105 protein-coding genes, 2 tRNA genes and 2 pseudogenes (1 of these 109 cut by a window edge) are annotated in these 112291 nt (G+C 67.0%); 55 read left to right on the forward strand and 54 right to left on the reverse strand.

Annotated features, from left to right (window positions below; all coding sequences use genetic code 11):
• Nucleotides 1-183 precede the first annotated feature (183 nt).
• Nucleotides 184-483: a hypothetical protein gene (locus ACV22W_RS20055; protein ID WP_170296683.1), complete on the reverse strand. Its 300-nt coding sequence runs from the start codon at nt 481-483 to the stop codon at nt 184-186.
• A gap of 411 nt (nt 484-894) precedes the next feature.
• On the opposite strand from ACV22W_RS20055, the pseudogene ACV22W_RS20060 reads away from it, so the two are divergent.
• A pseudogene (locus tag ACV22W_RS20060) lies at nt 895-1398 on the forward strand (integrase core domain-containing protein); the annotation flags it as partial.
• A gap of 262 nt (nt 1399-1660) precedes the next feature.
• Here the strand turns inward: ACV22W_RS20060 and gyrB are convergent.
• From gyrB to dnaA, 3 genes are all read right to left on the reverse strand, one after another.
• Nucleotides 1661-4135: a DNA topoisomerase (ATP-hydrolyzing) subunit B gene (gene gyrB, locus ACV22W_RS20065; protein ID WP_448021243.1), complete on the reverse strand. Its 2475-nt coding sequence runs from the start codon at nt 4133-4135 to the stop codon at nt 1661-1663.
• A gap of 193 nt (nt 4136-4328) precedes the next feature.
• Nucleotides 4329-5435 (reverse strand): DNA polymerase III subunit beta, encoded by a 1107-nt coding sequence (dnaN, locus tag ACV22W_RS20070; protein ID WP_006756934.1) that lies wholly within the window; start codon nt 5433-5435, stop codon nt 4329-4331.
• A gap of 170 nt (nt 5436-5605) precedes the next feature.
• Entirely contained in the window at nt 5606-7180 is a 1575-nt protein-coding gene (gene dnaA / locus ACV22W_RS20075; protein WP_059819985.1) for a chromosomal replication initiator protein DnaA, read from the reverse strand.
• A 422-nt stretch (nt 7181-7602) separates the two neighbouring features.
• Here dnaA and rpmH point away from each other — a divergent pair, with 422 nt between their 5' ends.
• The 4 genes from rpmH (at nt 7603) to yidC (ending at nt 10220) form a co-directional block, all read left to right on the forward strand.
• Complete coding sequence (gene rpmH / locus ACV22W_RS20080; protein ID WP_004198824.1) at nt 7603-7737, forward strand: 50S ribosomal protein L34; 135 nt, start codon at nt 7603-7605, stop codon at nt 7735-7737.
• Nucleotides 7738-7752: 15 nt separating this feature from the next.
• Nucleotides 7753-8214 (forward strand): ribonuclease P protein component, encoded by a 462-nt coding sequence (gene rnpA, locus ACV22W_RS20085; RefSeq protein ID WP_031401531.1) that lies wholly within the window; start codon nt 7753-7755, stop codon nt 8212-8214.
• Nucleotides 8215-8289: 75 nt separating this feature from the next.
• The gene (yidD, locus tag ACV22W_RS20090) at nt 8290-8556 is read left to right on the forward strand and encodes a membrane protein insertion efficiency factor YidD (RefSeq protein ID WP_006750110.1); all 267 of its coding nucleotides are present in this window, start codon (nt 8290-8292) and stop codon (nt 8554-8556) included.
• Between the two features lie 8 nt (nt 8557-8564).
• Nucleotides 8565-10220, forward strand: a complete 1656-nt coding sequence (yidC, locus tag ACV22W_RS20095; protein WP_448021245.1) for a membrane protein insertase YidC — start codon at nt 8565-8567, stop codon at nt 10218-10220.
• A gap of 132 nt (nt 10221-10352) precedes the next feature.
• Here the strand turns inward: yidC and ACV22W_RS20100 are convergent, their stop codons facing one another.
• Nucleotides 10353-10790, reverse strand: a complete 438-nt coding sequence (locus ACV22W_RS20100) for a transcriptional regulator (RefSeq protein WP_448021436.1) — start codon at nt 10788-10790, stop codon at nt 10353-10355.
• Between the two features lie 337 nt (nt 10791-11127).
• On the opposite strand from ACV22W_RS20100, the gene mnmE reads away from it, so the two are divergent.
• Nucleotides 11128-12522 carry a tRNA uridine-5-carboxymethylaminomethyl(34) synthesis GTPase MnmE gene (gene mnmE / locus ACV22W_RS20105; RefSeq protein ID WP_448021247.1) on the forward strand — a complete coding sequence of 465 codons (1395 nt, stop codon included), beginning with the start codon at nt 11128-11130 and terminating at the stop codon, nt 12520-12522.
• Nucleotides 12523-12621: 99 nt separating this feature from the next.
• On the opposite strand, the gene ACV22W_RS20110 is transcribed toward mnmE, so the two are convergent.
• From ACV22W_RS20110 to ACV22W_RS20125, 4 genes are all read right to left on the reverse strand, one after another.
• Nucleotides 12622-12747 carry a hypothetical protein gene (locus ACV22W_RS20110; RefSeq protein WP_256980637.1) on the reverse strand — a complete coding sequence of 42 codons (126 nt, stop codon included), beginning with the start codon at nt 12745-12747 and terminating at the stop codon, nt 12622-12624.
• A 149-nt stretch (nt 12748-12896) separates the two neighbouring features.
• Entirely contained in the window at nt 12897-14255 is a 1359-nt protein-coding gene (locus tag ACV22W_RS20115) for a diguanylate cyclase (RefSeq protein ID WP_448021249.1), read from the reverse strand.
• A gap of 109 nt (nt 14256-14364) precedes the next feature.
• Nucleotides 14365-14613, reverse strand: a complete 249-nt coding sequence (locus ACV22W_RS20120) for a DUF2795 domain-containing protein (protein WP_059534862.1) — start codon at nt 14611-14613, stop codon at nt 14365-14367.
• Nucleotides 14614-14718: 105 nt separating this feature from the next.
• Nucleotides 14719-14889 (reverse strand): hypothetical protein, encoded by a 171-nt coding sequence (locus tag ACV22W_RS20125; protein ID WP_006489933.1) that lies wholly within the window; start codon nt 14887-14889, stop codon nt 14719-14721.
• A 152-nt stretch (nt 14890-15041) separates the two neighbouring features.
• On the opposite strand from ACV22W_RS20125, the gene speG reads away from it, so the two are divergent.
• The 3 genes from speG to ACV22W_RS20140 all read left to right on the forward strand — a co-directional run bounded on the left by speG (nt 15042) and on the right by ACV22W_RS20140 (nt 17165).
• Nucleotides 15042-15584 carry a spermidine N1-acetyltransferase gene (speG, locus tag ACV22W_RS20130; RefSeq protein WP_448021250.1) on the forward strand — a complete coding sequence of 181 codons (543 nt, stop codon included), beginning with the start codon at nt 15042-15044 and terminating at the stop codon, nt 15582-15584.
• A gap of 501 nt (nt 15585-16085) precedes the next feature.
• Nucleotides 16086-16433, forward strand: a complete 348-nt coding sequence (gene sap1, locus ACV22W_RS20135; protein ID WP_044848669.1) for a surface attachment protein Sap1 — start codon at nt 16086-16088, stop codon at nt 16431-16433.
• Nucleotides 16434-16610: 177 nt separating this feature from the next.
• A complete protein-coding gene (locus ACV22W_RS20140) occupies nt 16611-17165 on the forward strand; it encodes a YaeQ family protein (protein ID WP_448021252.1) in 555 nt (184 codons plus the stop codon).
• 10 nt (nt 17166-17175) lie between these two features.
• On the opposite strand, the gene ACV22W_RS20145 is transcribed toward ACV22W_RS20140, so the two are convergent.
• Nucleotides 17176-17589 carry a VOC family protein gene (locus ACV22W_RS20145; protein WP_448021254.1) on the reverse strand — a complete coding sequence of 138 codons (414 nt, stop codon included), beginning with the start codon at nt 17587-17589 and terminating at the stop codon, nt 17176-17178.
• A gap of 440 nt (nt 17590-18029) precedes the next feature.
• Between ACV22W_RS20145 and ada the strand changes: the two genes are divergently transcribed.
• From ada to gshA, 3 genes are all read left to right on the forward strand, one after another.
• Complete coding sequence (gene ada / locus ACV22W_RS20150; protein ID WP_448021256.1) at nt 18030-19121, forward strand: bifunctional DNA-binding transcriptional regulator/O6-methylguanine-DNA methyltransferase Ada; 1092 nt, start codon at nt 18030-18032, stop codon at nt 19119-19121.
• Nucleotides 19122-19135: 14 nt separating this feature from the next.
• On the forward strand, nt 19136-20092 hold the full coding sequence (locus tag ACV22W_RS20155) for a DNA-3-methyladenine glycosylase family protein (RefSeq protein WP_448021258.1): 957 nt from the start codon (nt 19136-19138) through the stop codon (nt 20090-20092).
• Nucleotides 20093-20579: 487 nt separating this feature from the next.
• The gene (gene gshA, locus ACV22W_RS20160) at nt 20580-22193 is read left to right on the forward strand and encodes a glutamate--cysteine ligase (protein WP_448021260.1); all 1614 of its coding nucleotides are present in this window, start codon (nt 20580-20582) and stop codon (nt 22191-22193) included.
• An 89-nt stretch (nt 22194-22282) separates the two neighbouring features.
• On the opposite strand, the gene ACV22W_RS20165 is transcribed toward gshA, so the two are convergent.
• A complete protein-coding gene (locus ACV22W_RS20165; protein WP_448021262.1) occupies nt 22283-22597 on the reverse strand; it encodes a DUF4148 domain-containing protein in 315 nt (104 codons plus the stop codon).
• Between the two features lie 564 nt (nt 22598-23161).
• Here ACV22W_RS20165 and ACV22W_RS20170 point away from each other — a divergent pair.
• Complete coding sequence (locus tag ACV22W_RS20170) at nt 23162-24802, forward strand: L-lactate permease (protein ID WP_448021263.1); 1641 nt, start codon at nt 23162-23164, stop codon at nt 24800-24802.
• A 133-nt stretch (nt 24803-24935) separates the two neighbouring features.
• Here ACV22W_RS20170 and ACV22W_RS20175 read toward each other — a convergent pair whose 3' ends face one another.
• Nucleotides 24936-25844, reverse strand: a complete 909-nt coding sequence (locus ACV22W_RS20175; RefSeq protein ID WP_448021265.1) for a LysR family transcriptional regulator — start codon at nt 25842-25844, stop codon at nt 24936-24938.
• Nucleotides 25845-26073: 229 nt separating this feature from the next.
• Here ACV22W_RS20175 and ACV22W_RS20180 point away from each other — a divergent pair, with 229 nt between their 5' ends.
• The gene (locus ACV22W_RS20180) at nt 26074-28245 is read left to right on the forward strand and encodes a phosphocholine-specific phospholipase C (protein WP_448021267.1); all 2172 of its coding nucleotides are present in this window, start codon (nt 26074-26076) and stop codon (nt 28243-28245) included.
• 185 nt (nt 28246-28430) lie between these two features.
• On the forward strand, nt 28431-29156 hold the full coding sequence (locus ACV22W_RS20185; RefSeq protein WP_448021269.1) for a phosphonate utilization associated transcriptional regulator: 726 nt from the start codon (nt 28431-28433) through the stop codon (nt 29154-29156).
• Between the two features lie 93 nt (nt 29157-29249).
• Here the strand turns inward: ACV22W_RS20185 and ACV22W_RS20190 are convergent, their stop codons facing one another.
• Together ACV22W_RS20190 and ACV22W_RS20195 are read right to left on the reverse strand one after the other, a co-directional pair.
• A complete protein-coding gene (locus ACV22W_RS20190) occupies nt 29250-30638 on the reverse strand; it encodes an FAD-dependent oxidoreductase (protein WP_448021271.1) in 1389 nt (462 codons plus the stop codon).
• Between the two features lie 107 nt (nt 30639-30745).
• Nucleotides 30746-31034 (reverse strand): annotated as a pseudogene (locus ACV22W_RS20195) (2-aminoethylphosphonate--pyruvate transaminase); the annotation flags it as partial.
• Between the two features lie 147 nt (nt 31035-31181).
• Between ACV22W_RS20195 and phnA the strand changes: the two are divergent.
• The 3 genes from phnA to ACV22W_RS20210 all read left to right on the forward strand — a co-directional run bounded on the left by phnA (nt 31182) and on the right by ACV22W_RS20210 (nt 34194).
• Complete coding sequence (phnA, locus tag ACV22W_RS20200; protein WP_448021273.1) at nt 31182-32420, forward strand: phosphonoacetate hydrolase; 1239 nt, start codon at nt 31182-31184, stop codon at nt 32418-32420.
• Between the two features lie 27 nt (nt 32421-32447).
• Complete coding sequence (gene phnY, locus ACV22W_RS20205) at nt 32448-33902, forward strand: phosphonoacetaldehyde dehydrogenase (RefSeq protein WP_448021275.1); 1455 nt, start codon at nt 32448-32450, stop codon at nt 33900-33902.
• Nucleotides 33903-34041: 139 nt separating this feature from the next.
• Nucleotides 34042-34194, forward strand: coding sequence for a hypothetical protein (locus ACV22W_RS20210; RefSeq protein ID WP_448021277.1), 153 nt, complete (start codon nt 34042-34044; stop codon nt 34192-34194).
• 28 nt (nt 34195-34222) lie between these two features.
• Here the strand turns inward: ACV22W_RS20210 and ACV22W_RS20215 are convergent, their stop codons facing one another.
• Entirely contained in the window at nt 34223-35038 is an 816-nt protein-coding gene (locus ACV22W_RS20215) for an alpha/beta fold hydrolase (protein ID WP_448021279.1), read from the reverse strand.
• Nucleotides 35039-35119: 81 nt separating this feature from the next.
• Between ACV22W_RS20215 and ACV22W_RS20220 the strand changes: the two genes are divergently transcribed.
• Complete coding sequence (locus ACV22W_RS20220) at nt 35120-35734, forward strand: CGNR zinc finger domain-containing protein (protein ID WP_448021281.1); 615 nt, start codon at nt 35120-35122, stop codon at nt 35732-35734.
• Between the two features lie 43 nt (nt 35735-35777).
• On the opposite strand, the gene ACV22W_RS20225 is transcribed toward ACV22W_RS20220, so the two are convergent.
• Both ACV22W_RS20225 and ACV22W_RS20230 read right to left on the reverse strand, forming a co-directional pair.
• Complete coding sequence (locus tag ACV22W_RS20225) at nt 35778-36683, reverse strand: DUF3592 domain-containing protein (protein WP_448021283.1); 906 nt, start codon at nt 36681-36683, stop codon at nt 35778-35780.
• Between the two features lie 344 nt (nt 36684-37027).
• Nucleotides 37028-37103 (reverse strand) — tRNA-Lys (locus ACV22W_RS20230).
• A gap of 191 nt (nt 37104-37294) precedes the next feature.
• Between ACV22W_RS20230 and ACV22W_RS20235 the strand changes: the two genes are divergently transcribed.
• Nucleotides 37295-37699, forward strand: a complete 405-nt coding sequence (locus tag ACV22W_RS20235) for a PaaI family thioesterase (RefSeq protein WP_011886440.1) — start codon at nt 37295-37297, stop codon at nt 37697-37699.
• Between the two features lie 8 nt (nt 37700-37707).
• A complete protein-coding gene (locus ACV22W_RS20240) occupies nt 37708-38574 on the forward strand; it encodes a patatin-like phospholipase family protein (RefSeq protein WP_448021285.1) in 867 nt (288 codons plus the stop codon).
• Between the two features lie 49 nt (nt 38575-38623).
• Here the strand turns inward: ACV22W_RS20240 and ACV22W_RS20245 are convergent, their stop codons facing one another.
• Nucleotides 38624-39637 (reverse strand): D-2-hydroxyacid dehydrogenase family protein, encoded by a 1014-nt coding sequence (locus tag ACV22W_RS20245; RefSeq protein WP_057924643.1) that lies wholly within the window; start codon nt 39635-39637, stop codon nt 38624-38626.
• A 426-nt stretch (nt 39638-40063) separates the two neighbouring features.
• Between ACV22W_RS20245 and ACV22W_RS20250 the strand changes: the two genes are divergently transcribed.
• Nucleotides 40064-41113 carry a LysR family transcriptional regulator gene (locus ACV22W_RS20250; RefSeq protein ID WP_448021287.1) on the forward strand — a complete coding sequence of 350 codons (1050 nt, stop codon included), beginning with the start codon at nt 40064-40066 and terminating at the stop codon, nt 41111-41113.
• Nucleotides 41114-41257: 144 nt separating this feature from the next.
• Here the strand turns inward: ACV22W_RS20250 and ACV22W_RS20255 are convergent, their stop codons facing one another.
• The 3 genes from ACV22W_RS20255 to dprA all read right to left on the reverse strand — a co-directional run bounded on the left by ACV22W_RS20255 (nt 41258) and on the right by dprA (nt 45786).
• Nucleotides 41258-43855, reverse strand: a complete 2598-nt coding sequence (locus ACV22W_RS20255) for a DNA topoisomerase III (protein ID WP_448021289.1) — start codon at nt 43853-43855, stop codon at nt 41258-41260.
• Between the two features lie 193 nt (nt 43856-44048).
• Entirely contained in the window at nt 44049-44429 is a 381-nt protein-coding gene (locus ACV22W_RS20260; protein ID WP_059534911.1) for a thioredoxin family protein, read from the reverse strand.
• A 37-nt stretch (nt 44430-44466) separates the two neighbouring features.
• Nucleotides 44467-45786 (reverse strand): DNA-processing protein DprA, encoded by a 1320-nt coding sequence (dprA, locus tag ACV22W_RS20265; RefSeq protein WP_448021291.1) that lies wholly within the window; start codon nt 45784-45786, stop codon nt 44467-44469.
• A gap of 185 nt (nt 45787-45971) precedes the next feature.
• Between dprA and def the strand changes: the two genes are divergently transcribed.
• The 14 genes from def to ACV22W_RS20335 all read left to right on the forward strand — a co-directional run bounded on the left by def (nt 45972) and on the right by ACV22W_RS20335 (nt 58708).
• Nucleotides 45972-46475, forward strand: a complete 504-nt coding sequence (def, locus tag ACV22W_RS20270) for a peptide deformylase (protein ID WP_448021293.1) — start codon at nt 45972-45974, stop codon at nt 46473-46475.
• Between the two features lie 34 nt (nt 46476-46509).
• A complete protein-coding gene (gene fmt / locus ACV22W_RS20275; protein ID WP_448021295.1) occupies nt 46510-47505 on the forward strand; it encodes a methionyl-tRNA formyltransferase in 996 nt (331 codons plus the stop codon).
• A gap of 110 nt (nt 47506-47615) precedes the next feature.
• Nucleotides 47616-48257 carry a LysE family translocator gene (locus ACV22W_RS20280; protein ID WP_448021297.1) on the forward strand — a complete coding sequence of 214 codons (642 nt, stop codon included), beginning with the start codon at nt 47616-47618 and terminating at the stop codon, nt 48255-48257.
• Between the two features lie 100 nt (nt 48258-48357).
• The gene (htpX, locus tag ACV22W_RS20285; protein ID WP_006485774.1) at nt 48358-49215 is read left to right on the forward strand and encodes a zinc metalloprotease HtpX; all 858 of its coding nucleotides are present in this window, start codon (nt 48358-48360) and stop codon (nt 49213-49215) included.
• 175 nt (nt 49216-49390) lie between these two features.
• A complete protein-coding gene (gene rsmB, locus ACV22W_RS20290; RefSeq protein ID WP_448021299.1) occupies nt 49391-50779 on the forward strand; it encodes a 16S rRNA (cytosine(967)-C(5))-methyltransferase RsmB in 1389 nt (462 codons plus the stop codon).
• Nucleotides 50776-51366 carry a DUF4390 domain-containing protein gene (locus ACV22W_RS20295; protein ID WP_059607510.1) on the forward strand — a complete coding sequence of 197 codons (591 nt, stop codon included), beginning with the start codon at nt 50776-50778 and terminating at the stop codon, nt 51364-51366. The genes rsmB and ACV22W_RS20295 overlap by 4 nt, the downstream gene beginning before the upstream one ends.
• On the forward strand, nt 51356-53770 hold the full coding sequence (gene esaS, locus ACV22W_RS20300; protein ID WP_448021301.1) for a sensor histidine kinase EsaS: 2415 nt from the start codon (nt 51356-51358) through the stop codon (nt 53768-53770). The genes ACV22W_RS20295 and esaS overlap by 11 nt, the downstream gene beginning before the upstream one ends.
• On the forward strand, nt 53771-54472 hold the full coding sequence (gene esaR, locus ACV22W_RS20305) for a response regulator transcription factor EsaR (RefSeq protein ID WP_448021302.1): 702 nt from the start codon (nt 53771-53773) through the stop codon (nt 54470-54472).
• A gap of 61 nt (nt 54473-54533) precedes the next feature.
• Nucleotides 54534-54609: transfer RNA gene (locus ACV22W_RS20310), tRNA-Phe, on the forward strand.
• Nucleotides 54610-54959: 350 nt separating this feature from the next.
• Nucleotides 54960-55694, forward strand: coding sequence for a 7-cyano-7-deazaguanine synthase QueC (queC, locus tag ACV22W_RS20315; RefSeq protein ID WP_448021304.1), 735 nt, complete (start codon nt 54960-54962; stop codon nt 55692-55694).
• 75 nt (nt 55695-55769) lie between these two features.
• Nucleotides 55770-56402 carry a 7-carboxy-7-deazaguanine synthase gene (gene queE, locus ACV22W_RS20320; protein WP_059468636.1) on the forward strand — a complete coding sequence of 211 codons (633 nt, stop codon included), beginning with the start codon at nt 55770-55772 and terminating at the stop codon, nt 56400-56402.
• A gap of 18 nt (nt 56403-56420) precedes the next feature.
• Entirely contained in the window at nt 56421-56873 is a 453-nt protein-coding gene (gene queD / locus ACV22W_RS20325; protein WP_044847357.1) for a 6-carboxytetrahydropterin synthase QueD, read from the forward strand.
• A 276-nt stretch (nt 56874-57149) separates the two neighbouring features.
• Nucleotides 57150-57935 (forward strand): HpcH/HpaI aldolase family protein, encoded by a 786-nt coding sequence (locus ACV22W_RS20330; RefSeq protein WP_448021306.1) that lies wholly within the window; start codon nt 57150-57152, stop codon nt 57933-57935.
• Nucleotides 57932-58708: a tetratricopeptide repeat protein gene (locus tag ACV22W_RS20335; protein ID WP_448021308.1), complete on the forward strand. Its 777-nt coding sequence runs from the start codon at nt 57932-57934 to the stop codon at nt 58706-58708. Before ACV22W_RS20330 ends, ACV22W_RS20335 begins: the two co-directional genes overlap by 4 nt.
• Nucleotides 58709-58817: 109 nt before the next feature.
• Here the strand turns inward: ACV22W_RS20335 and rodA are convergent, their stop codons facing one another.
• The 5 genes from rodA to ACV22W_RS20360 all read right to left on the reverse strand — a co-directional run bounded on the left by rodA (nt 58818) and on the right by ACV22W_RS20360 (nt 65108).
• Nucleotides 58818-59966 carry a rod shape-determining protein RodA gene (rodA, locus tag ACV22W_RS20340; protein WP_175911150.1) on the reverse strand — a complete coding sequence of 383 codons (1149 nt, stop codon included), beginning with the start codon at nt 59964-59966 and terminating at the stop codon, nt 58818-58820.
• A gap of 11 nt (nt 59967-59977) precedes the next feature.
• On the reverse strand, nt 59978-62263 hold the full coding sequence (mrdA, locus tag ACV22W_RS20345; protein WP_448014901.1) for a penicillin-binding protein 2: 2286 nt from the start codon (nt 62261-62263) through the stop codon (nt 59978-59980).
• Between the two features lie 109 nt (nt 62264-62372).
• Nucleotides 62373-62885: a rod shape-determining protein MreD gene (mreD, locus tag ACV22W_RS20350; protein ID WP_009687274.1), complete on the reverse strand. Its 513-nt coding sequence runs from the start codon at nt 62883-62885 to the stop codon at nt 62373-62375.
• Nucleotides 62882-63937, reverse strand: coding sequence for a rod shape-determining protein MreC (gene mreC, locus ACV22W_RS20355; protein WP_448021310.1), 1056 nt, complete (start codon nt 63935-63937; stop codon nt 62882-62884). The genes mreD and mreC overlap by 4 nt, the downstream gene beginning before the upstream one ends.
• 127 nt (nt 63938-64064) lie before the next feature.
• On the reverse strand, nt 64065-65108 hold the full coding sequence (locus tag ACV22W_RS20360; protein WP_004189550.1) for a rod shape-determining protein: 1044 nt from the start codon (nt 65106-65108) through the stop codon (nt 64065-64067).
• 367 nt (nt 65109-65475) lie between these two features.
• Here ACV22W_RS20360 and gatC point away from each other — a divergent pair, with 367 nt between their 5' ends.
• The 5 genes from gatC (at nt 65476) to ACV22W_RS20385 (ending at nt 70603) form a co-directional block, all read left to right on the forward strand.
• Complete coding sequence (gatC, locus tag ACV22W_RS20365) at nt 65476-65775, forward strand: Asp-tRNA(Asn)/Glu-tRNA(Gln) amidotransferase subunit GatC (protein ID WP_006407213.1); 300 nt, start codon at nt 65476-65478, stop codon at nt 65773-65775.
• A gap of 66 nt (nt 65776-65841) precedes the next feature.
• On the forward strand, nt 65842-67332 hold the full coding sequence (gene gatA / locus ACV22W_RS20370) for an Asp-tRNA(Asn)/Glu-tRNA(Gln) amidotransferase subunit GatA (protein WP_448021312.1): 1491 nt from the start codon (nt 65842-65844) through the stop codon (nt 67330-67332).
• A 4-nt stretch (nt 67333-67336) separates the two neighbouring features.
• Complete coding sequence (gene gatB, locus ACV22W_RS20375; protein WP_059534941.1) at nt 67337-68809, forward strand: Asp-tRNA(Asn)/Glu-tRNA(Gln) amidotransferase subunit GatB; 1473 nt, start codon at nt 67337-67339, stop codon at nt 68807-68809.
• Between the two features lie 126 nt (nt 68810-68935).
• The gene (locus ACV22W_RS20380; protein WP_448021314.1) at nt 68936-69775 is read left to right on the forward strand and encodes a PPK2 family polyphosphate kinase; all 840 of its coding nucleotides are present in this window, start codon (nt 68936-68938) and stop codon (nt 69773-69775) included.
• A gap of 54 nt (nt 69776-69829) precedes the next feature.
• The gene (locus ACV22W_RS20385; protein ID WP_059534945.1) at nt 69830-70603 is read left to right on the forward strand and encodes an exodeoxyribonuclease III; all 774 of its coding nucleotides are present in this window, start codon (nt 69830-69832) and stop codon (nt 70601-70603) included.
• Between the two features lie 108 nt (nt 70604-70711).
• Here the strand turns inward: ACV22W_RS20385 and ACV22W_RS20390 are convergent, their stop codons facing one another.
• Nucleotides 70712-71764, reverse strand: a complete 1053-nt coding sequence (locus ACV22W_RS20390; RefSeq protein WP_448021316.1) for an NAD(P)-dependent alcohol dehydrogenase — start codon at nt 71762-71764, stop codon at nt 70712-70714.
• Between the two features lie 227 nt (nt 71765-71991).
• Here ACV22W_RS20390 and ACV22W_RS20395 point away from each other — a divergent pair, with 227 nt between their 5' ends.
• Nucleotides 71992-72936 carry an AraC family transcriptional regulator N-terminal domain-containing protein gene (locus ACV22W_RS20395; RefSeq protein WP_448021318.1) on the forward strand — a complete coding sequence of 315 codons (945 nt, stop codon included), beginning with the start codon at nt 71992-71994 and terminating at the stop codon, nt 72934-72936.
• Nucleotides 72937-72990: 54 nt separating this feature from the next.
• Here the strand turns inward: ACV22W_RS20395 and ACV22W_RS20400 are convergent, their stop codons facing one another.
• The 7 genes from ACV22W_RS20400 to argB all read right to left on the reverse strand — a co-directional run bounded on the left by ACV22W_RS20400 (nt 72991) and on the right by argB (nt 79886).
• A complete protein-coding gene (locus tag ACV22W_RS20400; RefSeq protein WP_448021320.1) occupies nt 72991-74037 on the reverse strand; it encodes a M48 family metallopeptidase in 1047 nt (348 codons plus the stop codon).
• On the reverse strand, nt 74027-75448 hold the full coding sequence (locus ACV22W_RS20405; RefSeq protein ID WP_448021322.1) for an AmpG family muropeptide MFS transporter: 1422 nt from the start codon (nt 75446-75448) through the stop codon (nt 74027-74029). Before ACV22W_RS20405 ends, ACV22W_RS20400 begins: the two co-directional genes overlap by 11 nt.
• Nucleotides 75449-75564: 116 nt before the next feature.
• Nucleotides 75565-76173, reverse strand: a complete 609-nt coding sequence (gene metW, locus ACV22W_RS20410) for a methionine biosynthesis protein MetW (RefSeq protein ID WP_044847830.1) — start codon at nt 76171-76173, stop codon at nt 75565-75567.
• Nucleotides 76170-77315 (reverse strand): homoserine O-succinyltransferase MetX, encoded by a 1146-nt coding sequence (metX, locus tag ACV22W_RS20415; RefSeq protein ID WP_059468622.1) that lies wholly within the window; start codon nt 77313-77315, stop codon nt 76170-76172. The genes metW and metX overlap by 4 nt, the downstream gene beginning before the upstream one ends.
• A 254-nt stretch (nt 77316-77569) precedes the next feature.
• Nucleotides 77570-78232: a nucleoid occlusion factor SlmA gene (gene slmA / locus ACV22W_RS20420; RefSeq protein ID WP_059819946.1), complete on the reverse strand. Its 663-nt coding sequence runs from the start codon at nt 78230-78232 to the stop codon at nt 77570-77572.
• Complete coding sequence (locus ACV22W_RS20425) at nt 78199-78990, reverse strand: pyrimidine 5'-nucleotidase (protein ID WP_448021324.1); 792 nt, start codon at nt 78988-78990, stop codon at nt 78199-78201. Before ACV22W_RS20425 ends, slmA begins: the two co-directional genes overlap by 34 nt.
• Nucleotides 78987-79886 (reverse strand): acetylglutamate kinase, encoded by a 900-nt coding sequence (argB, locus tag ACV22W_RS20430; protein ID WP_006490510.1) that lies wholly within the window; start codon nt 79884-79886, stop codon nt 78987-78989. The genes ACV22W_RS20425 and argB overlap by 4 nt, the downstream gene beginning before the upstream one ends.
• 295 nt (nt 79887-80181) lie before the next feature.
• On the opposite strand from argB, the gene ACV22W_RS20435 reads away from it, so the two are divergent.
• The 3 genes from ACV22W_RS20435 (at nt 80182) to ACV22W_RS20445 (ending at nt 82483) form a co-directional block, all read left to right on the forward strand.
• The gene (locus tag ACV22W_RS20435) at nt 80182-80406 is read left to right on the forward strand and encodes a cysteine-rich CWC family protein (RefSeq protein ID WP_448021326.1); all 225 of its coding nucleotides are present in this window, start codon (nt 80182-80184) and stop codon (nt 80404-80406) included.
• Between the two features lie 111 nt (nt 80407-80517).
• Entirely contained in the window at nt 80518-81927 is a 1410-nt protein-coding gene (locus ACV22W_RS20440; protein ID WP_448021328.1) for an ATP-binding protein, read from the forward strand.
• A 13-nt stretch (nt 81928-81940) separates the two neighbouring features.
• The gene (locus ACV22W_RS20445) at nt 81941-82483 is read left to right on the forward strand and encodes a response regulator transcription factor (RefSeq protein WP_044847841.1); all 543 of its coding nucleotides are present in this window, start codon (nt 81941-81943) and stop codon (nt 82481-82483) included.
• An 83-nt stretch (nt 82484-82566) separates the two neighbouring features.
• Here ACV22W_RS20445 and hslU read toward each other — a convergent pair whose 3' ends face one another.
• The 9 genes from hslU to lpxL form a co-directional block, all read right to left on the reverse strand.
• Nucleotides 82567-83910, reverse strand: a complete 1344-nt coding sequence (gene hslU / locus ACV22W_RS20450; RefSeq protein WP_448021329.1) for an ATP-dependent protease ATPase subunit HslU — start codon at nt 83908-83910, stop codon at nt 82567-82569.
• Nucleotides 83911-83920: 10 nt separating this feature from the next.
• Nucleotides 83921-84457, reverse strand: a complete 537-nt coding sequence (gene hslV / locus ACV22W_RS20455; RefSeq protein ID WP_006760749.1) for an ATP-dependent protease subunit HslV — start codon at nt 84455-84457, stop codon at nt 83921-83923.
• Nucleotides 84458-84694: 237 nt separating this feature from the next.
• Entirely contained in the window at nt 84695-85111 is a 417-nt protein-coding gene (dksA, locus tag ACV22W_RS20460) for an RNA polymerase-binding protein DksA (protein WP_006477498.1), read from the reverse strand.
• 495 nt (nt 85112-85606) lie between these two features.
• Nucleotides 85607-86680 (reverse strand): CobW family GTP-binding protein, encoded by a 1074-nt coding sequence (locus ACV22W_RS20465; protein WP_448021331.1) that lies wholly within the window; start codon nt 86678-86680, stop codon nt 85607-85609.
• A 199-nt stretch (nt 86681-86879) separates the two neighbouring features.
• Nucleotides 86880-88094, reverse strand: a complete 1215-nt coding sequence (locus ACV22W_RS20470) for a class I SAM-dependent rRNA methyltransferase (protein ID WP_448021333.1) — start codon at nt 88092-88094, stop codon at nt 86880-86882.
• Nucleotides 88095-88170: 76 nt separating this feature from the next.
• Entirely contained in the window at nt 88171-89091 is a 921-nt protein-coding gene (gene xerC / locus ACV22W_RS20475; protein WP_448021335.1) for a tyrosine recombinase XerC, read from the reverse strand.
• 10 nt (nt 89092-89101) lie between these two features.
• Complete coding sequence (locus ACV22W_RS20480) at nt 89102-89827, reverse strand: DUF484 family protein (protein WP_448021337.1); 726 nt, start codon at nt 89825-89827, stop codon at nt 89102-89104.
• A gap of 36 nt (nt 89828-89863) precedes the next feature.
• Nucleotides 89864-90733 (reverse strand): diaminopimelate epimerase, encoded by an 870-nt coding sequence (dapF, locus tag ACV22W_RS20485; protein WP_448021339.1) that lies wholly within the window; start codon nt 90731-90733, stop codon nt 89864-89866.
• Between the two features lie 283 nt (nt 90734-91016).
• Complete coding sequence (lpxL, locus tag ACV22W_RS20490) at nt 91017-91901, reverse strand: lauroyl acyltransferase LpxL (RefSeq protein WP_448021341.1); 885 nt, start codon at nt 91899-91901, stop codon at nt 91017-91019.
• 265 nt (nt 91902-92166) lie between these two features.
• On the opposite strand from lpxL, the gene metK reads away from it, so the two are divergent.
• Nucleotides 92167-93354, forward strand: coding sequence for a methionine adenosyltransferase (metK, locus tag ACV22W_RS20495; RefSeq protein WP_043184698.1), 1188 nt, complete (start codon nt 92167-92169; stop codon nt 93352-93354).
• 117 nt (nt 93355-93471) lie between these two features.
• Here metK and ACV22W_RS20500 read toward each other — a convergent pair whose 3' ends face one another.
• The gene (locus ACV22W_RS20500; protein ID WP_448021343.1) at nt 93472-93813 is read right to left on the reverse strand and encodes a hypothetical protein; all 342 of its coding nucleotides are present in this window, start codon (nt 93811-93813) and stop codon (nt 93472-93474) included.
• A 353-nt stretch (nt 93814-94166) separates the two neighbouring features.
• Between ACV22W_RS20500 and ACV22W_RS20505 the strand changes: the two genes are divergently transcribed.
• Nucleotides 94167-94940, forward strand: coding sequence for a phytanoyl-CoA dioxygenase family protein (locus ACV22W_RS20505; RefSeq protein WP_448021345.1), 774 nt, complete (start codon nt 94167-94169; stop codon nt 94938-94940).
• Between the two features lie 157 nt (nt 94941-95097).
• On the opposite strand, the gene ACV22W_RS20510 is transcribed toward ACV22W_RS20505, so the two are convergent.
• On the reverse strand, nt 95098-95304 hold the full coding sequence (locus ACV22W_RS20510) for a DUF3185 family protein (protein ID WP_059534988.1): 207 nt from the start codon (nt 95302-95304) through the stop codon (nt 95098-95100).
• 184 nt (nt 95305-95488) lie between these two features.
• Here ACV22W_RS20510 and mgrA point away from each other — a divergent pair, with 184 nt between their 5' ends.
• Nucleotides 95489-96532, forward strand: coding sequence for an L-glyceraldehyde 3-phosphate reductase (gene mgrA / locus ACV22W_RS20515; RefSeq protein ID WP_448021347.1), 1044 nt, complete (start codon nt 95489-95491; stop codon nt 96530-96532).
• Nucleotides 96533-96651: 119 nt separating this feature from the next.
• Here the strand turns inward: mgrA and ACV22W_RS20520 are convergent, their stop codons facing one another.
• Nucleotides 96652-96837: a hypothetical protein gene (locus tag ACV22W_RS20520; RefSeq protein ID WP_014895742.1), complete on the reverse strand. Its 186-nt coding sequence runs from the start codon at nt 96835-96837 to the stop codon at nt 96652-96654.
• A gap of 301 nt (nt 96838-97138) precedes the next feature.
• Nucleotides 97139-98020 carry a DMT family transporter gene (locus ACV22W_RS20525; protein ID WP_448021348.1) on the reverse strand — a complete coding sequence of 294 codons (882 nt, stop codon included), beginning with the start codon at nt 98018-98020 and terminating at the stop codon, nt 97139-97141.
• Between the two features lie 627 nt (nt 98021-98647).
• On the opposite strand from ACV22W_RS20525, the gene ACV22W_RS20530 reads away from it, so the two are divergent.
• The gene (locus ACV22W_RS20530) at nt 98648-98860 is read left to right on the forward strand and encodes a hypothetical protein (RefSeq protein WP_011886311.1); all 213 of its coding nucleotides are present in this window, start codon (nt 98648-98650) and stop codon (nt 98858-98860) included.
• Nucleotides 98861-98918: 58 nt separating this feature from the next.
• Entirely contained in the window at nt 98919-99941 is a 1023-nt protein-coding gene (locus ACV22W_RS20535) for a serine/threonine protein kinase (RefSeq protein ID WP_448021350.1), read from the forward strand.
• 72 nt (nt 99942-100013) lie between these two features.
• On the opposite strand, the gene ACV22W_RS20540 is transcribed toward ACV22W_RS20535, so the two are convergent.
• Entirely contained in the window at nt 100014-101456 is a 1443-nt protein-coding gene (locus ACV22W_RS20540) for a coniferyl aldehyde dehydrogenase (RefSeq protein WP_448021351.1), read from the reverse strand.
• A 720-nt stretch (nt 101457-102176) separates the two neighbouring features.
• On the opposite strand from ACV22W_RS20540, the gene ACV22W_RS20545 reads away from it, so the two are divergent.
• Nucleotides 102177-103820, forward strand: a complete 1644-nt coding sequence (locus ACV22W_RS20545; protein WP_448021353.1) for a GMC family oxidoreductase — start codon at nt 102177-102179, stop codon at nt 103818-103820.
• Nucleotides 103821-103853: 33 nt separating this feature from the next.
• Here the strand turns inward: ACV22W_RS20545 and ACV22W_RS20550 are convergent, their stop codons facing one another.
• Genes ACV22W_RS20550 through fliF form a run of 6 tightly spaced genes read right to left on the reverse strand, consistent with a single transcriptional unit; the run spans nt 103854 to nt 110661 of the window.
• The gene (locus ACV22W_RS20550) at nt 103854-105206 is read right to left on the reverse strand and encodes a flagellar hook-length control protein FliK (protein ID WP_448021354.1); all 1353 of its coding nucleotides are present in this window, start codon (nt 105204-105206) and stop codon (nt 103854-103856) included.
• A 31-nt stretch (nt 105207-105237) separates the two neighbouring features.
• Complete coding sequence (gene fliJ / locus ACV22W_RS20555) at nt 105238-105696, reverse strand: flagellar export protein FliJ (RefSeq protein ID WP_448021356.1); 459 nt, start codon at nt 105694-105696, stop codon at nt 105238-105240.
• A gap of 5 nt (nt 105697-105701) precedes the next feature.
• Nucleotides 105702-107243, reverse strand: a complete 1542-nt coding sequence (gene fliI / locus ACV22W_RS20560; protein ID WP_448021357.1) for a flagellar protein export ATPase FliI — start codon at nt 107241-107243, stop codon at nt 105702-105704.
• Nucleotides 107237-107920, reverse strand: a complete 684-nt coding sequence (fliH, locus tag ACV22W_RS20565) for a flagellar assembly protein FliH (protein WP_448021358.1) — start codon at nt 107918-107920, stop codon at nt 107237-107239. Before fliH ends, fliI begins: the two co-directional genes overlap by 7 nt.
• Complete coding sequence (gene fliG / locus ACV22W_RS20570; RefSeq protein WP_448021359.1) at nt 107913-108908, reverse strand: flagellar motor switch protein FliG; 996 nt, start codon at nt 108906-108908, stop codon at nt 107913-107915. Before fliG ends, fliH begins: the two co-directional genes overlap by 8 nt.
• On the reverse strand, nt 108898-110661 hold the full coding sequence (fliF, locus tag ACV22W_RS20575; protein ID WP_448021361.1) for a flagellar basal-body MS-ring/collar protein FliF: 1764 nt from the start codon (nt 110659-110661) through the stop codon (nt 108898-108900). Before fliF ends, fliG begins: the two co-directional genes overlap by 11 nt.
• A gap of 251 nt (nt 110662-110912) precedes the next feature.
• Here fliF and fliE point away from each other — a divergent pair, with 251 nt between their 5' ends.
• From fliE to fliK, 4 genes are all read left to right on the forward strand, one after another.
• The gene (fliE, locus tag ACV22W_RS20580) at nt 110913-111257 is read left to right on the forward strand and encodes a flagellar hook-basal body complex protein FliE (RefSeq protein WP_059448462.1); all 345 of its coding nucleotides are present in this window, start codon (nt 110913-110915) and stop codon (nt 111255-111257) included.
• A 181-nt stretch (nt 111258-111438) separates the two neighbouring features.
• Entirely contained in the window at nt 111439-111873 is a 435-nt protein-coding gene (fliS, locus tag ACV22W_RS20585) for a flagellar export chaperone FliS (protein WP_059535013.1), read from the forward strand.
• Nucleotides 111870-112202 carry a flagellar protein FliT gene (locus ACV22W_RS20590; protein ID WP_448021362.1) on the forward strand — a complete coding sequence of 111 codons (333 nt, stop codon included), beginning with the start codon at nt 111870-111872 and terminating at the stop codon, nt 112200-112202. Before fliS ends, ACV22W_RS20590 begins: the two co-directional genes overlap by 4 nt.
• 75 nt (nt 112203-112277) lie before the next feature.
• Nucleotides 112278-112291, forward strand: partial view of a flagellar hook-length control protein FliK gene (gene fliK / locus ACV22W_RS20595; RefSeq protein WP_448021363.1) — the start only. The gene runs 1339 nt beyond the window's last position; only the first 14 of its 1353 coding nucleotides appear in the window; its start codon is at nt 112278-112280; its stop codon lies beyond the right edge, outside the window.

The raw sequence follows: 112291 nt of genomic DNA on the forward strand, positions 1-112291 counted from the left end.
TGGCCGGATTTGCTGCGGGCGACCCTGAGCCAAACGGCCTGCCGATCCGGGTTATCGGTCAGTCGATTGTCGTTGTGACGGTTGTCGACGATCGTCCGTTGGACTGCGCCGCTATTGCAGACCGATAAGGACGCTGAGCAATCCACAGATGCGGTGCGGGCCACACGAAGAGGCCCTTGCTATTTAGCGCGCAAACGGGCTTGGCCCAGTCGTTTGATGGTAAGGCTGCTCGCGAAAATCAAGATCGCCATAGTCCGGCGTGATATGGATCTGACGGGTCTTGTGATTGATTTCAAGATAGACGCGATCGCCGGGCTCGAATCCAAACAGCTTGAAGTGTGCATCGATGACGGCCATCCAGGGCAGGTACGGCCAGCCTCGCTTGGGCTTGTCAGGCGTGCTGCGGAGGATCATCTGAAGCACCGTTTTCGGGTCTTGCTGCTTGCGCTTACGGAACAGCGCTTTAATATGGGCGACAGCCATTTCCGACTCCTGAGGTGAGTTGGTTGTGGTCAGCGGGCCGTATGGGTGGCAGCCTATGCGGCCCGCGCTTTTTCGCGGTGATGCTGGTTCAGTCTACGCGAAGAAGAACGCTTTATGAGGTCAATACGAGCGAATTTGCCGAACGGTATAGGGACCATTAGTCGCTTGGAACTTCGCGTTGCCAAGTGGATGGGACTAGCGACGAAATAGTCGAAATGCTTGGGATCGGCGCCGGAATGGCCTGCGCCGGAGCAAGATGCGTTCTGGAAGCTCGAGGCGTGACGACCGACTGCTCCCTCGCCGCAGAGCAGCGGGACGCGTGGGCCGAACGCGACGGGCAATATATAGCGCAGCAACCGCATCTCCTGAATCTCGTGCTGCGGGGAACGCATAGCAACTTCCACTGACCCGTTACCATTAGTTTCTGACGGGTTGGCCTATGGTCGGCGGTTTCGATGCCTGAACGTGGTCGACGACTACACACGCGAGTGCTTGGACATCGAAGTCGATACTTCGCTGCCCGGCCTACGAGTGCAGCAAGTGCTCGAGCGGCCGAAGGAGATGCGAGGCTTGCCCGTATCCATCACGGTCGACAACGGGCCGGAGTTCGCTGGTAAGGTGCTGGATGCATGGGCTTACGAAGCCGGTGTCACGCTGTCGTTCATTCGGCTTGGCAAGCCGGTGGAAAATACCTATATCGAGAGCTTCAACGGGCGGTTCCGCGACGAATGCCTGAACGAGCGCTGGTTCGTCTCAATGCGCCACGCCAAGCGGCTGATTGAAGAATGGCGTATCGAGTACAACACCGAGTGGCCTCATAGTTCGCTCGGCTGTCTGACGCCTGCGCAGTTCGCCCGGGCGCACGACGCGAAGCAGCAGTTTTTAACCTCGGACTCTAACTGCAGTTCGGACTAAAACCGGGGGCAGGTCAGCTTGTGCATCGGGCGGATGGCTCACTAAGTGGCTCACCGTGCGCACAAGGCAAAAGGCCCGTGTTCCTGAGAACACGGGCCTCTGCACTAATTGGGTGGCGAATCAGGGACTCAAACACAAGGCGTTACAGAAATCGAAAAGAACACGGACCGGTGACAATCCCGGCAGTCTCACCTTTTCGGCTCTTTCAGTCTCACGAACCGTGTTGCAGTCTCACGAATGCCGTTTCCCTGCAACACAAAGCTCAAACGTCAATATTCCCCGCCCGCAACGCATTCGACTCAATAAACGCCCGCCGCGGCTCGACATCATCCCCCATGAGGGTAGTAAAGATCCCGTCCGCAGCAATCGCATCCTCGATCTGCACGCGCAGCAACCGCCGCACTGCCGGATCCATCGTCGTTTCCCACAGCTGTTCGGGGTTCATCTCCCCCAGCCCCTTATACCGCTGCTTCGAAACATTCCGCTCCGCATCCGCCAGCAGCCATTTCATCGCGCTCTTGAAGTCCGCGACAGCCATGCTGCGCTCGCCGCGCTTGATGACCGCACCTTCCCCGATGAGCCCCTTGAACGTATTCGCGGTGGTCACGAGCTGCTGATAATCCGCCGTGTGCTGGAATTCCTGGTCGATGACCGAAACCCGCACGTTGCCGTGATGCGTACGCTCGACATGCAGCGACCGCTGTTCGCGAACCGGGTCATACGAAGGCACGACACGCACTTCGTTCTTCAGCGCCTCATCATGCAACGCAGCGTGCAGCGCCTTCGCCGAAGCCTCAGTCGAAGCCTCATTGGAGAGGTCGATCACCACGCCGTCCATAACAGCTTCCAGCGCCGCCGGGTCATACAACCGGCTCAACCGCTCGATCACGCTCTGCGACAGCAGATACGACCGCGCCAGTTCCCCAAGTGCATCGCCCGAAATCGCCGCCGCATTCTCCCCAGGCACCAGCTCCGACCCTTGCAGCGCCAACCGCAGCATATGCGCGTTGAGCTCCACGTCATCCTTCAGATACCGTTCGTCCTTGCCCGCCTTGATCTTGTAAAGCGGCGGCTGCGCGATATACACGTACCCGCGCTCGATCATGTCCGGCATCTGGCGATACAGGAACGTGAGCAGCAGCGTCCGGATGTGCGCACCGTCGACGTCCGCGTCGGTCATGATGATGATGCGGTGATAGCGCAGCTTGTCGAGGTTGTAATCATCCTTGCCGATGCCGCACCCAAGCGCGGTCACGAGCGTGACGATCTGTTCCGACGACAGCAGCTTGTCGTAGCGCGCCTTCTCGACGTTCAGCACCTTGCCGCGCAGCGGCAGGATCGCCTGGAACTTCCGGTCACGCCCTTGCTTGGCCGAGCCACCTGCCGAGTCGCCCTCGACGATGTAGATTTCGCACTTGGCCGGATCCTTCTCCTGGCAATCCGCGAGCTTGCCCGGCAGCCCGACGCCATCGAGCACGCCCTTGCGTCGCGTCATTTCACGCGCCTTCCGAGCAGCATCCCGCGCACGCGCAGCTTCAACAATCTTCCCGCAGATGATCTTCGCGTCGATCGGCGTTTCCAGCAGGAATTCTTCCAGCGCCTTCGCCACAACCTCTTCAACCGGCGCACGAACCTCGGAAGAAACCAGCTTGTCCTTCGTCTGCGAGCTGAACTTCGGCTCCGGCACCTTCACGGACAGTACGCACGACAGCCCTTCGCGCATGTCGTCGCCGGTCGTCTCGACCTTCGCCTTCTTCGCGATTTCGTTGTCGGTGATGTACTTGTTGATGACGCGCGTCATCGCGGCCCGCAGGCCGGTCAGGTGCGTGCCGCCGTCGCGCTGCGGAATGTTGTTCGTGAAGCACAGCACGTTCTCGTTGTAGCTGTCGTTCCACTGCATCGCGACTTCGACGCCCACGCCGTCCTTCTCGCCGTTGGCAAAGAAAACCGTCGGGTGCAGGTTGGTCTTCGTCTTGTTGATGTACTCGACGAAGCCCTTCACCCCGCCGGCGAACGCGAAATCGTCTTCCTTGCCCGAGCGCAGGTCCGTGAGACGAATCCGCACGCCGTTGTTCAGGAACGAAAGCTCGCGCATCCGCTTCGCGAGGATGTCGTAGTGATACTCGACCGTGCCGAAAATGGTCGGATCGGCCATGAAATGCACTTCGGTGCCGCGGTTCTCGGTATCGCCGGTCACGAGCATCGGCGACACTTCCACGCCGTCCACGGTCTCGAGCACGCGATCCTGCGCGATGCCGCGATGGAACTCCATGAAATGCTTCTTGCCGTTGCGGCGCACGGTGAGGCGCAGCCAGCTCGACAGCGCGTTCACGCACGACACGCCCACGCCGTGCAGGCCGCCGGAAACCTTGTAGCTGTTCTGGTCGAACTTCCCGCCGGCATGCAGCTCGGTCATCACGATTTCAGCCGCGCTACGCTTCGGCTCGTGCTTGTCGTTCATCTTCACGTCGGTCGGAATCCCGCGGCCGTTGTCGGTCACGGAAATCGAGTTGTCGGCGTGAATCGTCACGTGGATGTCGTTGCAGTACCCGGCCAACGCTTCGTCGATCGAGTTGTCGAGCACCTCGAATACGAGGTGGTGCAGACCGGTGCCGTCAGACGTGTCGCCGATGTACATCCCGGGGCGCTTGCGCACCGCTTCCAGACCCTCGAGGATCTGGATCGACGAGGCGCCGTAGCTGCTGTTATCGGGTTGCGAATTGTGCTGTTCACTCATGGATATCTTCCGGTTCTGCGAGGCCACTCTCGTGGCGGCGCGGTGCGTTTCAGCGAGAGAAATCGCCGGGCCGCTCCAGTTTCCTGGCCCGTCCGAAGCGCCGAAAAGGCGCCAAAGGGACGGGTTGTCGGTTCGCCATAAAAACGCCAAAGGGGCTTGCCGCCCCCTGGTGTGTATCGTGATGTCGAGCGCGTCAGATGCGCATCGGCATCACGACATACTTGAACTCGTCGTTCTCGGGCACGGTAATCAGCGCGCTCGAGCTGGCGTCGCCGAGGCTCACCTGCACGGTGTCGACCTTCAGGTTCGCGAGCACGTCGAGCAGATACGTGACGTTGAAGCCGATGTCGACGGTATCGCCCTGGTAGGCGATTTCCAGTTCTTCCTGCGCCTCTTCCTGATCGGCGTTGGTCGACATGATCTTCAACTGGCCCGGCGCGATGATGCAGCGCACGCCCTTGAACTTGTCCGAGGTCAGGATGGCCGCGCGTTGCAGCGAACGCTGCAGCTCTTCGCGGCCGATCTCGAACGTGTTCTTGTGCGCCTTCGGGATCACGCGCTGGAAGTCGGGGAACTTGCCCTCGACGAGTTTCGACACGAGCTCGACCTGGCCGAACGTGAACTTGGCCTGGGTCTGCGCGATGTCGATGGTGACGGTGTCGTCGATGTCCTCGAGCAGGCGCTGCAGCTCGAGAATCGTCTTGCGCGGCACGATGACTTCCTGGCGGCCGAACGTGCCGCCTTCGAGCTTCATCGACGAGAATGCGAGGCGGTGGCCGTCGGTGGCCACGGCCATCAGCTGGTCGCCGTCGACGACGAGCAGCATGCCGTTCAGGTAGTAGCGGATGTCCTGCTGCGCCATCGCGAAGTGCACCATGCCGAGCAGCTGGCGGAACGACTTCTGCGGGACGGTGAGCGTGGCGCCGAAATCCTTCGCCTGCGCGACGGTCGGGAACTCGTCGGCCGCGAGCGTCTGCAGTGCGAAGCGGCTCTTGCCGGACTGAACGGTGAGGCGCTTGTCGGCGAGCGACAGCGTGACCTGGCCGTCAGGCATCGCGCGCAGGATGTCGAGCAGCTTGCGGGCCGCGACGGTGGTGGCCACCTGGTCGCCGCCGACGCCGAAATCGGCGCGCGTGGTGATCTGCAGCTCCAGGTCGGTCGACAGGAATGAAACGTCCGGGCCGTTCTTGGTGATCAGCAGGTTGGCGAGGATCGGCAACGTATGGCGGCGTTCGACGATGCCGCTGACCGTTTGCAGCGGCCTGAGGAGTGTGTCTCGTTCGGTCTTGACCAGTTGCATAGAGTTCCTTCGTTGAGTAACGGCCTGCAGCGCAGCAGCCTCGCAGCGCCCCGCCGGCCGGGCTCTTGGCCCGCCACCACCGGGGCGGTCAAACCAGTATTGTGCCTCAAAACCGAACCGCCCCCCTTAAATTGGGGCGGAGGCCGAATTATCAAGCGCGGTGCGCGCGCTCAGCCCTTCAGCGTCTGCTCCAGCACGTGCAGCTCGTGGTTGAGCTGCGCGTCCTTGCTGCGCTCGTCGGCGATCTTGCGCACCGCGTGCAGCACGGTGGTGTGATCGCGCCCGCCGAACAGCTCGCCGATTTCCGGCAGGCTCTTCTGCGTGAGCTCCTTCGCCAGGTACATCGCAATCTGCCGCGGCCGCGCGATGTTCGCCGGACGCTTCTTCGAATACATGTCGGCGACCTTGATGTTGTAGAAGTCGGCGACGGTCTTCTGGATGTTCTCGACCGAAATCTGCCGGTTCTGCACGGTCAGCAGGTCCTTCAGCGCTTCCTTGGTCAGCTCGATCGAGATCTCGCGGCCGTGGAACTTCGAATACGCGAGGATCTTGCGCAGCGCGCCTTCGAGCTCGCGCACGTTCGAGCGCAGGTGCTTCGCGACGAAGAACGCGACGTCCTCCGACAGGTTCACGCCTTCCGACTGCGCCTTGCGCATCAGGATCGCGACGCGCATTTCCAGCTCGGGCGGCTCGATCGCGACGGTGAGGCCGGAATCGAAGCGCGAGATCAGGCGATCGTCGATGCCCGAGATCTCCTTCGGATACGTGTCGCTGGTGATGATCACCTGCGCCTTGTTCGCGACGAGCGCCTCGAACGCGTAGAAGAATTCCTCTTGCGTGCGCGACTTGCCGGAGAAGAACTGGATATCGTCGATCAGCAGCAGGTCGAGCGAGTGGTAATAGCGCTTGAAGTCGTCGAACGCCTTGCGCTGATACGCCTTCACCACGTCGGACACGTATTGCTCGGCGTGGATGTAGCGGATCCGCGCGCCGGCCTTGTCGAGCAGCAGCTGGTTGCCGATCGCGTGGATCAGGTGGGTCTTGCCGAGGCCGACGCCGCCGTACAGGAACAGCGGGTTGTACGAGATGCCGGGGTTGTCCGCGACCTGGATCGCGGCGGCGCGCGCGAGCTGGTTCGCCTTGCCGGTCACGAAGTTGTCGAACGTGAGCACGGGGTTCAGCTTCGAACGTTCGTACATCGAATCGGCTTCGCCGCCGTTGGCGGGTGCGGCGCCGGGGCCCGGGCGCCACGTGCGGCGGCCGGCGGCCGCTTCATGCGCGGGCAGGCTCGGCAGGTCGATGTCGGCGTCGTCGGCGTTCAGGTGGTGCGCAGCGGCCGCCGACGGCGTCATCGGCACGTCGGCCGGCGCGCTGGGCGCGGCGGCGGCATTCGCGGTCAGGTTGGCGGCGATCGCGGCGACCGTCGCGGCAGGCCCGCTCGGCGCCAGCGGCGCGCGCGGGGCGGCCGCGGCGCCTGCGGGGGCGCTGCGCATGCCGGCCTTCGGATCGAGGACGAACTGGACTTCGATCGGCGTGTTCCAGAATTCGCGGGCCAGATCGGAGATCCGACCCGAAAACTGGCTCTTGACCCAGTCCAGCTTGAAGCGGTTCGGCGCGGCGATGGACAGCGTGTTCGCCGACGCATCGAAGGCCACCGGGGCCAAGGGTTTGATCCACGTCACGTACTGCTGGGGCGTCAGCTCGCGCTCCAGCAGTGCGGAACAGTGTTGCCAGAAATCGTTCATCAAGTAACTGTCGTTTTTTGCGTGCACAGCGCGGCTCGCCGGCGCCCTTGTCGCGGTTGTGCAACAAGGCCCGAAGCGGTCGTGCGAGCGTGCCTCAGGACGCCTGCGTCACAGTGTTGGAGGGGCAGGCGCGGGCCGAAGCGGCGTGCGGGATTCTTGGAGATAAGGCGAGATTCTACCGCCAAACGCGGCCACAGCGCGAGTTATCCACAGGCCGGGATTGTGGGTCGCGGGGCCGGATCGGCGCGGGCCGGCACAGGCGGACGACTCCTAAAGTATTGACCGTCAAGAGAAAAACGGTTTAAATAGCGGGTTCCGCGAAAACCAATCCTGTATTCCCGGCGATTGCGTTCGCCCGAATGCCTCCGGTTAAGGGCACGCGGTCCCCTGAATTTCGACATTCTCGAACAAGTGAGAACATCATGAAACGTACTTACCAACCGTCCGTGACGCGCCGCAAGCGCACCCATGGCTTCCGTGTCCGCATGAAGACGGCGGGTGGCCGCAAGGTCATCAACGCTCGCCGCGCGAAGGGCCGCAAGCGCCTCGCCATCTAAGGCAGGTTGCGCGCTGTGTCCGCCGTCCGCAGTCCTGCGGAAGGTGCCGTCGAGCCGGGTGCGAATCCGTCGCAGACGAAAGCCGCCTTCCCGAAAGCTGCGCGACTTCTGAAAACGGATGAATTTTCATCCGTTTTTCGTTTGCGCCCCTGGCGGCGTTCCGCGCACTTCGTGATCTACGGCAAGCCGACCGGCCAGCCCGCCCGTCTGGGGCTCGTCATCGGCAAGAAGTATGCGCCGCGTGCAGTCACGCGCAACCTCGTGAAGCGGCTGGCGCGCGACGCGTTTCGCCTGCGCCGGGCCGAATTCGCCGGTTACGACCTGCTGCTGCGGCAGCACACGCGCTTCGACAAGAAAGCGCTGCCGAGTGCGGCTTCCGCCCCGCTCGCGGCGATGTGCGCGGCCGAAATCCGCGAACTGCTCGACAGGGCAGTCCGGGAGATCGCGCGCCGGGCGTCGAAGCCCGCGTCCGAGTGACGCATCCGTCCGTGGTGCGGCGTTCGCGCCCGCCCGGCCGGTTATGACGCGGCGTCGAACGGCGCCGCCCAAGGTATGGAAACGGTATTGATCGCGTTGCTGCGCTTCTACAAGGTTGCCGTGAGCCCGATGCTCGGCAACCGTTGCCGTTTTTATCCTTCCTGTTCGGATTACGCGCGCGAGGCAATCCAGTATCATGGCGCCGCGCGCGGCACGTATCTCGCCGTCAGGCGCGTGTGCCGATGCCATCCGTTTTCCGCGGGCGGCATCGACCTCGTTCCGCCGCCCAACTCCGACACTCGCGCTCGCGGCGAAGCCGACGCGCGGTCCCATCGACTCTGAGACAACGCATGGATATCAAACGCACCGTCCTATGGGTGATCTTCTTCATGTCAGCTGTCATGCTGTACGACAACTGGCAGCGCGACCATGGACGCCCGTCGATGTTCTTCCCGAGCGCCACGCAGACGGCCCCCGCGGCTGCCGGCGGTGCATCGGGCACGGGCGCGACGACGACCGCAGGTGAAGTGCCGGCCGCAGCAGCAGGCGCCGCACCGTCGACGACGGCACCGGCCGCGCAGGCGCAGCTCGTGAAGTTCTCGACCGACGTGTATGACGGCGAAATCGACACGCGCGGCGGCACGCTCGCGAAGCTGACGCTGAAGAAGCAGGGCGACGGCAAGCAGCCGGACCTGTACATCACGCTGTTCGACCACACGGCCGGCCACACGTATCTCGCGCGCTCGGGCCTGCTCGGCGGCGACTTCCCGAACCACAACGACGTCTACACGCAGCTGAACCCCGGCTCGACGTCGCTGACGGGCGACCAGAACACGCTGAAGCTGTCGTTCGAATCGCCGGTGAAGGGCGGCGTGAAGGTCGTGAAGACCTACACGTTCACGCGCGGCAGCTACGTGATCGGCGTCGACACCAAGATCGACAACGTCGGCACGGCACCGGTCACGCCGACGGTCTACATGGAACTGGTGCGCGACAACACGGCCGTCGAAACGCCGATGTTCTCGCATACGTTCCTCGGGCCGGCGGTCTACACGGACGCGAAGCACTTCCAGAAGATCAACTTCAGCGACCTCGACAAGAACAAGGCCGACTTCGTGAACTCCGCCGACAACGGCTGGGTCGCGATGGTGCAGCACTACTTCGCGTCGGCCTGGATTCCGCAGCAGGGCGTGAAGCGCGACATCTACGCTGAAAAGATCGACCCGACGCTGTACCGCGTCGGCGTGAAGCAGCCGGTCGCCGCGATCGCACCGGGCCAGTCGGCCGACGTGCAGGCACGCCTGTTCGCCGGTCCGGAAGAGGAGCGCATGCTCGAAGGCATCGCGCCGGGCCTGGAGCTCGTGAAGGACTACGGCTGGGTGACGATCATCGCGAAGCCGCTGTTCTGGCTGCTCGAGAAGATCCACGGCGTCGTCGGCAACTGGGGCTGGGCGATCGTGCTGCTGACGGTCCTGATCAAGGCCGTGTTCTTCCCGCTGTCGGCCGCGAGCTACAAGTCGATGGCGCGCATGAAGGAAATCACGCCGCGCATGCAGGCGCTGCGCGAACGCTTCAAGAGCGATCCGCAGAAGATGAACGCCGCGCTGATGGAGCTGTACAAGACCGAGAAGGTCAATCCGTTCGGCGGCTGCCTGCCGGTCGTGATCCAGATCCCGGTGTTCATCTCGCTGTACTGGGTGCTGCTCGCCTCGGTCGAAATGCGCGGTGCGCCGTGGATTCTGTGGATTCACGACCTGTCGCAGCGCGATCCGTTCTTCATCCTGCCGGTGCTGATGGCCGTCTCGATGTTCGTGCAGACGAGCCTGAACCCGACGCCGCCGGACCCGGTCCAGGCGAAGATGATGAAGTTCATGCCGATCGCGTTCTCGGTGATGTTCTTCTTCTTCCCGGCCGGTCTGGTGCTGTACTACGTCGTGAACAACGTGCTGTCGATCGCGCAGCAGTACTACATCACGCGCAAGCTCGGCGGCGGCAAGAAGGCCTGACGCCCGCCGCACACGCGGGCGGCCAGCCGCCCGCGATGCACGTAAAAAAGCCGCATGGTTTTTTCCATGCGGCTTTTTTTGTTTCCGGTGGGGGGCGGTGCGATGGCGTATGCGGAGGTCGGCCGCTGCCGTTCAGGCCTTCTTCGCTTCGATTTTCGCGTCGCTGCCGTAGAACTGCTCGATCAGTTCCTGAACGAGGTAACGTTGATGCGGCGGCAGCGCCTCGATCTTCGACGCGAGCTCGATCGTCTCGGGCGTCGGCGGATAGCGCTCGTCGCGTGGCAGCGGTTGCGGCGTCGGATGTTCGGCCACGCTCGGCGACGGGCCATAATGCAGCCAATGCAGTTCGACGCGCAACCAGTCGGCGAGCGTTTCGAGTTTGTCCGGCGTCGGAATCGTCCGGCCGGTCAGCCACTTGTGTGCGGTTTGCGGTGAAACCGGCTGCGCGCCATGGTGACGCAGATTGAACCGGTTCGCGAGCTCGGTCGCGCCGGTGACCTTCTCCGGGCTGCGCCTCAAGGCGAATTTCAGGCGTTCCGAAAACGCTGATTTTTCTTCGGGTGTCGGCATGAGGGTGATTGTGCAATTTCGCCGACGCCTTTCAGACAACCGAATAGGATAAACGTAGCGCATTTGGATGAATCCCAACCTGCTGCGGAGCATATCCAGGAATTGGGGGACCAGCGTTGGGCCAATCCGGCAGGCATACTCGTCCGAAACGGACAGTACGTGCCAGCGTGGAATTGATACTCGCCTTAGCTCCGTCGGGATAAATTCGAGCGATTTCGAAACCGACGCGGCGTCCGGTAGCGTGCGGGCCCGCACGCTACAATGCCGGCGTCCCGATGCCCGCACCGTTGCGCGGGCGCATCATTGACCATCCGTTCACCCGATTCATCCGATTCCCATGCTTGCTACCGATTCCGATCCGATCGTCGCCATTGCCACCGCTGCCGGCCGGGGCGGCATCGGCGTCGTCCGCGTGTCGTTCGGGCGTGGCGGCGAGGCGGCCGCACTGCCGCTGATCGACGCGTTGTGCGGGCAGCGGCTCGCGCCGCGCCATGCGAGCTACGTGCCGTTCCTCGACGAGCACGGCGCGCCGCTCGACCGCGGGATCGCGCTGTATTTCCCCGCGCCGCATTCGTACACCGGCGAGCACGTGCTGGAGTTGCAGGGGCATGGCGGGCCGATCGTGATGCAACTGCTGCTGCAGCGCTGCCTGGATGCGGGGCGCGGCTTCGGGCTGCGGCTTGCGGAACCGGGCGAGTTCACGCGGCGCGCGTTTCTGAACGACAAGCTGGACCTTGCGCAGGCCGAGGCCGTCGCCGACCTGATCGAGGCGAGCACCGAAGCGGCGGCGCGCTCGGCCGGGCGCTCGCTCGACGGTGCGTTCTCGCGGCAGATCCACGCGCTCGTCGAGGATGTGATCACGCTGCGGATGCTGGTCGAGGCGACGCTCGATTTCCCGGAAGAGGAAATCGACTTCCTGGAAGCGGCCGACGCGCGCGGCAAGCTCGCGAAGATCCGCGAGCAACTGGCGCACGTGCTCGGCGACGCGCGGCAGGGCGCGCTGCTGCGCGAGGGGTTGTCGGTCGTGCTCGCCGGGCAGCCGAACGTCGGCAAGTCGTCGCTGCTGAACGCGCTGGCCGGCGCGGAGCTGGCGATCGTCACGCCGATCGCGGGCACGACGCGCGACAAGGTCGCGCAGACGATCCAGGTCGAAGGGATTCCGCTGCACATCATCGATACGGCCGGGTTGCGCGAGACGGAGGACGAGGTCGAGCGGATCGGGATCGCGCGGACATGGAGCGAGATCGAGCGCGCGGACGTCGTGCTGCACCTGCTCGATTCGCGCACGGGGATGACGGCGGACGACGAAACGATCGCGGCGCGGTTCCCGGATGGCGTGCCGGTGGTGCGGGTGCTGAACAAGACGGACCTGACCGGCGTGCCGGCGTGCGTCGAGCATCCGGCGGCCGAAGGCGACCTGACCGAGGTGCATCTGTCGGCGAAGCGCGGTGACGGGATCGACATGCTGCGCGCGGAGCTGCTGCGGATCGCGGGGTGGCAGGCCGGGGCCGAAGGGGTTTATCTGGCGCGCGAACGGCATTTGATTGCGCTGCGGGCTGCGCAGGAGCATCTTGCGCAGGCGGCCGATCATGCAGAGCAGCGGGCGCAATCGCTCGATCTGTTTGCGGAGGAACTGCGGCTCGCGCAGGAACGACTCAATGCGATTACCGGCGAGTTCACTTCGGATGATCTGTTGGGGGTGATTTTCAGCAGGTTCTGTATCGGGAAATAAACGGCCGCCCAAGGTTGTCCAGGGTCATCCCCCGGCAATCCGGATCAATCGGCTGATCCGATCCGGACGGCGTCATCACGGCGGCCGAAGCGAAATGCATCAATCCCAATGGCGATGATGATGGTAATACCCGCCATCACCGTAATACCCGCCACCATCAGGCACCACGATGCAGCCGCTCAACAACACGGCCACGCCGGCAATCAGCAAAAGGGTTTTCTTCATCGCGTTCACCTGCTCGGATTCGACATGAATCCAGCATAGCGAGCGCCGTCAACAGCGGCTGTAAGCGATCGTTTCCCGGTGCCGCAATCCGTAACGGCGGATTATTCCGGTCACAAAGGCCGTAACAAATCGCCAATCCGCAGACGTTTTCAGGCCACGACGACGCGGTTTCGCCCCGCATCCTTCGCGTGGTACAGCGCGGCATCGGCGGCTTCGATCAATGCATCGGGCGTCGACAGATCCTCGGCCGACACCGTCGCGCAACCGATGCTGACGCTCACGCGCCCCGCCGGCGACGCAGGCATCGCGAGATCGAGCCGCAGCACCGCTTCGCGCGCTTCCTCGGCAACCACCCGCGCACCACGCGCGCCGGTGTTCGGCAGCACGATCGCAAACTCCTCGCCACCGTAGCGCGCGACGATATCGGCGGGACGCCGTACCGCACCGGCCAGCGCATTCGCGACGGCGATCAGGCATGCATCGCCCTTCACGTGACCGAACGCATCGTTGTAGGCCTTGAAGTGATCGACGTCGACCATCAGCAGCGACAACGGCTCGCTTTGCCGCCGCGCCTGCAGAAACAGCGTGTGGAAGTGATCGTTGAAGTGGCTGCGGTTGAACGCGCCGGTCAGCCCGTCGCGCGCGGACGAACGAACCAGCGTCGCATGTGCTTCGAACAGCTCCCGATACAGCTTCGTCACTTCCCATGCGAGCACGCACACCAGTACGCCGGGCGTGAACATGCTGAACACGCGCGCGAGATACCAGCCGACGGTGAAGCGGTTCGTGGTCAGCAGGTTCAGCGTCGTGTCGGTGAGGCAGGCGAGCACGGCGATCGCAAGCCACAGGTCGAGCGTCGTGCGCAGCCGGCCGACGGCCAGCACGGCGACGAGCGCGAGCGCATTGAGGATCCATACGACCAGCGCGATCCCGTTGACGGGCAGCGCGGCCGCGTCGGCCGGCGGATGGAACGCGGGCGGCAGTGCCACGTTCAGTGCGAGCACGCACAGCAGCGCGGCCGCGACGGCCGGGCCGCCGACCAGCGCGAACGCCCACAGGCGCGTCTGCGCCGCGCCAACCGGCACCCGCGTGAGCCACTCGCGCGCGAGCAGTGCGGCCATCACGAAGCACGGAAAGCCGGCGTGCCAGAAGACCCACATCCACGCGGCGCTTTGCGGACGCGCGCCGAGCAAGCCATGCGGTGCGAATATGCCGGGAAAGGTGAGCAACTGCAGCGCGACGGCGAGTGCGGTGAACGCATAGGCGCCGCCGAGCGCACCGAGCACGGGCTGGCGGGTGACGGTGAACTGCGCACCGAGGAAAAAGGCGGCGATGCTCGCGGTGGTGAACACGGTCAGCGCGCACATCGGCATGAACGGCTCGACGGCCGGCAGCGCGACGTTTGCGTGCGGCACGGCGATTCCGAGCGCGAGCACGATGACGAGCGCCGTCAGCGCGCCGAACCAGAGCTGACGACGCGACGTGTGCTGGATCAGAATGCCTTCCATGGATTCCCCCGGGCGCTCGTGCGGTCATGCCCGGTCTTGGCGCCGGGCAGCATGCATCCGGCCGCGATGCGACCGGTGCGCCCGATCCTATCGCGTTATTCGCGCGCGCTCAAATCCCGAGGCCGGGGCCGAAGTTGCCGGCGACCCAGCGCGTGACGGCATCGACGTCCGCATAGTCCTGTTCGGGCAGGCCGTCGAGCATCGACAGCACTTCGTTGCTCGCGCCGGCGTCGCGCGCGGCGTCGACGATCGCGTCCTTGTTCGCCGGGTAGCGGACGGCGGCCAGCACGTCGGCGATCTGCAGATCGATCGCTTCGCCGGGGATATCGTGCGGAGGGAGGGCGGATTTGTCGTTCACGTCGGCGTCTCGCTGGTTGAGCGGGAATCGGTTCTTCGCGGAAGGGGCCCCGTTCGGATCGGGGCGACCGGCCCGGACGGAGTGCCTGCGGGGATGGCGATCGACTCAGTGCCCGCGCCGCACGCGGCGCCACGGATGCTTCCAGTCGATATGCGGTGCGTTTTCGTCGCGCGGATGCTGGCGCCGATGTTCCTGCCAAAGTTCGTCGGAGAACAGCGCAGCCACGATCACGAGTGGCAATACGAGAAAGATGCCGAGTATGACTTGCTCGATCACGATAGCCTCCTTGCGGTGGCAGGAACCCTTGCTCTCATTCTAGGCTCTGAGCTTCGCCCGCGGTCAATTTCTTGCAGCGCGGAATGCGTCCCGTTCGCGGTGCCGTGGCACGGACGCTTCATGCGCACGCGGGCATCAAAAAGGACACGACCATGCAACTCCAGAACGACAAGCACTCGCTTGCACTGCGGCCGCTGGAGCGCCAGGACCTGCGCTTCGTTCACGAACTGAACAACGACGCGAAGATCATGCGCTACTGGTTCGAGGAGCCGTACGAAACCTTCTCCGAGCTGTCGCAACTGTATGACCGCCATGTGCACGACCAGCGCGAGCGCCGCTTCGTCGCGGTCGATCCGCAAGACGAACTGGTCGGCCTCGTCGAGCTGATCGAGCTCGACTACATCCATCGTCGCGGCGAGTTCCAGATCATCATCGCGCCCCAATGCCAGGGGCGCGGCTACGCGGGCCAGGCCACGCGCCTCGCGATCGAATATGCGTTCAAGGTGCTGAACATGCGCAAGCTGTACCTGATCGTCGATACGTCGAATGCGGCGGCAATCCACGTGTACGAGAAATGCGGATTCCAGCACGAGGCGGAATTGAAGGAAGAATTTTTCGGAAACGGTGCGTATCACAACGCTTATCGCATGTGCATCTTCCAGCGCGATTATTTCGAGCGGCCGCAATTGGACTGAATAAAGCCGGGTAAAAACAGCGGCGAAGACGCCCTGCGGCCACGCGCTGCGGGGCGCTCGGCCCATTCGGGAAAATACGGGTAAATACGAGTGCGCTTATGCCTGGCATTTTTCTTGTATCAGGTAATTCCGGTGCCGCACTGCGGTAAATTCATATCGTTTTGGATGACTTTATGTGCAATGCATCAAAACGGTTTCGATATCGAAATGAATTATCCAAACCGTTCAACCGGTGTATTGAAATTTGGCTGACAGACTTGCTGGACAATACTTTGCGCCCGGCGGCGCGGGCAAATTCACCCGATGGCAGATAACGCCACGTGCGTGCGGCAAGCAAAAAATCGAGTGCGCGCGGGGTGCGACAATTCGCCGCTATTGCGATCGCACAACAAATGTGCTTGATATCGCTTGCCGGTCTTCTAAAGTGAAAAACGCGGGTTCACGATCATCTTTAAACACATAGCTAACCGAGCCTGGTGCCCGCAAGCCTGGAGACAGAACATGATGAAACGTACCGGTGTCCTCTTTGCCCTTGTCGGCGCATTTTCCGTGGTGTCGATCGCCCAGGCGGGCGGCGATGCGGCTGTCCAGCCGAAGCAGGAAATCCAGCTGACGAAGAATGCGTGGGGCTGTCTGTCGAAAGACAATCTGGACTCCGTACTGAGTCACGAGCGTGACGGCAAGTCGCAGGCAAAGCAGCAGTATTTCGACGACTACCGTTGCCTGTCGGTGCCGGAAGGCCAGCGTTTCCGCGTGGTGTCGGTCGATCAGGGCGACGTCCAGTTCGTCAGCGCCGACAACAGCGACCAGCAAGGCCTCTGGACCGACTCTCGCTTCGTCAAGCAGTAACCCGCACGCGCATCTCTCGCACCCGCGCGCCGGCCGGAACCGCCGGCGGCGCGGCACGAACGCGGCCCGGCCGATGCCGGGCCGTCGTGCTGTGGAGCGCCCGTCACGCGCCGGGCGGCGCGCATTCGGTATCATCACGGCCCGACCGAACCGAATGCCCGCCCGGGCCGTATCCGCATGGCGCTGAAATCCACGATCTACAAAGCCGAGTTGCAAATCGCCGACATGGATCGGCACTACTACGCCGATCACGCGTTGACGGTCGCCCGTCACCCGTCGGAAACCGACGACCGGATGATGGTGCGCATCGTCGCGTTCGCGCTGTTCGCGCACGAGCGTCTCGAGTTCTGCAAGGGGCTGTCGGACGTCGACGAACCCGATCTGTGGCAGAAGGACCTGACGGGCGCGATCGACGTGTGGATCGAGGCTGGCCAGCCCGAAGAACGGCGTATCTCGAAGGCGGCCGGCCGCGCCGGGCAGGTCACGGTGATCGCATACGGCGGCAAGACTTCGGACATCTGGTGGCAGGGCGTGCGCAGCAAGGTGGAGCGACTGCGCAACGTCCAGGTGCTGTCGCTTGCCGACGGTGTCGCGGCCGCGCTCGGGCGTCTCGCCGAGCGTACGATGCGCCTGCAGTGCACGGTCCAGGACGGCACCGCCTGGATCTCGAGCGCCGATCACGATCCCGTCGCGGTCGAATGGACGGTCCTGAAGGCGCGCGCCGACGCGTGACGGCCGGCGCTCAGCCGAGCGCGGCGGGCGGCCCCTTGAATTCCAGCATGTTTCCTTCGGGATCGAACAGATAGATCGACGGCCCGTAGCCGCCGGCGCCGTAACGTTCGGCGGGGGCGCCGGGGCGCGCGCCATGCGCGGCGAAATGCGCGATCAGTGCTTCGGGGTCGAATGGCTCGACGCGCAGGCAGAGGTGGTCGAGATTGCGGCCGGTGCCGGGCGGGCCGCTGTCGGGACGGTCGATCGGGCCGCCAACCGACAGCAGGTCGATCAGTGCGTCGCCGGCGCGCAACTGTACAAGGCCCAGGTCGGGTTGTTCCTTCTCCACGTGGCAGCCGACGGCGTCGCAGTAAAAGTGCGTCATCGCAGCCATGTCGGTCACGCGTATCACGACGTGATCGATCGCGCGGATGGTCGGTTTCATGAGCGGGCACTCCTTCGCGGTTGGCGTGCACCGAGTGTAGACCGCGCCGGCGACGTATGCCGGAACGCGGCACGATCGACGGACGAAAAAAAGCCCGTTCACGCAGAGCGGAACGGGCTTAATCCATATCAGGAGGAGACATGGAGGAGACAGTTCCAACTATACACACGGCGATGGTGCGTTGCAATATTCCGAGTGTAAAAAATGGTCAGGACGGCGATTTGTCGCATCCGCACTGCAACAAAATGGTGACGCGATGATGACGAAAGCGGCGTCCGCGCAGCGCTTGCGCGGCTTTTCGTCCGATTGAACGGTTTCGATGCGCCTTCGATTATGTCCCCGATTTTGCCGGCGCGAATCACAGAGCAAGATTCAGGGCGCGACGGCCCATGCCGATGTCTAGAGTAGGCACCATCTACACTGGAGAGTGCGAGGTTCAGATGAAAACCGCCTATTCGACCGACGATGCCCGCTGGGGCGCCGTGACCGCCCGCGATCCGCATGCGGACGGCGCGTTCTTCTATGCCGTGCGCACGACCGGCGTGTTCTGCCGCCCAAGCTGCGCGTCGCGGCTGCCGCGGCGCGAGCACGTATCCTTCTTTGCCGATCCGGCCGCCGCCCGCGCGGCCGGCTTCCGCCCGTGCAAGCGCTGCCAGCCGGAAGGGCTGCCGCGCGAGCTCGAGATCGTCAACCGCGCGTGCGCGGTGCTCGACGCGCATCCGGAGCGGCTCACGCTGCAGCAGCTGAGCGACGCCGTGCACGTGAGCCCGTTCCACCTGCAGCGGTTGTTCAAGCGCGTGGTCGGCGTGTCGCCGCGGCAGTATCAGGCCGCGCAGCGCGGCGCCGCATTGCGCGAGGCGCTGCAAAGCGGGCAGCCGGTCACGCAGGCGGCCGTCGACGCGGGGTTCAATTCGCCGTCGCGGCTCTACGCATCGGTGCCGCGCGAGCTGGGGATGGCGCCGTCCGCGTTCCGTCGTCAGGGCGCCGGCCTGCGAATCGATTATGCGACCGCGTCGACGCCGCTCGGCACGGTGCTCGTTGCCGCGACCGAACAGGGCATCTGCCGGATCGCGTTCGGCGACGAACCGGCGTCGCTCGTCGACGAACTGAAGGACGCGTTCGCGCGTGCCGAGCTGGTCGAATCGCCGTCGCGGCTCGCGCCGTTCGTCGCGCAGATCCGCGCGTATCTGGACGGCACGCGGCACGCCTTCGACCTGCCGCTCGACATCGCGCCGACCGCGTTCCAGCAGCGCGTGTGGGAAGCGCTGACGCATATCCCGTACGGCGAGACGCGCAGCTATTCGGAGATCGCCGAGGCGCTGGGCGCGCCGCGCGCGGTGCGGGCCGTCGCATCGGCCTGCGCGTCGAACCCGGTCGCGCTCGCGATCCCGTGCCACCGTGTCGTGCAGAAGGGCGGCGCGCTCGCCGGATATCGCTGGGGCGTGCGCCGCAAGGCGACGCTGCTCGCGTCCGAGGCGCGCCATGTGCGCGACGATGAAACCGAAGCCGTTGCGGAGGGCAACGCAGTTTGAGCATCGACAAAACCATGATGACGTCGATCGCGAACGGCGGCCACGTGCCGCCGTCCGCGCAGATGGCGCTGCGCTTCAAGGCGCCGTACGACTGGGCGCGCGTGCTGCGCTTCTTCAGCGGACGGGCGATTCCGGGTGTCGAACAGGTCGTCGACGGCATGTATCGCCGGATCGTCGACCTGAACGGCGACGCGGGCAGGCTCACCGTCACGAAGCATCCGCGCCGGCATTGCCTGATCGCGACCCTCGAAGGGGCGGCCGCGCGGCATGTCGACGACGCATTTGCGCACCGTGTCGCGTCGATGTTCGACCTCGGCGCCGACCCGGCCGCGATCGGCGGCGGACTCGCGCGCGACCCGTGGTTCGCGCCGCTCGTCGAGGCCGCGCCGGGGTTGCGCGTGCCGGGCGCCTGGTCGGGGTTCGAGCTTGCGGTGCGCGCGATCGTCGGCCAGCAGGTGAGCGTGAAGGCGGCGACGACGATCGTCGGCCGGCTTGTCCAGCGGGCCGGCGAGCGCGTCGTGCACGACGACGGCATGGCGGCGCCGGACGGCGCCCCCGCGTGGCGTTTCCCGACGCCGGACGCGCTCGCCGCATGCGATCTGGAGAAGATCGGGATGCCCGGCAAGCGGGCCGCCGCGCTGACGGGCATGGCGCGCGCGGTGGCGGCCGGCCACGTGCCGCTCGATCCCGCGCAGGCCGACCTCGCGACGCTGCGCCGCGCGTGGCTCGACCTGCCCGGCATCGGCCCGTGGACCGTCGAATACATCGCGATGCGCGCGTGGCGCGACCCGGACGCGTGGCCGGCGTCCGATCTGGTGCTGATGCAGTCGATCGCCGCGCGCGATCCGTCGCTCGACCGGCTCGCGAGCCAGAAAGGCCGGACTGAAGGCTGGCGGCCGTGGCGCGCGTATGCGGCGCTTCATTTGTGGAACGACGTGGCGGACCGGGCCGGCGGCGCGCGCGGCGGATGACGGTCGCCGCCGCAGGCCGGCGGGTGCGACCGGGCAGGGCCGCGACGCAACCCGCAAGAGGTGTCACGCCGGCAGTGATCGGTCGGTGATCCTCACGGCTGCGACGTTTGACGGCGATCGGCGATCAGCCCTCTCCGGTGTCTGACAGTCCGGCGCGTACGATCGGCCCGGCCGTGACGACGATGCATCGCGGGTTCGGCAGAACGGGTTGCACCTGATGGCGCTGCCGTGCTCGTCGCTCGCGTTCCTTCCGACGAATGTCGCGCGATCGCTGCGTGCGCCGGTGCCGACGACGGTCGGCTGTGCGCGCGGCGTTGGCGGCCATCGGCCCGCCGGACGGCCTGCCGCGGCCGGCGCGCACCGCCCGGCGCCACCTCAAGCGCGTGTGACGGCGAGATGTTAAAGTGCCCGCTACCAACGAAGCGACCAATAATCCAGCCGGCCGCGTGCGGCATTCCGCGCGCGGCCGTCACGCACTTGCGTCTCCATGTCGAACACCATGACTCACCGCCAGTCCGAACTGCTGCTGAATCGTCTCGAAGCGCTGAGCTCGGGCCCGACGCGGCAGCATCTGCCCGACGGCCTGCGCGGCATCGAAAAGGAAAGCCTGCGCGTGACGCGCGACGGGATGATCGCGTTCACGCCGCATCCGCGCGCGCTTGGTTCGGCGCTCACGCACCCGTCATTGACGACCGACTATTCCGAAGCGCTGATCGAACTGATCACGCCGGCGGAAGGCGACGCGTCGGTCACGCTCGAACGTCTCGACGATCTGCACCGTTACGTGTATGCGTCGCTCGGCGACGAGATGCTGTGGAACGACTCGATGCCGGGCCTGTTGCCGGCCGATGATGAAATTCCGATCGCCGACTACGGCACGTCGAACATCGGCCGCCTGAAGACGGTGTACCGCCGCGGCCTCGCGTATCGCTACGGCCGCACGATGCAGTGCATCGCCGGCATCCACTACAACTATTCGCTGCACGAGGAAGTGTGGCGGCGCCTGCACGCGGAAGAGGGCTCGACGGCCACGCTCGTCGATTACCAGTCGGAGCGCTATCTCGCGCAGATCCGCAACTTCCGTCGCCGCAGCTGGCTCCTGATGTACCTGTTCGGCGCATCGCCGGCGCTCGACGCGAAATTCCTGCGCGGCAAACCGCACAAGCTCGACGCGTTCGATGCCGATACGCTGTACCGGCCGTACGCGACGAGCCTGCGGATGAGCGACCTCGGTTACTCGAACACGACCGCGCAGGCCGCGCTGCACGTCGACTACAACACGCTGCCCGGCTATCTCGATGCGCTGTCGAAGGCCGTGAGCGAACCGTATCCGCCGTACGAGGCGATCGGCACGCATCGCGACGGCGAGTGGATCCAGATCAACACGAACGTGCTGCAGATCGAGAACGAGTTCTACTCGACGATCCGGCCGAAGCGCGTCACGTATTCGGGCGAGCGTCCGCTGCATGCGCTCGCGTCGCGCGGCGTGCAGTACATCGAAGTACGCTGCCTCGACATCGATCCGTTCGAGCCGACCGGCATCGCGCTGGAGACCGCGCGCTTCATCGACGCGTTCCTGCTCGCCTGCGCGCTCGACGAGAGCCCCGCGCTCGACTGCGACGCGTACAAGGAAGCGAATGCGAACTTCGGCAGCGTGACGATGGAAGGGCGCAAGCCGGGGCTCACGCTGGTGCGCGACGGCCAGCCGGTCACGCTGCAGGCGTGGGCGGACGATCTGATGGCTGATATCGAGACCGTCGGGCGCCGTCTCGACGAGATCCGCGGCGGCGACGAGCATGCGCGTGCGATCGCCGCGCAGCAAGAGAAGCTCGCCGATCCGGAGCGCACGCCGTCGGCGCGCGTGCTGCGCACGATGCGAGAGAACGGGCAGTCGTTCCTCGCGTTCGCGCTCGCGCACAGCGAAGCGCATGCCGCGCATTTCCGCGCGAACCCGCCGTCGGCGGAGACGATGCGCGCCGAGCAGGCGCTCGCGGCGAAGTCTCTGGCCGAGCAGGCCGAGCTGGAAGCGAAGGAGGCCGGATCATTCGACGCGTTCGTCGCGGCCTATCGCGCCTATACGCTGAACCGCTTCAGCGTGTGATGGCCGTCGCCCGCCGCGCGTCGCGCAGCGCAGGCCGGCTGCGGGCCGGATGGCCGCGCGGTCACGCGTCCGGCCCGGTTTCAGCCGCTTCAGTGATGCGCGTACGTGTCGCGATCGACCACGCGCGACAGCGCCGGCTTTCCTGATTCCACATTCGCATGGCCGTCGCTGCCGTGGCCGGCCGCGTCGCGCGCCCGTGCGGCGCGCTGCATGATCGCCTGCATGTTTTGCGGAAAGTCGGGACCGCTGGCGAGACTCGGCCGATAGCCGGCGGCCTGCAGTTCCGCGAGTTCCTGGCGAACTTGCGCGCGCGTCAGGGTCGACGCAGCCTGCGCCTGAGCCTGGACGGCGACGGCCGAGCCGATCAGTACCAGCGCGTACGCCGCAAGTTTCATGGTCTTCATCGTGTTTGCTCCGTGGGGGTTCCGGAGCCGCGCCTTCGTCGGCACGGACGGAATCAATGCAGCGAGTCTAGGCTTCGGATGCCAAACGAAACATCCTGCGTCCCGTCAGTCACCTTTGCCGGTTGAGCAACATTGCGCCGGCGGCTTGCTGGCGCGCGCGTCAGCGGGTCGCCAGCGGCCGTTCAGCGTGCGGTGGATTCCGTGTATCGGCACCGCGCGCATCGGGGTTGCCCTCCTTGTAGAAGCGCGATGCGCCTTCTAACCTTTTTTAAGCGACCGATCGGTCGGCGTGGAGGCATGGTTGCATGCGCAAGCGTCGGATGATCGTTGCGGCCGTGGAACGGACGTTTGAACGGGATCGAGGTGTGTGCAGGCGTTGATGCGCGAGCCCCGGTCGACCGACAGGCAGGGGATCCGGGTAAGCGTCAAAGCGCCAACTCGGGTCGACCGCGAAGCATGGGATCCGAGCAAGCGCTAAAGCGCTAACTCGGGTCGACCGCGAAGCATGGGACCCGAGTAAGCGCTAAAGCGCTAACTCGGGTCGACACGGAGACACGAGACACGATGAATCCCACCGCAGCCCTGCCCCCCGGCATCCTGTTCGCGCAGCCGTTGACGCCCGTCGCCAACTCGCTGTTCCTGTCGTTCCTCGTCGCCGTGATCCCGATCGCGGTCGCGCTGATCGCGCTCGGCGTGCTGCGCCGGCCCGCGTGGCAGGCGTCGCTCGCCGGCCTCGTCGCCGGCCTCGCGGTCGCGATCGGCGCGTGGGGCATGCCGGCCAGCCTCGCGTTCGACGCGGTCGGCGCCGGCATGGCGCTCGCGGTCGTGCCGGTGATGTGGATCGTGTTCAACGCCCTGCTGCTGTACAACATCGCGGTGAAATCGGGCCGCTTCGACCAGTTCCGGCAGTGGATGCTCGACAACCTGCCCGACGACCGCCGCCTCGTGCTGCTCGTCGTCGCGTTCTCGTTCGGCTGTCTGCTCGAAGGGATCTCCGGGTTCGGCACGCCGGTCGCGATCACCAGCGCGCTCCTGATCGCGCTCGGCTTCCCCGCGCTCGAAGCACTCACCTACACGCTGCTGTTCAACACGGCACCGGTCGCGTTCGGCGCGCTCGGCGTGCCGATCACCGTGCTCGGCGCGGTCACGTCGCTGCCGCCCGCGACGCTCGGCGCGATGGTCGGCCGGCAACTGCCGTTCTTCGCGCTGCTGCTGCCGTTCTACGTGGTCGGCGCGTACGGCGGCCTGCGCTCGATCGCGAAGCTGTGGCCCGCGCTGCTCGTGTCCGGCGGCAGCTTCGCGATCGCGCAGTTCGTCACGTCGAACTTCCTCGGCTACCAGCTCACCGACGTCCTGTCGTCGCTCACGTCGCTGATCGTCACGATCGGCTTCCTGCAAGTGTGGAAACCGCAGCCCGATCCGCAATACGCGCTCGTGCGCAGCGTGCCGGCCGCGGCCGGCGCCGCGCGCGCGGGCTTCGGCGGCTGGCTGCCGTGGATCGTCGTGTCGGTAGTCGTGATCGTCTGGGTGCACGCGAACGTCGCGGCGATCGGCGACGTGAAGATCAAGTGGCCGGGCCTGCACAACGCGGTGTTCGTCACGCTGTATCACAAGCCGTATGCGGCGATCTGGGATTTCCAGCCGCTCGGCACCGGCACCGCGATCCTCGTGTCGGCGATCATCACGGCCGTGCTCACGCGCACCGGCGTCGGCGCGTTCTTCGAATGCGTGGTCAAGACGTGGCGGCAGACGTGGATCGCGATCGTCACGGTGATGATGATCGTGGGGCTCGCGTATCTGCTGAACTATTCGGGCATCAGCTACACGCTCGGCACCGGCGTCGCGTCGACCGGCGCGCTGTTCCCGCTCGTGTCGGCGTCGCTCGGCTGGATCGCGGTGTTCCTGTCCGGCAGCGACACGTCCGGCAATGCGCTGTTCGGCAACCTGCAGGTAGTCGCCGCGAGACAGCTCGGCTTCGATCCGGTGCTGATGGCCGCGACCAACTCGTCGGGGGGCGTGATGGGCAAGATGATCTCGCCGCAGAACATCGCCACGGGCGTGTCGACGACCGACCTGAAGGGGCAGGAAGGCGTCGTGTTCGCGCGCACGTTCTGGCACAGCGTGATCCTCACGCTGCTGCTCGGCGTGCTCGTGTTCCTGCAGCAGCACGTGTTCACGTGGATGATTCCGGCGCTGCCGAAGTAGCGCACGGCGGGAAGCAAGACGGCAGGCACGAGGAAAACAACGAGGGAAGGCGCGGGAAAAGCGCCGGAAAAGTACGGGGAATGTGCAGGGAAGTGCGACGGGAAATGCGCGAAACCGGTGAACGCGGAGCGGCTCAGCGCGCGTTCGCCGGCCGCGTCGCGTGCGTTGGCTCGTGCGTCGCGGCCTGCGCCGGCAGGATGCACGCGAGGAACGCATCGATCGCGGGGCTCTGGCGGCGCGCCTTCAGGTAGTACACGTATTCGTCGATCGTCGTGTCGACGCCGCGCAGCGCGACGACGCGCAAATCCGGATGACGCTCGGCCTCGCCGCGCGGAAACAGGCTGCCGCCCACGCCATGCAGGATCGCCTCGCGGATCGCTTCGCGGCTGCCGATCTCGGCGACCGATGTGGCCGCAACGCCGGCCGCCGCGAGGATCGTCTCCGTGCAGCGGCGCGTGACCGATCCTTCCTCGCGCATCAGCAGCCGCACGTCGGCGAGCTGCGCGGCGTCGATCGCGTCGAAGCGCGCGAGCGGATGGTCGCGATGCACGACGAGCACGAGCGGATCGGTGGAGATCACCTTGCGTTCGAGGCCGTCCGCGTCATTGCGCTGCGACGACACCGCGAGGTCGATGCGGAATTCCTGCAGCGCCTGCAGGATCTCCTCGGAATTGCCGATCCGGCACGTGAGCGCGATCGACGGATGCGCATGCGAGAAGCGGCCGACCGCGTCCATGATGTAGTACGGCCCGGTCGCGCCGATCCGCAGATGTCCTTCGAACAGGCCGCCGACGTTGCGCAGCATGATGTCGGCCTGCGCCTCGAGCGCGATCATCTTCTCGACGAGCGGCAGCAGCTCGATCCCGGTCTCGGTGACTTCGAGCTTGCGGCCGCTGCGATAGAACAGCTCGACGCCGTACAACTGCTCGACCTGCCGGATCTGCGCGGCGATCGTCGGCTGGCTGACGCCCAGGTGGCGCGCGGCGCGCGTGATGCTGCCCTGCCGGACGGTCGCGTGGAACGCCTTCAGCTGATCGAACACGACTCGGCTTCTCCCCCCTCTTCATCGCGCGTCAGCATAGCGCAGGCATGTGTCGGCCGGATGAAAGGCGCGCCGGGCGCCGCTTCGAAAAAAAGCTGGGGGTGAGCGCAAGAAACCTGCTGGAACCGGTCACGGCCGGGACACGCCGGTGCGGAGTAATAACGGCAACGCACCGACCGCCGGCCCCGCTCGACCGGCGCCACCCTTACCGACCCACAGGATCCTCTTCATGTCCGCCACCAAACGACGCGATTTCCTGCGCCTCGCCGCCCAGTCGGCCGGCGCGATGGCCGCCTACGCCGGCTTCCCGCCCGCGATCCGCAAGGCGCTGGCCATGCCGGCCGCCTATCGCACCGGCACGATCCGCGACGTCGAACACGTCGTGATCTTCATGCAGGAAAACCGCTCGTTCGACCATTACTTCGGCGGGCTGCGCGGCGTGCGCGGCTTCAACGACCCGCGCCCGCACCTGCTGCCGAGCGGTGCGCCGGTGTGGCAGCAGCCGCCGGCGTCGGTGTTCACGAAGAACTACCATTCGCGCGGGATCGATCCGTCCGCGCCGTACGTGCTGCCGTTCTACCTCGACCCGAAGCAGACGACCGAATTCCAGCCGGGCACCAACCACGGCTGGAGCAGCGGCCACCTCTCCTGGAACAACGGCCAGTGGGACCAGTGGGTGAACCAGAAGCAGGATGTGCTGACGATGGGCTACCTGAAGCGCCAGGATCTCACGTACCACTACGCACTGGCCGACGCGTTCACGATCTGCGACGCGTACTTCTGCTCCGCGCACGCCGACACGGCACCGAACCGCATCTATCTGTGGACCGGCACGATCGACTCGCGCAACGTGTACGGCGCACAGCCGAACGGCCCCGGCATCGGCGAGCGCAACGACACGAACGGCTACACGTGGACGACCTACGCGGAACGTCTCGAGAACGCGAAGATCAGCTGGAAGGTGTACCAGGGCGGCACGGGCATTCCGGGCGACCCGACCGACAACTACACCGACAATTCGCTGATGTTCTTCAAGAAGTTTCAAGTGAAGGAAGGCGCGAGCGGCCCGCTGGTCGACAAGGGCGCGTCGGACCACACGCTCGCCGAGCTGAAGGCCGACGTGCAGGCGAACCGGCTGCCGCAGGTGTCGTGGATCGTCGCGCCTTACAAGTACAGCGAGCACCCGCAAGCGTCGCCGACCGACGGCGCGTTCTACATCAACATGGTGCTCGAGGCGCTGACGTCGAACCCCGAAGTGTGGGCGAAGACGGTGTTCATCCTCAACTACGACGAGAACGACGGGCTGTTCGACCACGTCGTGCCGCCGGTGCCGCCGGTCACGAGCGGCGTGGGCGGCCAGGGCATCGTGTCGTCGAACCTGCTGTCGAACCTCGGCGACGAACTGCTCGACCTGAACAAGTACCCGGGCGAGATGAGCCCGCTCGTGCCGGGAGCGGACCCGGGCGGCATTCAGCCGATCGGCCTCGGGCCGCGCGTGCCGCTGATCATCATCTCGCCGTGGACGAAGGGCGGCTGGGTCTGCTCGGAGACGTTCGACCACACGTCGGTGCTGCGTTTCCTCGAAGCGCGCTTCGGCGTACAGGAGCCGAACATCAGCGCGTGGCGCCGGTCGGTCTGCGGCGACCTCACGTCGGCATTCGACTTCTCAGCGCGGCCCGATACGCGCACGGTGAGCTTCACGGTGCCGCAGCACATCGCCACGGCCGGCCAGGCGTACCAGGTGCCCGCGCAGCAGTCGATGCCGGCGCAGGAGCCCGGCACGCGTCCGGCGCGCGCGCTGCCTTACGAACTGTTCGTGCATGCCCGCGTGAACGGGCGCGACGACAGCGTGTCGCTCGATTTCGCGAACTCGGGTGACGCGGGCGCCGCGTTCTACGTGTACGACCGCCGCAATCCGGCGACGCCGCCGCGCCGCTACGCGGTGTCCTCGCACGACCGCTTCGCCGATACCTGGAGCACGTCGGCCGCGCGCGGCGACTACCATCTCGCGGCCTATGGCCCGAACGGCTATCTGTGCGAATTCCAGGGCAACACGCGGCTGGCCGCGGACGGCCGCCACGCAAATCCGGAAGCGAAGGTCGGCTACGACGTGCGCAATCGTCACGTGTACCTGCAACTGCGCAACAGCGGTCGTGCGGCATGCCGCGTGGTCGTCGACAACGCGTACAGCCACGCGCATGCGCGCACCTACACGCTGGAGCCGGGCGAGCGCATCGAGGATCACTTCGAGTTGTCGTCGAGCCATGGTTGGTACGATCTGACGATCACCGCGACGACGCTGCGCGGCGGCGACGACAAGGTCGTGCGCCGCTTCGCCGGCCACGTCGAGACGGGCCGGCCGAGCCAGAGCGATCCGGGGCCGGTCAAGCAGACGGCCTGACGGCAGGCCTGCGTCGTGCGGTCCGGCGTGCTCGCGCCGGCCGCACGCCAACCGCATTCCGGGCACGAGGAACAGTTTTTTGGAAACTGAAGACTGTTGACAATATGTCGGGCCGAGGGTATACAACGATCATTCGCCGACATGGCGCCCTCGTTTTCACCCGCAGCTTCGCTGCCTGCCCGATCATGACTGCCCCGAACGCGCTCAACGCCATCGAACTCCTGCAAAGCCAGTCGCTCGCGATGATTGTCCAGGACATGCTCGAGCGCGCGATCGTGTCCGGCGAATATGCGCCGGGCGAGAAACTCAACGAAGTCGATATCGCGACCAAGCTGAACGTGTCACGCGGGCCCGTGCGCGAGGCATTCCGTGCGCTGGAGCAGGCCGGGCTGCTGCGCAACGAGAAGAACCGCGGCGTGACGGTGCGTGTCGTGCCGCTGCGCGAGGCAGAGGAAATCTACGAAGTGCGCGCGATGCTCGACGAGTCGGTCGCGCGCGCGCTCGCGAAACGCATTTCGCCCGATACGCTGAAGGTGCTGAAGGGCATCATCCAGTCGATGAAGGATGCGGCGAAGGCGCACGACGTCACGCGCTATACCGAGCTGAACGTGCAGTTCCACGACGCGATGGTGGTCGGGGTCGGCAATACGCACCTCACCGACACCTATCGCCGGCTCGTGCGCCAGCTCGGGCTGTTGCGCCAGGCCGCGATCGAGGCCGAGGAGGATGCGATCGCGGTGTCGGCGGCCGAGCACGGCAAGATCGTGCAGGCGCTCGCGAGCGGCGACGAGGAGAAGGCCGTCGCGCTCGTGCGCGAGCACCTCGCGCACGGCCTCGCGCGGATGCGCCGCACGCACGAGCAGGGGCTGCCCGCGGGCAAGGCGGCGCGCGAGAAAGCCGCGCGCGTGTGACGCGGCCGCACGGGCGGCCGTACCAAAAGCAAAGGGACGCTTCGCCGCGTCCCTTTTTCGTTGCGCTTCGTTGCGCGTCGCGTCATCGCATCGTCACGCCTTGTCGGCCTTGCCCGCCGCGCTCGCGAATTTCGCGAGCCATGTGTCGACCTTCGCCGGCCGTCGGCCCTTGTCTTCCGCGCGCTCCTTGCGGCGGATCGCATTGCGCACGACGTGCGCGCCGACATAGCGGATCGGCTCCGGTGGGAAATGGCCGAGCGGGCCGCGTGCAATCGGACTACGCGTCCAAACGTTGTCGAGGCCGAGCACCAGCGACGACAGGATCTGTCCGCCCATGTAGGTCGGCCCGACGCCGTTGCCCGAATAGCCGAAGCCGTAGAACACGTTCGGCGCGTCGTCGAGGCGCCCGAAGAACGGGAAGCCCGTCACCGAGCGGTCCGACGGGCCGTTCCAGCTTGCGGTGATCGGCACGCCGGCGAGCGACGGGAAGAATTCGCGCAGGCTCCGCGTGAGCTGCGCCTCGTACGGCGAGCGCCGGTCGAACACCGGCGCGATGCGGCTGCGCCATGAGAACGTGTTGCCGCCCTTGCCGAGCATCAGCCGTCCGTCGGCGGTCGTGCGGTAGTAATACACGAAGATCCGCGAATCGAGCACCGACACACCGTCCACGAGCCCGGTCCGCTCGAGCAGTTCCGGGCATTTCTCGGTGATGACCATGTCGCTCGACACGACCGCGATCGTGCGTTCGAACTGCGGGAAGCGGCTCGCCATCCATGCGTTGATCGCGAACACCAGCTTGCTCGCGCGCACGCTGCCGGACGGCGTGCGCACGACGGCCGGCTGCCCCGGCGTGAAGTCGACGAGCGGCGTGCGTTCGTGGATCCGGATCCCCATGTCGAGCGCGACGCGGCGCAGCCCGCGCACGAGCTTGCCCGGATGCACCGTCGCAGCGATCGGCGAGTACACGCCGTCGAGATTGCGTGCGGAGCCCGAGCGGCGCGCGACGTCGGCGGCCGGCAGCGGCTCGTAGCTGTGGATGCCGCACGCGGCGAGCGCGTCGAGCACCGGCGCGAGCGTGCCGACCTGCGCGCGCGATGTCGCGGTGTACAGCGTGCCGTCGAGCCGCAGCTCGGCATCGATGCGATGCGCGCGGCAGAAGTCGGCGATGTGCTGGACGGCCGCCTCCGACGCCTTCACGAGCCGGATCGCCTCCGCTTCGCCGAACAGCCTCCGCAGCGTCAGGAATTTCGCCGACCATGTAAGCAGGCAGCCGCCGTTGCGCCCGCTCGCGCCGGCGCCGCACAGGTCGGCCTCGAGTATCGCGATGTCGAGCGCCGGGTTCTGCTGCTTCGCCTGGATCGCGGTCCAGAGCCCGGTGAAGCCTCCGCCGACGATACAGACGTCGGCCTGCGTCGCGCCCTGCAGCGCAGGGGCGAGATCGCCATCGTTGAACAGTGCTTGTTCGATCCAGAAGGGTCGCATCGGATGTCGTGCCGGTAAGGGTCGGGGGCCGTGCCGCGCACAGCGGGAAAACAAAACGAAGCCGCCGCGCGGCGACATGTGTCGTTGTGCGGCGGGTGCATCGCGTCAGCCGCCGCTTCGGCGGACACGCGCCGCACATCCATCGGCTTCTGCGTGTTGGCGATCGCGGCCGCCGCGCCGGGAATGCCGGCTTCGCCGCAGTGGCCGATGCAGCCGACGCGGAACGTGTCGAATTCCGTCAACTTTGCCCGGATACAGAATGTAGCCGCGCTTTTTGACCTCCTGATAAAGGCGCTTGAAATCGTAGTTCGGATCGTCCGGCACATGGAGCGTGACGATGATCGGCACCTGGATCGCCGGTTCGAGGAACGGGCGGAAGCCGGGCGCGGCGAGTCCGCGGTCCTTCAGCCTTTTGCTTTCTGTTCTTTGCATGTTGTTGACAATCTACAAATCATCAATTTTAATGTCAAGCATGAAAACACCTCCTCGGCGCGGCGCGGGCGCCGACAGATCGCCCCCTTTGAACCGAAAGGACTGAACGTCATGACCGAAACGCCTGTATCCGTGGAAGTGAACGGCCGCCGCTACAACTGGATGAGCCGCCCCGTGGTGGTGGTCTGCGTCGACGGCTGCGCCTACGAATATCTCGAGATGGCGGCCGAGGCCGGCGTCGCGCCGTTCCTGCGCACGCTGCTGAAGCCGGGCACGGCGCTCAAGGGCGAGTGCGTGGTGCCGAGCTTCACGAACCCGAACAACCTGTCGATCGTGACCGGCGTGCCGCCGGCGATCCACGGGATAAGCGGCAACTACTTCTACGATCGCGACTCCGGCGCCGAGGTGCTGATGAACGATCCGAAGTACCTCGTTGCGCCCACCGTGCTCGCGACCTTCGCCGAACACGGCGCGCGCGTCGCGGTCGTCACCGCGAAGGACAAGCTGCGGCGCCTGCTCGGCAAGGGGCTCGAGGGCATCTGCTTCTCGTCGGAGAAGGCCGACGAGGCGAGCCTCGAGGAAAACGGCATCGACAACGTGCTCGAGCTGGTCGGCAAGCCGGTGCCGAGCGTGTACAGCGCGGACCTGTCCGAGTTCGTGTTCGCGGCCGGCGTGCGCCTGCTCGAGACGCGCCCGATCGACCTGATGTACCTGTCGACGACCGACTACGTGCAGCACAAGTGCGCACCCGGCACCGATGGCGCGAACGCGTTCTACCAGATGATGGACGCGTACCTGAAGCGGCTCGACGCGCTCGGCGCGATCGTCGCGATCACGGCCGACCACGGGATGAACGCGAAGCACGACGGCGAGACCGGCGAGCCGAACGTGATTTATCTGCAGGAGCTGTTCGACGAGTGGCTCGGCCACGATGCGGCGCGCGTGATCCTGCCGATCACCGATCCGTACGTCGTGCATCACGGTGCGCTCGGCTCGTTCGCGACCGTCTACGTGCCGGCTTCCGCCGACGCCGACGCGCTGCGCGCGCGGCTCGCCGCGGTGGACGGCATCGAGGTCGTGCTGACGGGTGCCGAAGGCTGCGCGCGCTTCGAGCTGCCGCCCGACCGGATGGGCGACCTGATCGTGATCTCGAAGCAGGACGTCGTGCTCGGCACGCGCCGCATCAAGCACGACCTGTCGGGCCTCGACGTGCCGCTGCGCTCGCACGGCGGGATCTCCGAGCAGATCGTGCCGCTGATCTTCAGCAAGCCGGTCGCGACCGACGTCACGGGCCGCGCGCGACTGCGCAACTTCGACATCATCGACATCGCGCTCAATCATTTGCAGTGACGCGGACGCATCCGCCAGGGAGACATCATGAACGGCATTGCAGCCTCGACGGAGACCGGTTCACCTCATCGTGAAGCACTGCGAATCGATGGGGAGCGGATTCATCGCGACGCGGTGATCGAGGTCCGCAACCCGTACGACGGAACGCTGGTCGGCACCGTACCGAAGGCGACGCTCGACGACGTGCGACGCGCATTCGCCGTCGCGCGTGCATACCGGCCGTCCCTCTCGCGCCACGAGCGTGCGGCGATCCTGCGCCGCGCGGCCGACATCGTGCGTGCGCGCACCGCCAAGATCGCGGCGCTGATCACGGCCGAGGCCGGATTGTGCATCAAGGATTCGACGTACGAAGCGGGGCGCGTGGCCGACGTGCTCACGTTCGGCGCGGGCGAAGTGCTGAAGGACGACGGGCAGATCTTCTCGTGCGATCTGACGCCGCACGGCAAGAAGCGCCGCGTGTACACGCAGCGCGAGCCGCTGCTCGGCGTGATCTCCGCGATCACGCCGTTCAACCATCCGATGAACCAGGTCGCGCACAAGGTCGTACCTTCGGTCGCAACCAACAACCGGATCGTCGTGAAGCCGTCGGAGAAGGTGCCGCTGTCGTGCTACCTGTTTGCGGACATCCTGTATGAAGCCGGCCTCCCGCCGCAGATGCTGCAGGTGATCACCGGCGACCCGAAGGAGATCGCGGACGAGCTGATCACGAACCCGGCGATCGACCTGATCACGTTCACCGGCGGCGTGTCGATCGGCAAGTCGATCGCGTCCCGGATGGGTTACCGGCGCGCGGTGCTCGAACTCGGCGGCAACGATCCGATCATCGTGATGGAAGACGCCGATCTCGACGAAGCGAGCACGCTCGCCGTGTCGGGCTCGTACAAGAACTCGGGGCAGCGCTGCACCGCGATCAAGCGCATGCTCGTGCACGAGGCGGTGGCCGATCGCTTCACGGAACTGGTCGTCGAGAAAACCCGCGCGTGGGCTTACGGGAATCCGGCGGATCCGTCGGTCGACATGGGCACCGTGATCGACGAAGCGGCCGCGAAGTTCTGCGAGCAGCAGGTGAACGACGCGATCGCGCGCGGTGCGCGGCTTCTGGTCGGCAACGTGCGCAACGGCGCGTTGTATTCGCCGACGGTCGTCGATCGCGTGACGCCCGACATGCCGCTCGTGAAGCACGAGACGTTCGGGCCCGTCTCGCCGATCATGCGCTTTCGCGACATCGACGACGCGATCAGAATGTCGAACAGCACCGACTATGCGTTGTCGTCGTCGGTCTGCACGAACCGCTTCGACAGCATCACGCGCTTCATCACGGAGCTCGAGGTCGGCAGCGTGAACGTGCGCGAGGTGCCGGGCTACCGGCTCGAACTGACGCCGTTCGGCGGTGTGAAGGATTCGGGCCTCGGCTACAAGGAAGGCGTGCAGGAGGCGATGAAGAGCTTCACGAACACGAAGACCTATTCGCTGCCGTGGTAGGCGGCACGTAATGTGCCCGCGCCCGCACCGGCTTCGTGGTCGGTGCGGGCGTTGTTCGATCGGCGCATATTGTGGGCCGATTTGCGTTTTACCGGGCTTGCTCGCGTCGGCAGGATGCAAGCGCACGCTGTTGCGCTGCGTGAACCTGCCCGAAGTGCCGGAGGCGGGCGCGTACGTTGCGGTGTTTCTCGCGGATGGCCGTGTCGTCGAGGCCGGCGCATCGCGAGAGTTGTTCGGGCGACCGCGCGACTCGCGCATCGCGAAGTTCGCGCAGGGCGTACCGGCCTTCTGACGCGCCACGCCGCGCGGGCTGCATCGGCTCAATCCTGCCCGGGCCCGTCGAGCGCCGCGGCGACGATCGCTTCCGGTGCATCTTCCTGAACGAGGTGGCCCGCACACGGCACGCGGATCAGCTTGCCGCCCGCGATGCGATCGGCGAGGGCCTGCCCCTGTTCGATTGGAATCCACGCGTCGTCCTCACCCCACACGATGCGCACCGGAAAGTCCGGCGTCACGTAGCGTGCCTCGGCTTCCTCGATGTAACGCTGGCGCATCTGCGCGATCTGTCGATAGAACGCCCGCTGGCCGGCCGACGAGAGCCATGGCGAGCGGTAGATCGACAGCACGTCGTCGCTCAAAGGTTGCGCGACGGCATTGCCGATATAGGCCGACACGAGCGCATGGTGCGCATACGCCGGCAGCCCGGTGAACGCGGCTTCGTGCTGCGCGACATGCCGTACGAACGGCGAGCCTTGTGGCGCGATCGCGACCGGGTTCACGAGCGTCAGGTCCGAATACGCGATGCCGTCGATGAAGTGCGCGCGCAGCACGGTCGCGCCGCCGTAATCGTGCGCCAGCACGCGCGGCCGCGAAATATTCCATTCGTCGAGCAGGGCGCCGAACAGCACGTTCTGCCGGCCGAGCGAGACGTCCGCGTCGGGCATGTCCGACTGGCCGTAGCCGAGCAGGTCGTAGAAGAACACGCGATGGCGTCGCGCGAGCCATGGCGCGATCCGGCGCCACACCTGCGATGAAAACGGCGTGCCGTGCACGAGCACGAGCGGCGGCCCGTCACCGAGCGTGCCCCATGCGATCCGGTGACCGTCGAAAACGAAGCGATTGGCGAGATCGAGCATCGGCGCCTCCGTGCTAACCTGTTTGGGTTGATAACAGGTTACGCCTGTTCATCCGGATGTGAAACCGATAGGTGAGAATAAATGGTTACTCGACACGAGCCTGCGCGACAGGCGCACGCATGGACCGCGGCCGATTTCGTCGGCGGCCATTCGGCGCTCGATTTCCTGAACACGGTGGCCGACACGGGCAAGACGCGCGACGAGGACAAACTCGTCGACTGGGCGGCCGTGCGCGCATGGGCGGGGAAGTCGGGGTTGCTGGCTCGGGCCGACCTGACACGGTTTCTGCGTCATCCCCGGCAGGACGGCGCGGACGAGCTCGCCGCGCTGCATGGTTTTCGCGAAGAGGCATACGTGGCGCTCGCGCACCTGACGAGCGGTGGCAGCGGCAGCGCCGGCGCGCGGGCGGCGCACCGGCTCGCGGAGGCGATTCGCGATGCGATCGGGCGCAGCACGTTCGACGCGGTCGATGGCCGCTTCGCGTGGCGGCCCGATGCGCGTGCCGCGTCGCGCTGGGTCGACGCGGCCGCGCTCGGGTTCGAGCATCTGCTGCGCGGCGACGACTTCGCGCGCGTGCGGCAGTGCGGCCGCTGTACGTGGTTCTTCGTCGATCGCGGTCGCGGCGTCGGGCGACGCTGGTGCGACATGCGCACGTGCGGGAATCGCGCGAAGGTGGAGGCATTCAGGGAGCGGTGAGGCGAGGGCCGTGGTGACGACGGCCCGGCTGCTCCGCGGTTCGTCACTCGGTGAGTTCGTGCAGCCGATGGTCGGGCCATAGCGCACCGATGACGAACAATCCGGCGACGAGGAACGGTGCGCCGATCGCGAACAGGATCGCCGCGAGTCCCCATCGGTCCCAGAACCGGTCGATGACCGCGCGCTCGGGTATGACGGGGTCGTACAGCACGTTGACCACCTCGCCTTCGTACAGCCCGGGGCGCGATGAAGCCGAGCCTTGCGCGAACGTGACCGGGCGGCCGCTGTCGGTCGTGAACGCAATGGTTGCTGAATAAAGTGACGTGCGTGCGCGGGACGATTGTGCGGATTCGGTGATCTCGACGACGTGGCCGGTCGAGTGCGCGTAATGGCGGGCGATCTGCCATTGTCTCAGCCCGGCAGCGCCTGCGCCGGCCAGGAAGCCGGTGCCGATCGCGATCGGCATCAGCACGATCGCGATGTTCCAGCGGCGCCGGGCCGACTTGCCGGCGGCCGGTGCGGCAAGCGCGTCGGCGTGCCGGCTGCGGCGCTCGCTCCCGTAAAGCAGGCTGCCGATCGCAAGCGACGCGACCGCGAGCAGTGCCGGCACCGCGACGGGAAACCAGCGTTGCGTGAAATCGTCGATCAGCGCGGGACGATTCGGATGGGCCGGATCGACCATGACGTCCACGCTTTCGCCGATGTCGTAAGCCGGGACCACCGATGCGGTATTGCCGGCGACTTCACGGCGATGGCCGTCGTTCGCGAGATAGGCGACGATCGGGCGGTATCCACGCATCGCGTCGCTGTCTTGCACGATGCGCACGACCGTGCCTGGCGTGCGGACCAGATCACCCACCGCGTGGCTCGCGGTGACGGCGAGCATCGCTGCGACCACGAGCAGCGCAACGCCGAGCGCGAGTGCGACGAGCGCCTCCTTACGTGGCATCGCCAGATCCGCGGTGCGCGTCGTGCGATGGAGCCGGATGCGATCGGGGGGATGGCGCGACTCGACGCGCGCGCCGCTGTTGGCGTGACCATGCCCTCTGAATGGTCGCGTCTCGCTCACATGATTCCATGTTTGACGTCCCATGCTCTCTCAGTGCCGGCGGCGATATGGCGATCGCCGTTCCGGTCGTGTGATATTTTGTCGGACGATTCTAGCGGAAAGTGCACGGGCAAGGCATGTATGTAATTGCATGCCGTGATGCGGGGGAGTCAGGCGGGCGCCTGAATCGGTCGCCGGAACGGAAAAAGGCCGGTCAGCTTGCGCTGACCGGCCTTTTGAATTCCTGGTGGGGCGTGAGTGACTCGAACACTCGACCTACGGATTAAGAGTCCGCTGCTCTACCAACTGAGCTAACGCCCCCAACAGAAGAAAGATTATGCACGGGGATTTCGGTCTTGGCAAGTGCTTTCTGCAAATTTCCTGAAAATACTTCGTCACGGCCCCGGCGGCGGCCCGCGCGGTAACGAGCGATCGCAGTTGGCGCGCTCCCGGTATGATGACGTCCACACCTGTTGCGCGGCGGTCGCGCAACGTTTTCTGGACATTCGAAGATGGACGAAAACGCAGTCCGCGAATTGCTGGACCGCCTGCTGGCCCCGTGGGTCCGCTCGCTCGGTCTGGTCCCCGTATCGATCGGCGACGACAGCGTCACGATGCGCCTGCCGTTTTCCGGCGAATTCCGTCATTCGGGCGGCATCATCTGCGGGCAAGTGTTCACGGCCGCTGCCGACACCGCGATGGTGGTCGCGATCTCGGCCGCGCTCGGCGAGTTCCGGCCGATGACCACCGTCTCGCTGAACACGAATTTCATGCGTCCGGTGCGCAAGGGTGACGTGCTCGTCACCGCGCGCGTGCTGCGGATGGGTCGCAACCTGGTGTTCGGCGAAGTCGAGCTGTTCGACGAGGACGGCAAGATGGCCGTTCACGCAACGTCGACCTACGCGCTCGTCAGCTGAGCGGCGCGATGTTCGACCAGATCGTTTTCGCGGGCGGCGGCAATCGCTGCTGGTGGCAGGCCGGCTTCTGGGACGTTGCCCAGCCGGCGCTCGGCTTGCGTCCGCGCGTGATCGCCGGCATCTCGGCCGGCGCGGCGACCGCCTGCATGCTGTATACGCGCGACGCCGCGTGGGTGATGCGCTATTACGAGGAGGCGCTGCGCCACAACCGCAAGAACGCGTACTGGGGCAATCTGTTCAGACGCGAGCCGGTGTTTCCGCATTACCGGATCTACCGTCAGGCGCTGCTCGACATCTACGGCGAGCCGTTCCCGCAACTTGCCGACGCGCCGGAGATCCGCATCGGCGTGTCGCACGTGCCGCGCTGGCTCGGCGCGCGCAGCGCGGTCGCGGCGGGCCTCGTTGCATACAACATCGAAAAGTACGTGCGCAAGACGCTGCACCCGACGCTCGGGCGCACGCTCGGCTTCCGGCCCGAGTTCGTGCGCGCGCAGGCATGCGCGAGCGTCGAAGAACTCGCCGACCTGATCCTGCAGTCGTCGTGCACGCCGCCGTTCACGCCGGTGCTGCGCCGCGGCGGCCGGCCGGTGCTCGACGGCGGCATGGTCGACAACGTGCCGGTCGACGCGCTCGACGCATCGCCGGGCGATGCGCTGGTGCTCGTCACGCGGCTGTATCCGCGCCCGCAGATGTTCACGGTCGCGCATGGCGACCAGCGACGGCTCTATGTGCAGCCGTCGAGCAAGGTGCCGATTTCGAGCTGGGATTACACGAGTCCGTCGCAGATGCGGCATGCATACGACCTCGGGCGACGCGACGGCGAGCATTTCCTCACGCGCGTCGACGCGATGACGGGCGGGCGCGTGGCCGCCTGAAGGCGGGAATGGAGAAACGGAGCCGCGCGGCGAGTGCGGCCCGCGCCGGTCAGCGCACGCGTCGCGGCGTCAGCGCTTCCGGATTGACGACGCTCGACAGGTCGCCCTGGTCGAACGCGAGGATGTTCCGGAACGCCGCGCTGAAGTAGAGCTCGTAGCTTTCGCGCTCCACATAGCCGATGTGCGGCGTGCAGATCACGTTTTCCATCCGCAGCAGGCTGTAGCCCTGCAGGATCGGCTCGCTCTCGAACACGTCGATCGCGACCATCCCCGGACGGTTGTGCGACAGCGCGTTGACGAGCGCGTTTTCCTCGAGCAGTTCCGCGCGGCTCGTGTTGACGAGCAGCGACGTCGGCTTCATCCGCATCAGGTCTTCCTGCTTCACGATCCCGCGCGTGTCGTCGTGCATGCGCAGGTGCAGCGACAGCACGTCGCTCTGCTCGAACAGCGCTTCGCGGCTCTCGGCGGCGGTGTAGCCGTCGGCGCGCGCGGCCTCGAGCGAATGCTCGCGGCCCCAGATCAGCACATTCATCCCGAACGCCTTGCCGTAGCCGGCGACCAGCCGGCCGATCTTGCCGTAGCCCCAGATGCCGAGCGTCTGGCCGCGCAGCACCTGGCCGAGACCGAAGTTCGGCGGCAGCGCCGACGTCTTCAGGCCCGACTGCTGCCAGGCACCCTGTTTCAGGTTCGCGACGTATTGCGGAATGCGGCGCTGGGCGGCCATCACGAGCGCCCAGGTCAGTTCGGCGGGCGCGACCGGCGAACCCGTGCCTTCGAGCACCGCGATGCCGCGATCGGTACACGCTTCGAGGTCGATGTGGCTCGAGATACGGCCGGTCTGGCTGATCATGCGCAGGTTCGGCAGCTTGGCGAGCAATTGCGACGAAATCGGCGTGCGCTCGCGAATCAGCACGAGCGCCTCGACTTCCGCCAGGCGGCTCGCGAGTTGCCCCAGGCCGCGTACCGTGTTGTTGAAGACCTTCACGTCGTGCTCGGCGAGCATCTCGAAGCAGTTCAGCTTGCGGACGGCGTCCTGGTAGTCGTCGAGGATGGCAATTTTCATGATCAGCGGGAGTCGCGCGTTGAAAGCGGCAGTGGCGGCGGCGCACGTCGCGCACCCGTCCCGCCCGGCCGGGGCCGACATGATGCTACGTCGGCGGACGTCGTGGTGTCTTTTTAACAGGTTGTTACGCTCCGCCGCAATCGGCGCCGGCCTGACCCGGCGCCGCTCCCGCCGGGTTCGGCGGGGTGCGATGTTGTGTCGCATCAGACACGTCCTTCCTGATTCGGCCGCTTACCGGACGAGGTTCACCCAATTGTTGCTCCAATCAGAATAATTGGATCATCCATTCGCGATGAGTGAGGATTTTTGACTATTTTTATCGTCAACGCGGGCCTTGTTGGGCAACTCTGCATCATTTCCGTTGTCGTAGGAGAATTACGCATATGCTTCAACTTTTTGAAGTTGTAACAGCGGCAGGAGTCGTTTATGGATCATTTGCAGTCGATGCGCGTGTTCGTCAAGGTTGCGGATCTCGGCAGTTTCGCGCGGGCCGCTAGTGCAATGGATATCTCCAACGCGGTCGCGACGCGTCACGTCGCCGATCTGGAAGGCCGGCTCGGCACGCGCCTGCTGAACCGCACCACGCGCAGCCTTTCGCTGACGGAGTCGGGCCAGGTCTACCTGGAGCGGGCGCGCCAGATTCTCGATGAGCTCGAGGATGTCGAACAGATGGTCGTCGCGCGCAATCACGAGCCGGTCGGCACGTTGCGCATCGTCGCGCCGGTCGTGTTCGGCCTGCACAACCTTGCCCCCGTCCTGCAGTCGTACACCGAGAATTTCCCGAAAGTGGTGCCGGATCTGACGCTGGTCGACCGCCAGGTCGATCTCGTCGAGGAAGGTTTCGACGTCGGCATCGTCGTCACGCGTCAGATGCGCAGCGCGAGCATCGTCACGCGGCGGCTGACCACGGGCTGCATGACCGTATGCGCGACGCCGAGCTACCTTGAAAAGCACGGCGTGCCGAGCCATCCCGAACATCTCGCCGAGCATCCGGCGCTGAGCTTGCCGACCGAATACTGGGGCGACGAGCGCGTGTTCACGGGGCCGGACGGCGAAGTGCGCGTGCGCCCGACCAACGTGATCGTCGCGAACAACACTGCGATGCTGCGCCAGTTCGCGCTGCTCGGAATGGGTGTCGCGATCCTGCCGAGCTACCTGATCGGCAGCGACATCGCGCGCGGCGCACTGGTGCGGCTGCTGCCGGATTTCCGGCTGCCGCAGGTCGAGATCAACATCGCATATCCGAGCCGGCGCCATCTGCCCGCGAAGGTGCGCACGTTCATCGACCACCTCGTCGAGTATTTCAGCCACTCGACCGACGCGACGATGGGCGAACAGTGGGCCGCACAGGGCGCTGCGCCTGCGCCGATCGGCGTCGAGACGCGTGCCGAGCCGCCCGAATCGACCGGCCCGAACCTGCAGCCGCGCCTCGCGCGTTCGCCGCGCGCGCGCGTCGCGGTGCCGTCGCCGCTGTAACGTCGCGGCGGCCGCGCACCGACACGACGGCCAGCATCAAAAAAAACGCGGATCGAGCGATCGATCCGCGTTTTTTTATCGCCGCTTTCATGGTCGTGCGACCGGCGTGCGACGCGCCGGGGGAGCCCCCCGGCAGCCGGAGCATTACGAGCCCGTCTTGCGCGCCGTCGTTTTGCGGGCGGCCGTCTTGCGGGCCGGTGCCGGCTTCTCGTCGGCGCCTTCCGTTACGGTTTCGGCATCCTTCGTCGCCGATTTTGCCGTCTTCTTCGCGGCGGCAGCCTTCGGCTCCTTCTTCTCGAACTCGAAACCGATCTTGCCGTCCGGCTGCTTCACGAGGAAGGCCTTGAAGTTGCGGCCCGTGCGCGACGACTTGAAGTTGGGCAGCAAATCCGTGCGCCCGTCGGCCAGCAGCTTCGCCATTTGCTCGCGCGTGATTTCCTGCTGCAGGATCACCTTGCCCGAACGGAAGTCGCAGGTCTTCGGATTCGCGGCCGAGTGCTCGCACACATAGCTCATCCCGTGCTCGAACACGCGGCCCTTGCACTTCGGGCACGCGCCGACCGGTTCCTGCGCGGAGAAGTCGGGCGCCTCGCCTTCCTCGCCGCCCTGGTCCTGGCCGAAGTCGAACTCGAGCTTGTAGTTCTTCGTCTCGTCGTCGAACGAGAGCTTCAGGATCGCCGAGAACGGACGGCCCATCTTGCTGCGGAAGCCGGACAGCGGACCGATGGTCTTCTCCCGCAGCAGTTCCTCGACTTCCGCGATCTCGAATTGCCGGCTGCCCGGAATCTTCGAGATCGAGAACTCGCACTTCGTGCACGCGAAGCGGCGGTAGTTTTCCTTCACCTGGCCGCCGCAGTTCGGGCACGGCGTCTCGAGGGTCGCGTAATCGCCGGGGATCGTGTCGGAATCGTATTCCTTCGCGCGCTTGACGATCTGCTGCGTCATGCGGGCGATTTCCTGCATGAACGCGTCGCGCCCGAGGTTGCCGCGCTCCATCTGCGACAGCTTGTATTCCCATTCGCCGGTGAGCTCGGGCGCGGTCAGCTCCTTCACGCCGAGCCCGCGCAACAGCGTCATCAGCTGGAATGCCTTAGCGGTCGGGATCAGTTCGCGGCCTTCGCGCACGAGATACTTCTCTCCGAGCAGGCCTTCGATGATCGCCGCGCGCGTCGCCGGCGTGCCGAGACCCTTCGCGGCCATCGCCTCGCGCAATTCGTCGTCCTCGACGAGCTTGCCCGCGCCTTCCATCGCCGACAGCAGCGTCGCTTCCGAGTAGCGTGCGGGCGGCTTCGTCACGAGCGCGACCGCGGCGATCTCGTCCGTCTTCACCTTCTCGTCCTTCTGCACCGGCACGAGGTTCGCGTCCGCGCCTTCGGCGTCGCGGCCGTACACCTGCAGCCAGCCCGGCTCCACGAGCACCTTGCCTTCGGTCTTGAAGTGATGGCCGGCGACTTCGGTGATTCGCGTCGTGACGCGGAATTCGGCCGCCGGGAAGAACACGGCGAGGAAGCGCTTCACGACCATGTCGTACAGCTTCTGCTCCGGCTCGGACAGCGACTTCGGCGCCTGCAGCGTCGGGATGATTGCAAAGTGGTCGCTGATCTTCGAGTTGTCGAAGATCCGCTTGTTCGGCTTCACCCAGCCCTTGTCGAGCACCTGCTTCGCGTGCGGCAGGTAGTTGTGGCTCTCCTTGAGCATCTCGAGCGTGGACTGCACCGTCGAGATGTAGTCTTCCGGCAGCGCGCGCGCGTCGGTACGCGGGTACGTCAGTACCTTGTGCTTTTCATAGAGTGCCTGCGCGAGACCGAGCGTGTTCTTCGCGGAGAAGCCAAAGCGGCTGTTCGCCTCGCGCTGCAGGCTCGTCAGGTCGAACAACAGCGGCGACAGCTGGGTCGACGGCTTCGATTCCTCGGACACCGTGCCGACCTGATCGCGGCACGCGGCGACGATCGTTTCGGCGGCCGGCAGGCTCCACAGGCGGGAGTCGCGCTTTTCAGGATCGAATTCGTCGCGCTTGAATTTCGGGTCGAACCACTTGCCTTCGTAGAAACCGCCCGCGCACGCGAACTCGGCCTTCACTTCCCAGTAGTCGCGCGGAATGAAACGGCGGATTTTCTCTTCACGTTCGACGACGATCGACAACGTTGGCGTCTGAACGCGGCCGACGGTCGTCAGGAAGAAGCCGCCGCCCTTGCTGTTGAACGCGGTCATCGCCCGCGTGCCGTTGATCCCGACGAGCCAGTCGGCTTCCGAGCGGCAGCGTGCGGCGTCGGCGAGCGGCTGCATGTCCGTGTCGCTGCGCAGATGCGCGAAACCGTCGCGGATCGCCTGCGGCGTCATCGACTGCAGCCAGAGGCGCTGGACCGGCTGCTTCGCCTTCGCGTGCTGCACGATCAGGCGGAAAATCAGCTCGCCTTCGCGCCCCGCGTCACATGCGTTGATCAGGCGGTCGACGTCCTTGCGCTTCATGAGCTTGGTCAGGACTTTCAGGCGCGACTCGCTTTTTGCGATCGGGTTCAGGTCGAAATGCGGGGGGATGACGGGCAGATGAGCGAAGCTCCATTTCCCGCGCTTGACCTCGTACTCTTCCGGGGCGGCGATTTCCAGCAGGTGGCCGACCGCGGACGACAGGACGAATTCGTCGCTCTCGAAGTATTCGTCATGCTTGGTAAAGCCGCCCAAAGCGCGCGCGATGTCGTTCGCGACAGAAGGCTTTTCCGCAATGATCAGTGCTTTGGACATGACAGATGTGTGTTGGTAGACCGGGTTCGCCGGCGTGGGTCCCTTTTACGACGGCTTTATAGCACACGCCGCGGCGACGGCGGCGCGGCGTGCAAAAAGCGGCTCATCATAGTGGGGGGCCGCAACGGCGGCAAGCGCCCGGCGCGGCGGCACGCGCAACGGCGCGGAAAAGGCTGCCGGGCCGGTGCGCGGCTTACGCCTCGACATTCAGGATGTTGCGCAATTTCGGTGCGTGCGGCGCGCCGGGCACGGCGCTCAGGTCGGACAGCATCCGTTCGACGATCGCCGCGTGCGGCAGCACCGTGCCGAAGAAGCGCGCGGTGTTCGCGTCCTCGATCAGGATCGTCGGGAAATTCTCGACGTCGAGATCGTCGAGCCGGTCGGCATGGGTTTCGACGTCGATCCACGCGAAGCAGGCGTCGGGATGGGCGTCGGCGAGCTGGTCGAAGGCAGTTCGGTAGTCGCGGCAGGTGCCGCACCATTCGGCGCACAGGCAGGCGACCAGCAGCGTGTCGGGATCGGCGAGGCGCTCGGCGATCCGATCGGCATCGGTGTCGAGATTCAGCGCGGGCATGGAATTCCTTGGGGTAGCGTCGGCGGCACGGCCGCCTCTATGCGGGGGACTGTAGCACGCCGGACGCGGGCGGGGTGGGCGTTGCGTCAAGCCGCGCGAAGCGTCCGCCGGGCATGCTAGCGACGCGGCCGGCCAGTTCGAGCCCGAGTAGCGCGCGGTGCAGCGCGTCGTCGGACAGACCGGTGTGCTCGGCAAGCCACTCGTAAGTAACGGGGCCGTATCCCAGTGCGGCGAGCACGGACTGTTCGGCTGGGTTGTCGGTTGGCGTGCCGTCGATCTCGGCGGGCGTGGCGACCGGAATGGCGGCACCTGCCTTCTCGATGTGCTCGCCCGCGCACCGCGCGGCGGTGTCGATTGTTCCACTGTTATCGGGGCGCGAACGTGAATTCTCCGTGCGGCTGGCGTGAACAGCCGGTTCGCCCAACCCGTATTCCTCGAGCACGTCGAGCGGCGTCGTGGTGAGCTTCGCGCCGTCGCGGATCAGCGCGTGGCAGCCCTGCGCGAGCGGCGCGTGGATCGAGCCCGGCATCGCGAACACGTCGCGGCCCAGCTCGTTCGCGAGCCGCGCGGTGATCAGCGAGCCGGAGCGCGGCGCGGCTTCGACGACGAGCGCGCCGAGCGCGAGCGCAGCGATCAGCCGGTTGCGCTGCGGGAAATGCGCCGCCCGCGCGGGTGTGCCGAGCGGCCATTCGGAAACGATCGCGCCGCGCGCGGCAATCTCGTGCGCAAGGGGGCGGTGCCGAGCCGGATAGACGAGATCGGCGCCCGTCGCGATCACCGCGAGCGTGCCGGCGCGGCCGTCGAGCCCGCCGCGATGTGCGGCGCCGTCGATGCCGAGCGCGAGACCGGAGACGATCACGAGGCCCGCATCGGACAGCGCATGCGAGAAGTGTGTGGCGTCTGCGAGCCCCTGCGGCGTCGCGTGTCGGCTGCCGACCACGGCGAGCCCGCGTGCATGCAGCAAGTCGAGCCTGCCTTTTACATATAGCAGCGGTGGCGGATCGTGCAGGTCGCGCAGCCGCGGCGGATAGACGGGATCGTTGAGCGTGACGAGCGCGTTGCCCGGTGCATCGAGCCATGCCAGTGTGGCGTCGGTACGGGCGTCGAGGTCGTTTCGCTCGCTGGTGCGCACCGCCCGCGCGGCGGCAGCGCTGCTCGCCGCACCGATGGCCTGGTCGGATGCGCGCAGCAGCGCCGTCGGCGAGCCGAATGCATCGAGCAGCGCACGCAGCACGGCGGGCGGGAGTCCCGGCGCATGCGCGAGCTGCAACCACGCACGCAACGCGGAGGTCGTCAGCGCTTGCGGCGACATGAGGTTCCCCTCGAATGTGCCGACCAGCGAACAGTGTGGCGCCATGATAAAATTTTCATCATCCGAAATACTCGACAGGGGCCGCGCGCATGAGCGTCCGGCCAATTGCGTGAGGCAGACCCGCGGCGTTGACATACCGCGCGTCCGCCTCATCTTCATTGCATCCCGGCGGCGGCGCCAGCCAGCCGGATGGCCGATGCGGCGCGCCGCTCCACCGAATACCGAACACCATGGCTTTGCTGAACATTCTTCATTACCCCGACAAGCGGCTGCACAAGGTCGCCAAGCCCGTCGACAAGGTCGACGACCGGATCCGCAAGCTCGTCGCCGACATGGCCGAAACCATGTACGCCGCGCCGGGCATCGGCCTCGCAGCGACGCAGGTCGACGTGCACGAGCGTGTGATCGTGATCGACGTCTCCGAGGAGAAGAACGAGCTGCGCGCGTTCATCAACCCCGAGATCATCTGGTCGAGCGACGTGAAACAGATCTACGAGGAGGGCTGCCTGTCGGTGCCCGGGATCTACGACGAAGTCGAGCGTCCCGACCACGTGCGCGTGCGTGCGCTCAACGAGCGGGGCGAGACCTTCGAGCTCGACTGCGAGGGCCTTCTCGCCGTGTGCGTGCAGCACGAGATGGATCACCTGATGGGGCGCGTGTTCGTCGAATACCTGTCGCCGCTGAAGCAGACCCGTATCAAGACGAAGATGAAGAAACTCGAACGCGCGATGTGACGCGCGTTTGCCCAGCCCGATCCCGAACGCTTTCATGACCCATACGTTGCGCGTGATTTTTGCCGGCACGCCGGAATTCGCCGCGGCCGCACTCGCCGCTATCCACGAGGCCGGTTTTCCGGTGCCGCTCGTGCTCACCCAGCCCGACCGCCCCGCCGGGCGTGGGATGAAGCTGCAGGCGAGCGCCGTGAAGCGCTATGCCGTCGAGCACGGGATGCCCGTCGCGCAGCCAACGTCGCTGCGCCGCGCGGGCAAGTACCCGCAGGAAGCGGCCGACGCGATCGAGCTGCTGCGCGCGACACCGCACGACGTGATGGTGGTCGCCGCATACGGCCTGCTGCTGCCGCAGGAGGTGCTCGACATTCCGCGCGCCGGCTGCATCAACATCCACGCGTCGCTGCTGCCGCGCTGGCGCGGCGCCGCGCCGATCCATCGCGCGATCGAAGCCGGTGACGCCGAGACGGGCGTCACGCTGATGCAGATGGACGTCGGCCTCGACACCGGCGCGATGATCGAGGAAGCGCGCCTCACGATCGCGCCCGACGATACGACCGCGACGCTTCACGACCGGCTGGCCGCCGACGGTGCGCGCCTGATCGTCGACGCGCTGGTGCGGCTCGAGCGCGACGGCGCGCTGCCCGCCACTCCGCAGCCGGCCGACGGCGTGACCTACGCGGAAAAGATCGGCAAGCACGAAGCGGCGCTCGACTGGCGCAAGCCGGCCGACGTGCTCGCGCGCCAGGTGCGCGCGTTCGACCCGTTCCCGGGCGGCGTCGCGATGCTCGACGGCGCGGCAATCAAGCTGTGGGCGGCCGAGCCGGTGGCGGCGCGCGGCGCGCTTGTCGACACGGCGCCCGGCACGATCGTCGAGGCTGCGCCGGAAGGTGTTGTCGTCGCGTGCGGCGATGGCGGCGCGCTGCGCGTCACGCAACTGCAGAAGCCGGGCGGCAAGCGGCTGCCCGCGCGCGAATTCCTGGCCGGCTCGCCGCTCGCCGCGGGCCAGCGCTTCGCGTTGCCCGACGGGCTTTGAGCGTCATTCGACCCGACATGCCGATCATGCGCAATCGGCCGAATGGCCGAGTCGCGCGGCGCGGCAGGCGCGCGTAGAATTTCCCTGCGCTTTCCGGTTTCGAGGTTCTCATGCTTGGCATCACCCATTTCGGCTTTTTCGTGCTCGCGGTTTTCCTGTTGAACGTCACGCCCGGCCCCGATACGGCGTACATCGTCGGCCGCAGCGTCGCGCAGGGCCGTGGCGCGGGGCTGATGTCCGCGCTTGGCATCTCCGCCGGCTGCTGCGTTCACGCGCTTGCGTGCGCGTTCGGCCTGACCGCGCTGCTCGCGGCGTCGGCCGCCGCGTTCACGGTGATCAAGCTGGTCGGTGCCGCTTACCTGATTTACCTCGGCGTGCGCATGATCCTCGCGAAGCAGGCCGCCGCGCCGGCAGGCGCCGAGGCGGCGCGGGCCACGGCCGCGAAGCCGCTGCGCCAGCTGTTCATGCAGGGTTTCTGGACCAACGTGCTGAACCCGAAGGTCGTGCTGTTCTTCGTGTCGTTCTTCCCGCAGTTCGTGTCGGCCGACAGCCCGCACAAGGCGCTGGCGTTCCTGGCACTCGGTTCGGTGTTCGTCGTGATGAGCACGATCTGGACCTGCATCGTCGCGTGGGTTGCGGGCAGCGTCACGCAGCGCTTTTCCGGCAAGCCGGGTGTCAAGAAGTGGCTTGACCGCACGGTGGGCAGCGCCTTCGTCGGCCTCGGGCTGCGGCTCGCGGCGACGCAACGCTGATATTGAATTTTTCCGGCAAGACCTTATCTAACAAATCACTTACAATTTTCCGCTGTGCATCGTGATGTGCGGCGGGTCCCCTGACGGATAAGGAGTGGGTATGTTCAATTGGGTCAAAACGGCGATGCTGATGGCCGCGATCACGGCCCTGTTCATCGTGATCGGCGGCATGATCGGCGGCTCGCGCGGCATGACGATCGCGCTGCTGTTCGCGCTCGGCATGAATTTCTTCTCGTACTGGTTCTCCGACAAGATGGTGCTGCGCATGTACAACGCGCAGGAAGTCGACGAGAACACGGCGCCGCAGTTTTACCGGATGGTGCGCGAGCTCGCCACGCGTGCGAACCTGCCGATGCCGCGCGTTTACCTGATCAATGAGGACGCGCCGAACGCGTTCGCCACGGGCCGCAACCCCGAGCACGCTGCGGTCGCCGCAACGACGGGCATCTTGCGTGTGCTGTCCGAGCGCGAGATGCGTGGCGTGATGGCGCATGAGCTCGCGCACGTGAAGCATCGCGACATCCTGATTTCGACGATCACCGCGACGATGGCGGGCGCGATTTCGGCGCTGGCCAACTTCGCGATGTTCTTCGGCGGTCGCGACGAAAACGGCCGTCCGGCCAACCCGATCGCGGGGATTGCGGTCGCGTTGCTCGCACCGATCGCCGGTGCGCTGATCCAGATGGCGATTTCGCGAGCGCGCGAGTTCGAGGCCGACCGCGGCGGCGCGCAGATCTCCGGCGATCCGCAGTCGCTCGCCACCGCGCTCGACAAGATCCATCGCTATGCGGCCGGCATCCCGTTCCAGGCGGCCGAAGCGCATCCGGCCACCGCACAGATGATGATCATGAATCCGCTTCACGGCGGCGGTCTGCAGAATCTGTTCTCCACGCACCCGGCGACCGAGGAGCGCATCGCGCGTCTGATGGAGATGGCGCGTACCGGCCGCTTCGACTAAGTCGCGTCGCGCTCGACACATCACCCCGCATGCCCTGCGCTGCGGGGTTTCTCATTTGTGCGCCCCATAAAGGGGCTGCATGACCTCACGCTACAATGCGCGGTTTGGAATCACGGCGGTCACGCGGCCGCCGGGTTCCCGCCGCTCGCGGCGCCCGTTTGCCGATTTTTCTCCGATGACACGAACCCGCTCCTCCGCTCAGTCTTCCTCCGGCCGCGCCGCGCGCCTGTCCGCGCTGCATCTCGCGCCCGATTCGCTGGGCTTCGCGCTCGACGCGGCCGCGCAGGCCGTCGATGCGGTGCGGCGCGGCACCGCGCTGCCGGCGGCACTGGCCGCGGTGTTCGCGCAGATGCCGGCCGGCGCGCAGGCGCTGGCGCGCGGCGCGACGCAGGACGTCGCGTACCGGACGATGCGTCGTCTCGGCAGTGCGGACTGGCTGATCGGCCGGCTCGTCAGCAAGGCGCCGGCCGCGCATGTGCATGCGGTGCTCGCCGGTGCGCTTGCTCTGTTGCTCGATCCGGAGGAAGCGGCCGCGTATCCGGCATTCACGATTGTCGACCAGGCCGTGACCGTGATCGGAGCACGGCGCGAATTTGCGTTCGCGAAGGGGCTGGTCAACGCTGTGCTGCGGCGTTTCCAGCGTGAGCGCGACGCGCTCGTCGCGGCGATGCAGGACGATCCCGTCGCACGCTGGAATTACCGCGCCTGGTGGGTCGACGCGGTGAAGCGTGCATGGCCGGACGCCTGGCAGGCGATCCTTGCGGCCGGCGAACGCCAGGGGCCGCTGACGCTGCGCGTGAACGCGCGCCGCGCGACCGTCGACGCGTATCTCGACACGCTGCGCGCGAGCGGGATCGAAGCGACCGCGATCGGCCGCCACGCGGTGCGGCTCGCGTCGGCGCTGCCGGTCGACCGCATTCCGGGCTTCGCCGACGGCGTCGTGTCGGTGCAGGATGCCGGTGCACAGCTCGCGGCCGAATGGCTCGGTGCGCGCGACGGCATGCGCGTGCTCGACGCGTGCGCGGCTCCGGGCGGCAAGACTGGGCATATCCTCGAACTGGCCGACGCCGAAGTCGTTGCACTCGAAAGCGACGCGACGCGCGCGGCGCGCATCGGCGAGAACCTCGCGCGTCTGTCGCTCGCGGCGGACGTGCGCGTCGGCGATGCGGGCGCGCCGGACGCGTGGTACGACGGCCGTCCGTTCGACCGCGTCCTGGCTGACGTGCCGTGCTCGGCGTCCGGTATCGTGCGTCGCCATCCCGATATTCGCTGGCTGCGCCGCGAAGCCGACATCGCCGCGCTCGTCGCGGAGCAGCGGCGCATCCTGACGGCGTTGTGGCCGCTCGTGAAACCGGGCGGCGAATTGCTCTACGTGACCTGTTCGATCTTCCCCGAGGAAGGTGAGTTGCAGGCTCGCTGGTTTGAAGCGGCCTGTGAAGATGCGGTACGATTGGACGCGCCCGGCCAACTGCTGCCGGGCGGCGTGCACGGCGGGGCGGCCGGCGCACTCGACCAGAACACCGATCACGACGGATTTTTCTACGCGCGGTTTCAGAAACGGTGACGATCAAACACCTTTTTCCACTTCGGCTCGCGGCCGTCCTGCTGGTCGCATTGGCGCTGTGCCTGACTGTCGTTCGGCCGGCGCGTGCCGAGTCGATCGCCGTGCAGCGCGCATCGCTGCAGGCTGACGGAAGCGGCTGGAGCCTCGATGCCCGCTTCGATTTCGAGCTGAATCCGAACCTCGAGGATGCCGTCAACAAGGGTATCCCGCTTTACTTCACGACCGACTTCGAACTGGGCCGCGCGCGCTGGTACTGGTTCGACGAGCAGCCGGTGTCGGTATCGCAGACGATCCGCCTGTCGTTCCAGCCGCTCACGCGCGAGTACCGCGTGTCGACGGGCGGGCTGCAACTCGGCTTCCCGTCGCTGAAGGACGCGCTCGCGGTCGTCCGGCACATCACGTCGTGGCACGTGATCGACCGCAACCAGGTGCGCGCCGGCGAAACCTACACCGCCTCGGTGCGGATGCAGCTCGATACGGCGCTGATGCCGAAGCCGTTCCAGGTCGACGCGGTGAACAACCGCGACTGGACGCTCGGGTCGGACTGGAAACGCTTCACTTTCACGGTGACCGAACGTGCTAAATAAAGTGCGCCGCGCGGCCAGCGGGAAGAGTCTCCTCATTCGCGTGATCGTCTCGACCGTCGCGCTCACGGCGCTGCTGCTGCTCGTGCTGCTCGCGGCCGCGAGCGCGAACACCGAATTCTTCGACCGCTACTACTCGTGGCTGTACGCGATGAACATCATCGTCGCGCTCGTGTTCCTGCTGGTGGTGCTCGGGCTGATCGGGATGATCGTCGTGCGCCTGAGGAAGGGCAAGTTCGGCACGCGGCTGCTCGCGAAGCTCGCGGTGTTCTTCGCGCTCGTCGGCGTGGTGCCGGGCGGGATCATCTACATCGTGTCGTACCAGTTCGTGTCGCGCAGTATCGAGTCGTGGTTCGACGTGAACGTCGAGACCGCGCTGACGGCCGGCCTGAACCTCGGCCGCGGGATGCTCGACGCGTCGCTGTCCGACCTGCAGACGAAGGCGCGGCTGATGTCGGACCAGCTCGCGAGCGTCGACGCGAACACGAACGGCACGACGCTCACGCTCTTGCGCCTGCGCGATCAGTTCGGCGTGCAGGATGCGACGATTGTCGAGCCGAGCCGCGGCGGCTCCGGCGCGGCGCCCGACCTGCACATCGTCGCGCAGGCATCGGGCAATTTCGCCGCGCTGATTCCGGACGACCTGCCGACGCCGCTGATGCTGAGCCAGGCGCGCGAACACGGCGCGTATGCGGCGATCGAGGGCGAGGTCGACGGCGACCCGCGCGCGCATGGCGCGAAGGGCGCGCTGCGGCTGCGCGTCGTGCGGCCGATTCCCGATGCGTCGACGTCGCTGCTGCAACCGGCGGAGCGATTCCTGCAGCTCACGCAACCGGTGCCGCCCACGCTCGCGCACAACGCCGACGCGGTGCAGCGCGCGTATCGCGAATATCAGGAAAAATCGCTCGGCCGCACCGGGCTGCGCAAGATGTACATCGGCACGCTGACGCTCGCGCTGTTCCTCGCGACCTTCATCGCGATGATGCTCGCGCTTGCGCTCGGCCAGCAGCTCGCCCGGCCGCTGTTCCTGCTCGCGCAGGGCACGAAGGAGGTCACGGAAGGCGACTACACGCCGAAGCGCGAGATCAAGTCGCGCGACGAGCTCGGCTTCCTCACGCAGTCGTTCAACGCGATGACGCGCCAGCTGTCCGAGGCGCGGCAGGCGGTCGAGAAGAACCGCGTCGCGCTCGAGCATTCGAAGACGTATCTCGAGAGCATCCTCGCGAACCTGACGGCCGGCGTGTTCGTGCTCGACCGCCAGTTCCGGCTGACGACGGCCAACCGCGGCGCCGAGCGGATCTTCCGGCAGCCGTTCAGCTCGATGATCGGCACGGCGCTCGACCGGATCGGCGTCGTCGCGGAATTCGGCGCGATGGTGCGCAAGGCGTTCGCCGATCGCGAAGCGGCTTCGGATGGCGGCAGCGGCGATCGCGGTCACTGGCAGCAGCAATTCGCGATCGAGGTGCCCGGCGAAGCCGATCCGCTGACCCTGCTCGTGCGCGGCACGCGCCTCGTGTCGACGGTCGAGGGCGAGGCCGACGATCCGCAAACGTCCGGCTACGTCGTCGTGTTCGACGACATCTCCGACGTGATTTCCGCGCAGCGTTCGGTCGCATGGGGCGAGGTCGCGCGGCGGCTCGCGCACGAGATCAAGAACCCCCTGACGCCGATCCAGCTGTCGGCCGAGCGGCTGCAGATGAAGCTGTCCGACAAGCTCGCACCGCCCGATGCGGACGTGCTCAAGCGCGGCGCGACGATGATCGTCAACCAGGTGGCCGCGATGAAGCGGATGGTCGACGACTTCCGCGAATATGCGCGCACGCCGCCGGCGGTGCTCGCGAACCTGCAGCTGAACGAACTGGCGAGCGAGGTGCTCGGGCTGTATGGTGTCGGCGAAGGCAAGAGCGCGATCGTCGCCGAGCTCGCGCCGTCGCTGCCGGTGATTCGCGGCGACGCGACGCAACTGCGCCAGGTGATTCACAACCTGCTGCAGAACGCGCAGGATTCGGTCGCGGAAGTCGCGCATCCGCGTGTGTTGATCGAAACCAAGACAGTAGAATATGGCGATCCCGACGCCGAGGGCAAAACGCGCGTCGCGGTACGTCTTACCGTGTCCGACAACGGGCCCGGTTTTCCGGCACGCATCCTGACCCGTGCGTTCGAGCCTTACGTGACGACGAAGGCGAAGGGCACGGGGCTCGGGCTGGCCACGGTCAAGAAAATCGTCGACGAGCACGGTGCGCGGATCGATCTGCGCAATCGCATGCACGGCGAGACCGTCGAGGGTGCGCAGGTGTCGATCCTGTTCCTGCAGATGGCGAGCGATACGCCAGGCGCCGAATCCGGCGCGCAGGGCGGGACGGCTCCCGCCAAGACAAAAGCAAGTGTGCAGACAAAGGCAGCGTAAATGGCAACCATCCTGGTGGTAGATGATGAAATGGGCATCCGGGAATTGCTCTCGGAGATCCTCAGCGATGAAGGACATGTCGTCGAGGCGGCGGAGAACGCGCAGGCCGCGCGGGAATACCGCCTGAATCAGGCGCCCGATCTCGTGCTGCTCGATATCTGGATGCCCGATACCGACGGCGTCACGCTGCTCAAGGAATGGGCGGCGCAGGGCCTGTTGACGATGCCCGTGATCATGATGTCCGGGCACGCGACGATCGACACGGCCGTCGAAGCGACGAAGATCGGTGCACTCGATTTCCTCGAGAAGCCGATCGCGCTGCAGAAGCTGCTGAAGTCCGTCGAACACGGTCTCGCGCGCGGCGCGGCACCGGCGTCCGTCAACGCGGCGGCGAAAGCCGGTGTCGGGCAAGCATCGGGGCCGGCTGCAGTTGCGTCCGCGGCCGCGCTGCCGATGCTCGGCGACGACATGGTCACGGCGCTCGGCCTCGCGGGCCAGACGGCCGCGATTCCGTTCGACATCCCGTTGCGCGAGGCGCGCGACGCATTCGAGCGCGCGTACTTCGAATATCACCTCGCGCGCGAGAACGGCAGCATGACGCGCGTCGCGGAAAAGACGGGCCTCGAGCGCACGCACCTCTATCGCAAGCTCAAGCAGCTTGGCGTCGAGCTCGGCAAGAAGCCGTCCGAAGGCGCCGCATAAAATATTTCGCGAAAACACTTGCGCAAATGATGGGGGCTGGATATACTTTGCCTTCTTCGTTGGCCCGGTAGCTCAGTTGGTAGAGCAGCGGATTGAAAATCCGCGTGTCGATGGTTCGATTCCGTCCCAGGCCACCAGCAGTTCCAACCCCAAGAATCGGAAGATTCTTGGGGTTTTTCGTTTGTGGTGGGTTTGCGCGGCATCGGCGGCGCGCCCGGCAGCATTTGCCGGGGCGTGATAAAATCCGTGCCCGCTCAATGACTTAGCGCATCGCTTCATGCGCACGGCAGGGCAGCCCGCAGGCGCCGCCGTGACGCGCGGCAACGATGCCGCGCGATGGGCGGTATAAGCGCGCCACCGCGTTGGCGGCCGATCGCGCTGCCTATACTGGTCGAGCCGGCGCAGGCCGGCACGCGTCGGGCCGCCCGGCGGCAGCCGGCCCCGGGGCGCAGCGCGACGCGAGCCTACACATTCACGGAGTATCACGGTGATTCGGACAGACGCTAAAGACGGCGCGCTCGTGTTGTTTTCCGGCGGGCAGGACTCGGCCACGTGCGTGGCCTGGGCACTGGAACGCTACCAGACGGTCGAGACGCTCGGCTTCGATTACGGCCAGCGCCATCGCGTCGAACTCGAATGTCGCGAAAGCGTGCGCGATGCGCTGAAGCGTCAGTTTCCCGCGTGGGCGGACCGCCTCGGCGACGATCACATGATCGATCTGTCGGTGCTCGGCGCGATCAGCGATACGGCGATGACGCGCACGATCGAGATCGAGACCGCGGCGAACGGCTTGCCGAATACGTTCGTGCCGGGCCGTAACCTGCTGTTCATGACGATCGCGGCCGCGATCGCCTATCGCCGCGGTCTGCGCGTGCTGGTGGGCGGGATGTGCGAGACCGATTTTTCGGGCTACCCGGACTGTCGCGACGACACGATGAAGGCGCTGCAGGTCGCGCTGAACCTCGGGATGGACACGCGCGTCGTGCTCGAGACCCCGCTGATGTGGCTGGACAAGGCGCAGACGTGGCAACTCGCCGAGCAACTCGGCGGCGAGGCACTCGTCGAGCTGATCCGCGTCGAGACGCACACGTGCTACGTGGGCGAGCGCGCGGAGCTGCACGCGTGGGGCTTCGGCTGCGGCGAATGCCCGGCCTGCAAGCTGCGCAAGCGCGGCTACGAGGCTTACCTGAAGGGCGAGCGGGTGACCGAAGCACCGCTGTGATGCGGGTGTGCAGGCGGCGCTGGATGAACAACGGATTCTGATCGACAACGAGCGGCGCGAGCCGGACGAAGCACGATGACTTACGCGGTCAAGGAAATTTTCTACACGTTGCAGGGCGAGGGCGCGAACGCGGGCCGTCCGGCCGTGTTCTGCCGGTTCGCCGGCTGCAATCTGTGGTCGGGCCGTGAAGAGGATCGTGCGGACGCCGTGTGCCGTTTCTGCGATACGGACTTCGTCGGCACCGACGGCGAGAACGGCGGCAAGTTCAAGGACGCCGAAGCGCTCGTCGCGACGATCGCGGGCTTGTGGCCGGACGGCGAAGCGCATCGCTTCGTCGTCTGCACGGGCGGCGAGCCGATGCTGCAACTCGACCAGCCGCTCGTCGACGCGCTGCATGCGGCGGGCTTCGAGATCGCGATCGAGACCAACGGCTCGCTGCCGGTGCTCGAGACGATCGACTGGATCTGCGTGAGCCCGAAGGCCGACGCGCCGCTCGTCGTCACGAAGGGCAACGAACTGAAGGTCGTGATCCCGCAGGACAACCAGCGGCTCGCCGACTACGCGAAGCTCGATTTCGAGTATTTTCTCGTGCAGCCGATGGACGGCCCGTCGCGCGATCTCAATACGAAGCTCGCGATCGACTGGTGCAAGCGGCATCCGCAGTGGCGGCTGTCGATGCAGACCCACAAATATCTGAACATTCCCTGAGCCACGGCTTTTGACATCGTGCTGATTACCCGAAAACTCGAATTCGACGCGGGCCACCGCATTCCCGATCACCGCAGCCAGTGCCGGAACCTGCACGGCCACCGCTACGTGCTCGAAGTCACGCTGCGCGGCGATCTCGTCGATACCGAGGGGGCGCCCGATCGCGGCATGGTGATGGATTTCGCCGACGTGAAGGCGCTCGCGGTCGAGCACCTCGTCAACAAGTGGGACCACGCGTTCCTGGTCTATGCGCGTGACGAAGTCGTGCGCTCGTTCCTCGAGCAGATGGCCGACCACAAGACCGTCGTGCTCGACCGGATCCCGACCGTCGAGAACCTCGCGGCGATCGCGTTCGACATCCTCGCGAACGTGTACGACGCGCACTACGGCGTGAACCTGCGCCTGGAACGCGTGCGTCTGTACGAAACGCCGAACTGCTGGGCCGACGTCGAGCGCCAGCCCGGCCGCTGATCCCGCCTTTTCGGCAGCCTCGCCAACCGGCGCGGGCTGCTTGCCACCGCGCCGGTCGGCCACGTCCGGCGCTGCTTCCCGCCTGTTCCCACATTCCGCGTAACGCCGCGCTATGATCGCTGCGTGGCACCGGAAAACGCATCCGTGTACCAGCGCGCGGCCCGCGCTGTCAGATCGGCCGCCCACGGCCGACTGACGTTCAAGGGCCCCGTGTTGCGCCCGCTTCGCTTGTTGCTTGTCCCGTTCGATTGCCGTTCCGTCCCGGAGGCCGTATCGATGAGCACGCTCACCAATTCCCTCAAACAACGTCTGCACGACGGCGACGAGCCGCTGTATGGCCTGTGGCTGTCGCTCGGGTGCGAAACGGCCGCGGAAGCGCTCGCGCACGCCGGCTACGACTGGCTCTGCATCGACATGGAGCACGCGCCGAACGACAGCCGCGACGTCGCGTCGCAACTGCGCGCGCTGGCCGCCGCGCACCTGCCGAGCGAGCCCGTCGTGCGCGTGCCGGGGGGCGAGCCGTGGCTCGTGAAGCGCGCGCTCGACGCCGGCGCGCGCACGCTGATGTTCCCGTGCATCGAGACGCCCGACGAGGCAGCGCACGCAGTGCGGCTCACGCGCTTCCCGTCGCCGGATTCCCCCGACGGGCTGCGCGGCGTGGCCGGCATGGTGCGTGCGGCGGCCTTCGGCATGCGCCGCGATTACCTGCAGACGGCGAACGCGCAGGTCGCGGTGATCGTGCAGATCGAGTCGGCGCGGGGTATCGATGAAGTCGAACGGATCGCCGCGACGCCGGGCGTCGACTGCCTGTTCGTCGGCCCGGCCGATCTGGCGGCGAGCCTCGGGCATCTCGGCGACAGCCGCCACCCGGACGTCGAAACCGCGATGGCGCGCGTGCTCGCGGCCGGCAAGCAGGCTGGTGTCGCGGTCGGCATCTTCGCGAACGATACCGCCACCGCGCGCCAGTATCGCGAGGCAGGCTACCGGATGATAACGCTGTCGGCCGACGTGAGCTGGCTGCTGCGCGCGACGCGCCAGGCGCTGCAGGAGGTGCGGTCATGAACGATGGTGACGGAGCGGGACCCGGACGTGCGCGGTGCACCGCCGGCGTCCGCGCGCGGATCGGTACGATGCTCGGGCTGTGGATCATGTGCGTCGCGGCGGTCGCGCAGAATGCGCCGCACGCGAAGCCGGACCCGGCGCGCGAGACGCAATCCGCGGTGGCTGACTACAACGCCGGCGACTATCGCGCGGCGCTGGTGCAGTTTCACGACGCGGCCGAACGCGGCGACCGGCTCGCGCAGTTCAACTACGCGATGATGCTGCTCACCGGCGTCGGCGTGACCGCGAACGTCGACGAAGGGCTGCGCTGGCTGAAGCGGGCGGCCGACGCGAACATGTCGCATGCGCAGTACGTGTACGGACGGATGTTCGACGATGGTGAGTTCGTCGCGCGCAATCCGGCCGAAGCGCACCGTTGGTTCCTGCGTGCGGCGAAGCAGGGGCACGTGCAGGCCGAGCTGTCGCTCGCGAACCAGTTCCTCGACGGGCGCGGCACACCGCGCGACAATCGGCAGGCGTTCGCGTGGTACAAGCAGGCAGCCGACGCGGGCGAGCCGACCGCACAGTACGTGACCGCGTCGTTCTACGAGCGCGGCGGCGACGGCGTCACGCAGAACCTGAACATCGCGCGCGCGTATTACGCGGCCGCGGCCGCGCAGGGCGACGAGACGGCCGGGCTGAAATTCAAGGAGCTGAGCGCGCGCCTGAAGACGCAGGAGCCGGCATCGGGCGCGGGCGCTGACCACGGGGCCCCGCGCGCGGCACCGCAGTGAGCGGGCGGCACGCACTGCATTCGACCTGCCCAAAGAAAAACAGCGCACGATGCGCCGTTTTCCTTTGCCGCAGACTGCTCTGCCGGCTACCGCGTGCCGTGTCGCGGCGTCAGCTCTTCATCAACCGCCGCTGTCGCCCGACGCTCATGATCATCCCGATCGCGATGCCGAGCGTCGTGAGCGCGGTGCCGCCGTAGCTCATGAACGGCAAAGGCACACCGACGACGGGCAGCACGCCGCTCACCATCCCGATGTTGACGAACGCATAGACGAAGAACGCGAGCGTGAGCGAGCCCGCGAGCAGCCGGCCGAACAGCGTCGCGCCCTGCGCGGCGATGTAGAGCCCGCGCGCGATCAGCGCCATGTAGAGCGTCAGCAGCACGAGGCCGCCTGCGAGCCCCCATTCCTCCGAGAACACCGCGAAGATGAAGTCGGTGTGTTTCTCCGGAATGAACTCGAGGTGGGCCTGCGTGCCCTTCAGATAGCCCTTGCCGAGCACGCCACCCGAGCCGATCGCGATCACGGCCTGGATCGTGTGGAAGCCCTTGCCGAGCGGGTCGGAAGTCGGATCGAGCAGCGTGCACACGCGGTGCTTCTGGTAGTCGTGCATCAGCGGCCACTGCACTTCGGGCTGGCAGATGCGCTCTTCGAACACGGCGATCGAGCCGACCGCGATCACGCCCGCGACGAGCACCGGCACGATCAGCTTGAACGACAGGCCGGCGAGGTAGATCACGAAGAAGCCGGCCGCGAACACGAGCAGGCCCGTGCCGAGGTCGGGCTGCTTGGCGATCAACCCGACCGGCACCATCAGGATCCCGAACGCGGCTATGAAGTCGTACCAGCGCAGCCCGCCTTCGCGGCGCTGGTAATACCACGCGAGCATCAGCGGTGTCGCGATCTTGAGGATTTCCGACGGCTGGATCACGACGCCGACGTTCAGCCAGCGCTTCGCGCCCTTCTTGGTCATCCCGAACAGCGCGACCGCGATCAGCAGCGCGACCCCGAACGAATACAGCGGGACCGCGAAGCGCATCAGCGTCGTCGGCGGAATGTTGGCGATCACCCACATCAGCACGAACGTCAGCAGGATGTTGCGCAATTGGTCCTCGACGCGGCCCGGCATGTCGATCGACGCGCTGTACAGCGTGACGATGCCGACGCACAGCAGCAGGAACACGATGAGGGCGAGCGGGCGGTCGAAGCCCGCGAACATCTGCTTGATCTTGTCGAGCCAGGCGCGCTTGTCGAATTGCATGCCTTTCTCCGTTAATGAGCGGTGCCGGCGTTCGCCGCTTTCGCGGCGGCCAGGGCACGGGAGTTGTCGTCGCGCGGCGCGGTGGCGAGCGGCTGCGCGTCGCTGGCGGGCCGGCGTGGCCGGTGCGGGCGCCGGATCGGCGGCAGGCTCGCGGGCATCGGCGCCGCGGCGCTCGCGACGGCCGGCTGCGCCGCGCTTGCCCCGGCCGCACCCGATGCAGCGGGTGCCGACGCGGCCGATGCCGCATCCGCCGCGCTGGCCGCGGTCGGCACGACGGGCTGCGCAAGCGCCTTGAAGCCGGCCGCGACGGACACGGTCTTCGAGGCATCGCCGATCACCGGTGCGTTGATCGGCTCGGTCGCCGACGCAGCGGCGGCGACGGCGGCCGCCTCGTTCTCCGGTTTCTGGCGATCGACGAGGTAGAAGTCGAGCACGCGGCGTGCGATCGGGCCCGCGGCCTGCGCGCCCCAACCGCCGTTCTCGACGACCAGCGCGATGGCGATCTGCGGATGGTCGACCGGCGCGTACGCGATGAACAGCGCGTGGTCGCGCAAGTGCTCGGCGAGCAGGTGGCCCTTGTAGTTCGAGCCCTGCAGCGAGAACACCTGCGCGGTGCCGGTCTTGCCGGCCGCGAGGTACGGCGCGCCGCGGAACACCTTGTACGCGGTGCCGGACGGGTTTTCGATCACGTTCTCCATCCCGCGCTTCACGACGTCGATGTCGGCCTGCTTGAGCGGAATCGTTTCGCTTTCCTTCGGCACGGTCAGATGGCGCCCGCGCGTGATCGGATCCTCGACTTCCTTCACGAGGTGGGGCTTCATCACGACGCCGTTGTTCGCGAGCGTCGCGGTGGCGTGCGCGAGCTGCAGGATCGTGAACGAGTTGTAGCCCTGGCCGATCCCGAGGCTGATCGTCTCGCCGTCGAACCACTTCTGCTGCGCGGCCTTCTTGAACGCCTTCTTCTTCCAGTCGGTCGACGGCAGGATCCCGCGCGCCTCGCCCTGGATGTCGATGCCGGTGATCTGGCCGAAACCGAACGGCTTCATGAAGTTCGCGATCGCGTTCACGCCGAGGTCGCGCGCGAGCATGTAGAAGTAGGTGTCGTTCGACACCATGATCGCCTTGTTCATGTCGACCCAGCCCTGGCCCGAGCGCACGTCGTTGCGGAACGTGTGGCCGCCGAACGTGAAGTAGCCGGGATCCTGGAAGCCCCAGCCCGGCGAGCGCTTGCCGAGCGTCAGGCCGGCCAGCGCCATGAACGGCTTGTACGTCGAGCCGGGCGGGTAGGTGCCGTGCAGCGGGCGGTTCAGGAGCGGCTTGTCGGTGGAGTTGTTCAGCTCGTCCCAGGTCTGCTGGTCGATGCCGTCGACGAACGAGTTCGGGTCGAAGCTCGGCGACGACACGAACGCGAGCACGTCGCCCGACTTCGGCTCGATCGCGACGAGCGCGCCGCGCTTGCCGGCAAACGCCTGCTCGGCGACCTGCTGCAGCCCGATGTCGAGCGACAGCACGAGGTTGTTGCCGGGCGTCGCCTGCGTGCGCGACAGCGTGCGCACGGGCCGGCCGCCGGCCGTCACCTCGACTTCCTCGAAGCCCGTGAGGCCATGCAGCTCGGTTTCGTAGCTCTGCTCGACGCCGATCTTGCCGATGTAGTCGGTGCCCTTGTAGTTGTTCGCGTCGCGACGCGGATCGTAGTGTTCCTGGTCGCTGTCGTTGTCGTCGCTGATCGCGTCGATGCGATCCTGGTCGCGCTTCGAGATGCGGCCGATGTAGCCGATCACGTGCGCGGCCGTCGTGCCGAGCGGGTATTGGCGGAACAGGCGCGCGCGCACGTCGACGCCGGGGAAGCGGAAACGCTGCGCGGTGAAGCGCGCGACTTCCGCGTCGGTGAGGCGCGTGCGGATCGGCAGGCTCTCGAAGTTCTTCGAATCTTCCTGCAGCTTCTTGAAGCGGCGGCGGTCGCGCGCGTCGATCGGGATGATCGCGGACAGCTTGTCGATCGTGTTGTCGAGCGTGTCGTCGAGCTTCGACGGCGTGATCTCGAGCGTGTACGCCGAATAGTTCTTCGCGAGGACCACGCCGTTGCGATCGGTGATGATCCCGCGGTTGGGCACGATCGGCGCGACCGAAATGCGGTTTTCCTCGGCCTGCAGCGCGTATTTGCCGTGCTGCATCAACTGCAGGTAGAAGAAGCGGCTCGCGAGCAGCCCGAAGCAGACGAACACGAACACGCCCGCCGCCGCGACGCGCAGGCGGAACTTCGAGAGCTGCTGTTGGGTGTCGTTGAATTCGGTCATGCGGTTACGATCGGTCTGACCCGTGCGCGGCGAGCGCGCGCGGGCGAGGAGCCGCCCCGGAGCGCGGCGCGCGGGCGTGGGGGCGGCGGGTATTCAAGGTCGGTCCGGCTCAGATGGGGCGCGTATCGTCCGGGTCGACCGGGCGGCGTTGCGGCATCAGCAGCAGGTGGCTCGCGATCGGCCACAGCGCGGCCTCGACGAAGCCGTCCACCAGATAGCGCCAACCGGGAAACGCGGCGCCCATCACGAGGCGGATCACGAACGGCACCAGCTGCGCGACGACGAGCAGCGGCGTGACGTACAGCACCTGTACGCCGATCGGCATCCACAGCACGCGGCGGTGGATCGTGATCGCGCCGTACGACAGCAGCGTATAGGCAAGCGCGTGCTCGCCGAGCAGCCCCGCGTCATGCACGTCCATCAGGATGCCGAGCGCGAACGCGACGCCCATCCCGACCTTGCGCGGCTGGTGGATGTTCCAGAACAGCAGCACGAGCGCGACGAAATCGGGCACGCCGGGCAGGCGGCCCCACGGCATCAGGTTCAGCAGGAATGCGGCGGCGAGGCTGAAGACGATGAAGTACGGGTTGACCGGCTGCAGGATGTATTGCGGGCGGTTCATCGCTGGGCTCCTGATTGCCCGGCCGCGGGCTTCGCGGGCGCGACGGCGGGCTTGGCCGGAGCGACGGGTGCCGACGGCGCGGGTTTCGCGCCGGGCGCGACGGCGGCTGCCTTCGCGTTCGCGTCGGCCTTGTCGCCCTTCGCGGCGGCCTTGGCGCCCTTCTTGCCCTTCGCGTTCTTCTCGGCGGCCGGATCGGGCTCGGCCGGGCGCGGCGGGACGTCGTTCTGGTAGTGCAGCACCAGCATCTGGCGCGCGCCGCGCACGGCGGCGACCGGCGCGCAGGTCACGCGCGCGAACGCGGTATCGGCGAGCTTGTCGACGCGCACGACCTTCGCGACCGGCAGGCCCGGCGGATACACGCCGTCGAGGCCGCTCGTGACGAGTTCGTCGCCGGCGACGAGGTCCGAGCTCGTCGGCACGAAGCGCAGGTCGAGCGAGTCGCCCTTCGGCGTGCCGTAGATCACGCTGCGCAGGCCGGTGCGCAGCACCTGCACGGGAATCGCGAGATCGCGGTCGGTGATCAGCGTGACTTCGGCCTGCAGCGGGAACACGCGTGTGATCTGGCCGATCACGCCGTCCTCGCTGACGACCGGCGCGCCGTTCTGGATGCCCTGCTGCGAACCTTGCCCGATCACGATCTTCTGCGTGAACGGGTCGCTGGTGTCGTACTGGATTTCGACGGGCGTCGATTGCGTCGCGATGTGCTGGCGCAGCTCGAGCACCGCGCGCAGGTGCATGTTTTCCTGCGTGAGCACCGCGGCCTGGTTGGCCTGCGTGGACAATTGCAGGTTGCGCTTGCGCAGCGCGTCGTTCTCGTGGCGCAGCGATGCGCCCGTAACGGCGATGTCGGCCGCGCCCATAAACAGGTCACGCGGCACGAGCGCCGCGCGCTGCAGCGGGTACAGCACGGTGCCGAGCACGCCGCGGACGATTTCGAGCGTGCTGAAGCGCGCGTCCGACACGAGGAGCGCAATGGCGAGGGCGACGAAGAAGATGAGCCGCGCGAGCGCGGGCGGACCTTGCTTGAAGAGGGGCGGCGGACTGTATTCCATGGTCGGCGCCGGGCGCGTGTGATCGGTTAAATAATGCTCAGACGCGCAAACGGCGCGGCGGTTCGTTCTGAACGAGCGATCCGGCCACGCCGCGGGTGCGCCATATCAAACGGGACTGCTTAGGCGATCACTCGTACGAGAAGATGCTGCCCAGCTTGTCCATGCGCTCGAGCGCCATGCCCGAACCGCGTACGACGCAGGTGAGCGGATCTTCGGCGACGAGCACCGGCAGGCCGGTTTCTTCCGCGAGCAGGCGATCGAGGTCGCGCAGCAGCGCGCCGCCGCCCGTCAGCATCATCCCGCGCTCGGCGATGTCGGCGCCGAGTTCCGGCGGCGTCTGCTCGAGGGCGATCTTCACCGACGACACGATCTGGTTCAGCGGATCGGTCAGCGCTTCGAGGATTTCGTTGCTGGAGATCGTGAAGCTGCGCGGAATGCCTTCCGACAGGTTGCGGCCCTTCACTTCCATTTCCTTGACTTCGGAGCCCGGGAACGCGGAGCCGATTTCCTTCTTGATCGCCTCGGCGGTCTGTTCGCCGATCAGCATCCCGTAGTTGCGGCGGATGTAGTTGACGATCGCCTCGTCGAACTTGTCGCCGCCGACGCGCACCGAGCCCTTGTAGACGATGCCGCCGAGCGAGATCACGCCGACTTCCGTCGTGCCGCCGCCGATGTCGACGACCATCGAGCCCGTGGCTTCCGACACCGGCAGGCCCGCGCCGATCGCGGCCGCCATCGGCTCCTCGATCAGGTAGACCTGCGACGCGCCGGCGCCATGCGCCGCTTCCTTGATCGCGCGACGCTCGACCTGGGTCGAGCCGCACGGCACGCAGATGATGATGCGCGGCGACGGCGAGAACATGCGCGACTCGTGCGCCGTCTTGATGAACTGCTTGATCATCTGCTCGGTGACGGTGAAGTCGGCGATCACGCCGTCCTTCATCGGGCGGATCGCCTCGATGTTGCCCGGCACCTTGCCGAGCATCTGCTTGGCTTCCTTGCCGACCGCCTGGATCGTCTTCTTGCCGTTGGGGCCGCCTTCCTGGCGAATCGACACGACGGACGGCTCATCGAGCACGATGCCCTTGCCGCGCATGTAGATCAGGGTGTTTGCGGTGCCGAGGTCGATCGCCAGATCGTTGGAGAAGTAGCTGCGCAAAAAACCGAACATTCAGAATCCTGTTTCGCTCTGGGCCGGCCCTGCATAGCGAACGCTGAGGGCGGCAGCGGAAAAAATAACAGCCTCGGGAAGCGTGGCGGAAGCGGCCGCCGCGGCGCACGAAGCTGCGAGTGATGTCTACCGGGGATCGCACGAAGCACGCACGGCTTGCCGAAGCGGGGCGAAACGGTGCGGGAAAAGGCTGCCGGGTTTGGGTCGAACGCGTAATGATACCTTATAATTTCACGGTATTTGAATCGAAACGGACGGTATTTTTGCCGCTTCGGCCCCGATTTTTGAGGGTGGGATCGCACCCTCCAACCCCCCGCCGCAGCGCGGTTTTCGATGCGCTGCGCAGCCTTGTTTTTCCGGTGATCGCATGGCCCTGACCCTGACCGATGTGAAACGCATCGCGCACCTGGCGCGACTCGAAATGGCCGACGCCGACGCCGAGCATACGCTCGGCCAGCTCAATGAATTCTTCGGGCTCGTCGAGCAGATGCAGGCGGTCGACACCGCCGGCATCGCGCCGCTCGCCCATCCGATCGAACAGATCCAGGAAGTCGCGCAGCGCCTGCGCGACGACGCCGTGACGGAAGTCGTCAATCGCGACGACAACCAGCGTCCGGCGCCGGCCGTCCAGGACGGCCTCTATCTCGTGCCGAAGGTGATCGAGTAAGCATTCGATGACAAGCGCGCCGCCTTCGCGCCGCGCGCCACCCAGAATTCCCAGGAAAACCACTCAATGCACGCAAAAAGCCTGACCGAACTGCGCGCCGCGCTCGCCGCCAAGGAATGCTCGGCCGTCGAGCTCGCGCAGCTCTACCTGAAACGGATCGACGCGGCACGCGACCTGAACGCGTTCGTCCATGTCGACGCCGACCTCACCCTCGCGCAGGCGAAGGCCGCCGACGCCGAACTCGCGCGCGGCGCGGGCGGTGCGCTGACCGGCCTGCCGATCGCGCACAAGGACGTGTTCGTCACGCGCGGCTGGCGCTCGACCGCCGGCTCGAAGATGCTCGCGAACTACGAGAGCCCGTTCGACGCGACCGTCGTCGCCCGCCTGCAGGCGGCCGGCATGGTCACGCTCGGCAAGACCAACATGGACGAGTTCGCGATGGGCTCGTCCAACGAGAATTCGGCGTTCGGCGCCGTGAAGAACCCGTGGGACACGAACGCCGTGCCGGGCGGCAGCTCGGGCGGCAGCTCGGCGGCCGTCGCCGCGCGCCTCGCGCCGGCCGCGACCGGCACCGACACCGGCGGCTCGATCCGCCAGCCCGCGTCGTTCGCGGGCGTGACGGGTATCAAGCCGACCTACGGCCGCGTGTCGCGCTACGGGATGATCGCGTTCGCGTCGTCGCTCGACCAGGGCGGCCCGATGGCGCAAAGCGCGTCCGACTGCGCGCTGCTGCTGAACGCGATGGCCGGCTTCGACGAGCGCGACTCGACGAGCCTCGAGCGCGACGACGAAGACTTCACGCGCCACATCGGCCAGCCGTGGGCGCCGGGCAACGAAGCGGGCAAGCCGCTCGCGGGCCTGCGCATCGGCCTGCCGAACGAATATTTCGGCGAAGGCCTCGCCGACGACGTGCGCACGTCGATCGACGCGGCGCTCAAGCAATACGAGGCGCTTGGCGCGACGCTCGTGCCGGTGTCGCTGCCGAAGACGGAACTGTCGATCCCCGTGTATTACGTGATCGCGCCGGCCGAGGCGTCGTCGAACCTGTCGCGTTTCGACGGCGTGCGCTTCGGCCACCGCGCCGCGCAGTACGGCGACCTGCTCGACATGTACAAGAAGTCGCGGGCCGAAGGCTTCGGCCCCGAGGTGAAGCGCCGTATTCTCGTCGGCACCTACGTGCTGTCGCACGGCTACTACGACGCGTACTACCTGCAGGCGCAGAAGATCCGCCGCATCATCGCGAACGATTTCCAGGAAGCGTTCAAGTCCTGCGACGTGATCATGGGCCCGGCGTCGCCGACGGTCGCATGGGATCTCGGCGCGAAGGGCGACGATCCGGTGCAGATGTATCTCGCGGATATCTACACGCTGTCGGTGAGCCTCGCAGGCCTCCCCGGCATGAGCGTGCCGTGCGGCTTCGGCGCCGGCGCGAACGCGAAGCGCCCGGTCGGTCTGCAGATCATCGGCAACTATTTCAACGAAGCCCGGATGCTGCAGGTCGCCGACGCGTTCCAGCGCGCGACCGACTGGCACAAGCAAGTTCCGGCGGGGGTGTAAGCATATGACTCAATGGGAAGTCGTCATCGGTCTCGAGACGCACGCGCAACTGTCGACCGTCTCGAAGATTTTCTCCGGCGCGTCGACGCAGTTCGGCGCCGAGCCGAACACGCAGGCCTGCCCGGTCGACCTGGCGCTGCCGGGCGTGCTGCCGGTGCTGAACCGCGGCGCGGTCGAACGCGCGATCCGCTTCGGCCTCGCGATCGGCTCGACCATCGCGCCGCGCAGCATCTTCGCGCGCAAGAATTATTTCTACCCCGATCTGCCGAAGGGCTATCAGATCAGCCAGTACGAGATTCCGGTAGTGCAGGGCGGCCAGATCACGATTCAGGTGCCCGCCAACGAAAAGGCCGGCAAGGAAGCGTACGAGAAGACGGTCAACCTGACCCGCGCGCACCTCGAGGAAGATGCGGGCAAGTCGCTGCATGAAGACTTCGCCGGGATGACGGGGATCGACCTGAACCGCGCGGGCACGCCGCTGCTCGAGATCGTCACCGAGCCGGAAATGCGCAGCGCGGCCGAGGCCGTGGCCTATGCGAAGGCGCTGCACGCGCTCGTCGTGTGGCTCGGCATCTGCGACGGCAACATGCAGGAAGGCTCGTTCCGCTGCGACGCGAACGTCTCGGTGCGGCCGGTCGGCCAGGAGAAATTCGGCACGCGCGCCGAGATCAAGAATCTGAACTCGTTCCGGTTCCTCGAGGAAGCGATCAACTACGAAGTGCGTCGCCAGATCGAGCTGATCGAGGACGGCGGCGAGGTCGTGCAGGAGACGCGCCTCTACGATCCGGACAAGCGTGAGACGCGTTCGATGCGCAGCAAGGAAGACGCGCACGACTACCGCTACTTCCCCGACCCCGACCTGATGCCGCTCGTGATCGGCCGCGACTGGGTCGAGCGCGTGCAGGCCGGGATGCCGGAACTGCCGGCCGCGATGCAGCAGCGCTTCGTCGAGCAGTACGGCGTGTCCGCGTACGACGCGGGCGTGCTGACGTCGAGCAAGGCGATGGCCGCGTACTTCGAGGCCGTGGTCGCGAAGGCCGGCGCGGCGAACGCGAAGATCGCCGCGAACTGGCTGATGGGCGACGTGTCGTCGCAGCTGAACCGCGACGGCATCGAGATCGACGCGATTCCGGTCTCGGCCGCGCAGCTCGCGCTGGTGCTGCAGCGCATCGCCGACGGCACGATCTCGAACAAGATCGCGAAGGAAATCTTCGCGACGATCTGGGACGAGAAGGCGACCGACGAAGGCGCGGCCGACCGCATCATCGACGCGAAGGGCCTGAAGCAGATCTCCGACACCGGCGCACTGGAAGCGATCATCGACGAGGTGCTGGCGGCGAACGCGAAGTCGGTCGAGGAGTTCCGCGCGGGCAAGGAAAAGGCGTTCAACGCGCTGATCGGCCAGGCGATGAAGGCGACCAAGGGCAAGGCCAATCCGCAGCAGGTCAACGAGTTGCTGAAGAAGAAGCTCGGCTGAGCATGGCCGCGCGCCTGACCCGCGCCTGACGACGGGCCGCCGCCGAACCTGTTCGGGGCGGCCCGTCGTTTTGGTGCATGCGTTATCGTGTGCGCGTGTGCGTCGCACCGTCCAACGGAGGAACGAATGGCGAAACAACCGTCGCTCGACGATTTCCGCGTGCCGTACAGCACGCGCGAGAAGGAAGCCGCCGCATTCACGCTCGATGCGTTCGATCCGGCCGCGAAGCCGTTCTCGTCTGGGTCGAAGGATACCGACCGAGAACGGCTGTCGGCCGTGTCGACCGAGCTCGACGTACAGCAGGAGCGCCTGCACACGCAGCAGAAGAAGCGTGTGCTGCTCGTGCTGCAGGGGATGGATACCAGCGGCAAGGACGGCACCGTGCGCGCGGTGTTCCGCGAGGTCGACCCGCTCGGCCTGCGCGTCGTGTCGTTCAAGGCGCCGACGCCGATCGAGGCCGTGCACGACTTCCTGTGGCGCGTGCATCTGCAGGCGCCGGCCGCGGGCGAACTCGCGATCTTCAACCGCAGCCACTACGAAGACGTGCTCGTGCCGCGCGTGCTCGACGCGATCGACAGCAAGGAATGCGAGCGCCGCTACCGGCAGATTCGCGATTTCGAGACGATGCTGTTCGAGAGCGGCACGACGATCATCAAGTGCTTCCTGCACATCTCGAAGGACGAGCAGCGCGAGCGGCTGCAGGCGCGCATCGACGATCCGACCAAGCACTGGAAGTTCGACATCGCCGATCTCGACGCGCGCAAGCACTGGGACGCATACCAGTCCGCGTACCGCGACGCGCTCGCCGCGACGTCGGCCGAGCATGCGCCGTGGTACGTGATCCCGGCGAACTCGAAGACGCATCGCAACGTGATGATCGCCGAGCTGCTGCTGCGCACGATGACCGACATGAAGCTCGAATTCCCGCCGCCGAAGCCGGAACTCGAGGGCGTGAAGATCCGCTAGGCTGCGATTCTGCAAGAACACCGAACTGAACTGAACTGAACAACGGAACCCGACATGATGCGAGTGATTACCGCCAACCTGAACGGCATCCGCTCCGCCGCGAAGAAGGGCTTCTTCGAATGGCTCGGCGAACAGAACGCCGATTGCGTATGCGTGCAGGAAATCAAGGTATCGGCCGACGACCTGCCGGCCGAATTCGTCGAGCCTCACGGCTTCAGGAGCTACTTCCACCACGCCGAGAAGAAGGGCTACAGCGGCGCGGGCGTGTACAGCCGCCACGAGCCCGATGACGTGATCATCGGCTTCGGCAGCAGCGAATTCGACGCCGAGGGGCGCTACGTCGAGGCGCGCTACGGCAAGCTGTCGGTCGTGTCGGTGTACGTGCCGTCCGGCTCGAGCGGCGAAGAGCGGCAGCAGGCGAAGTACCGCTTCATGGACGAGTTCATGCCGCACCTCGCCGAGCTGAAGAAGAAGCGCGAGGTGATCCTGTGCGGCGACGTGAACATCGTGCACAAGGAAATCGACATCAAGAACTGGAAGAGCAACCAGAAGAACTCGGGCTGCCTGCCGGAAGAGCGGGCGTGGCTCACGCAGCTGTTCGACGATGTCGGCTACGTCGACGTGTTCCGCACGCTCGACCCGCGCCCCGAGCAGTACACGTGGTGGAGCAACCGCGGCCAGGCGTACGCGAAGAACGTCGGGTGGCGGATCGATTACCAGATCGCGACGCCGGGCGTGGCCGGCACCGCGAAGCGCACGTCGATCTTCAAGGACATCAAGTTCAGCGATCACGCGCCGCTGACGGTGGATTACGACTACAAGAAGTGAGCGTCGGCGGGGCGCGGCGCCGCGCGCGTCGCCGTCGAGCCGTCCGGTCGCCGGATGCGAAAACGGGCCGCATGTCGAACATGCGGCCCGTTTCTTCTGGCGCGTCGCTTACTGCTTGATCGACGCCATGTCGATCACGAACCGATACTTCACGTCGCTCTTCAGCATCCGCTCGTAAGCGGCATTGATCTGCTGCATCGGAATCGTTTCGATATCCGACGTGATGCCGTGCTCCGCGCAGAAGTCGAGCATTTCCTGGGTCTCCGCGATCCCGCCGATCAGCGAACCCGCGAGGCGGCGGCGCTTGAGGATCAGGTTGAACACTTGCGGCGACGGATGGTCATGCTCCGGCGCGCCGACGAGCGTCATCGTGCCGTCGCGCTTCAGCAGGTGCAGGAACGGGTTCAGGTCGTGCTGCGCGGCGACCGTGTTCAGGATGAAGTCGAAGCTGTTCAGGTGCGCATTCATCTGCGCGTCGTCCTTCGAGATCACCACTTCATGCGCGCCGACGCGCTTGCCGTCCTCGACCTTCGACGGCGACGTCGTGAACAGCACGACGTGCGCGCCCATCGCGCGCGCGAGTTTCACGCCCATGTGGCCAAGCCCGCCGAGGCCGACGATCCCGACCTTCTTGCCGGGGCCGACGTTCCACTGGCGCAGCGGCGAATAGGTCGTGATCCCCGCGCACAGCAGCGGCGCGGCGCCGGCCGGGTCGAGCGTCTCGGGCACGCGCAGCACGAATGCCTCGTCGACGACGAGCTGCGTCGAATAGCCGCCGTACGTGACGTCGCCGGTCACGCGGTCCTGGCCGTTGTACGTGCCGACGAAGCCGTTCTCGCAATACTGCTCGAGGCCTTCCGCGCAGCTCGGGCAGGTGCGGCACGAATCGACGAGACAGCCGACCCCGACCAGCTCGCCGACCTTGAAGCGCGACACCTGCGGGCCGGTCGCGGTCACGCGGCCGACGATTTCATGGCCCGGCACGACCGGGTAGATCGTGTTGCGCCATTCGTTGCGGGCCTGGTGCAGGTCCGAGTGGCAGACGCCGCAGTAGAGCACCTCGATCTGGACGTCGAGGTCGCGCAGCGCGCGGCGCTGGAATTCGAACGGGGCGAGCGGCGAGCGCGCGTCGGTCGCCGCGTAAGCGTAGGTTGTGCTCATGCAGGGGCTCCTTGTCCGGGAAAACATCCGGCGAATCAGACTGCCGCCGCATCATGTGGCGACGCGGCGAGACAGGTGCCCATCGTAAGGAGCGAGACGCATCGGTGAAATACACGAAGGTCTCGAAGATTTGCCTATTCCTCTCGAGTTACACGCGAACGGCCGTCAAAATGCTTTCGAGGTGCTACATTGCGAGCCTGATTCTCTTGCCGGACAGGACGACGCCGATGAGCTTCCAGCCCCTTTTCGACGACGCGGGCGACCGTGTGCGGCGCCGCATGATCGAGCTGCATGCGCGCCTCGCGCCGAACGAGGGCGATACGCTGGCGGCGCTCGACGGCGTGCGCTTCATCCGCGTGAGCCGCCCCGTGCCGCGCATGCCGGTGCTGTACGAGCCGAGCATCATCGTCGTGTGCCAGGGCCGCAAGCTGGGCTACCTCGGCGATCGCTCGTTCGTCTACGACGCGCAGCAGTATCTCGTGTTGTCGGTGCCGCTGCCGTTCGAATGCGAGACTTTCGCGAGCATGGACGAGCCGTTTCTCGCGATCTCGATCCGCGTCGATCTCGCGGTGATCGCCGAGCTCGCGATCCTGCTCGACGAGACGCTCGGTGCGGCGGTCAGCGAGCCGCACGGTGTCTATTCGACGCCGCTCGATGCGCCGCTCGCCGACGCGGTGGTGCGGTTGCTCGAAGCGCTCGCGTCGCCGCACGACACGTGCGTGCTCGGGCCGGCGATCATGCGCGAGATCGCGTACCGCGTGCTGACCGGCGCGCAGGGCGACGCGATTCGCGCGGCGCTCGTCCAGCAACATCATTTCGGCCGCATCGCGAAGGCGCTGCGGCGCATTCATGCGGACCTGAAGGCCGATCTCGACGTCGAGACGCTCGCGCGCGAGGCCGGGATGAGCCTCGCGGTGTTCCACGCGCAGTTCAAGCACGTGACGGCGACGTCGCCGATGCAGTACGTGAAGGCCGCGCGCCTGCACCAGGCGCGGTTGATGATGGTGCAGGACGGCCTCGGGGCCGGTGCGGCCGCGGCGCGGGTCGGCTATGCGAGCGCGTCGCAGTTCAGCCGCGAGTTCAAGCGGCTGTTCGGCCGCAGCCCCGGAGACGACGTGCGCTGGATGCGCGAAAGCGGCAGCCGGCCCGTCGAGTCGGAGGTCGGCGCGTAGCGCCCGGCCTCATGTACCGGCGATGCGCGCCAGGGAAGCCGCCGGATGCGGCGCTCAGCGCCGCACGATCTTGCGCCGCTGCGCGCTGATGCCCGCGTAATCGGGGAGCGTGTCGACCCGTTTGCCGACTGCCTTCGCATACAGCGGCATCAGGTCAGGCAGGCGGTTCAGCAGATCCTGCCGCCGCGTGGCGCTGTATGGATGCATGTAGATGAAGCCCGACGTCCTGTTCGCGCGCGTCGCCGCCGCGAGCTTGTCCCACAGCGTGATCGCCGCGCGCGGATCGAAGCCCGCGCGGGCGGCAATGTCGCCGCCGATCACATCGGCTTCGGTTTCGTCGGTCGGGTCGTAGCGCAGCGTCTGCAGACGCGCGCCGAGGTTCAGCGCCTGCGGCAGCGGATCGCCGACGCCGAACAGCGGCGGCAGCGAGGCCGTGCGCAGCGACGTTTGCGACGTCGTGCTGAAATTGCTGCGTGCGTGTTCGCGCAGCGCATGCGCGATGCCGTGCGCGAGCAGCACGCCGAACTCGTCGTCGTTCAGGCGGATGCGATCAAGCAGCCCGCCGTACACGAGCACCTTGCCGCCCGGCAGACACGTGACGCGGATGTCGCGCGAGCGGATCGCGTTGACGTCCCATGCCCAGGTCTTCACGCGATCGTTCCACTTCACCGAATACGGCGCGAGCTTCATGACGATCGCACGCAGTCGCTTCACGCGCGGCTGGTTCGCGGGCAGCAGGCGATCGCTGTCGGCGGCCGCCTGCACGATCTGCGCGTATTCGCTCGCGGTGAGTTGTTCGAGCAGCGGCGACGGGATCAGCGTGCGGAACGCGATCGCGTTGCCGTAGCGTACCTGCTGCGACGTCGGCGCATAGGCCTTCGCGGGCACGGCGGCGCCGGTCGGCTGCGCGGCTTCGGCGGCGGACTGCGCAACGGGAGCGGCGGGCGTGGACGGTGCAGCCGGCGCGGTGGCGGGCGCGGAGCCGGCCGCGGCCGCGCTCGTGTCGGCCGCCTGCACGCTTCCCGCCGCGCCGAGCATCGCGATGCCGACGCTCAGCGTGGCGGCGACGCGTGCCGCGCGATGCAGTCGATCATTGCGCACGGCTGGCCTCGCCGTTGCGCGCGGTGCCGTTCCACGGCGCGATCTTGAACAGCAGCAGCATGCCGGGGATCGCGAGCGCGGTGCACACGATGAAGTAGTCGAACCAGCCGATCTTCGCGACGATGAAGCCGCTCGCGGCCGATGCGAGCGTGCGCGGGACGGACGCGAGGCTCGTGAACAGCGCGAACTGCGTGGCCGTGTAGCGCGGGTCGGTCGTGCTCGCGATATACGCGACGAACGCGGCCATCGTCAGGCCGGTGGTGAACGTTTCGGCGGCGTAGACGAGCGCGAGCGCGACCGTCATCGGGCTCAGATGCGGCGTGACCTCGAAGCCGAAGATCGACAGGAACGACGCGAGCGCGTGACTTGCCGCGACCGTGAAGTCGTAAATGACCGCAAGCACCGGCGAGCCGGGGCCGACCTGCGCGAGCCACGCGAAGCCGAGCGTCGATACCATCTGCAGCGCGCCGAAGATCCACAGCCCGCGGCCGATGCCGATCTTCACGAGCCAGATGCCGCCGATGATGCCGCCGGCGACGCTCGCGACGAGCGCGGTGGTTTTCGCGACGACGCCGATTTCGGTGCGCGAGAAGCCGATGTCGAGGAAGAACGACGTCGACAGCGTGGTCGCCATCGTGTCGCCGATCTTGAACAGGAAGATGAATGCGATGACGAGCAGCGCGCCGCTCCAGCCGTCGCGCTGGATGAATTCGCGGAACGGCAGCACGATCGCGTCGCGCAGGTTGCGCGGCGGCGCGCCGACCACCTCGGGCTCGCGCACGAGCAGCGTCATCAGGATGCCCGGCAGCATGAACGCGCCGGTGATCGCGAACACGACGTCCCACGGCATGTGGTCGGACAGGATCAGCGCCAGCGAGCCGGGGATCAGCGCGGCGAGCTTGTACGCGTTCACGTGCACCGCGTTGCCGAGGCCCTGCTCGGTGTCGCGCAGCAGTTCGCGGCGATACGCGTCGATCACGATGTCGGAGCTTGCTCCGAAGAACGCGACGAGCGTCGTGAGCGCGGCGACCGTCCAGATCGAGTCGCGCGGCGACACGAAGCCGAGCGCGGCGATCGCGCCGGCGACCAGCACCTGCGTGAGCAGCATCCAGCCGCGCCGGCGGCCGGGCCGCCAGCCGGGCAGGCGCGGGATGAAGCGGTCCATCAGCGGCGCCCACAGGAACTTCCACGTATACGGGAACTGTATCAGCGCGAACAGGCCGATTTCCTTCAGGTTCACGCCTTCGGAGCGCAGCCATGCCTGCACGAGGTAGACGAGCGTGAACAGCGGCAGCCCCGACGTGAAGCCGAGGAACACGCAGATCAGCATGTGCGTGTTCAGATAGGCGCGCCAGCCGGGATGATCCTCGTGAGCGGTGAGTGCGGGCGCCTCGTGTGGCGTTTTGGACATGGACGGAAACTGGGTAGCGTTGACTGATTGCGGCGGCAGCGCAGGCGGCGCGGGCGGCGCAGGAGGGGCGGCCGCACGCGGGTGCGGGCCGGATCGTCCGTCAACGGCTCCCCGGCTCAGCTGCGCTTGACGCGGTAGACAGCAAGACTACCACGCCAGTTCGCTCCCCATCGAATCGGCTGGCCTTCGTGCAGGACGATGCGGTCGAGGATCGTGACGCCGACTTCGGGCGCGAGCGCCTCGAAATCCTTGATCGTCAGCACCCGGACGTTCGGCGTGTTGTGCCACTGGTAAGGCAGCGACTTCGACACCGGCATCCGGCCGCGCAGCACCGACAGCCGGTGCGCCCAGTAGCCGAAGTTCGGGAACGACACGATGCATTCGCGTCCGACACGCGCGGTTTCGCGCAGGATCGCGGCCGTCTGGTGGATCGTCTGCAGCGTTTGCGACAGGATCGCGAAATCGAAGCTGTGATCCTCGAACAGGCGCAGGCCGTCCTCGAGGTTCTGCTGGATCACGTTGATCCCGTTCTTCGCGCTCGCGAGCACGCCGGCGTCGTTCAGCTCGATCCCGTAGCCGGACACGTCCAGTTCCTCGGACAGCAGCGACAGCAGCGACCCGTCGCCGCAGCCGAGATCGAGCACGGTCGCGCGCGGTTCGACCCAGCGGGCGATCGCACGGAAGTCCGCGCGTGCGGACAGGGAGTTCAGCGCTTGCTGGTTCATGCACCCACCTCGTTGGCGATTCGTTCGTAATACGCGCGGAGCAGGTTGTGATAGCGCGCGTCGTCGAGCAGGAACGCGTCGTGGCCGTGCGGCGCGTCGATCTCCGCGTAGCTGACCGTGCGCTTGTTGTCGAGCAGCGCCTTCACGATCTCGCGCGACCGCGCGGGCGCGAAGCGCCAGTCGGTCGAGAAGCTCGCGATCAGGTACTTCGCCTGCGTGTGCGCGAGCGCGGCCGTCAGGTTGCCGTCGAACGCCTTCGCCGGGTCGAAGTAGTCGAGCGCGCGCGTGATCAGCAGGTAGGTGTTCGCGTCGAAGTAATCGGCAAACTTGTCGCCCTGGTAGCGCAGGTACGACTCGACCTCGAACTCGACGTCGAAGCTGAAGTTGTACGCGTCGAGCGCGCCGTCCGCGCGGCGCAGCGCGCGGCCGAATTTCTCGGCCATGTCGTCGTCGGAAAGATACGTGATGTGGCCGATCATCCGCGCGACGCGCAGGCCCCGCTTCGGCTTCACGCCGTGCGCGTAGTAGTCGCCGCCGTGGAAGTCGGGGTCGGACAGGATCGCCGAGCGCGCGACCTCGTTGAACGCGATGTTCTGCGCGGACAGCTTCGGCGTCGACGCAATGTCGATACAGTGCGCGACGCGCTCCGGATACATCAGGCTCCATGCGAGCGCCTGCATCCCGCCGAGGCTGCCGCCCATCACGGCGGCGAAGCGCTCGATGCCGAACGCGTCGGCGACGCGCGCCTGCGCATGCACCCAGTCCTCGACGGTGACGACCGGAAAGCGCGCGCCATACGGCTTGCCGGACGACGGATCGATGCTCATCGGGCCGGTCGAGCCGAAGCACGAGCCGAGGTTGTTCACGCCGATCACGAAGAAGCGGTTGGTGTCGAGCGGCTTGCCCGGGCCGACCATGTTGTCCCACCAGCCGGTGCTGCGCGGATCGTCCGCGTAGATGCCGGCGACGTGGTGCGACGCGTTGAGCGCGTGGCAGACGAGCACCGCGTTCGAGCGCGCGGCGTTGAGCTCGCCGTACGTCTCGACGACGAGCTGATAGTTGCCGATCACGCTGCCGCTTTGCAAGCGCAGCGGTTCGGCGAAGTGCATGGTCTGTGGAGCGACGATGCCGATCGATTCCATTCGTTCCGCCTTATGACTGGGCGGCTAAACGGTGTCGGCGATGCGCGGAGGCGAAGGTGCGCGGCTGACGACCTCTTTAGCCGCATTTATAGTGAACCGCCGGGACGAAGACGCATCAAGGCCCTGGTCGGTTCGCGCGCCCGCAATCGAGTCAGCAAATCGGCGCGCTTCCGACCTGCCGCCAAGGAGGCGGCAGGTCGGAGGAGTATAGCGGAATTCCGCGGAGCGCGGATTTCGCGGGCCGGTGGCGCCGGCTACTGCAGGATCAGCCGCAAATGCGCATCGGCCTGCTCGCCGGGCGGCCTCTGGAACCCGCCTTTCGCGAACCGGTGCCACTTGCCGATCACGTAGCTGACGAGCAGGCTCGCACGTGCGGCGGGATCGTAATCGGCCGGCAGCACGAACGGCGCGGCGCCATCGGGCGCCTGCGCCTCGGTACGCGCGACCCGCAGGCACTGCTTGACGGTCGCCTCGATCCGGTCGAGCAGCTGGTTCACGCGCTCGGTGAGCCGCTCGTCCTCGCCGACCAGCGCCTCGCCCGTCAGCACGCGCGTCATGCCCGGATTCTTCGCGGCGAAATTGAGCATCGTCAGCGCGATCGTGCGCGCCTGCTGCACGCCGTTCGGCTCCTTCGCGACGATCTGGTTGACGAGCCCGAACAGCGCCTGCTCGATGAACTCGATCAGGCCTTCGTACATCTTCGCCTTGCTCGTGAAATGCCGGTACAGCGCGGCTTCCGACACGTCGAGGCGGGCCGCGAGCGCAGCCGTCGTGATTTTTTCGGGCTTCGGCGCCTCGAGCATCGCGGCGAGCGTCTGCAGGATCATCACGCGGCGCTCGCCCGGTTTCGGGCGCGCGCGGGACGGTGTGGCCTGGTCTTCCGTTACGGCTTGGTCCTGCGGGTAAGTCGGCTGCATTTCTGTCGCCCCGATCGTGTGCCCAGTCGGAGCGATTTTAACGAACGAATGCGCTGGTCGACATATTGGGGGCGGCCGATGTTCGGCAGATGGCCCGGCAGGTGCCCGGTGATCCACACCGTGCCGATGCCGAGGCGCTTGTAGCGCTTCAGGTGGCTGCGGGTATCTTCGACGAGGATCGCGTCTTCGAACCGCGCGTGCGCGGCGCGCAAAATCCGGCGCAGCATCGTGTGGTCGGGTTTCGCGCGCCATGTGCGACGGTCGCGCATGTGCTCGATCGCCACCACGCGCTCGAACAGCCGCTCGATGCGCAACTCGCGCAGCACCGCGCGCGCGTAGTTCTCGGGCGCATTGGTCAGCACGAACTTGCGGCCCGGCAGCGCGGCGACGATGCGCGCGAGGCCGCGTTCGGCGCGCAGCATCGCGGGCAGGTCGGAAAACGTGTGGACGACGCGCAGGAAGTCGTGCGGATCGATCGGGTGATGGCGCGCGAGGCCAAGGAGCGCGGCGCCGTAGCGCTGCGTGTAGCCGGTGCGCAGCCGGTCGGCTTCGGCACGCCCGACGTGGAGCGTGTCGATGATGTACTGCGTCATCGCGCGGTTGATCTCCGGAAAGATCGCGTGCGATGCGTGATGGAGCGTGTTGTCGAGATCGAACAGCCAGACGGGCGCGCCGGCGCGCGGCCGGCTGCGGGAGATGCGCCGGCGTCGCAGCGACGCCGGCAGGTCGGGGCCGGTGGTTTTGCGGCGCGCGCTCAATGCGAGCGGATCATCGTGCCGAACGGCTGCTCGGTCAGGATTTCGAGCAGCACCGAGTGCTCGATGCGGCCGTCGACGATGTGCACCGACTTCACGCCGCTCTTCGCGGCGTCGAGCGCCGACGAGATCTTCGGCAGCATGCCGCCCGAGATCGTGCCGTCCTCGAACAGCGCGTCGATCTCGCGCGCCGACAGGTCGGTCAGCAGGTTGCCGTCCTTGTCCATCACGCCCGGGATGTTGGTCATCATCAGCAGCTTCTCGGCGTTCAGCACCGTCGCGAGCTTGCCCGCGACGAGGTCCGCGTTGATGTTGTACGACAGGCCGTCCTCGCCGAAACCGATCGGCGAGATCACCGGGATGAACGCGTCGTCCTGCAGCGCCTTCACGACCGCCGGGTTGATCGCCTCGACTTCGCCGACCTGGCCGATGTCGATGTACTGGCCCGGGTTGTCGCGGTCCGGCATCAGCAGCTTGCGTGCGTGGATCAGGCCGCCGTCCTTGCCCGTCAGGCCCACCGCATGGCCGCCGAAGTGATTGATCAGCATCACGATGTCCTGCTGGACTTCGCCGCCCAGCACCCATTCGACGACTTCCATCGTCTCTTCGTCGGTCACGCGCATGCCCTGGATGAAGGTGCCGGCCTTGCCGATCTTCTTCAGTGCGTGATCGATCTGCGGACCGCCGCCGTGGACGATCACCGGATTGATGCCGACCAGTTTCAGCAGGATCACGTCGCGCGCGAAGCCTTGCTTGAGCCGCTCTTCCGTCATCGCGTTGCCGCCGTATTTGATCACCACGGTCTTGCCGTGGTAGCGGCGGATGTATGGCAGCGCCTCGGCGAGGATTTCTGCCTTCAGCGTGGGGGCGATCTGCGAGAGGTCGATGGGCTCGGACATGGCGGCAGCTCTGGCTGGGAACGGTTGAAACAGGGCGAATTGTACAGGAGTGGCGCAGCGCAGCATCGGGTTTTTGGGCTGGCCGGACGGCCGATCGCGCGGGCGGTCGCCACGCGCCGCGGCCCGCCGGCCTTGGTGCCGGACCCCGCGCGGGCCGCTGCGGCGGCAGGGCGGACAGCGCGACTCGACCCGCGTTGGCGGCCCGCATCGGCCGACCGGCCGACGTGCAAAATCCGCCCGCCGCGCTATGCTTGTCGCGTAGGGTGACGTTCATGCCCGCTTCAGCGTTTCCGCCATGACCGATACCGCCGCCGACGCCCGTTCGACTCCGCGCCGCGCGCGCTGCCCGCGCTGCGGGCGCGGCTTCGACTGCGGCGCCCGCACGCAGCCGTTCGACTGCTGGTGCGCGTCGATGCCGACCCTGTCCGGCGGCGTGCCGCCGGCGGCCGGTACGCGTTGCCGTTGCCCGGAGTGCCTCGCCGACGAGATCGCCCAGCGCATGGCACGCGCGGCCGGCTGACGGCGCAGCCCGTGCAATCCGACTCGACGCCGGCTCGCCCGGTGCGCCGTCCGTCCTCACTGATCCGGCCCCCGGTGGAGGTGCCGGGCGCTAAACGGGTAAACTGCGCGGATGCAACGAATTACCACCACCGGGCGCGTCAACCTCAGTCACCTGTTCTGGCTGCGCAATCTCGCGATCATCGGCCAGCTCGTGACGATCGGCGTCGTGCAGACCTATTTCGGCGTGCATCTGCCGTTGCCGGCGATGCTGATGGTCATCGCGCTCGAAATCGTATTCAACGCGCTGACCTGGGTGCGCGTGCTGCGCGCGCGGCCCGAGACGAATTTCGAACTGCTCGGCCAGCTGTGGGTCGACCTCGGCGCGTTGTCGGCGCTGCTGTTCCTGTCGGGCGGCACGACCAACCCGTTCGTGTCGCTGTACCTGCCGTCGCTCGCGATCGCGGCGGCCGTGCTGCCGTGGCACCTGATGATCTGGCTCGCGGCGTTCGCGGTCGCGTGCTACGCGGCGCTCGGTTTCGATTCGGTGCCGCTCAACATGGACAACCCGGCGAACCTGTTCGACTACTACCGCACGGGGATGTGGGCGAACTTCATGGTCAGCGTCGGCCTGATCGCATGGTTCGTCGCGCGCATGTCGAACGCGTTGCGCCAACGCGATGCGGCGCTCGGCGAAGCGCAGGCGCACCTGCTGCGCGACGAGCGGGCGGTCGCGCTCGGCGTGCAGGCCGCCACCGTTGCGCACGAGATGGGGACGCCGCTGTCGACGATCGCGATGCTCGCGGAGGAGCTGCGCGACGCGGCGCGCGCCGATCCGGGGCTCGCACGCTACGAGGCCGACCTGAAGGTGCTGGAAGAACAGATGACGCTCTGCACGTCGGCGCTCGCGCGCCTGCGCAGCCGGGCGAGCGCGCAGGCGAGCCGCCAGCCGGTGGACGACTGGCTCGACACGTTCGTCGAGCACTGGCGCCTGCGGCATCCGCACGTGCACTTCGAACTGCTCGGCGCGCGCCCGTCGGGCGTCGGGCTCGACGACACCGTCGCGGCCGGCCAGATCCTGACGATCCTGCTCGACAACGCCGCGCGGGCGAGCCCGCACCGCGTGACGCTGGCCGCGAAGCTCGCGCACCACGAGCGGGCTGCGGACCAGATCGAATTCGAGGTATGCGACGACGGCCCCGGCATTCCGGCCGCGTTGCGCGAATCGCTCGGCTCGATGCCGGTCGACAGCACGCAGGGCGGGCACGGGGTCGGCCTGTACCTCGCGTTCAGCGCGGCCGTGCGTCTCGGCGGCGAGATCGAGCTGTCCGATGTCACGCCGCGCGCGGCGGGCGGCAACGGGCGCGCCGCCGGCGGCGGCGCGAACGGGCACGCGGCAGCTGCGTCGGGCCAGCGCGCGACAGAACGAGCGGCAGCCACGCCGGACGGCCGGCCCGCCGGCACCGCCGGCCGCGGCACGCGCGCGGTGCTGCGCCTGCCGGTGGCGCGTATCGCGGTGCCGGCCGCCTCAACCAACACGTAGACGGAGAAACCACATGAGCGAGAACAATTTCCTGGTGATCGACGACAACGAGGTGTTCGCGGGCACGCTCGCGCGCGGCCTCGAGCGCCGCGGCTACGCGGTTCAGCAGGCGCACGACAAGGAGGCGGCCCTGCGGCTCGCGGCCGGCGGCAAGTTCCAGTTCATCACCGTCGACCTGCATCTCGGCGACGATTCGGGCCTGAGCCTGATCGCGCCGCTGTGCGACCTGCAGCCCGACGCGCGGATTCTCGTACTGACCGGCTACGCGAGCATCGCGACCGCCGTGCAGGCGGTGAAGGAAGGCGCCGACAACTATCTGGCGAAGCCCGCGAACATCGAGTCGATCCTGGCCGCGCTGCAGACCAACGCGAGCGAAGTGCAGGCCGACGAGGCGCTCGAGAATCCGGTCGTGCTGTCGGTCGACCGGCTCGAATGGGAGCACATCCAGCGCGTGCTGGCGGAGAACAACAACAACATCTCGGCGACCGCGCGCGCGCTGAACATGCACCGCCGCACGCTGCAGCGCAAGCTCGCGAAGAAGCCGGTGCGGCAGTAAGGGGCGCGGCGGCATCGGCGGAGCGCACCAACGAAATCGGGCGGCCCGCCGGGCCGCCCGTTTCGCATTCGACGCCGCGCGCGTTACAGCACGTAGCGCGACAGGTCTTCGTCCTGCGACACCTCGCCGAGCGCGCGATCGACGTACTTCGCGTCGATCGTCACGCGCTCGCCGGCGTGGTTGCCGGCCGAGAACGACACTTCCTCGAGCAGCTTCTCGATCACCGTGTACAGCCGGCGCGCACCGATGTTCTCGGTCTTCTCGTTGACCGCGTACGCGATCTCGGCGAGGCGGCGGATGCCGTCTTCGGCGAACTCGAGCTGCACGTCTTCGGTGGCGAGCAGCGCCTGGTACTGCTTGACGAGGCTCGCGTCGGTCGCGACGAGGATCGCCTCGAAATCCTCCACCGACAGCGAGTCGAGCTCGACGCGGATCGGAAAGCGGCCCTGCAGTTCGGGAATCAGGTCGCTCGGCTTCGCGAGATGGAACGCGCCGCTCGCGATGAACAGGATGTGATCGGTCTTCACCATCCCGTACTTCGTGTTGACCGTCGTGCCCTCGACGAGCGGCAGCAGGTCGCGCTGCACGCCCTGGCGCGATACTTCGCCGCCGCTGCCTTCGTTGTTGCGCGACGTGATCTTGTCGATCTCGTCGAGGAACACGATGCCGTTCTGCTCGACGTTCTGCACGGCCTTCGTCTTCACTTCCTCGTCGTTGAGCATCTTCGCCGCTTCCTCGTCCGTCAGCAGCTTCAGCGCTTCCTTGATCTTCACCTTGCGGCGCTGCTTCTTGCCGCTGCCGAGGTTCGAGAACATCGAGCGGATCTGCTCGGTCATCTCTTCCATCCCCGGCGGCGCCATGATGTCCATGCCGGCCGACGGCTGCTCGAGGTCGAGCTCGACTTCCTTGTCGTCGAGCTGGCCTTCGCGCAGGCGCTTGCGGAAGGTCTGGCGCGTCGCGTTGTTGTCGTCGTTCGCGTGATCCGCGTTGCCGCCGAAGCCGACCGCGCGCGGTTGCGGCAGCAGGATGTCGAGGATGCGGTCTTCCGCCTGGTCGGTCGCCTTGCTGCGCACCTTGCGCATCTCGGATTCACGCGTCTGCTTGACCGAGATCTCGATCAGGTCGCGCACGATGCTGTCGACGTCGCGGCCGACGTAGCCGACTTCGGTGAACTTGGTTGCCTCGATCTTGATGAACGGCGCGTCGGCGAGCTTCGCGAGACGGCGCGCGATTTCGGTCTTGCCGACGCCCGTCGGCCCGATCATCAAAATGTTCTTCGGCGTGATTTCCTGGCGCAGCGGGTCGGCGACCTGCTGGCGGCGCCAACGATTGCGCAGCGCGACGGCCACCGCCTTCTTCGCCTTGTCCTGGCCGATGATGTGCTTGTCGAGTTCCGAGACGATCTCGGCAGGGGTCATGGTGCTCATGGTGCGGTCCTTACTCGATCGTTTCGATGATGCGGTTGTGGTTCGTGTAGATGCACATGTCGCCGGCGATCTCGAGCGATTTCTCGACGATCTCGCGCGGGGACAGCTCGGTGTTCTCCGCGAGCGCGCGGGCCGCGGCCTGCGCATAGGCGCCGCCCGAGCCGATCGCGCAGATGCCGCCTTCCGGGTCGAGCACGTCGCCGTTGCCGGTGATCACGAGCGTGGTGGTCGCATCGGCCGTGATCAGCATCGCCTCGAGGCGGCGCAGCATCCGGTCGGTACGCCAGTCCTTCGCGAGCTCGACGGCCGCGCGGGTCAGGTTGCCCTGGTGCTTCTCGAGCTTCGCCTCGAAGCGATCGAGCAGCGAGAACGCATCGGCGGTGCCGCCCGCGAATCCGACCAGTACCTGGTTGTTGTAGATCCGCCGCACTTTCCGCGCGCCACCCTTCATGACGATGTTGCCGAGGGTTACCTGGCCGTCGCCGCCGAGCGCGACCTTGTCGCCGCGCCGGACCGAAACGATGGTCGTGCCGTGAAATTGCTCCATCTGCGTTCCTTGAGAAAAACGGGGAAGAGTCGGGCGGCGCGGGGCGCCGCCGCTTGAATCGCAGTGCGCCGGGGAGCGGCCCGGCGCGCGTCCGTTTCATTTTAGGGCGGGCGCCGGGATATCAAGAGGGGGAGGCAAATCGGCCGCCGGGCCGGGAACCGGTGCCGGAAAAACAAAAAGCGCGCGGCAGGCCGCGCGCTTTCGGGAAGCAGCGTGTCGGAGCGGAACGCCGCTCGATCAGTCGCCGAACAGCTTCTGGCGGAGCTCGCGGCGCTCTTGCGCCTCGAGCGACAGCGTGGCCGTCGGGCGCGCGAGCAGGCGCGGGATGCCGATCGGTTCGCCGGTTTCCTCGCACCAGCCGTAATCGCCGGAATCGATGCGGGCGAGCGACTGCTGAACCTTCTTGAGGAGCTTGCGTTCGCGATCGCGCGTGCGCAGCTCGAGCGCGTGCTCTTCCTCGATCGTCGCGCGGTCGGCGGGATCGGGCACGATCACCGTCTCGCGCAGGTTCTCGGTCGTCTGGCCTGCGTTCTTGAGGATGTCCGCCTGCAACTGTTCGAGCCGATTTTTGAAGAAGGCGAGCTGATCCTCATTCATGTAATCCTTGTCGCTCATCTTCAGGATTTCGGCTTCGGTCAAGAGTTTCTTCGTCATCTGCTTGCTTCTTCAATGTGCGGCAAATCAAGAGATATTGCCTGCACTTTGGGATTACCCGCAACTGCGCTGCAATCATTTGCGATTTGCCGCCGCGGGGCCGAAAGCCTCTGGAAAACCGGTTCTCAAATACCAGGATAGGCCTGGCGCGGAGTTGCGCGCGCTGCGAACCGGTGTGCTGCGCGGCACATTGCATCGGCCGCGGCCGGGAGGCGGATTGGCGATCCGGCGCGGTTGCGATGCCCGGAAAACTGGTTCAGCAAGAACCGGGCCTGTTTGTTGCCGTACTCCAGCGGGCACGTATTGTAACTGAATCGCAAGCGGGCGCCGTATCGGGTCGATCCCCGTCGGCTGCGCCAATATCTAGAAAATATAACGCGCAAATCGCGAAAAAGCGATGACGGCGAAACCCTGCCCGGAAAAGGCACCGCGCAAGCGCCGCGGCCGCCCCGGAAGGCGGCCGCATGGAAGGTGCGGCGACGCCGGCCCGAAGCCTCAGGCGAGGCAGGCGTCGAGGCCGTCGGTGATCAGGTCCTGCGGCAGGTCGACGCCGATGAACACCATCTTGTTGGTCTTCTTCTCGACCGGCAGCCACTTCGCGGCGAGGTCGCTGCCCATCATCTGGTGCACGCCCTGGAACACGACCTTGCGGTCGACGCCCTTCATGTACAGCACGCCCTTGTAACGCAGCATCCGTTCGCCGTAGATCTGCAGGATGCCGCCGAGGAAGTCTTCCAGCTTGTTCGGGTCGAACGGGCGGTCGTTGCGGTACACGAACGACTTGATCTTGTCGTCGTGGTGCGCGTGGTGGTGATGGCCGTGGTCGTGATCGTGCGCGCATTGACCGTGATCGTGGTCGCAATGCGCGTGATCGTGATCATGGTCGTGATCGTGGTGATGATGCGCGTGGTCGTCCTCGGCGAGGAAGTCCGGGTCGATCTCGAGCTTCGCGTTCAGGTTGAAGCCACGCAGGTCGAAGATTTCCTTGATGTCGGCTTCGCCAAAGTTCACGATCTTGATCGTCGCCTTCGGGTTCATGTGCATCAGGCGGTGCTTGAGCGCCGCGACGGCCTGGTCGTCGACCAGGTCCGACTTCGTGATGAACAGGCGATCGGCGAAGCCGACCTGGCGCTGCACCACTTCGTGTTCGTCGAGCTGCGCGTTCGCATGCTTCGCGTCGACCAGCGTGATGACCGCGTCGAGCAGGAAATCGTCGGCGATCTCGCTGTCGATGAAGAAGGTCTGCGCGACGGGGCCCGGGTTCGCGAGGCCGGTCGTCTCGATCACGATGCGATCGAAGTCGAGCTTGCCTTCGCGCTTCTTCGCGGCCAGATCGCCGAGCGCGCGCGCGAGGTCGCCGCGGATCGTGCAGCAGATGCAGCCGTTGCTCATCTGGATGATCTGCTCGTTCGTGTCCTGGACGAGGATCTCGTTGTCGATGTTCTCTTCGCCGAACTCGTTCTCGATCACGGCGATCTTCATGCCGTGCTGTTCGTTCAGGATGCGCTTGAGCAGCGTCGTCTTGCCGCTGCCGAGGAAGCCGGTGAGGATGGTGACGGGAGTGGCCATGTCGGTCGCCTGTGGTTCGTGAATCGGGGTCAAAACCAGGATGTGTGCGTCGCGCCGTCGACTCGCGAGCCGGGGCGCACAACCATCCATTGAAACATACCTGTCAAGCCCTCGCCCGTCGTCCGGACGACAGGCTCGAGCGCGGAGCCGCCAGCGGCGGCGGCCCGGCGGACGCGGGTGTGCGCGTAGATCGGGGCGGTCACACGATTTGCAACAGCAGGCCCTTCAGATATTCGCCTTCCGGGAACGCGGCGAGCAGCGGGTGATCGACGCCCGCGCCGAGCCGCTTCAGGATCCGCGCGTCGACCTTCGCGTCGGCGGCCGCGCCCGCGACGATCTTCTGGAACAGGTCCATGTCGATCGCGCCCGAGCACGAATACGTGAACAGCAGGCCGCCCGGGCGCAGCAGCCTGAAGCCGCTCAGGTTGATGTCCTTGTAGGCGCGTGACGCGCGGTCGACGCTGTCGCGGGTCGGCGCGAACTTCGGCGGATCGAGCACGATCAGGTCGAAGCGCTCGCCTTCGTCGACGAGGCGGCGCAGCGTCTTGAACGCGTCCGCGTCGAGCCAGGTCGCGCGCCCGGCATCGAAGCCGTTCGCGACGACGTTCTGCTGCGCGAGCGCGAGCGCGTCGCCCGACGAGTCGATCGACACGACACGGTTCGCGCCGCCCTTGAGCGCCGCGAGCGAGAAGCCGCCCGTGTAGCAGAAGCAGTTGAGCACGTCGCGGCCGGCCGCGTATTGCGCGACGAGCGCGCGGTTGTCGCGCTGGTCGACGTAGAAGCCTGTCTTGTGGCCGTTCGGCACGTCGACGTGATAACGCACGCCGTTTTCGTTCGCGATCAGCGTCGCGGGCGGCGCGTCGCCGGCGAGCACGCCGGTCGTCTGCGCGAGCCCTTCCTTGTCGCGGATCGACACGTCCGAGCGTTCGTACACGTTCGGGCAGCCGGTCGCACCGCTGAGCGCCGCGACGATCGCGTCCTTCCACGCCTCGACGCCCGCGGCCATGAACTGGCACACGAGCTGGCCGCGCGGCGCGGCGCCCGGCTCGGCCGTGTCCGCGACGTAGTAGTCGACGATCAGCCCCGGCAGCCCGTCGGCTTCGCCGAACACGAGCCGCACCGCGCCCGTGCTCGATACCATCGCCGTGCGGTGCGCGACCGCGCGCTGCACGCGGCGCTTGAAGAACGCGTGATCGATCGGCTCGTTCTCGTCGAAGCTCCACACGCGCACGCGGATCTGCGACTGCGGGCTGTACGCGCCGCGCGCGAGGAAGCGGCCGTCGTGCGCGCGCACGATGACGGTCGCGCCGGACGCGGGCGTGCCGTCGACGCGGTCGATCGCATTGGCATAGATCCACGGATGCCGGCGCAGCAGCGATTTTTCCTTGGACGGTCTGAGTGTGACGGTTTGCATGGTCGGATCGAAAGGGGCCGCGCATGGCGCCGGCCGTTGCCGGCCGCCGTGCGCGGCGGGTAGGGCGGGACGCGCGTCAGTCGCGCTTCTTCGCGCGCGGATGCGCGCTGTCGTAAATTTTCGCGAGATGCTGGAAGTCGAGCGACGTGTAGATCTGCGTCGCGGCGACGCTCGCGTGGCCCAGCAGTTCCTGCACCGCGCGCAGGTCGCCGCTCGACTGCAGCACGTGCGTCGCGAACGAATGGCGCAGCACGTGCGGGTGGACGTTGGCGGGGATGCCCGCGGCCAGCGCCGCGCGCTTCACGCGGTCGCGCACGACACCCGGCGCCATCCGGTTGCCGCGCACGGACACGAACAGCGGATGCGGATCGTGCTTCACGAATTCGCCGCGCACCGCGAGCCACGCGTTCAGCGCCTCGATCGCCTTGCGGCCGACCGGCACCTTGCGCTCCTTGTTGCCCTTGCCGCGCACGGTGACTTCGGCTTCGGCGAGATCGAGCCAGCCGGCCGAGCGGTAGCCGTCCGCCTGCGTGTACATGACGTCGAGGCCGACCAGTTCGGCGAGGCGCAGCCCGGACGAATAGAACAGCTCGAGGATCGCGTGATCGCGGATGCCTTCGGTCGTGCCGGCGAGCGGCGCGTCCATCAGTGCCGATGCGTCGTCGACCGACAGCGCCTTCGGCAGGGTCTTCGGTCGCTTCGGCGCACGCACCGCGGCGACGGGGTTCGCGGGCATCTCGATGCGCTGCGCGAGCCAGCGGTAGAACGCACGCCATGCGGACAGCCGGTGCGCGATCGAGCGCGCGGACAGCCCGCCCGCGTGCGCGCGCGCGACCGCGCCGCGCATGTCGGCGGCCGTCAGCGCGTCGAGCGGCCGGCCGGCGGCGAGCTTCTTCAGTTCGTCGAGTTCGTGCGTATACGCGCGCAGCGTATGTTCCGACAGCTGCCTGACGTGCTTCAGGTTCGACAGGTAGGCGGCGATCGGATCGTCGGTCATGGGCGCGGCGTCAGTGCGGCAGCAGGCGCGTGAGCGCGGCGCTCGCGAGCGTCGCGATCTGCGCGAGGAAGTCGGTCGCCATCCCGTCGTGGAAGCGGCGCGGATCGGGCGAGCCGAGCACCAGCAGGCCGAACGCGGGGGCGTCGGTGCCGCCGAGCGGCGCGCGCAGCGCGAGCAGCGCGACCGACGTGGCCGCGCCGTCGCCGACCGGCGCGGCTTCAGCGCCTTCCGCCGCATTCACGGCCGGCGCCGCGAGCGCCGGCGCGAGCCACTGCGCCGCTTCGAATCCGGTGTTCGCGCCGCAGTACGGCGTCGACAGCCCGTTCGTGAACAGGCGCACTTCCTCGCCGACCTGGCGCGCGAAATCGGCCTGAGCGTAGGTGTCGGCGACGTCCCACACGCGCAGCGCGGTCTGCGGCACGTCGAACACGTCGGCGATGCCTTCGGCGATCGTGCGCGGCAGCGCGTACGGGTCGCGTTCCGCGATCACGCGCGCGGTCCAGCGGCTGAACTTCGCGGACAGGCTGTCGTTCTCGTGGCCGTAGCGCACGAGCTCGGCGAGCCGGCGCTCGAGATGCTTGTTCTTGTCGCGCAGCATCTCCATCTGCCGCTCCTGCAGCGAGATCGCGGCCTTGCCGTGCGGGTTCGCGAGACGGATCGTCGCGAGCAGTTCCGCGTGTTGCGCGAAGAATTCGGGATTGGCGAGCAGGTAGTCGGCGACTTCGCGATCGTTCATGTGACTGGAGCGTTCAGTTATCAGGACGTTGAAGGGTCAGACGTTCAGGTCGATCTCGCCTTCGAACACGGTCGCGGCGGGCCCGGCCATCATCAGCGCGGCGGTTTCGTCGCGCGCGCCGTCCCAGCTGATCGTCAGCGTGCCGCCGTGCGTGTGCACGGTCACAGGCGAATCGAGCAGGCCGCGCCGGATGCCGGCCGCCACCGCCGCGCACGCGCCGGTGCCGCACGCGAGCGTCTCGCCCGCGCCGCGCTCGTACACGCGCAGCTTCACTTCGTTGCGCGATACGATCTGCATGAAGCCGGCATTCACGCGCTGCGGGAAGCGGGCGTGAAGCTCGATCAGCGGGCCCTCGTCGAGCACCGGATACGCTTCGGAATCGTCGACGACCTGCACCGCGTGCGGGTTGCCCATCGACACCGTCGAGATCCAGCGCGTGTGGCCGCCGACGTTGAGCGGCCACAGCGTGTCGTTGCCTTCGGTCCGGCCGTCGAGCCCCGAGGCGTCGAACGGCACCTGCGCCGGCGCGAACACGGGCGCGCCCATGTCGACGACGACTTGGCCGTCGTCCTGCATCGTCAGCGTGATCAGGCCCTTCATCACCTGCACGCGCACGCTGCGCTTGTCGGTCAGGCCGCGGTCGCTGACGAACTTCACGAAGCAGCGCGCGCCGTTGCCGCAATGTTCGACTTCGCCGCCGTCGCAATTGAAGATCCGGTACTTGAAGTCCGCGCCGTCGACGGTCGGTTTCTCGACGAGCAGCAACTGGTCGGCGCCGATGCCGAAGTGTCGGTTGGCGAGCGCGCGCACCTGCGCCTTGGTGAGCGGCGGCAGCGCGCGCGAATAGCTGTCGAGCACGACGAAGTCGTTGCCCGCGCCGTGCATCTTGGTGAACGAGAGTTTCACTGGGTCCGGAATTCCATGGCGAACAGGGCGGTCGGCACGGCGGACGCGGCGTGCCGCCAGGGCGGGCGGCGTCGTTCGTCGTGCTGATCTCAACCGCAAATGATACATGCAGCCGACAGGGGCGTCCTGCGCGGGCGGGGCGTCATTCGGATGGCCGGGCGAGGAAAACGGCGGGAGGGCGGATCCGTGGCTCGCGCAGCAGTCGGCCCGCGATTTTCTGGCAGGCGCGCCGAAGGTGGCACAGGTGCAGGCGCGCATCTGACGGCGCGCCCGCGGGTTCGGCTCAGTAGACGCTCGGCTCGCCGGGCGGGCGCGTCTTGAAGCGCTTGTGCACCCAGTAATACTGCTCGGGCATCAGCGGAATCTGCTCCTCGAGGAATTCGTTCATCCGCCGCGCGTCGAGATCGTCGTCGCCGGTCGGGTAGTTGTCCCACGGCTTGAACACCTTCAGCCGGTACCCCTTGTAGTTCGGCAGCACCTCGCCGATGAACGGCACGACCTGCGCGCGGCCCGTCTTCGCGAGCCGGCCGACGGCCGTCAGCGTGCACGCCGGCACGCCGAAGAAGGGGACGAACGTCGAATTGCGCAGACCATAGTCCATGTCGGCGCCGAGCATCACCGGCTTGCGGTCGCGCAGCCAGCGCAGCACGACGCGCGCGCTGTCCGCGCGGCCGACCATCTCGGCGTCGAAACGCCCGCGGGCCTGCTTCGCCTCTTCCTCGAGCACGGCATTCGAGAACGGCTGGTACAGCGACCCGCAGCGGCGCTGCAGCGACCGGTTCAGCCAGATCGAGCCGGCTTCGATGCCGACGAAATGCAGGCCCAGGAACAGCGTCGGGGGCAGATCCGGATCGGTGAGATCGACCGCGCTGTCGACCTGGATCAGTTTCGCGAGCTTGCGCTCGGAGCCGAACCACTGGACGCTGCGCTCGACGTAGCTGCGGATCGCGTGGCGGAAGTGCTGGCCCGCCACTTCCTCGCGCCGTTCGTCGCTCCAGTCGGGGAAGCAGAGTTTCAGATTGGTATGTACGATGCGCTTTCGCCGGCTGGGAATCTGGTACAGCAGCCAGCCGAGGCCGTCGCCGAACCGTGCGGTCAAGCCGTACGGCAGCAGGGCGAGCAGCTTCAGCAAGCCGATGGCGAGGTGCGTGCCGAGGCGGCCTAGCATGCGGAATCTCCGTGGGGCCGGCTGGCCGGCACGTTGCGAACAGGGGGGTAGGACAGCGGACGATGCAGCACGGGCGGCGCTCTGTGACAATTCACGAAAGCCGCTATAATACGGGCTTCGCCGAGTTAACTGACAACTTGCGGGGCGAAGCCGGCTGGCGCGAAGCGCGCTGCCCGGTCCTGGTAATCCGCTAAAGCGTCGCCGCTTCAGGCCCAACGAAGCTGGCTACGTGAAACCAACCGTAACCACACAGGAGCCTGAAAAAGTGGCAAACGATTATCTCTTCACGTCCGAATCCGTCTCCGAAGGCCATCCGGACAAGGTCGCGGACCAAATCTCGGACGCGATTCTCGACGCCATCCTCGAGCAGGACAAATATTCCCGTGTTGCAGCTGAAACGCTGTGCAACACGGGTCTCGTCGTTCTGGCCGGTGAAATCACCACGACGGCGAACATCGATTACATCCAGATCGCGCGCGACACCATCAAGCGCATCGGCTACGACAACACCGACTACGGCATCGACTACAAGGGTTGCGCGGTGCTCGTCGCGTACGACAAGCAGTCGCCGGACATCGCGCAAGGCGTCGACCGCGCGCATGACGACAACCTCGATCAAGGCGCGGGCGACCAGGGCCTGATGTTCGGTTACGCATGCGACGAAACGCCGGAACTGATGCCGCTGCCGATCCACCTGTCGCACCGTCTCGTCGAGCGCCAGGCGAGCCTGCGCCGCGACGGCCGCCTGCAGTGGCTGCGCCCGGACGCGAAGTCGCAGGTGACGATCCGCTACGTCGATGGCAAGCCCGATTCGATCGACACCGTCGTGCTGTCGACGCAGCACGCACCGGACATCGAACTGCCGGCGCTGCGCGAAGCCGTGATCGAGGAAATCATCAAGCCGACGCTGCCGGCAGACCTGATCAAGGGCGACATCAAGTTCCTGGTGAACCCGACCGGCCGGTTCGTGATCGGCGGTCCGCAGGGCGACTGCGGCCTGACGGGCCGCAAGATCATCGTCGATACCTACGGCGGTGCCGCACCGCACGGCGGCGGCGCGTTCTCGGGCAAGGATCCGTCGAAGGTCGACCGTTCGGCAGCGTATGCCGGCCGTTACGTCGCGAAGAACATCGTCGCGGCAGGCCTCGCATCGCGCGCGCTGATCCAGGTGTCGTACGCGATCGGCGTCGCCGAGCCGACCTCGGTGATGGTCAACACGTTCGGCACGGGCCGCGTGTCGGATGCGGTGATCACGAAGCTCGTGCGCGAGCATTTCGACCTGCGCCCGAAGGGCATCATCAAGATGCTCGACCTGCTGCGCCCGATCTACGAGAAGACGGCAGCTTACGGCCACTTCGGCCGCGAAGAGCCGGAATTCTCGTGGGAAGCGACCGACAAGGCGCTCGCACTGGCCGAAGCGGCCGGCGTCGAGCCGACGGCACGCGTCGCGTAAGCGTCGTTCGCCCGAAACGAAAAACCCCGGCGTGCCGGGGTTTTTTTATGTGCGTCGATCACCGTCGGGATGACGGCGTCGCGGAGATCGTGGCGGGCGTTGCCCGCCGGCGCGGCTTCAGCGTGCGCCGAAGCCGAACCAGCCGTTGCTGGCCGCGAGGCGGCGCGGGCGGTTGATGCGGCGCTGCGGGCCCAATGTGCGGCGCAGCGCGAGCGCGCGCAGCGACGACGGTTTCTGCAGCAGCGAGCGCAGGCCGGCGCGGCGTGCGAACGCCTGCGCGCTCATCATCGAGAAGAACGCGTGGAACCAGGCACGGATGCCGTCCAGCCGGCTGTGCGCGTGCGTGTGCTCGGCGAGCGCCTGCGTACGTGCGCGGTGATGGCGCAGCGGGCGGGCGGGAGCGGACGGCGCGATGCGCTTCGCAGTGCGGTTGAGACGGGAAGTCAGACGGAATGGCATGTGAACGATGCTTCGCTTGTATGAATGGCGCCCTTGAAAAGCGCACTGGTATGAACGGCCTCGGAGGGCGCAACGGATCTTAACGAAAGTCGTTGCGCGCCGCGCCCGCCAGAATTGACAGGCCGCGACAGGCTACAAGGGATTCATGACGTGCAAAAGTCGCGATAAACCCTTGTGCCGCAAGCGTGTGGCTGCATACCGCCTGTCGCTGAGGCTCGCGCCGCGCCGCACAGTTCCCTTGCGCTAGATCAAATCGACGATTGGCATGCCCCTGCGCACGACAATGGCGCTGTTCGCGGCATCCGGCGCCGATTTACAATCGTCACATTCACACGATAAGCGTCTGGCATCCCATGTCGTCTCCATTGCAGTCGGAATCGATCCGCGCGCAAGTCGCGGAATTGCGCGAACGCGGCTTCGTCGTCGCGCGCGGCCTCGTCGACGACGCGCAGTGCGCGGCGCTCAAGCAGATCGCGGCGCGCCAGTTGCAGGAAGCGGCGGAGCCGATCGAGTTCGAGGCGGATTTGCGCTACCCGGGCGCGCCCGAATCGAAGCATGCGCCGGGCGGGCATACGGTGCGGCGGCTGCTGGATGCCTACACGCGCGATCCGGCGTTCGCCGCGCGCGCGATCGCGCCCGAAATCGGCGCGTGGATGCGCGAGTACTTTGGCGAGCAGCCGGTGCTGTCGCGCGCGCATCACAACTGCATGATGACGAAGCACCCCGCGTACGGCAGCCTGACGGGCTGGCATCGCGACTTCCGCTATTGGTCGTTCGAACGCGCGGACATGGTGTCGGTGTGGCTCGCGCTCGGTCCGGAAACGAACGAAAACGGTGCGCTCTGGCTGGTGCCGGGTTCGCATACGGCCGAATTCGGGCCGGAAGCGTTCGACGACGCGAAGTTCTTCCGCAGCGACTTGCCGGAAAACCGCAAGATGATCGACGCGGCAACCTGCCCGTCGCTCCAGACGGGCGACGTCGTGTTCTTCCACTGCAACACGCTGCATTCGGCGGGGCAGAACCGTTCCGACCAGGTGAAGTTCTCGCTCGTCTATACGTACCACGGCGTGAGCAACCGGCCGATGCCGGGCACGCGTTCGGCGGCGAAGCCGGAAGTGCAGTTCTAACGGCGGTTCGGGCGGCGGCGCAGCCGCGCCGGTTGTCCGATGCGGTGCTGCGGCCGCGCGGGCGGATGAACAAACGGGCGGCCTGGGCCGCCCGTTGCGTTTCGTGCAGCCCGCTCGTGCGATGCGGGCCGCCGGCGTGGGTCGCGCGGCCGCGCGATCAGCGCTTGTTGCCCGGCATCGCGAGGCCGATCAGGCCGATCAGCGATGCGACGGCGCCGCCGGCGATCAGCAGGATCGTCTTCGTGGCGGGCGAGCCGGTGAAGAAGCGCGACACGTTGTCGTTGATCGAATGGAACGACTGGCCGCCGAAATACAGCAGCACGACGCCGCCGACGAGCAGCGCAACCGAGATGACGCGGGACATACCAACCTCGCTGTAACGGTGATTCGAGACGCCGCAGTGTAGGCGACGCACGCGGTCGCGTCCATTACCGTGCGCGCTTCGGCCACGTTCGATACCATAACCGTCGTACGTTTCCCTCGCCGCCGGCGCGCGATGTTCGCGCGCGGCGCGCGTCCCATCCCCGACGTCTTCACGGAACCGACTCATGGCCTACGAAGCAGCTTCCGAACGTTATGCCGACATGCAATACCGCACCTGCGGCAAATCCGGGCTCAAACTGCCCGCCCTGTCGCTCGGCCTGTGGCACAACTTCGGCGACTCGACGCCGATCGCGACGCAGCGCGACATCCTGCGCACCGCGTTCGACCTCGGCATCAATCACTTCGACCTCGCGAACAACTACGGGCCGCCGTACGGCAGCGCCGAAACCAATTTCGGCCGGCTGCTGAAGGAAGATTTCCGGCCGTACCGTGACGAGCTGCTGATCTCGACGAAGGCCGGCTGGGACATGTGGCCGGGGCCTTACGGCAGCGGCGGCGGGTCGCGCAAGTACGTGCTCGCGAGCCTCGACCAGAGCCTGCAGCGGATGGGGCTCGACTACGTCGACATCTTCTATTCACACCGCTTCGACGCGCACACGCCGCTCGAGGAAACCGCCGGCGCGCTCGCATCGGCCGTGCAGCAGGGCAAGGCGCTGTACATCGGCATTTCGTCGTACTCGGCCGCGAAGACGCGCGAGATGGCCGAACTGCTCGCGCAATACAAGGTGCCGCTGCTGATCCACCAGCCGTCGTACAACCTGCTGAACCGCTGGGTCGAGCAGGATCTGCTCGGCACGCTCGAGGACATCGGCACGGGCAGCATCGCGTTCACGCCGCTCGCGCAGGGGCTGCTGACGTCGAAATACCTGAACGGCGTGCCGGCCGATGCGCGCGTGAACAAGCCGGGCGGTGGCTCGCTGAAGCAGGATCACCTGAGCACGGACAACCTCGAGCATGTGCGCAAGCTCAACGGCATCGCGGAGCGGCGCGGGCAGAGCCTCGCGCAGATGGCGCTCGCATGGGTGTTGCGCAATGGCCGCGTGACGTCCGCGCTGATCGGCGCGAGCCGTGCGGAGCAGGTGCGTGAAAACGTCGGCGCGCTGAAGAATCTCGAATTCTCGGCCGACGAACTCGCGGAGATCGATCGCTACGCGACCGAGGGCGGCATCAATCTGTGGGAAAAACCGTCCACCGATCAGGCAATCTGATCGGCATCAAGGACGGTCGATACGGTGTGCGAAACAGTGCATGCCGTATCGGTGTGCATGCACACAAGCGGTTACGTCGCTGCAATGCAGCGGCGTGACCGGCTCGCGCCAACGCGTCGCTAGAGCAGCGCGGGCAGGCCTTCGACGAGCAACACCGCAACGCCGACGCCGAGGATGACGCCGAGCACGCGCAGCAGGTTGTGGCGGAATTCGGTTGCGCACGGCACCGCGCCGAGAAATAGCGCGCCGGCCAGCGCCATCGGAATCAACAGGATGAAGTCGCCGATCGTGAAATAGGTCGTCATGCGTGTCTCCATAGCCGGCCGGAACAGGCGCACCCGCGTCTTCCAGCCCCATGCCGGGCATTTCTCGTATTGGGCCGACCCCATTGCGAACGGGGCCGTCAGTTCGAGTATAGGCAACCTCGCTGCGTTTTTCGCTATCCGAACCATTAAAAGTATGCGGAAAACCCCGGGGATTTCGCACTTTTCCGGCGAGTCGGACGAATGCCTTGCACCATTCTTTCCCGCTCCTTTCGGTTCGCGCTGAAACGTCGGACATGTTCGATACGGGCCGCCGCACCCGCAGGCGCGGCGGCCCGTCCGCCTACGCGCGATCGGGTCGCGCGCGAGCGGCCGGCGTGCGGAGCACGAGCGCGAGCCCCGCGACGATCGCGCCCATGCCGGCGAGCGCGAGCGGTTCGGGCCGGTTGCCGAGCCAGACCGCGTCCATCAGCGTGGTGACGACGGGCACGAGATAGAACAGGCTCGTCACGTTGACGAGATCGCCGCGTTGCATCAACCGGTAGAACAACAACTGCGCGATCACCGAGATCACGATGCCGAGCCACAGCAGCGGGACGATGAACGCCCAGCCGACCTCGACCGAGATCGGCCGGAACGGCAGGATCGCCACGCACAGCGCGAGGCCGATCGCGTTCTGCAGCGGCAACACGTCGGCGGGCGCCGCGCGCACACGCTTTTGCAGCAGCGAGCCGGCGGTCAGCGCGACGAGCGCCGTGAGCGCGCAGGCGACGCCCATGATCGGCAGGCCCGCACCGCCCACGCCGCGGTACACGACGAGCGCGAGACCGGCCAGCGACAGCCCGAGCCCCGCGACGCGCATCGGTTGCCAGCGCCGCTCGACGATCGCGAGCGTGAGGATCGGCTGCACGCCGAGGATCGTCGCCAGCACGCCCGGCGCGATCCCGCGCTCGAGCGCGAGCAGATAGAAGATCGAATAGCCGCCCATCATCAGCAGGCCGGTCAGCGTGGCCATGCGCCGCTCGCCGCGCGGCGGCAGCCAGCGTCCGCGCATGACGGCCGGCACGAGCAGCACGAGTGACGCGAGCGCGAAGCGCGCGGTGAGAAAGACGAACGCGGATGCGTGACGCAGACCGAGTTCAGCGAAGATCGCGCCGCTGCTCCACAGCAAGACGAAGAGCGACGTCACGCCATGCGCGGCGAGCGCGCGTTTGAACGAAACCATGTGAATCCACCTGTCGAACGGATCGAAACGTTCCACGTCGCGCGCGCGGGCACGCGCCGTGCGCCATGGCGCACGAACGGCCGCAAACGGGCGAAGGGAAACCGGAAACCGGAAGCCGGCTGGTTAGCCGACGCGTGCCGCCGGCGGGGGCGGCGCGGCGCCGACGAGCGGCGGTGCGACAGGAGGAGGGAGGACCGACGGATGCGCGCACGCCTGCGGCCGCGAGTCGAACTGCGGCCGGGAATTTGCGAGAGCGGACGTGAGCGGGTGCATCGTGTCGAAATGCGCTTGAACGCGAATGAACGTCAAAGGTAACGCAGGGCGGCCGCCTGATGCAACCACGGTCGGCGGGAGGCCGGTGCCGCGTGTGTGGCCGGATTCGGCGGACGGTCACATTCGACAGGGTATGATGGGGGTATCCGCCCGTGCAAGCGCACGCGCGGCGCAGTGGTTGATTGGAGACATTCGACGAATTCGCGGCACTTCGCCTGCTTCTTCTTCTTTTCGCGCTTCGATAAACCGTGAACAATGGGATCACGCGCAACACCCCGACGAGGGCGGCGCGGATCGTGCATTTGCCGGCTCGCCAGCGAGCCGGGTTTCAAGTTTCAAGAGTGGGGAACCATCATGCATGTCGGGTCGATTGTCTGCACTACCCATATCGCGGTGCCGAAGGGCGCGCGCGGCATCGTTCAGCGTGTTCTGGGCGACATGGCCATGGTGACCTGGTACGCGGGCGTGCCGGGCGAGTCGAAGGAACTCAACACCGAGCCGTTCTTTCTCGAGGACCTGATCGACACCGGCGAATCCGTGCTGCCGGCCGGCGCCGCGATCCACTGAGCGCGCGTGCCGCACCGGACGCTCGTGTTTCGGCGCGGCTGACGGCACAATGCGGGGCATGAAAGACGTCACTTCCGCCCCAGCAGCTCCCGCCGGCCCGCCGTTCGCCGGCCTCACGCCCGAGTGCGTGCTCGACGCGCTCGACAGCGTGCTGATGCCGACCGGGCTGCGCACCGACGGGCGCCTGCTCGCCCTCAACAGCTACGAAAACCGCGTCTACCAGGTCGGCATCGAGGACGGCCCGCCCGTCGTCGCGAAGTTCTACCGGCCTGCGCGCTGGTCGGACGAAGCGATCCTGGAAGAGCACGCGTTCGTCGCCGAACTTGCCGCGCGCGAGATTCCAGCGGTGCCCGCGCGCGTCATCGACGGCCGCACGCTGCACGCGTTCGACGGCTTCCGCTTCTCGATCTTCGAGCGGCGTGGCGGTCGCGCGCCCGACCTCGACCGCAGCGACACGCTCGAATGGCTCGGCCGCTTCATCGGCCGGATTCACGCGGTCGGCGCGATGCAGCCGTATGTCGCGCGTCCCGTGCTCGACATCCACACGTTCGGCTACGAGCCGCGCGACTATCTGCTCGCGCACGATTTTCTTCCCGACGACGTACGGCCCGCCTACGAGACGGCGGTGACGCTCGCGCTCGAAGGCGTCGAGGCCGCTTTCGAGCGGGCGGGCGAGATCCGCCTGCTGCGCACGCACGGCGACTGTCATCCGAGCAACGTGCTGTGGACCGACGCGGGCCCGCATTTCGTCGATTTCGACGACAGCCGGATGGCGCCCGCGGTCCAGGATCTGTGGCTGCTGCTGCCCGGCGATCGCGAAGGCGCGTCGCGCGCGCTCGCGGATCTGCTCGCCGGTTATGAGGACTTCTGCGAATTCGAGCCGCGCGAACTGCATCTGGTCGAAGCGCTGCGCACGCTGCGCTTGATCCACTACGCGGCATGGCTCGCGCGCCGCTGGGACGATCCGGCGTTTCCGGCCGCGTTCCCGTGGTTCAACACGCATCGCTACTGGGAAGCACGCGTGCTCGAGCTGCGCGAGCAGATCGGCGCGATGCAGGAAGGGCCGCTCTGGCCCGTGTAACGGCGCGCGCGGCAACGTCGCCGCGCGGCATTTTCGGGTGGGCCGACGCGTGAGGCGGGCGGCCCGCGCCGCTCAGAACTTCAACATCATCCTGATCACCGCGGCGAAGCGCTTGCCGTAAGGCGGCGCGATCAGCCCGCGGGTATTCAGGCGCGCCTGCGTGAGCACGGGCTTCATCTTCGAGAACGTCACGAAGCCGTCGTAGCCGTGATACGCGCCCATCCCGCTCGCGCCGACGCCGCCGAACGGCAAACTGCCACACGCGATGTGCAGCAACGCATCGTTGACCGTCACGCCGCCGGAGATCGTTTCGCGCATCACGCGGTCGACCGTGCCGCCATCCTCATCGAACAGATACAGCGCGAGCGGCCGCGGGCGCGCGTTCACGTACGCGATCGCTTCGTCGAGCCGCTCGTACGGCACGAGCGGCAGCAACGGCCCGAAGATTTCCTCCTGCATCAGCTGCGACGCGGCCGGCACGTGCGTGACCGCGCACGGCACGAAGCGGCGCGACGCGGGATCGGACGGCGCGTCCGACAGCGGATGCAGTTGCGCGCCGGCGGCCTGCGCGTCGGTCGCGAGCTGTTGCAACCGGGCGTAATGGCGCGGCGACACGATCGTCGTGTAGTCGCCGTTGCTCGACAGGTCCGGATACAGCTTCGCGAAACGCGCCCGCGCGCGCTCGATGAACGCGGCTTCCATCCCGCGCGGCAGCAGCACGTAGTCGGGCGCGATGCAGGTCTGGCCCGCGTTCAGCGTCTTGCCGCCGATGATCGCGTCGACGGCCGCGTCGAAGCGTGCATTCGGGCCGACGATCGCGGGAGACTTGCCGCCGAGCTCGAGCGTGACGGGGGTGAGATTGTCGGCCGCGGCGCGCATCACGTGGCGGCCGACGTGCGTCGAGCCGGTGAACAGCAGGTGATCGAACGGCAGCGCGCTGAACGCGGCGGCGACTTCCGCATCGCCGTTCACGACCGCGACGTGGTCGCGCGAGAAGGTCTTCGCGATCAGCTGTTCGAACAGCGCCGACGTGCGCGGCGTCAGTTCGGACATCTTGACGATCGCGCGGTTGCCGGCAGCGAGCGCGCAGATCAGCGGCCCGGCCGCGAGCAGGATCGGGTAGTTCCACGGCACGACGATGCCGACCACGCCGAGCGGCTGCGGCAGCACCTTCGCGCGCGCCGGCCGCAGCCACTTGTTCATCGGTTTGCGGATCGGCTTCATCCAGCGCTTGCCGTGCTTAAGCGCGTCGTCGATCTCTTCCTTCGCCATCCAGATTTCCGACAGCAGCACTTCCTGCTTCGCGCGATGCCCGAAGTCGGCGCTGATCGCATCGGCGAGCGCATCCGCGTGATCGATCAGCATCGTGCGCAGCGCGCGCAGATGCTGCGCGCGGGTGTCCCACTCCGGGTACGGCGCGCGCAGGTAGGCTGCGCGCTGGTCGTGCAGCAGCGACGTCAAGGCATCGACCGACGGCAGCGCTTGCGGGGCCAGTTCGGGCAAATCGTTCTTCATGTCGTCTCCTCCAGTTGGGCGTGGCACGTCGGCCAGCAGTCAGGCCGCACGTGTCCGCTCGGCGAGCGTGGCGGGTCGGGTCGGGATGGGGCGCGTCGCACGGCACGGGGCCGGATGCGATGCACGGGCGAAAACAGGGCGTAGCGTGCGGCAAGCGTCGCATCCGCGCGACGGTGCTCGTGTCCGAAAACGGGATTGCACGGCCCGCGCGTACGACCGGATGCGATGTCCGGCCAGTGTGCGATCGCGCGCGGCGGGCACTTGCCGGCGCATCGAAGCAGGGCAGTGCGATGCGCGCGGCGACGCACGCACCGGCAGGTCGTGTGGCGCATGCGACGAGCCGTCCAAACGGTCGGCGATACGTGGCGTCGTTCGATTTCGACCGGCCGCGCGCACGGTGTTGCACGTCACCGTCCGGGCATCCGTTTGAAATGAAATGCGGGCCGCGCGCGGTGCGTCCGGACAACCCGGTCGGCACGCGGCCTGCAGAACGTCGCGCTGCATCGTCGTCTCCCCAGTTTCGCGACGGCGCGGCTTCTGGCGGCCGATGCATCGCGTCGCATCAATCGATACATCTTAAATTCAGTTCACGCGGGCGTTTAGAGGAATCGCTCTTGAATCGGCGTGCCGCGCACGCGACGGCCATTCCTACAATGCCCGAACATTACAAGCGGGAGCCGGCCGCGCCGGGCGCCGTTCATGACACGAAGGAGACGTGACATGCAATACGACTACATCATCGTCGGCGGAGGGTCGGGCGGCTCGAGCCTCGCCAGCCGCCTCGCCGATGCATGCCCCGACGCGACGATCGCGTTGATCGAGGCCGGCTCGCACACGGAGCGCAACCTGCTCGTCAACATGCCGGTGGGAATCGCGGCGCTCGTGCCGTTCAAGCTCGGCACGAACTACGGTTACGAGACGGTGCCGCAGCCGGGCCTCGGCGGCCGCCGCGGCTATCAGCCGCGCGGGCGCGGAATGGGCGGCTCGAGCGCGATCAACGCGATGATCTACACGCGCGGCCACCCGGGCGACTACGACGAGTGGGCGCAACTCGGCGCGACGGGCTGGGGCTGGCAGGACGTGCTGCCGTATTTCCGCCGCGCGGAAGGCAACGCACGCGGCGCCGATGCATGGCACGGCGCGGACGGTCCGCTGACGGTGTCCGATCTGCGCTTTCGCAATCCGTTCTCCGAACGATTCATCCAGGCGGCGCACGCGGCCGGGTATCCGCTCAACGACGACTTCAATGGTGCAACGCAGGAAGGGGTCGGCTTCTATCAGGTCACGCATCGCGACGGCTCGCGCTGCAGCGTCGCGCGCGCGTATATCTACGACCGCGACCGGCCGAACCTGCACGTGATCACCGATGCGACGGTGCTGCGCGTGGGCTTTGACGGCAAGCGCGCGGTCGGGGTCGCGGTGTCGCGCGACGGACGCGTCGAGACGCTCGGTGCACGCGCGGAAGTGATCCTGTCGGCCGGCGCGTTCAATTCGCCGCAACTGCTGATGTGCTCGGGGATCGGTCCGGCGGAACAGCTGCGCCGGCACGGGATCGCCGTCGTGCAGGACGCGCCGGACGTCGGCGCCAACCTGATCGACCATATCGACTTCATCATCAACACGCGCGTGAATTCGTCGGAGCTGGTCGGCGTCTGCCTGCGCGGGATCGCGAAGATGACGCCGGCGCTCGCGCGCTACTTCTCGAGCCGCACGGGGATGATGACGAGCAACGTCGCGGAAGCCGGCGGCTTCATCAAGAGCGACCCGTCGCTCGATCGTCCGGACCTGCAGCTGCATTTCTGCACGGCGCTCGTCGACGACCACAACCGCAAGATGCACTGGGGCTTCGGCTATTCGCTGCACGTGTGCGCGCTGCGCCCGTTCAGCCGCGGCACGGTCGCGCTGGCGAGCGGCGATGCGCGCGACGCGCCGCTGATCGACCCGCGCTTCTTCAGCGATACGCGCGATCTCGACCTGCTCGTGCGGGGCGCGCAGGCGATGCGCCGGATCCTGTCGCAGGCGCCGCTCGCGTCGCAGGGCGGGCGCGAGCTGTACACGCGGGCGGACCAGAGCGAAGCCGAGCTGCGCGCGACGATCGTCGCGCATGCCGACACGATCTATCACCCGGTCGGCACCTGCCGGATGGGCTCGGATGCGCGCGCGGTCGTGGATCCGCAACTGCGCGTGCGGGGCGTCGAAGGACTGCGGGTGGTGGATGCGTCGGTGATGCCGACGCTGATCGGCGGCAACACGAATGCGCCGTCGGTGATGATCGGCGAGCGCGCGGCGGACTTCATCGTCGCGACGCGCCGGGGCGGCGGCGTGCCGCGCAACGAGGCGGCCGCGGCGGCGCACGGCCGCTGAGCGGCGCGCACCGGCACGCGACCGACGCGATGCTCAGGCAAACGTATCGACGAGGCCCGCGCGGCTCACGGTCGCGCCGGCCGCTGCGGATTGCGCGGCGTCGACCGGTGCGTCGACGGCTGACGATCCGGCGCGCGCGCGCGGCGACGGCCGGCCGCCGGCGAAGCTTTGCTGCGGGTTCTGCTGCTGCGACGCGAAGCCGCCATCGCTGACGCTCGCGCTGCCCAGGCCGAGCCCGCCCGCTTCCATCGCTTCACGCAGTTTCGGCAGCGCGGCTTCCACCGCGTCGCGCACCTGCGCGTGCTGCGACACGAACAGCGCGTGCGCGTGGTTGTCCGCGACGCGCAGCACGACCTGCAACGGGCCGAGGTCCGGCGGGTTCAGCGTCAGCTCGGCGCTCTGCTGGTGCGCATTCGACAGGAACACGACCTTCTGGCTCAGTGCATCGGTCCAGTCGGCGGTGCCGACGTGCGGCGCCAGCACGTGTGCGTTGGCCGCGGCGATCGAGCTTGCGGCGGGCGATGCCTGGAGGTTCGCCTGTGCGGCTGCCGCGGCCGTCGCGGCGGCGGCGACCGTCGCGTCGACGGCCGGGCCGGCGGTTTCTTCGGCGGCCGCGAATGCATGCTGCGAGGCGGGTTGGGCCGTTGCGCCGGCCTGCAGCGCCGGTGCGGTGGCCTGCGCGGGCGCCTGCTGCGTCGCGAGCGCGCCTTTCGCGTCGGCGAGCGTGCGGTCGAAGGTCGGGACTTTCGGCGTCGGCTGTGCGGCGGTGGCCGATGCGGACGTCGCCGCCGCGGGTGCTGCCGCTGTCGCGGCCGTGCCCGCCGCGGGCATCGCGATGGCGCCTGCGCCGCCGGTCAGCTTCTGGAGTGCCGCCTGCAGCGTGTCGCGACCCGACACCGGCACGGCAGGTTCGGCGGCCGCATCCTTGCTTGCGTGATTCGTCAGCGCGGCCGTGGCGTCGGGCTGGCCGGACACGGCCGTCGCTGTCGTGGCGGCGGTATCGGCATCGGCCGGCGCCGCGTCGTTCACGCGCGCCTGCAGTTGCGCCTGCACGGCGGCTGCCGCGGCGAGCGCGGCAGCGTCGGGATTGAGCGTCGCGATGGCGTCTTCGGTCGACGGGTCGTCGTCGCGGTCGGCGGATTTCGTGCCGGCGGCGGATGTCGACGACGCCTGTTTCGTCGAGGCGTCCGGCTGGTCGGCGGTTGCCGCGTCGTGCCGCGTGACGACGCTTTGCTTCAGCGTCTGCGCGAACGGCATGGCGGCCGGGCCGCTTGCGGCATCGTTGCCGGCGGACTTGGCGGAGGCGGACGAACCCGCGTCGCGGATCGCCTTGAGTGCGGTGCCGGCGGTGTCGAGCAGCACGCCGAGCAGGGGCAGGGGAGGCATGACGATTCTCTCGTTCGAAAGCGGTGAGCGGTTACGCCGAACGGGCCGCATCGGCCCGCATGCGCAGGATCTTCGCGGCGTGTTCGTCGGCGTCGCGCTGTTCGCGCTTCGCCGTACGCTGGGCTTCCTGCGCGACGCCGCGCGCCTGCAGGGTTTCGTATGAACCGACGGTGCGCTTCTTCTGTTGCCAGTTGGGGCGCGCCTCGTCGATGCGGACTTCGGCCGCGGCCAGCACGTTGCGCTGCTGCATGATCGCCGCGTCGAGCGTATCGATGAACGCCTGGAAGTTGCGCCAGTTGCCGGCCGGCATCCCGTGTTGCGCGGACTGCGCGAAGCGCGCGTGATATTCGTCGCGATAGCGCAGCAGCGCATCGAGCTGGTCGGCGGCCGCGGTGCGGTCGCGCTGCGCGGTGCCGAGCTGCTTCGCGGCCGTGTCGAGATCTTCCTGCGCGCGGTCGAGCAGCAGTTGAAGGGGAAAGCCGTGTGCCATCGGGGTCAGCCTCCGTGTACGTCGAACAGCGCATCGAGCGCGCCGAGGCTCGACGCGAACGGCGCGCATTCGCGAAAGCCCTGCTGCAGGAACGATTCGATGCGCGGGTAGAGCGCGATCGCGCGGTCGAGCTGCGCGTCGCGGCCGGGCGCATAGGCGCCGACCGCGATCAGGTCGCGATTGCGCTGGTAGCGCGACAGCATCTGCTTGAACTGCCGCACGCGGTCGAGATGCGTTTCGTCGATCAGCGCGGTCATCGCGCGGCTGATCGACGCCTCGATGTCGATCGCCGGATAGTGGCCGGCTTCGGCGAGCGCGCGCGACAGCACGATGTGGCCGTCGAGAATCGCGCGCGCCGAGTCGGCGATCGGGTCCTGCTGGTCGTCGCCTTCGGTGAGCACCGTGTAGAACGCGGTGATCGAGCCGCCGCCTTCGGGCCCGTTGCCGGTGCGCTCGACGAGCGCGGGCAGCTTCGCGAACACCGACGGCGGATAACCCTTGGTCGCGGGCGGCTCGCCGATCGCGAGCGCGATCTCGCGCTGCGCCATTGCGTAGCGCGTCAGCGAATCCATCAACAGCAGCACGTGCTTGCCCTGATCGCGGAAATACTCGGCGAGCGACGTCGCGTACGCGGCGCCCTGCATCCGCAGCAGCGGCGATACGTCGGCCGGTGCCGCGACGACGACGGAGCGCGCGAGCCCGTCCTCGCCGAGGATCTGTTCGATGAATTCCTTCACTTCGCGGCCGCGTTCGCCGATCAGTCCGATCACGATCACTTCCGCGCTGGTGTAGCGCGCCATCGTGCCGAGCAACACCGACTTGCCGACGCCGGAGCCCGCGAACAGGCCCATCCGCTGCCCGCGGCCGACGGTGAGCAGCGCGTTGATCGCGCGCACGCCGACGTCGAGCACGTGGTGGATCGGCTCGCGATCGAGCGGGTTGATCGACGGCGCCGACAGCGGTGCGTCGACCTTCGACGCGAGCGGGCCGAGGCCGTCGAGCGGGCGGCCCGACGCGTCGACGACGCGCCCGAGCATTTCCCAGCCGACCGGCAGGCGCTTGGCGCCCGCGAGCGGATCGGCGACGGGCGCGGCCTCCCGCGGCCACACGCGCGCGCCGGGCAGGACGCCTGCGACGTCGGTGGTCGGCATCAGGAACAGGCGATCGCCGGAGAACCCGACGACTTCCGCTTCCGCATGCGGCAGCGTGCTGCCGGGCGGCAATTCGATCGTGCATTCGGCACCGACCGACAGGCGCAGGCCGATCGCCTCGAGCACGAGGCCCGCGGCGCGCGTGAGGCGCCCGCACGGCCGCAGCGGCAGCGCGCGGTGGCTGCGGGCCGCGAGGTCGTTCAGGTGCGTGCGCCAGTGCGAGAGATGCGGATTGTGCGGCGCGCGCGGCGTGTCGGCCGCAGCGTCCGTCGCGTGCGCCGGCGCGCCGTGCGCGGTGCCGTGCGGACTCTCGGGGCCGAACGACGCGAGCGCGAGTTCGCGCTCGAGCGGCGTCATTCCGTCGTACAGGATCGATTCGGGCGTGGGCGTCACCATGCGCTCACCTTGCCGATCGCGGCGGCGACGCGCTGCCAGCGGGTGGGCAGCGTCGCGTCGACTTCGCCCGTCGCGGCGTGCGCGCGGCAGCCGCCGCGCTCGATCGACGCGTCGGTGCGCACGTTCCAGCCGAGCGTATCGAGATCGTCCTGCAGATAGGCCTCGACGACGGGCAGGTCGGCCGGATTCACCGCGAGATGCGGCGCGCCGGACAACGCCGGTTCGGCGGCGAGCACGTCGCGCACGGCCGCGACGAGCGCGGCGGGATCGTGCTTCACGTGCTGGCGCACGACCTGCTGCGCGATGTCGAGCGCGAGTTGCGCGAGGTCGGACGCGAGGTCGTGCTCGGCGCTCGACACGGCTTCGCGGAACGACGCGGCGAGCGCCGCGAGCTGCGCGGCCTGTTCGCGGGCTTCGGCCTGGCCGGCCTCGAAACCCTGCTCGCGGCCCTGCTCGAAACCGGCCTGGTAACCCAGTGCCTGGCCTTCGACGTGACCGGTCGCGTGGCCTTCGGCATGCGCGGCGTCGCGCACGCGCTGCAGTTCCTCGGCGAGCGCGGCGGCGGCCGCAGCCGCGTCGTCGGGCGGCGGCGGGGGCGGCGGCGGATCGAACGACGCCATCTCCCACCGCTGGTACGCGGTGAGGGTGCCGGCGTGCTCGCGCGCGGAATCAGACATATGCGTCTTCCGCCTTGCCGCCGATCACGATCTGACCGCTCTCGGCGAGGTTGCGCACGATCTGCAGGATGCGGCGCTGCTGCGTCTCGACCTCGGACACGCGCACCGGGCCGCGCGCGTCGAGATCCTCGGCGAGCAGCTCGGCCGCGCGTTGCGACATGTTCGCGAGGAATTTCTGGCGCAGCGCGGGCGGCGCGCCCTTCAGCGCGATGATCAGCGTTTCCGACTCGACTTCCTTCAGCACCATCTGGATCGCGCGATCCTCGAGGTCGAGCAAGTTCTCGAACACGAACATCTGGTCGACGATCTTCTGCGCGAGGTCGGCGTCGTACTGGCGCACGCTTTCGAGCACGCCTTCCTCATGATTGCTCGTCATGAAGTTCAGGATCTCGGCGGCGGTGCGGATGCCGCCCATCGGGCTGCGCTTCAGGTTGTCGCTGCCGGACAGCAGGCCCGTCAGCACGTCGTCGAGCTCGCGCAGCGCGGCCGGCTGGATGCCGTCGAGCGTCGCGATCCGCAGCATCACGTCGTTGCGCAGCCGCTCGGTGAAGCACGACGCGATCTCGGACGCCTGGTCGCGGTCGAGGTGCACGAGGATCGTCGCGATGATCTGCGGATGCTCGTTCTTGATCAGTTCCGCGACGGCCGCCGAGTCCATCCACTTCAGACCCTCGATGCCGCTCGTGTCGCTGCCCTGCAGGATCCGGTCGATCAGCACGCCGGCCTTGTCCTCGCCGAGCGCCTTGGTCAGCACCGAGCGGATGTACTCGCTCGAATCGAGCGACAGCGCGGTGTGCTGCTCGGCTTCCTTCGCGAACTCCTGCAGCACGTCCTCGACCTGCTCGCGCGTGACGTTCTTCAGCGCGGCCATCGCGGCGCCGATCTTCTGCACCTCGCGCGGCGCGAGGAACTTGAATACTTCAGCGGCCTCTGACTCGCCGATCGACATCAGCAGCAGCGCGCTCTTGGTCAGGCCTTCAGCGTTCATCGGACACCCAGTTCTTCACGACGGTGGCGACGATCTTCGGATCCTGGCGGGCGATCGTGCGCGCGTAGTCGAGGTTGCGTTCGTAGCGGTTCTTTTCGTTCTCGAAGCCGAGCAGCAGCGCATCGGGCTCGTCCGCCTGTTCCAGCGCGGGCAGGCCGTCGAGCGCGACCGGATCCTCCGGCGCCGCGAGTGCCGGCGCGGCCGGCTCGGGCGGCGGGAACGCACGGCGCATCGCCGGGCGCACGAACATGAAATAGAGCGCCGCCGCGGCCGCGGCGATGCCGAGCCACTTCGCGGCTTCCTTCGCCATCGCGATCATGTCCGGCTGGCGCCACCACGGCAGGTCGGCGTACGGATCGCTGACGGTCGAGAACGCGCTGTTCACGACGTTCACCGAGTCGCCGCGCTTCTCGTCGTAGCCCATCGCGTCCTTCACGAGTTGCTCGATCTGCGCGAGCTTCGCGGGCGGCAGCGGCTGCATCGTCACGTGGCCCTTCGCGTCGGCGACCGGCTGGTAGTTGACGACGACGGCTACCGACAGCCGCTTCACGTTGCCCATCGGCTGTTCGACGTGGCGGATCGTCTTGTCGAGCTCGTAGTTGGTCGTCTGGTCCTTGCGGTCGCTGACGGGCATCGACTGCGGCCCGCTCTGGCCGTTGCCGGCGACGATCGGCGCGGAAGCCGGCTGCGGCGGCGTGTTCGACAGCGCACCCGGCACGCCCGATGCGCCGCCCTGCGCGAGTTCGGTCGCGCTGCTGGTCTGCTGGCTGCGGATCGCGGTCTGCTGCGGCGATCCGTTCGGGCCGTAGCTTTCCGAGGTCTGCTCGAGCTTCGAGAAATCGATGTCCGCGCTGACCTGCGAGCGCGCGTTACCGGTGCCGAAGATCGGCGCGAGGATCGCGTCGATGCGCTTCTGCGTGTTGTGCTCGACTTGCTGCACATACTTGAGCTGGCTCGCGTCGAGGCCGGTGGCCGACGCGGTCTGGGTCAGCAGGTTGCCGTCCTGGTCGACGATCGTCACGTTCTTGGCGGGCATGTCGGGCACGCCGGACGACACCATCCGCGTGATCGCCTGCACCTGGCCCTCGTCGAGCACGCGGCCCGGGTAGAGATCGACGAACACCGACGCGCTCGGCGCTTCCTTGTCGCGCACGAACACCGACGGCTTCGGGATCGCGAGATGCACGCGCGCCGTCTTCACGGCGTTGATCGACTCGATCGTGCGTTGCAGCTCGCCTTCGAGCGCACGCTGGTAGTTCACCTGCTCGGCGAACTGGCTGATGCCGAATTTCTGGTTGTCCATCAGCTCGAAGCCGACCGAGCCGCCCTTGGGCAGGCCCATCGCGGCGAGCTTCAGGCGCGTTTCGTGCACCTGGTTCGACGGCACGAGGATCGCGCCGCCGGCGTCGGCGAACTTGTAGGGAACGTTTGCCTGCTGGAGCGCGGTAATGATCGCGCCGCCGTCGCGGTCCGACAGGTTGCTGTACAGCACGCGATAGTCGGGCGTGCGGCTCCACAGCACGAGCGCGGTGATCGCGGCGATGGCGAGCGCGACGGCGATCACGAACGGCAGTTTCGGGTTGCCCTTCATCCGCGTGATGCCGGGGATGCGTTCCGCGAAGCCGCCGAACCCGAAGTCCGCGCCGGCGCCGCCTGCTCCCGGCAACGCAGCGGCCGCGGTGGCGCCTGGCACCGGGCTGGCGAGGCCCGTGCGGGCGTCGGGGTTGATCAGCGAGTTGGCCTGCGAATCCATGCGTGGAATTTCTCCGGAGCGGGACGACTGAGCCGCTCGGACGAGCGGACGGACAATGACACGATGCGATTATCGGGACCGGGGCCCGACTCCGATCGACCGAAAAGAGCGGGGTTTCCCCCGTACTTTCGCGGCTTTGGCGCGCGCCGCGCTGCTATCCTTTTTCGCGATCCGGCATGGTGCGCATCGTGCGGCGCCGCCGGGCCGCCCGGTGCGTCCGGGTCTCTTCTCTCTATATGTCTGGGGACAGCATGGCTGCCAACGTCAGCGGAATCGGTTCGGTGTTGCAACAGATGCAGGCGATGGCCGCGCAGGCGAGCGGCGGCGTCGCGAGCCCGACGGCGGCGCTCGCCGGTTCGGGCGCGGCGACGGCCGGCACGTTCGCGAGCGCGATGAAGGCGTCGCTCGACAAGATCAGCGGCGACCAGAAGCACGCGCTCGGCGAGGCGCAGGCGTTCGAGGTCGGCGCGGCGAACGTGTCGCTGAACGACGTGATGGTCGACATGCAGAAGGCCAACATCGGTTTCCAGTTCGGGCTCCAGGTTCGCAACAAGCTCGTGAGCGCGTACAACGACATCATGCAGATGTCCGTGTGACGCGACCGCCGACCGGGGGCGGCCAGCCGGCGACGGGCATCCGCGGGCGGCCGGCCGGTCCGGCAGGCGGGTCGTGCGCCTAAAGCTTTTCAATTCCCTTCCGATAACTCTGGAACAAGGCCGCGTCATGCATTGCAGGGCGGCGGCTACCGCATAGCCAACGCATCACAAGGAGAAGCGCATGTTTTCCCCAGGACACGCTGGAGCCAGTGCGTACGCGCGTGTCGGCGTCGAGACGGGGGTGATGGGCGCCTCCCCGCACCGGCTGATCGCGATGCTGTACCAGGGCGCGCGCCAGGCCATCGCGCTCGCGCGCATGCACCTGCAGCAGGGCAACGTACCCGCACGCGGCGAAGCGATCGGCAAGGCGATCGGGATCGTCGAGAGCGGCCTGCAGGCGTCGCTGAACCGCGACGCGGGCGGCCAGATCGCTGGGCGCCTCGACGCGCTGTACACGTATATCGGCCGGCGCCTGCTGGAAGCCAACATGCATGCCAGCGACGCGATGCTGGTCGAGGTCGACGGGTTGCTCGCGACGCTCGAGGAAGCGTGGACGGGCATCGCGCCGGAAGTCGCGCGCATGGCCGCGCAACAGGCGGCGGGCGCGGCGCGATGAATCTCAAGGCCGAATACTTCGCTCGCTACGAGGCGCTTGCGGCCGTGTCGGGCCGCATGCTGTCCGCGGCGCGCGGCGCACAGTGGAGCGCGCTGCCGGAGTTGCAGGCCGAATTCCTGCGTCTCGTCGACGGGCTGAAGGAAGCCCATCCGGGCGTCGCGCTCGACCAGGCGGACCTCGGCCGCAAGCTCGAGCTGATTCGCCGCATCCTCGCCGACGACGCCGCGATCCGCGATCTCGCGAGCCCGGAAGTCGCACGGCTGTCCGCGCTGTTCGAGGCGCGGCGCTCGACCCAGGTATTGACCGATCTCTACCGCGCTCGCGGGTAGTGCCCGTTTTCCGGGGCGGCGGCTGCCGCATGCCCGGCTTCGCAACGATGTCGCTGAGGTGAGCAGGCTCCGATCATGACCGGTATCGA

Source organism: Burkholderia sp. AW49-1, assembly GCF_053427845.1.

What these genes read in the sequence shown, in the direction of transcription:
- fliE (WP_059448462.1), top strand. Translation starts at nt 110,913, where the DNA reads ATGGCTGCCAACGTCAGCGGAATCGGTTCGGTGTTGCAACAGATGCAG.
- ACV22W_RS20505 (WP_448021345.1), top strand. Translation starts at nt 94,167, where the DNA reads ATGTCGTCTCCATTGCAGTCGGAATCGATCCGCGCGCAAGTCGCGGAA.
- fliF (WP_448021361.1), bottom strand. Translation starts at nt 110,661, where the DNA reads ATGGATTCGCAGGCCAACTCGCTGATCAACCCCGACGCCCGCACGGGC.
- ACV22W_RS20520 (WP_014895742.1), bottom strand. Translation starts at nt 96,837, where the DNA reads ATGACGACCTATTTCACGATCGGCGACTTCATCCTGTTGATTCCGATG.
- ACV22W_RS20545 (WP_448021353.1), top strand. Translation starts at nt 102,177, where the DNA reads ATGCAATACGACTACATCATCGTCGGCGGAGGGTCGGGCGGCTCGAGC.
- fliG (WP_448021359.1), bottom strand. Translation starts at nt 108,908, where the DNA reads ATGAACGCTGAAGGCCTGACCAAGAGCGCGCTGCTGCTGATGTCGATC.
- slmA (WP_059819946.1), bottom strand. Translation starts at nt 78,232, where the DNA reads ATGCAGCCGACTTACCCGCAGGACCAAGCCGTAACGGAAGACCAGGCC.
- gatC (WP_006407213.1), top strand. Translation starts at nt 65,476, where the DNA reads ATGGCCCTGACCCTGACCGATGTGAAACGCATCGCGCACCTGGCGCGA.
- dnaN (WP_006756934.1), bottom strand. Translation starts at nt 5,435, where the DNA reads ATGCAACTGGTCAAGACCGAACGAGACACACTCCTCAGGCCGCTGCAA.
- sap1 (WP_044848669.1), top strand. Translation starts at nt 16,086, where the DNA reads ATGATGAAACGTACCGGTGTCCTCTTTGCCCTTGTCGGCGCATTTTCC.
- fliJ (WP_448021356.1), bottom strand. Translation starts at nt 105,696, where the DNA reads ATGGCACACGGCTTTCCCCTTCAACTGCTGCTCGACCGCGCGCAGGAA.
- fmt (WP_448021295.1), top strand. Translation starts at nt 46,510, where the DNA reads ATGACCCATACGTTGCGCGTGATTTTTGCCGGCACGCCGGAATTCGCC.
- ACV22W_RS20465 (WP_448021331.1), bottom strand. Translation starts at nt 86,680, where the DNA reads ATGGCCACTCCCGTCACCATCCTCACCGGCTTCCTCGGCAGCGGCAAG.
- ACV22W_RS20380 (WP_448021314.1), top strand. Translation starts at nt 68,936, where the DNA reads ATGGCGAAACAACCGTCGCTCGACGATTTCCGCGTGCCGTACAGCACG.
- ACV22W_RS20510 (WP_059534988.1), bottom strand. Translation starts at nt 95,304, where the DNA reads ATGTCCCGCGTCATCTCGGTTGCGCTGCTCGTCGGCGGCGTCGTGCTG.
- esaR (WP_448021302.1), top strand. Translation starts at nt 53,771, where the DNA reads ATGGCAACCATCCTGGTGGTAGATGATGAAATGGGCATCCGGGAATTG.
- yidC (WP_448021245.1), top strand. Translation starts at nt 8,565, where the DNA reads ATGGATATCAAACGCACCGTCCTATGGGTGATCTTCTTCATGTCAGCT.
- ACV22W_RS20395 (WP_448021318.1), top strand. Translation starts at nt 71,992, where the DNA reads ATGAGCTTCCAGCCCCTTTTCGACGACGCGGGCGACCGTGTGCGGCGC.
- xerC (WP_448021335.1), bottom strand. Translation starts at nt 89,091, where the DNA reads ATGACCGACGATCCGATCGCCGCCTACCTGTCGAACCTGAAGCACGTC.
- gyrB (WP_448021243.1), bottom strand. Translation starts at nt 4,135, where the DNA reads ATGAGTGAACAGCACAATTCGCAACCCGATAACAGCAGCTACGGCGCC.
- ACV22W_RS20185 (WP_448021269.1), top strand. Translation starts at nt 28,431, where the DNA reads ATGACTGCCCCGAACGCGCTCAACGCCATCGAACTCCTGCAAAGCCAG.
- ACV22W_RS20440 (WP_448021328.1), top strand. Translation starts at nt 80,518, where the DNA reads ATGCAACGAATTACCACCACCGGGCGCGTCAACCTCAGTCACCTGTTC.
- ACV22W_RS20110 (WP_256980637.1), bottom strand. Translation starts at nt 12,747, where the DNA reads ATGAAGAAAACCCTTTTGCTGATTGCCGGCGTGGCCGTGTTGTTGAGC.
- hslU (WP_448021329.1), bottom strand. Translation starts at nt 83,910, where the DNA reads ATGAGCACCATGACCCCTGCCGAGATCGTCTCGGAACTCGACAAGCAC.
- ACV22W_RS20225 (WP_448021283.1), bottom strand. Translation starts at nt 36,683, where the DNA reads ATGCCACGTAAGGAGGCGCTCGTCGCACTCGCGCTCGGCGTTGCGCTG.
- ACV22W_RS20535 (WP_448021350.1), top strand. Translation starts at nt 98,919, where the DNA reads ATGAAAGACGTCACTTCCGCCCCAGCAGCTCCCGCCGGCCCGCCGTTC.
- ACV22W_RS20180 (WP_448021267.1), top strand. Translation starts at nt 26,074, where the DNA reads ATGTCCGCCACCAAACGACGCGATTTCCTGCGCCTCGCCGCCCAGTCG.
- ACV22W_RS20525 (WP_448021348.1), bottom strand. Translation starts at nt 98,020, where the DNA reads ATGGTTTCGTTCAAACGCGCGCTCGCCGCGCATGGCGTGACGTCGCTC.
- metX (WP_059468622.1), bottom strand. Translation starts at nt 77,315, where the DNA reads ATGGAATCGATCGGCATCGTCGCTCCACAGACCATGCACTTCGCCGAA.
- fliH (WP_448021358.1), bottom strand. Translation starts at nt 107,920, where the DNA reads ATGTCTGATTCCGCGCGCGAGCACGCCGGCACCCTCACCGCGTACCAG.
- def (WP_448021293.1), top strand. Translation starts at nt 45,972, where the DNA reads ATGGCTTTGCTGAACATTCTTCATTACCCCGACAAGCGGCTGCACAAG.
- ACV22W_RS20170 (WP_448021263.1), top strand. Translation starts at nt 23,162, where the DNA reads ATGAATCCCACCGCAGCCCTGCCCCCCGGCATCCTGTTCGCGCAGCCG.
- ACV22W_RS20330 (WP_448021306.1), top strand. Translation starts at nt 57,150, where the DNA reads ATGAGCACGCTCACCAATTCCCTCAAACAACGTCTGCACGACGGCGAC.
- mnmE (WP_448021247.1), top strand. Translation starts at nt 11,128, where the DNA reads ATGCTTGCTACCGATTCCGATCCGATCGTCGCCATTGCCACCGCTGCC.
- ACV22W_RS20590 (WP_448021362.1), top strand. Translation starts at nt 111,870, where the DNA reads ATGAATCTCAAGGCCGAATACTTCGCTCGCTACGAGGCGCTTGCGGCC.
- ACV22W_RS20145 (WP_448021254.1), bottom strand. Translation starts at nt 17,589, where the DNA reads ATGAAACCGACCATCCGCGCGATCGATCACGTCGTGATACGCGTGACC.
- dnaA (WP_059819985.1), bottom strand. Translation starts at nt 7,180, where the DNA reads ATGAACGATTTCTGGCAACACTGTTCCGCACTGCTGGAGCGCGAGCTG.
- lpxL (WP_448021341.1), bottom strand. Translation starts at nt 91,901, where the DNA reads ATGCTAGGCCGCCTCGGCACGCACCTCGCCATCGGCTTGCTGAAGCTG.
- dprA (WP_448021291.1), bottom strand. Translation starts at nt 45,786, where the DNA reads ATGGCGCCACACTGTTCGCTGGTCGGCACATTCGAGGGGAACCTCATG.
- ACV22W_RS20165 (WP_448021262.1), bottom strand. Translation starts at nt 22,597, where the DNA reads ATGAAGACCATGAAACTTGCGGCGTACGCGCTGGTACTGATCGGCTCG.
- mreC (WP_448021310.1), bottom strand. Translation starts at nt 63,937, where the DNA reads ATGGAATACAGTCCGCCGCCCCTCTTCAAGCAAGGTCCGCCCGCGCTC.
- ACV22W_RS20235 (WP_011886440.1), top strand. Translation starts at nt 37,295, where the DNA reads ATGGACGAAAACGCAGTCCGCGAATTGCTGGACCGCCTGCTGGCCCCG.
- fliS (WP_059535013.1), top strand. Translation starts at nt 111,439, where the DNA reads ATGTTTTCCCCAGGACACGCTGGAGCCAGTGCGTACGCGCGTGTCGGC.
- ACV22W_RS20550 (WP_448021354.1), bottom strand. Translation starts at nt 105,206, where the DNA reads ATGCCTCCCCTGCCCCTGCTCGGCGTGCTGCTCGACACCGCCGGCACC.
- argB (WP_006490510.1), bottom strand. Translation starts at nt 79,886, where the DNA reads ATGTCCGAGCCCATCGACCTCTCGCAGATCGCCCCCACGCTGAAGGCA.
- phnA (WP_448021273.1), top strand. Translation starts at nt 31,182, where the DNA reads ATGACCGAAACGCCTGTATCCGTGGAAGTGAACGGCCGCCGCTACAAC.
- ACV22W_RS20245 (WP_057924643.1), bottom strand. Translation starts at nt 39,637, where the DNA reads ATGAAAATTGCCATCCTCGACGACTACCAGGACGCCGTCCGCAAGCTG.
- ACV22W_RS20480 (WP_448021337.1), bottom strand. Translation starts at nt 89,827, where the DNA reads ATGAACGATCGCGAAGTCGCCGACTACCTGCTCGCCAATCCCGAATTC.
- ACV22W_RS20280 (WP_448021297.1), top strand. Translation starts at nt 47,616, where the DNA reads ATGCTTGGCATCACCCATTTCGGCTTTTTCGTGCTCGCGGTTTTCCTG.
- yidD (WP_006750110.1), top strand. Translation starts at nt 8,290, where the DNA reads ATGGAAACGGTATTGATCGCGTTGCTGCGCTTCTACAAGGTTGCCGTG.
- queE (WP_059468636.1), top strand. Translation starts at nt 55,770, where the DNA reads ATGACTTACGCGGTCAAGGAAATTTTCTACACGTTGCAGGGCGAGGGC.
- ACV22W_RS20360 (WP_004189550.1), bottom strand. Translation starts at nt 65,108, where the DNA reads ATGTTCGGTTTTTTGCGCAGCTACTTCTCCAACGATCTGGCGATCGAC.
- ACV22W_RS20470 (WP_448021333.1), bottom strand. Translation starts at nt 88,094, where the DNA reads ATGCAAACCGTCACACTCAGACCGTCCAAGGAAAAATCGCTGCTGCGC.
- hslV (WP_006760749.1), bottom strand. Translation starts at nt 84,457, where the DNA reads ATGGAGCAATTTCACGGCACGACCATCGTTTCGGTCCGGCGCGGCGAC.
- ACV22W_RS20335 (WP_448021308.1), top strand. Translation starts at nt 57,932, where the DNA reads ATGAACGATGGTGACGGAGCGGGACCCGGACGTGCGCGGTGCACCGCC.
- ACV22W_RS20540 (WP_448021351.1), bottom strand. Translation starts at nt 101,456, where the DNA reads ATGAAGAACGATTTGCCCGAACTGGCCCCGCAAGCGCTGCCGTCGGTC.
- ACV22W_RS20250 (WP_448021287.1), top strand. Translation starts at nt 40,064, where the DNA reads ATGGATCATTTGCAGTCGATGCGCGTGTTCGTCAAGGTTGCGGATCTC.
- gshA (WP_448021260.1), top strand. Translation starts at nt 20,580, where the DNA reads ATGTCGAACACCATGACTCACCGCCAGTCCGAACTGCTGCTGAATCGT.
- ACV22W_RS20220 (WP_448021281.1), top strand. Translation starts at nt 35,120, where the DNA reads ATGGTTACTCGACACGAGCCTGCGCGACAGGCGCACGCATGGACCGCG.
- ACV22W_RS20385 (WP_059534945.1), top strand. Translation starts at nt 69,830, where the DNA reads ATGATGCGAGTGATTACCGCCAACCTGAACGGCATCCGCTCCGCCGCG.
- ACV22W_RS20240 (WP_448021285.1), top strand. Translation starts at nt 37,708, where the DNA reads ATGTTCGACCAGATCGTTTTCGCGGGCGGCGGCAATCGCTGCTGGTGG.
- rodA (WP_175911150.1), bottom strand. Translation starts at nt 59,966, where the DNA reads ATGCAATTCGACAAGCGCGCCTGGCTCGACAAGATCAAGCAGATGTTC.
- ACV22W_RS20140 (WP_448021252.1), top strand. Translation starts at nt 16,611, where the DNA reads ATGGCGCTGAAATCCACGATCTACAAAGCCGAGTTGCAAATCGCCGAC.
- phnY (WP_448021275.1), top strand. Translation starts at nt 32,448, where the DNA reads ATGAACGGCATTGCAGCCTCGACGGAGACCGGTTCACCTCATCGTGAA.
- dksA (WP_006477498.1), bottom strand. Translation starts at nt 85,111, where the DNA reads ATGACGAAGAAACTCTTGACCGAAGCCGAAATCCTGAAGATGAGCGAC.
- htpX (WP_006485774.1), top strand. Translation starts at nt 48,358, where the DNA reads ATGTTCAATTGGGTCAAAACGGCGATGCTGATGGCCGCGATCACGGCC.
- mrdA (WP_448014901.1), bottom strand. Translation starts at nt 62,263, where the DNA reads ATGACCGAATTCAACGACACCCAACAGCAGCTCTCGAAGTTCCGCCTG.
- ACV22W_RS20115 (WP_448021249.1), bottom strand. Translation starts at nt 14,255, where the DNA reads ATGGAAGGCATTCTGATCCAGCACACGTCGCGTCGTCAGCTCTGGTTC.
- ACV22W_RS20390 (WP_448021316.1), bottom strand. Translation starts at nt 71,764, where the DNA reads ATGAGCACAACCTACGCTTACGCGGCGACCGACGCGCGCTCGCCGCTC.
- rpmH (WP_004198824.1), top strand. Translation starts at nt 7,603, where the DNA reads ATGAAACGTACTTACCAACCGTCCGTGACGCGCCGCAAGCGCACCCAT.
- gatB (WP_059534941.1), top strand. Translation starts at nt 67,337, where the DNA reads ATGACTCAATGGGAAGTCGTCATCGGTCTCGAGACGCACGCGCAACTG.
- ACV22W_RS20155 (WP_448021258.1), top strand. Translation starts at nt 19,136, where the DNA reads ATGATGACGTCGATCGCGAACGGCGGCCACGTGCCGCCGTCCGCGCAG.
- ACV22W_RS20530 (WP_011886311.1), top strand. Translation starts at nt 98,648, where the DNA reads ATGCATGTCGGGTCGATTGTCTGCACTACCCATATCGCGGTGCCGAAG.
- ACV22W_RS20055 (WP_170296683.1), bottom strand. Translation starts at nt 483, where the DNA reads ATGGCTGTCGCCCATATTAAAGCGCTGTTCCGTAAGCGCAAGCAGCAA.
- ACV22W_RS20100 (WP_448021436.1), bottom strand. Translation starts at nt 10,790, where the DNA reads ATGCCGACACCCGAAGAAAAATCAGCGTTTTCGGAACGCCTGAAATTC.
- ACV22W_RS20190 (WP_448021271.1), bottom strand. Translation starts at nt 30,638, where the DNA reads ATGCGACCCTTCTGGATCGAACAAGCACTGTTCAACGATGGCGATCTC.
- ACV22W_RS20255 (WP_448021289.1), bottom strand. Translation starts at nt 43,855, where the DNA reads ATGTCCAAAGCACTGATCATTGCGGAAAAGCCTTCTGTCGCGAACGAC.
- ACV22W_RS20405 (WP_448021322.1), bottom strand. Translation starts at nt 75,448, where the DNA reads ATGTCCAAAACGCCACACGAGGCGCCCGCACTCACCGCTCACGAGGAT.
- ada (WP_448021256.1), top strand. Translation starts at nt 18,030, where the DNA reads ATGAAAACCGCCTATTCGACCGACGATGCCCGCTGGGGCGCCGTGACC.
- mgrA (WP_448021347.1), top strand. Translation starts at nt 95,489, where the DNA reads ATGGCCTACGAAGCAGCTTCCGAACGTTATGCCGACATGCAATACCGC.
- gatA (WP_448021312.1), top strand. Translation starts at nt 65,842, where the DNA reads ATGCACGCAAAAAGCCTGACCGAACTGCGCGCCGCGCTCGCCGCCAAG.
- speG (WP_448021250.1), top strand. Translation starts at nt 15,042, where the DNA reads ATGCAACTCCAGAACGACAAGCACTCGCTTGCACTGCGGCCGCTGGAG.
- ACV22W_RS20435 (WP_448021326.1), top strand. Translation starts at nt 80,182, where the DNA reads ATGACCGATACCGCCGCCGACGCCCGTTCGACTCCGCGCCGCGCGCGC.
- ACV22W_RS20215 (WP_448021279.1), bottom strand. Translation starts at nt 35,038, where the DNA reads ATGCTCGATCTCGCCAATCGCTTCGTTTTCGACGGTCACCGGATCGCA.
- ACV22W_RS20500 (WP_448021343.1), bottom strand. Translation starts at nt 93,813, where the DNA reads ATGCCATTCCGTCTGACTTCCCGTCTCAACCGCACTGCGAAGCGCATC.
- fliI (WP_448021357.1), bottom strand. Translation starts at nt 107,243, where the DNA reads ATGGTGACGCCCACGCCCGAATCGATCCTGTACGACGGAATGACGCCG.
- ACV22W_RS20445 (WP_044847841.1), top strand. Translation starts at nt 81,941, where the DNA reads ATGAGCGAGAACAATTTCCTGGTGATCGACGACAACGAGGTGTTCGCG.
- rsmB (WP_448021299.1), top strand. Translation starts at nt 49,391, where the DNA reads ATGACACGAACCCGCTCCTCCGCTCAGTCTTCCTCCGGCCGCGCCGCG.
- mreD (WP_009687274.1), bottom strand. Translation starts at nt 62,885, where the DNA reads ATGAACCGCCCGCAATACATCCTGCAGCCGGTCAACCCGTACTTCATC.
- metW (WP_044847830.1), bottom strand. Translation starts at nt 76,173, where the DNA reads ATGAACCAGCAAGCGCTGAACTCCCTGTCCGCACGCGCGGACTTCCGT.
- ACV22W_RS20260 (WP_059534911.1), bottom strand. Translation starts at nt 44,429, where the DNA reads ATGCCCGCGCTGAATCTCGACACCGATGCCGATCGGATCGCCGAGCGC.